This is a genomic window from Marinospirillum alkalitolerans, assembly GCF_045055655.1.
GTDB classification, from domain to species: Bacteria; Pseudomonadota; Gammaproteobacteria; order Pseudomonadales; family Halomonadaceae; genus Marinospirillum; species Marinospirillum alkalitolerans.
In genome coordinates this window covers 1-115,343 of the sequence record NZ_JBANFI010000003.1, presented here as the reverse complement: position 1 = coordinate 115,343, position 115,343 = coordinate 1, and the positions used below count along the sequence as shown (strand labels likewise).

Annotated in this window: 96 protein-coding genes and 4 tRNA genes (1 of these 100 running past the window's edge); 66 read left to right on the top strand and 34 right to left on the bottom strand. The window is 52.2% G+C overall.

What is annotated here, in order from left to right; translation table 11 throughout:
• The 5 genes from V6U78_RS05505 to glpE form a co-directional block, all read left to right on the top strand.
• Positions 1 to 158 carry the end of a peptidylprolyl isomerase gene (locus V6U78_RS05505; RefSeq protein ID WP_405338245.1) on the top strand. It extends 1,153 nt beyond the left edge of the window, so the window shows 158 of its 1,311 coding nt (coding positions 1,154–1,311); its start codon lies beyond the left edge, outside the window; it ends in the stop codon at positions 156 to 158.
• The gene (gene pdxA, locus V6U78_RS05500; protein WP_405338243.1) at positions 158 to 1,132 is read left to right on the top strand and encodes a 4-hydroxythreonine-4-phosphate dehydrogenase PdxA; all 975 of its coding nucleotides are present in this window, start codon (positions 158 to 160) and stop codon (positions 1,130 to 1,132) included. The genes V6U78_RS05505 and pdxA overlap by 1 nt, the downstream gene beginning before the upstream one ends.
• Positions 1,133 to 1,177: 45 nt before the next feature.
• A complete protein-coding gene (gene rsmA / locus V6U78_RS05495) occupies positions 1,178 to 1,978 on the top strand; it encodes a 16S rRNA (adenine(1518)-N(6)/adenine(1519)-N(6))-dimethyltransferase RsmA (protein WP_405338241.1) in 801 nt (266 codons plus the stop codon).
• 28 nt (positions 1,979 to 2,006) lie between these two features.
• The gene (locus tag V6U78_RS05490) at positions 2,007 to 2,822 is read left to right on the top strand and encodes a symmetrical bis(5'-nucleosyl)-tetraphosphatase (protein WP_405338239.1); all 816 of its coding nucleotides are present in this window, start codon (positions 2,007 to 2,009) and stop codon (positions 2,820 to 2,822) included.
• A 131-nt stretch (positions 2,823 to 2,953) separates the two neighbouring features.
• Positions 2,954 to 3,271: a thiosulfate sulfurtransferase GlpE gene (glpE, locus tag V6U78_RS05485; protein ID WP_405338237.1), complete on the top strand. Its 318-nt coding sequence runs from the start codon at positions 2,954 to 2,956 to the stop codon at positions 3,269 to 3,271.
• A 58-nt stretch (positions 3,272 to 3,329) separates the two neighbouring features.
• On the opposite strand, the gene V6U78_RS05480 is transcribed toward glpE, so the two are convergent.
• Complete coding sequence (locus V6U78_RS05480) at positions 3,330 to 4,550, bottom strand: flagellar assembly protein T N-terminal domain-containing protein (protein ID WP_405338235.1); 1,221 nt, start codon at positions 4,548 to 4,550, stop codon at positions 3,330 to 3,332.
• 133 nt (positions 4,551 to 4,683) lie between these two features.
• Complete coding sequence (locus V6U78_RS05475; protein WP_405338233.1) at positions 4,684 to 5,250, bottom strand: LPP20 family lipoprotein; 567 nt, start codon at positions 5,248 to 5,250, stop codon at positions 4,684 to 4,686.
• Positions 5,251 to 5,463: 213 nt separating this feature from the next.
• Between V6U78_RS05475 and V6U78_RS05470 the strand changes: the two genes are divergently transcribed.
• Positions 5,464 to 6,594 carry a polynucleotide adenylyltransferase gene (locus V6U78_RS05470; RefSeq protein WP_405338232.1) on the top strand — a complete coding sequence of 377 codons (1,131 nt, stop codon included), beginning with the start codon at positions 5,464 to 5,466 and terminating at the stop codon, positions 6,592 to 6,594.
• On the opposite strand, the gene folK is transcribed toward V6U78_RS05470, so the two are convergent.
• From folK to tsaD, 3 genes are read right to left on the bottom strand one after another with little or no spacing between them, the layout of a single operon-like run.
• Positions 6,572 to 7,156: a 2-amino-4-hydroxy-6-hydroxymethyldihydropteridine diphosphokinase gene (folK, locus tag V6U78_RS05465; protein WP_405338230.1), complete on the bottom strand. Its 585-nt coding sequence runs from the start codon at positions 7,154 to 7,156 to the stop codon at positions 6,572 to 6,574. The two genes, V6U78_RS05470 and folK, sit on opposite strands and share 23 nt — an antisense overlap.
• On the bottom strand, positions 7,153 to 7,533 hold the full coding sequence (gene folB / locus V6U78_RS05460; RefSeq protein WP_405338228.1) for a dihydroneopterin aldolase: 381 nt from the start codon (positions 7,531 to 7,533) through the stop codon (positions 7,153 to 7,155). The genes folK and folB overlap by 4 nt, the downstream gene beginning before the upstream one ends.
• A gap of 10 nt (positions 7,534 to 7,543) precedes the next feature.
• Positions 7,544 to 8,593 carry a tRNA (adenosine(37)-N6)-threonylcarbamoyltransferase complex transferase subunit TsaD gene (tsaD, locus tag V6U78_RS05455; RefSeq protein WP_405338226.1) on the bottom strand — a complete coding sequence of 350 codons (1,050 nt, stop codon included), beginning with the start codon at positions 8,591 to 8,593 and terminating at the stop codon, positions 7,544 to 7,546.
• 278 nt (positions 8,594 to 8,871) lie between these two features.
• On the opposite strand from tsaD, the gene rpsU reads away from it, so the two are divergent.
• From rpsU to V6U78_RS05320, 27 genes are all read left to right on the top strand, one after another.
• The gene (gene rpsU, locus V6U78_RS05450) at positions 8,872 to 9,087 is read left to right on the top strand and encodes a 30S ribosomal protein S21 (protein ID WP_292257229.1); all 216 of its coding nucleotides are present in this window, start codon (positions 8,872 to 8,874) and stop codon (positions 9,085 to 9,087) included.
• Positions 9,088 to 9,223: 136 nt separating this feature from the next.
• Positions 9,224 to 11,077 (top strand): DNA primase, encoded by a 1,854-nt coding sequence (gene dnaG, locus V6U78_RS05445; RefSeq protein WP_405338224.1) that lies wholly within the window; start codon positions 9,224 to 9,226, stop codon positions 11,075 to 11,077.
• Positions 11,078 to 11,254: 177 nt separating this feature from the next.
• Entirely contained in the window at positions 11,255 to 13,114 is a 1,860-nt protein-coding gene (rpoD, locus tag V6U78_RS05440) for an RNA polymerase sigma factor RpoD (RefSeq protein ID WP_405338222.1), read from the top strand.
• An 82-nt stretch (positions 13,115 to 13,196) separates the two neighbouring features.
• Positions 13,197 to 13,273, top strand: a tRNA-Ile gene (locus V6U78_RS05435).
• Positions 13,274 to 13,515: 242 nt separating this feature from the next.
• Positions 13,516 to 14,598 carry a dTDP-glucose 4,6-dehydratase gene (gene rfbB / locus V6U78_RS05430; RefSeq protein WP_405338220.1) on the top strand — a complete coding sequence of 361 codons (1,083 nt, stop codon included), beginning with the start codon at positions 13,516 to 13,518 and terminating at the stop codon, positions 14,596 to 14,598.
• Between the two features lie 177 nt (positions 14,599 to 14,775).
• Positions 14,776 to 15,996, top strand: a complete 1,221-nt coding sequence (fliB, locus tag V6U78_RS05425; protein ID WP_405338218.1) for a flagellin lysine-N-methylase — start codon at positions 14,776 to 14,778, stop codon at positions 15,994 to 15,996.
• A 15-nt stretch (positions 15,997 to 16,011) separates the two neighbouring features.
• The gene (locus tag V6U78_RS05420; RefSeq protein WP_405338216.1) at positions 16,012 to 17,199 is read left to right on the top strand and encodes a UDP-N-acetylglucosamine 4,6-dehydratase; all 1,188 of its coding nucleotides are present in this window, start codon (positions 16,012 to 16,014) and stop codon (positions 17,197 to 17,199) included.
• Positions 17,200 to 17,206: 7 nt separating this feature from the next.
• Positions 17,207 to 18,358 (top strand): LegC family aminotransferase, encoded by a 1,152-nt coding sequence (locus tag V6U78_RS05415; protein ID WP_405338214.1) that lies wholly within the window; start codon positions 17,207 to 17,209, stop codon positions 18,356 to 18,358.
• Positions 18,355 to 19,518 (top strand): UDP-N-acetylglucosamine 2-epimerase, encoded by a 1,164-nt coding sequence (gene neuC / locus V6U78_RS05410; RefSeq protein ID WP_405338212.1) that lies wholly within the window; start codon positions 18,355 to 18,357, stop codon positions 19,516 to 19,518. Before V6U78_RS05415 ends, neuC begins: the two co-directional genes overlap by 4 nt.
• Before the next feature lie 14 nt (positions 19,519 to 19,532).
• Positions 19,533 to 20,597 (top strand): N-acetylneuraminate synthase, encoded by a 1,065-nt coding sequence (gene neuB / locus V6U78_RS05405; RefSeq protein WP_405338210.1) that lies wholly within the window; start codon positions 19,533 to 19,535, stop codon positions 20,595 to 20,597.
• Positions 20,594 to 21,244: an acetyltransferase gene (locus V6U78_RS05400; protein WP_405338208.1), complete on the top strand. Its 651-nt coding sequence runs from the start codon at positions 20,594 to 20,596 to the stop codon at positions 21,242 to 21,244. Before neuB ends, V6U78_RS05400 begins: the two co-directional genes overlap by 4 nt.
• Positions 21,245 to 21,251: 7 nt before the next feature.
• Entirely contained in the window at positions 21,252 to 22,307 is a 1,056-nt protein-coding gene (locus V6U78_RS05395; protein WP_405338206.1) for a nucleotidyltransferase family protein, read from the top strand.
• A gap of 18 nt (positions 22,308 to 22,325) precedes the next feature.
• Entirely contained in the window at positions 22,326 to 23,342 is a 1,017-nt protein-coding gene (locus V6U78_RS05390; protein ID WP_405338204.1) for a Gfo/Idh/MocA family protein, read from the top strand.
• A gap of 1 nt (position 23,343) precedes the next feature.
• Positions 23,344 to 24,051, top strand: a complete 708-nt coding sequence (locus V6U78_RS05385) for an acylneuraminate cytidylyltransferase family protein (RefSeq protein WP_405338202.1) — start codon at positions 23,344 to 23,346, stop codon at positions 24,049 to 24,051.
• A gap of 22 nt (positions 24,052 to 24,073) precedes the next feature.
• Positions 24,074 to 24,640, top strand: coding sequence for an acyltransferase (locus V6U78_RS05380; protein WP_405338200.1), 567 nt, complete (start codon positions 24,074 to 24,076; stop codon positions 24,638 to 24,640).
• Positions 24,637 to 25,431 carry an oxidoreductase gene (locus V6U78_RS05375; RefSeq protein ID WP_405338198.1) on the top strand — a complete coding sequence of 265 codons (795 nt, stop codon included), beginning with the start codon at positions 24,637 to 24,639 and terminating at the stop codon, positions 25,429 to 25,431. Before V6U78_RS05380 ends, V6U78_RS05375 begins: the two co-directional genes overlap by 4 nt.
• 17 nt (positions 25,432 to 25,448) lie before the next feature.
• The gene (locus V6U78_RS05370) at positions 25,449 to 25,955 is read left to right on the top strand and encodes a hypothetical protein (RefSeq protein ID WP_405338196.1); all 507 of its coding nucleotides are present in this window, start codon (positions 25,449 to 25,451) and stop codon (positions 25,953 to 25,955) included.
• An 8-nt stretch (positions 25,956 to 25,963) separates the two neighbouring features.
• Positions 25,964 to 29,461, top strand: a complete 3,498-nt coding sequence (locus V6U78_RS05365) for a glycosyltransferase family protein (protein ID WP_405338194.1) — start codon at positions 25,964 to 25,966, stop codon at positions 29,459 to 29,461.
• Positions 29,462 to 29,549: 88 nt separating this feature from the next.
• Positions 29,550 to 30,422: a flagellin N-terminal helical domain-containing protein gene (locus tag V6U78_RS05360; protein ID WP_405338192.1), complete on the top strand. Its 873-nt coding sequence runs from the start codon at positions 29,550 to 29,552 to the stop codon at positions 30,420 to 30,422.
• Positions 30,423 to 30,739: 317 nt separating this feature from the next.
• Positions 30,740 to 31,081 carry a flagellar protein FlaG gene (locus tag V6U78_RS05355; RefSeq protein ID WP_405338190.1) on the top strand — a complete coding sequence of 114 codons (342 nt, stop codon included), beginning with the start codon at positions 30,740 to 30,742 and terminating at the stop codon, positions 31,079 to 31,081.
• A gap of 122 nt (positions 31,082 to 31,203) precedes the next feature.
• Complete coding sequence (gene fliD / locus V6U78_RS05350) at positions 31,204 to 32,790, top strand: flagellar filament capping protein FliD (protein WP_405338188.1); 1,587 nt, start codon at positions 31,204 to 31,206, stop codon at positions 32,788 to 32,790.
• A 29-nt stretch (positions 32,791 to 32,819) separates the two neighbouring features.
• Positions 32,820 to 33,245: a flagellar export chaperone FliS gene (fliS, locus tag V6U78_RS05345; protein WP_405338186.1), complete on the top strand. Its 426-nt coding sequence runs from the start codon at positions 32,820 to 32,822 to the stop codon at positions 33,243 to 33,245.
• Between the two features lie 154 nt (positions 33,246 to 33,399).
• Complete coding sequence (locus tag V6U78_RS05340; protein WP_405338184.1) at positions 33,400 to 34,278, top strand: flagellin N-terminal helical domain-containing protein; 879 nt, start codon at positions 33,400 to 33,402, stop codon at positions 34,276 to 34,278.
• A gap of 85 nt (positions 34,279 to 34,363) precedes the next feature.
• Positions 34,364 to 35,830, top strand: coding sequence for a hypothetical protein (locus tag V6U78_RS05335; RefSeq protein WP_405338182.1), 1,467 nt, complete (start codon positions 34,364 to 34,366; stop codon positions 35,828 to 35,830).
• Entirely contained in the window at positions 35,827 to 36,333 is a 507-nt protein-coding gene (locus V6U78_RS05330) for a flagellar export chaperone FliS (RefSeq protein ID WP_405338180.1), read from the top strand. Before V6U78_RS05335 ends, V6U78_RS05330 begins: the two co-directional genes overlap by 4 nt.
• Before the next feature lie 149 nt (positions 36,334 to 36,482).
• Complete coding sequence (fliS, locus tag V6U78_RS05325) at positions 36,483 to 36,977, top strand: flagellar export chaperone FliS (protein ID WP_405338178.1); 495 nt, start codon at positions 36,483 to 36,485, stop codon at positions 36,975 to 36,977.
• Positions 36,974 to 37,330 (top strand): hypothetical protein, encoded by a 357-nt coding sequence (locus tag V6U78_RS05320; protein ID WP_405338176.1) that lies wholly within the window; start codon positions 36,974 to 36,976, stop codon positions 37,328 to 37,330. The genes fliS (V6U78_RS05325) and V6U78_RS05320 overlap by 4 nt, the downstream gene beginning before the upstream one ends.
• Before the next feature lie 113 nt (positions 37,331 to 37,443).
• Here V6U78_RS05320 and lon read toward each other — a convergent pair whose 3' ends face one another.
• The gene (lon, locus tag V6U78_RS05315) at positions 37,444 to 39,906 is read right to left on the bottom strand and encodes an endopeptidase La (RefSeq protein ID WP_405338174.1); all 2,463 of its coding nucleotides are present in this window, start codon (positions 39,904 to 39,906) and stop codon (positions 37,444 to 37,446) included.
• A gap of 214 nt (positions 39,907 to 40,120) precedes the next feature.
• The gene (gene nudE, locus V6U78_RS05310; RefSeq protein ID WP_405338172.1) at positions 40,121 to 40,681 is read right to left on the bottom strand and encodes an ADP compounds hydrolase NudE; all 561 of its coding nucleotides are present in this window, start codon (positions 40,679 to 40,681) and stop codon (positions 40,121 to 40,123) included.
• A 72-nt stretch (positions 40,682 to 40,753) separates the two neighbouring features.
• Here nudE and yrfG point away from each other — a divergent pair, with 72 nt between their 5' ends.
• On the top strand, positions 40,754 to 41,416 hold the full coding sequence (yrfG, locus tag V6U78_RS05305; RefSeq protein WP_405338170.1) for a GMP/IMP nucleotidase: 663 nt from the start codon (positions 40,754 to 40,756) through the stop codon (positions 41,414 to 41,416).
• A 91-nt stretch (positions 41,417 to 41,507) separates the two neighbouring features.
• On the opposite strand, the gene V6U78_RS05300 is transcribed toward yrfG, so the two are convergent.
• Positions 41,508 to 42,080, bottom strand: coding sequence for a PIN domain-containing protein (locus V6U78_RS05300; protein ID WP_405338168.1), 573 nt, complete (start codon positions 42,078 to 42,080; stop codon positions 41,508 to 41,510).
• Positions 42,080 to 42,532 carry a helix-turn-helix domain-containing protein gene (locus V6U78_RS05295; protein ID WP_405338166.1) on the bottom strand — a complete coding sequence of 151 codons (453 nt, stop codon included), beginning with the start codon at positions 42,530 to 42,532 and terminating at the stop codon, positions 42,080 to 42,082. Before V6U78_RS05295 ends, V6U78_RS05300 begins: the two co-directional genes overlap by 1 nt.
• A 256-nt stretch (positions 42,533 to 42,788) precedes the next feature.
• On the opposite strand from V6U78_RS05295, the gene V6U78_RS05290 reads away from it, so the two are divergent.
• From V6U78_RS05290 to parE, 7 genes are all read left to right on the top strand, one after another.
• On the top strand, positions 42,789 to 43,190 hold the full coding sequence (locus V6U78_RS05290) for an RNA-binding S4 domain-containing protein (RefSeq protein ID WP_405338164.1): 402 nt from the start codon (positions 42,789 to 42,791) through the stop codon (positions 43,188 to 43,190).
• 163 nt (positions 43,191 to 43,353) lie between these two features.
• Positions 43,354 to 44,208 carry an Hsp33 family molecular chaperone HslO gene (gene hslO, locus V6U78_RS05285; RefSeq protein WP_405338772.1) on the top strand — a complete coding sequence of 285 codons (855 nt, stop codon included), beginning with the start codon at positions 43,354 to 43,356 and terminating at the stop codon, positions 44,206 to 44,208.
• Positions 44,209 to 44,517: 309 nt separating this feature from the next.
• Complete coding sequence (locus V6U78_RS05280; RefSeq protein ID WP_405338162.1) at positions 44,518 to 46,056, top strand: phosphoenolpyruvate carboxykinase; 1,539 nt, start codon at positions 44,518 to 44,520, stop codon at positions 46,054 to 46,056.
• Positions 46,057 to 46,272: 216 nt separating this feature from the next.
• Positions 46,273 to 46,650, top strand: a complete 378-nt coding sequence (gene pyp, locus V6U78_RS05275; protein ID WP_405338160.1) for a photoactive yellow protein — start codon at positions 46,273 to 46,275, stop codon at positions 46,648 to 46,650.
• Between the two features lie 160 nt (positions 46,651 to 46,810).
• Positions 46,811 to 48,085 (top strand): AMP-binding protein, encoded by a 1,275-nt coding sequence (locus V6U78_RS05270; protein WP_405338158.1) that lies wholly within the window; start codon positions 46,811 to 46,813, stop codon positions 48,083 to 48,085.
• Positions 48,082 to 49,659: an HAL/PAL/TAL family ammonia-lyase gene (locus V6U78_RS05265; protein ID WP_405338156.1), complete on the top strand. Its 1,578-nt coding sequence runs from the start codon at positions 48,082 to 48,084 to the stop codon at positions 49,657 to 49,659. Before V6U78_RS05270 ends, V6U78_RS05265 begins: the two co-directional genes overlap by 4 nt.
• Before the next feature lie 131 nt (positions 49,660 to 49,790).
• The gene (gene parE, locus V6U78_RS05260; protein WP_405338153.1) at positions 49,791 to 51,674 is read left to right on the top strand and encodes a DNA topoisomerase IV subunit B; all 1,884 of its coding nucleotides are present in this window, start codon (positions 49,791 to 49,793) and stop codon (positions 51,672 to 51,674) included.
• A gap of 127 nt (positions 51,675 to 51,801) precedes the next feature.
• Here parE and V6U78_RS05255 read toward each other — a convergent pair whose 3' ends face one another.
• Positions 51,802 to 52,611 carry a nuclease-related domain-containing protein gene (locus V6U78_RS05255; RefSeq protein WP_405338150.1) on the bottom strand — a complete coding sequence of 270 codons (810 nt, stop codon included), beginning with the start codon at positions 52,609 to 52,611 and terminating at the stop codon, positions 51,802 to 51,804.
• A 146-nt stretch (positions 52,612 to 52,757) separates the two neighbouring features.
• On the opposite strand from V6U78_RS05255, the gene parC reads away from it, so the two are divergent.
• From parC to fic, 4 genes are all read left to right on the top strand, one after another.
• Complete coding sequence (parC, locus tag V6U78_RS05250; RefSeq protein WP_405338147.1) at positions 52,758 to 55,022, top strand: DNA topoisomerase IV subunit A; 2,265 nt, start codon at positions 52,758 to 52,760, stop codon at positions 55,020 to 55,022.
• Entirely contained in the window at positions 55,022 to 55,909 is an 888-nt protein-coding gene (murI, locus tag V6U78_RS05245; protein ID WP_405338144.1) for a glutamate racemase, read from the top strand. Before parC ends, murI begins: the two co-directional genes overlap by 1 nt.
• Before the next feature lie 6 nt (positions 55,910 to 55,915).
• Positions 55,916 to 57,028: a tRNA (uridine(54)-C5)-methyltransferase TrmA gene (gene trmA / locus V6U78_RS05240; protein ID WP_405338141.1), complete on the top strand. Its 1,113-nt coding sequence runs from the start codon at positions 55,916 to 55,918 to the stop codon at positions 57,026 to 57,028.
• Positions 57,029 to 57,102: 74 nt separating this feature from the next.
• Entirely contained in the window at positions 57,103 to 57,708 is a 606-nt protein-coding gene (gene fic / locus V6U78_RS05235; RefSeq protein ID WP_405338138.1) for a protein adenylyltransferase Fic, read from the top strand.
• A 71-nt stretch (positions 57,709 to 57,779) separates the two neighbouring features.
• On the opposite strand, the gene V6U78_RS05230 is transcribed toward fic, so the two are convergent.
• Genes V6U78_RS05230 through V6U78_RS05205 form a run of 6 tightly spaced genes read right to left on the bottom strand, consistent with a single transcriptional unit; the run spans position 57,780 to position 64,072 of the window.
• Positions 57,780 to 59,192: a hypothetical protein gene (locus tag V6U78_RS05230; RefSeq protein WP_405338135.1), complete on the bottom strand. Its 1,413-nt coding sequence runs from the start codon at positions 59,190 to 59,192 to the stop codon at positions 57,780 to 57,782.
• On the bottom strand, positions 59,189 to 60,727 hold the full coding sequence (locus tag V6U78_RS05225) for a hypothetical protein (RefSeq protein WP_405338132.1): 1,539 nt from the start codon (positions 60,725 to 60,727) through the stop codon (positions 59,189 to 59,191). Before V6U78_RS05225 ends, V6U78_RS05230 begins: the two co-directional genes overlap by 4 nt.
• A 2-nt stretch (positions 60,728 to 60,729) precedes the next feature.
• A complete protein-coding gene (locus V6U78_RS05220; protein WP_405338129.1) occupies positions 60,730 to 61,620 on the bottom strand; it encodes a VWA domain-containing protein in 891 nt (296 codons plus the stop codon).
• Positions 61,599 to 62,081 (bottom strand): DUF4381 domain-containing protein, encoded by a 483-nt coding sequence (locus V6U78_RS05215; protein WP_405338126.1) that lies wholly within the window; start codon positions 62,079 to 62,081, stop codon positions 61,599 to 61,601. Before V6U78_RS05215 ends, V6U78_RS05220 begins: the two co-directional genes overlap by 22 nt.
• Before the next feature lie 42 nt (positions 62,082 to 62,123).
• Entirely contained in the window at positions 62,124 to 63,086 is a 963-nt protein-coding gene (locus V6U78_RS05210; RefSeq protein ID WP_405338123.1) for a DUF58 domain-containing protein, read from the bottom strand.
• Entirely contained in the window at positions 63,083 to 64,072 is a 990-nt protein-coding gene (locus V6U78_RS05205; RefSeq protein ID WP_405338120.1) for an AAA family ATPase, read from the bottom strand. The genes V6U78_RS05210 and V6U78_RS05205 overlap by 4 nt, the downstream gene beginning before the upstream one ends.
• A gap of 236 nt (positions 64,073 to 64,308) precedes the next feature.
• Between V6U78_RS05205 and V6U78_RS05200 the strand changes: the two genes are divergently transcribed.
• From V6U78_RS05200 to V6U78_RS05190, 3 genes are all read left to right on the top strand, one after another.
• Positions 64,309 to 69,120 (top strand): NAD-glutamate dehydrogenase, encoded by a 4,812-nt coding sequence (locus V6U78_RS05200; RefSeq protein ID WP_405338117.1) that lies wholly within the window; start codon positions 64,309 to 64,311, stop codon positions 69,118 to 69,120.
• A gap of 179 nt (positions 69,121 to 69,299) precedes the next feature.
• Positions 69,300 to 69,524, top strand: a complete 225-nt coding sequence (locus V6U78_RS05195) for a DUF2835 family protein (protein ID WP_405338114.1) — start codon at positions 69,300 to 69,302, stop codon at positions 69,522 to 69,524.
• 31 nt (positions 69,525 to 69,555) lie between these two features.
• Positions 69,556 to 70,209, top strand: coding sequence for a response regulator (locus V6U78_RS05190; protein WP_405338111.1), 654 nt, complete (start codon positions 69,556 to 69,558; stop codon positions 70,207 to 70,209).
• Here V6U78_RS05190 and V6U78_RS05185 read toward each other — a convergent pair.
• The 6 genes from V6U78_RS05185 to exaC form a co-directional block, all read right to left on the bottom strand.
• Positions 70,191 to 71,510, bottom strand: a complete 1,320-nt coding sequence (locus V6U78_RS05185) for a NahK/ErcS family hybrid sensor histidine kinase/response regulator (protein WP_405338108.1) — start codon at positions 71,508 to 71,510, stop codon at positions 70,191 to 70,193. The two genes, V6U78_RS05190 and V6U78_RS05185, sit on opposite strands and share 19 nt — an antisense overlap.
• A gap of 28 nt (positions 71,511 to 71,538) precedes the next feature.
• The gene (locus tag V6U78_RS05180) at positions 71,539 to 72,744 is read right to left on the bottom strand and encodes an RNA-guided endonuclease InsQ/TnpB family protein (RefSeq protein ID WP_405338106.1); all 1,206 of its coding nucleotides are present in this window, start codon (positions 72,742 to 72,744) and stop codon (positions 71,539 to 71,541) included.
• Between the two features lie 205 nt (positions 72,745 to 72,949).
• Complete coding sequence (locus tag V6U78_RS05175; protein ID WP_405338103.1) at positions 72,950 to 73,573, bottom strand: IS607 family transposase; 624 nt, start codon at positions 73,571 to 73,573, stop codon at positions 72,950 to 72,952.
• Positions 73,574 to 73,605: 32 nt separating this feature from the next.
• Positions 73,606 to 74,742 (bottom strand): FIST N-terminal domain-containing protein, encoded by a 1,137-nt coding sequence (locus tag V6U78_RS05170; protein WP_405338100.1) that lies wholly within the window; start codon positions 74,740 to 74,742, stop codon positions 73,606 to 73,608.
• A gap of 33 nt (positions 74,743 to 74,775) precedes the next feature.
• Positions 74,776 to 75,912 carry an L-threonine dehydrogenase gene (yiaY, locus tag V6U78_RS05165; protein WP_452312086.1) on the bottom strand — a complete coding sequence of 379 codons (1,137 nt, stop codon included), beginning with the start codon at positions 75,910 to 75,912 and terminating at the stop codon, positions 74,776 to 74,778.
• Positions 75,913 to 76,148: 236 nt separating this feature from the next.
• Positions 76,149 to 77,669, bottom strand: coding sequence for an acetaldehyde dehydrogenase ExaC (exaC, locus tag V6U78_RS05160; protein WP_405338097.1), 1,521 nt, complete (start codon positions 77,667 to 77,669; stop codon positions 76,149 to 76,151).
• A 182-nt stretch (positions 77,670 to 77,851) separates the two neighbouring features.
• Between exaC and V6U78_RS05155 the strand changes: the two genes are divergently transcribed.
• Complete coding sequence (locus V6U78_RS05155) at positions 77,852 to 78,886, top strand: quinone-dependent dihydroorotate dehydrogenase (protein ID WP_405338094.1); 1,035 nt, start codon at positions 77,852 to 77,854, stop codon at positions 78,884 to 78,886.
• A 10-nt stretch (positions 78,887 to 78,896) separates the two neighbouring features.
• Here V6U78_RS05155 and V6U78_RS05150 read toward each other — a convergent pair whose 3' ends face one another.
• Entirely contained in the window at positions 78,897 to 79,910 is a 1,014-nt protein-coding gene (locus V6U78_RS05150; RefSeq protein WP_405338091.1) for an asparaginase, read from the bottom strand.
• Between the two features lie 68 nt (positions 79,911 to 79,978).
• Entirely contained in the window at positions 79,979 to 81,439 is a 1,461-nt protein-coding gene (locus V6U78_RS05145) for an alanine/glycine:cation symporter family protein (protein WP_405338088.1), read from the bottom strand.
• 167 nt (positions 81,440 to 81,606) lie between these two features.
• On the opposite strand from V6U78_RS05145, the gene V6U78_RS05140 reads away from it, so the two are divergent.
• Complete coding sequence (locus V6U78_RS05140) at positions 81,607 to 82,428, top strand: helix-turn-helix domain-containing protein (protein ID WP_405338085.1); 822 nt, start codon at positions 81,607 to 81,609, stop codon at positions 82,426 to 82,428.
• A 14-nt stretch (positions 82,429 to 82,442) separates the two neighbouring features.
• On the opposite strand, the gene cysN is transcribed toward V6U78_RS05140, so the two are convergent.
• Both cysN and cysD read right to left on the bottom strand, forming a co-directional pair.
• A complete protein-coding gene (gene cysN / locus V6U78_RS05135; RefSeq protein ID WP_405338082.1) occupies positions 82,443 to 84,164 on the bottom strand; it encodes a sulfate adenylyltransferase subunit CysN in 1,722 nt (573 codons plus the stop codon).
• Entirely contained in the window at positions 84,164 to 85,093 is a 930-nt protein-coding gene (gene cysD / locus V6U78_RS05130) for a sulfate adenylyltransferase subunit CysD (protein WP_405338079.1), read from the bottom strand. The genes cysN and cysD overlap by 1 nt, the downstream gene beginning before the upstream one ends.
• 241 nt (positions 85,094 to 85,334) lie before the next feature.
• Between cysD and V6U78_RS05125 the strand changes: the two genes are divergently transcribed.
• Entirely contained in the window at positions 85,335 to 86,993 is a 1,659-nt protein-coding gene (locus V6U78_RS05125; protein ID WP_405338076.1) for a nitrite/sulfite reductase, read from the top strand.
• 122 nt (positions 86,994 to 87,115) lie between these two features.
• Here V6U78_RS05125 and V6U78_RS05120 read toward each other — a convergent pair whose 3' ends face one another.
• The 3 genes from V6U78_RS05120 to crp form a co-directional block, all read right to left on the bottom strand.
• Positions 87,116 to 88,375 carry a saccharopine dehydrogenase family protein gene (locus V6U78_RS05120; protein WP_405338073.1) on the bottom strand — a complete coding sequence of 420 codons (1,260 nt, stop codon included), beginning with the start codon at positions 88,373 to 88,375 and terminating at the stop codon, positions 87,116 to 87,118.
• A gap of 40 nt (positions 88,376 to 88,415) precedes the next feature.
• Entirely contained in the window at positions 88,416 to 89,513 is a 1,098-nt protein-coding gene (nspC, locus tag V6U78_RS05115) for a carboxynorspermidine decarboxylase (RefSeq protein ID WP_405338070.1), read from the bottom strand.
• Positions 89,514 to 89,715: 202 nt separating this feature from the next.
• Positions 89,716 to 90,390 (bottom strand): cAMP-activated global transcriptional regulator CRP, encoded by a 675-nt coding sequence (gene crp / locus V6U78_RS05110; protein WP_405338067.1) that lies wholly within the window; start codon positions 90,388 to 90,390, stop codon positions 89,716 to 89,718.
• Positions 90,391 to 90,594: 204 nt separating this feature from the next.
• Between crp and V6U78_RS05105 the strand changes: the two genes are divergently transcribed.
• Positions 90,595 to 92,898, top strand: a complete 2,304-nt coding sequence (locus tag V6U78_RS05105) for a Tex family protein (RefSeq protein WP_405338064.1) — start codon at positions 90,595 to 90,597, stop codon at positions 92,896 to 92,898.
• Positions 92,899 to 93,116: 218 nt separating this feature from the next.
• On the opposite strand, the gene V6U78_RS05100 is transcribed toward V6U78_RS05105, so the two are convergent.
• The 3 genes from V6U78_RS05100 to V6U78_RS05090 all read right to left on the bottom strand — a co-directional run bounded on the left by V6U78_RS05100 (position 93,117) and on the right by V6U78_RS05090 (position 93,491).
• Positions 93,117 to 93,192: transfer RNA gene (locus tag V6U78_RS05100), tRNA-Asn, on the bottom strand.
• Positions 93,193 to 93,222: 30 nt separating this feature from the next.
• Positions 93,223 to 93,298: transfer RNA gene (locus V6U78_RS05095), tRNA-Asn, on the bottom strand.
• Between the two features lie 116 nt (positions 93,299 to 93,414).
• Positions 93,415 to 93,491 (bottom strand) — tRNA-Met (locus tag V6U78_RS05090).
• 151 nt (positions 93,492 to 93,642) lie between these two features.
• Here V6U78_RS05090 and ppc point away from each other — a divergent pair.
• The 7 genes from ppc (at position 93,643) to V6U78_RS05055 (ending at position 104,480) form a co-directional block, all read left to right on the top strand.
• Complete coding sequence (ppc, locus tag V6U78_RS05085; protein WP_405338061.1) at positions 93,643 to 96,300, top strand: phosphoenolpyruvate carboxylase; 2,658 nt, start codon at positions 93,643 to 93,645, stop codon at positions 96,298 to 96,300.
• Positions 96,301 to 96,453: 153 nt separating this feature from the next.
• Positions 96,454 to 96,966 carry a DUF2489 domain-containing protein gene (locus V6U78_RS05080; RefSeq protein WP_405338058.1) on the top strand — a complete coding sequence of 171 codons (513 nt, stop codon included), beginning with the start codon at positions 96,454 to 96,456 and terminating at the stop codon, positions 96,964 to 96,966.
• A 5-nt stretch (positions 96,967 to 96,971) separates the two neighbouring features.
• Complete coding sequence (locus V6U78_RS05075) at positions 96,972 to 97,436, top strand: DUF327 family protein (protein WP_405338055.1); 465 nt, start codon at positions 96,972 to 96,974, stop codon at positions 97,434 to 97,436.
• An 88-nt stretch (positions 97,437 to 97,524) separates the two neighbouring features.
• Positions 97,525 to 98,427 carry a cysteine synthase CysM gene (gene cysM / locus V6U78_RS05070; protein ID WP_405338052.1) on the top strand — a complete coding sequence of 301 codons (903 nt, stop codon included), beginning with the start codon at positions 97,525 to 97,527 and terminating at the stop codon, positions 98,425 to 98,427.
• A 46-nt stretch (positions 98,428 to 98,473) separates the two neighbouring features.
• Complete coding sequence (gene relA / locus V6U78_RS05065; RefSeq protein ID WP_405338049.1) at positions 98,474 to 100,756, top strand: GTP diphosphokinase; 2,283 nt, start codon at positions 98,474 to 98,476, stop codon at positions 100,754 to 100,756.
• A 27-nt stretch (positions 100,757 to 100,783) separates the two neighbouring features.
• A complete protein-coding gene (gene mazG, locus V6U78_RS05060; protein ID WP_405338046.1) occupies positions 100,784 to 101,680 on the top strand; it encodes a nucleoside triphosphate pyrophosphohydrolase in 897 nt (298 codons plus the stop codon).
• A gap of 22 nt (positions 101,681 to 101,702) precedes the next feature.
• On the top strand, positions 101,703 to 104,480 hold the full coding sequence (locus V6U78_RS05055; protein ID WP_405338043.1) for a response regulator: 2,778 nt from the start codon (positions 101,703 to 101,705) through the stop codon (positions 104,478 to 104,480).
• A gap of 86 nt (positions 104,481 to 104,566) precedes the next feature.
• Here the strand turns inward: V6U78_RS05055 and pabB are convergent, their stop codons facing one another.
• Positions 104,567 to 105,886 carry an aminodeoxychorismate synthase component I gene (gene pabB / locus V6U78_RS05050; RefSeq protein ID WP_405338040.1) on the bottom strand — a complete coding sequence of 440 codons (1,320 nt, stop codon included), beginning with the start codon at positions 105,884 to 105,886 and terminating at the stop codon, positions 104,567 to 104,569.
• A gap of 235 nt (positions 105,887 to 106,121) precedes the next feature.
• On the opposite strand from pabB, the gene V6U78_RS05045 reads away from it, so the two are divergent.
• From V6U78_RS05045 to prpF, 5 genes are all read left to right on the top strand, one after another.
• Positions 106,122 to 106,853: a GntR family transcriptional regulator gene (locus V6U78_RS05045; RefSeq protein ID WP_405338037.1), complete on the top strand. Its 732-nt coding sequence runs from the start codon at positions 106,122 to 106,124 to the stop codon at positions 106,851 to 106,853.
• 19 nt (positions 106,854 to 106,872) lie between these two features.
• Positions 106,873 to 107,766, top strand: a complete 894-nt coding sequence (gene prpB / locus V6U78_RS05040) for a methylisocitrate lyase (protein WP_405338034.1) — start codon at positions 106,873 to 106,875, stop codon at positions 107,764 to 107,766.
• 59 nt (positions 107,767 to 107,825) lie between these two features.
• Positions 107,826 to 108,980, top strand: a complete 1,155-nt coding sequence (gene prpC, locus V6U78_RS05035; RefSeq protein WP_405338031.1) for a bifunctional 2-methylcitrate synthase/citrate synthase — start codon at positions 107,826 to 107,828, stop codon at positions 108,978 to 108,980.
• Between the two features lie 123 nt (positions 108,981 to 109,103).
• On the top strand, positions 109,104 to 111,704 hold the full coding sequence (acnD, locus tag V6U78_RS05030) for a Fe/S-dependent 2-methylisocitrate dehydratase AcnD (protein ID WP_405338768.1): 2,601 nt from the start codon (positions 109,104 to 109,106) through the stop codon (positions 111,702 to 111,704).
• Between the two features lie 175 nt (positions 111,705 to 111,879).
• Positions 111,880 to 113,058: a 2-methylaconitate cis-trans isomerase PrpF gene (gene prpF / locus V6U78_RS05025; RefSeq protein ID WP_405338028.1), complete on the top strand. Its 1,179-nt coding sequence runs from the start codon at positions 111,880 to 111,882 to the stop codon at positions 113,056 to 113,058.
• A 44-nt stretch (positions 113,059 to 113,102) separates the two neighbouring features.
• Here the strand turns inward: prpF and V6U78_RS05020 are convergent, their stop codons facing one another.
• On the bottom strand, positions 113,103 to 114,029 hold the full coding sequence (locus V6U78_RS05020; protein WP_405338026.1) for a LysR family transcriptional regulator: 927 nt from the start codon (positions 114,027 to 114,029) through the stop codon (positions 113,103 to 113,105).
• 104 nt (positions 114,030 to 114,133) lie between these two features.
• Here V6U78_RS05020 and V6U78_RS05015 point away from each other — a divergent pair, with 104 nt between their 5' ends.
• A complete protein-coding gene (locus tag V6U78_RS05015; RefSeq protein WP_405338025.1) occupies positions 114,134 to 114,574 on the top strand; it encodes a DoxX family protein in 441 nt (146 codons plus the stop codon).
• Positions 114,575 to 114,775: 201 nt separating this feature from the next.
• Positions 114,776 to 115,240: a MerR family transcriptional regulator gene (locus V6U78_RS05010; protein ID WP_405338022.1), complete on the top strand. Its 465-nt coding sequence runs from the start codon at positions 114,776 to 114,778 to the stop codon at positions 115,238 to 115,240.
• The last annotated feature ends 103 nt before the right edge of the window (positions 115,241 to 115,343 follow it).

Below are 115,343 nucleotides of genomic sequence, written 5' to 3'. Positions count from 1 at the left end.
ATGTGATTCAAGTCGAAGCCCGTCGGGAAGCCGATATGACCGCCAGTCATCGTCGTCAGCAGGTGCGTCAGCTCCTGGCTGAGCGACGCTTTGAAGAAGAAGTCGAGCGCTGGCTGCGTGAAATTCGTGCCACCACCTGGGTGGAGGTCAGGGGCTGATGAGTCTTCCGATTCTGATCACCCCGGGTGAGCCTGCAGGCATCGGCCCTGATTTAATTATCCAGCTGGCGCAAAGGGGCTGGTCGAGCCGCTGGGTTGTGGTGGCTGATCCTGCACTTTTAGAGGCGCGTGCGGCAGACTTAGCCCTGCCTTTTCAATACCAGTCAATCAGTGTCGATCAGCTGCATTGGGCTGATCAGCCAGGTGTTGTGCGCGTTCTGCCTGTTGCTTTAGCCGCGCCTGCTCAGGCCCAACAGCTGGATGTGCGTAATGCGCCCTATGTGTTGGACTGCTTGGCCTTGGCCACCGACTTGTGTCTTTCTGGGCAGGCTGCCGCGCTCGTTACAGGGCCGGTTCATAAAGGCATTATTAATCAGGCGGGGATGCCCTTTACAGGGCATACTGAGTATCTGCAAGAGCGTTGTGCTTGTGATCAGGTGGTCATGCTGCTGGCGACGCGTGATCTGCGCGTGGCCTTGGTGACCACCCATCTTCCGCTACGCGAGGTTGCCGATGCTATTACCGCAGAGCGCGTAGAGCGGGTGACCCGAATTCTTTATCAGGATTTGCAGCAGCGCTTTGGTTTGGCCCATCCACGTATATTGGTGTGCGGCCTGAACCCCCATGCTGGAGAAGGTGGACATCTGGGACGGGAAGAAATCGAGGTGATCGAACCTGTTCTTGCTCGCCTTGCTGCTGAAGGCTTAGGCGTGATTGGCCCCCTGCCTGCGGATACGCTCTTTACTGAGCAGCATTTGGCTGAGGCTGATGCCGTACTGGCGATGTATCATGATCAGGGGTTGCCTGTTCTGAAACACCGTGGTTTTGGGCAGGCCGCCAATATCACCCTAGGCCTCCCTATTATCCGCACCTCAGTCGATCACGGTACCGCACTGGATTTAGCAGGTACTGGGCAGGCGCATTTAGGAAGCCTGCTTACCGCACTGGACTATGCGGCCAACCTTCAGGCTTAAGCGGCTGAGTCCGCTTGGCCTTCATTTGTATACAGAGATTATTTTATGACTGCGGCAGTGCATGGTCACCAGGCGCGTAAGCGTTTTGGTCAGAATTTTTTACAAGATATGGGGATGATTGGTCGCATTGTGCGTGCGATTCGTCCTCAGCAAGGTGAGCATCTGGTCGAGATCGGACCTGGGATGGGCGCGATCACCGAGCAGCTGGTCGACTCAGGCGCGCGCTTGGATGCCGTTGAGCTGGATCGTGATCTGATTCCTGGGCTGAGAGTGAAGTTTTTTAATGCACCCAATTTTCAGGTCCATGAAGCCGATGCACTCAAGTTCGATTTCACCAGCCTGATGGATGATCAGCAGCCACTGCGTTTGATCGGTAATCTCCCTTACAATATTTCCACCCCCTTGATCTTCCACCTCTTGAGCTTTGGTACCTCAATAGTGGATATGCACTTTATGCTGCAAAAAGAAGTGGTCGACCGACTGGCGGCGCAACCAGGGACCAGCCAGTGGGGGCGATTGAGCGTCATGACTCAGTATGCTTGTCAGGTTGAATCCCTGTTTATTGTGCCGCCTGAGTGTTTTGTACCGCGCCCGAAAGTCGATTCGGCCATCGTGCGCCTGACCCCTCAACCACCTCAGCATCCTGCTGAAGATCTGCAGCTGCTGTCGGATACCGTTCGGCAGGCCTTTGGCCAGCGCCGTAAAACCCTGCGTAATAACCTGAAGGGCCTAGTGGATGAGGCTGGATTTGCCGATGTGCAGATTGATCCCAGTCGTCGCCCTGAAACCCTGACTGTTGCTGAATTTGTTGCCCTAGCAAACTGGCGCTTTCGGCAGGCGGGGTAAACGCTTCGTAAGACAAGAAGGAAAGCCTATGGCCACCTATGCTGTTGGAGACCTCCAGGGTTGCTATGACGAACTCAAGCAACTCCTTAAGAAAATAGACTTTCATCCTGCACGTGATCGCCTCTGGTGTGTTGGCGATCTGGTGAATCGTGGTCCAGGCTCTTTGGATGTATTGCGCCTGATCACCGATCTTGGCTCCAGTGCGCAGGTTGTGCTGGGGAACCATGACTTTCATCTGCTCGCTGTGGCCCAAGGGCTGCGTAAAACCAAGCGTTCCGACACTTTGGATAAACTACTGAAGGCGAAGGATGCTCCGCAACTCTTGGCCTGGCTCGCGCAGCAGCCACTGTTGCATTACGATGCCGAGCTAAATGCGGTGATGACCCATGCCGGTATCCCGCCGATCTGGAGTCTGGCCCAGGCTCAGGCCTTGGCTGCGGAGGTGGAGCTTGAGCTGCGCTCTTCTCGACAGCGCGATTTTTTAAGCCGCCTCTTTGCCAATGATCCACTTTGCTGGTCAGATCAGCTCACTGGCGCTGAGCGTCATCGTGCCATCGTCAACTACTTAACGCGGATGCGCTTTTGTCGTGCCGATGGCACTTTGGAGCTAGAGACCAAAAGTGAAGCCGCGAATGCGCCCGTGGGTTATGCACCTTGGTTTCACTATCCGAGTCAGATCGCACCGCAGACACGTTTGCTTTTTGGGCACTGGGCTGCATTAAAAGGACGCACGGGGCGTGCGGGGATTTTCTCTTTGGATACAGGTTGTGTCTGGGGGGAGTGTCTCACTGCCTTACGCCTTGAAGATCAGCAGCTTTTTCAGGTACCAGCGCAGAAGAAATAACACTGGGCGTCCAGCATCAGCCGATTAAAACAGGCTAGGGAACCTCTGATCAACGTTAAGAGCGCAGTATCACCCAGCGCAATAGTTAATCAGAGGCTTCCTAGATATTAACAAGAACCAGGAGTCATGAGATGAGTTTTAAAAATCTACAAGCCCATGAAGCACTTGCTTGGCTAGAATCCGATCAGGCCTTGTTTGTCGATATTCGTGATCCCCAATCCTATGCGGCTGGCCATATTCGTGGGGCGCTGGCACTGAATAACGATAATGTGGCTCAGTTCGTGCGCGAGCAAGACAAGACGCGCCCTGTGGTGGTGTGCTGCTACCACGGTATGAGCAGCCAGAATGCAGCGCAGTTCTTGTTTGAGCAAGGATTTAGCGAGGCCTATAGCCTGGCTGGTGGCTATGAGCAGTGGAAACACCTTTACCCTGAGCAGTGTACAGCCTAGGTGGTTATGCTGAGACAAGATCATAAAAAAGAGCCCTAGAGCTCTTTTTTATTGGCGTTTACCAAGCAATGACCAGGTCACCGACTTGTATATTTAGCATCTCAGGTAGGGCACCAAGGCGGCCGCGAGCAAAGTTAGGTTGAATGCGCTCAAGGCTCAGCGTCAGATCCACGGGGACCAGCTCAGTAAAGGGACGCTGTGTTTGATCATAAAAGGTATTCAGTCGATAAACGCTCAGCGTATCTCCTGGCTGGAGGCCAGCATCACTGCCTGCATCAATATAGATGTGTCGATTGTCGGTGCGGGTAATCCGTGCCATAAAAGGCTGGCAGCCCACCTGGACATGTAGATCGGCGACCATCTGCTCGACCAGTTCATCGACCTTCTGACCGAAATCAATTTCCCAAAAACGTGGTGTTGCAAAGCCGACACGTTCGGTACGGTTCTCTGTCCAGTTGCCAGTGGTGGTATAGCGGCGGCTGGTAATCAGCTCACCACTAAAGCCATCGTGGATAAACAGATCAACCTGAAACTCACGTGCAAAGCGTTCCCCACGATAGCGCGTGCGTTCATAAAGTCCAGCAAGAACAGGGCGCTCACTGGCGAGATCTGGGTGGAGTAGATCCAAGCTGCGTACCACGCCAGTCAGCACATATTGAGCACCCAAGCGTGTGGCTGTATCGACAGCAGTGGTTAAACGCCCTTGATCATTGACAGTGGTCGGGATAGAAGACTGATCAGCATAGAGCTGAAAGCGTACGGCATCGAGAACACGCAAGCGTTCTTCATTTTGCAGGCGCTGCAGCAATTCGCGCGGTAGACGCTCGCTGATATCATGCAGTGCGCCCATATTGGCCGACAAGGGGCGCTCTAAGTGGAATTGACTAATCGCCAGGCTGCGGCGATAGCCATTGGCATAGTTGCCGCCCTCGCACTGACCGCTACTTTCAATTCTGGCGCGGACTCTGACCAGCATCATGCCTTGCTGAATGCGCTCTTCAAGAATCTGCATTTCGCTAATGCTGCTTTGAGTGTTAATCGAGAGCTGATCTGTATGGACTTCGCCACGGCTCATCGCTTGGTAGCCATTGATATGCAGCGCACCTTGAAAGCTGGCTTGGCGCAGTGCATCGCGGATAGCAGCACGTCTGGCAGCCACCAAATCCTGGTGTTGCACTACGGCTGTACCTGTGGCTTCAACCCAATAGGCGTGAGCCGGCCAACCCAGCACGACCAGCAGAAGAAAAACAACCAGCTTTGAAAGGACAGATCTCGGCATGAGGCATTCCGTTGATGGGCAGAGTCAAAACAATAAAGGGAAGCCTTGTTGCAGGCCTCCCCATAAAACAAGCATCAGACAAGCTTTGATTGACTCGGTCTATGAGTCATATCAGAGCGGCCGCTGCTAAAAATCAGTTCAGATGATAGCGCTGGCGTGGCTGAGCTTGTGAGACCGGTAGTCGCTGTGAGGGGTGCTCGCCATGAACCGTATTCTGTGAGCAGATCGGATCAGCGGCCATAGAGCTCCCTTGTAGCATACAGTGTTGGAAGCGTGGCTCAAGCACCAGTTCCATTTCGGTTTCAAAAACACCGTTGACTTCACGTGTGGCAACAACCTTCGCACCACGAATGATGTTATCTACATAGCCACGAATATGGTCGTCACGGGTGGCCAGATTCTGAACGGTGGTGCTGCCTTGAATACGCGTACCATAAACACGCTCAGCGAGCGCGCGATAAGCATCCATTTTGGACGCCCGCATTGCTAGGAGACGACGTTGATTGGCGTTGGTTTGCACATCTGTAGCAGCAGACGGCGCACCATGGCCTTGTACGCGAATCACAACGGGATCAAATTGCCCAAGGATATAAGTATGACCTGAGGTTGTCGCCGGTTGTTGCTGGCGCTGATTGGCGCAACCTGCTGTTAAAGTCAGGCCGGCAATGATTAGGCCAGTGCAGAGTGTTTTCTTAAACATGTCGTCTCCCAGATGTGAAATTCTTATTCCTGCTGCAGCACTTGTTGTATTTTATACCCACTGAACCAAAGCCACAGCTTTTTGTTTGTAACAAAAAGAGATTCTTTTGGCGAGTGGTGTATTAAGCAAGAGCAGAGTTAATCTTGTTGAAATTGAAGAGCTAAACTGGAAATCGGCCATCATCGCAGAAAGTTTAGCCCGAAGAGGTCAAGAATGCAGATTTATCTTGTTGGTGGTGCGGTGCGTGATCGGCTTTTAGGCTTGGAGGTTGTTGATCGCGACTGGGTGGTGGTGGGTGCAACACCTCAACACATGCTTGCCCAAGGTTTTCTTCCTGTGGGGCAGGATTTTCCGGTGTTTTTGCACCCCCAAACGCATGAAGAATATGCGCTGGCACGCACAGAACGCAAATCAGGCCGAGGCTATAAGGGGTTTCAAGTGTATGCTCAGGCGGATGTCACGCTAGAGGAAGATCTGCTGCGTCGTGATCTGACGATTAATGCGATGGCACAAACAGCGGACGGCAAGCTGATAGATCCTTATGGCGGTCAGCGAGATTGTGAGCAGCGTTGGTTGCGGCCTGTTTCCGCTGCTTTTGCTGAAGACCCGTTGCGTGTGTTGCGTTTAGCGCGCTTTGCTGCGCGCTTTGCAGATTTGGGGTTTCGTATTCACCCTGAAGCGCGGGCCTTGGTTGCGCAACTCATCGAACAGGGTGAGCTGGCCGAACTGACGCGTGAACGGGTGGCGCAGGAGGTGCAGCGCGCGGTGATGACCAACCACCCTGAGGTTTTCTTTGCTCAGCTTGATGCGCTTGGGGCCTTAAGTGCTCTTTCGCCTGATTTTGCGCACTATTGGCAGGCGCACGCCGCCTTGTTAACCACACGCTTGCAGATGGCTGTCAGCCATCACGCCAAGGTCGAGACACGCCTTGCTTTGCTTTTATATGGGCAAGATCCCGCTGAGTTAACCCAGCAGCAAGCGATTTGGGGCTGGCCTAAGGCTGCGCTTGCCTTGGTGGCAAAGATGCGCACTGCGGCCCAGCATGCGATAGGTCACATACTCACCCCTGAAAACCTGATTGATCTTTTAGATCAGCTGGATGCTTGGCGCCAGCCTGAGCCAGCGTTGCATGCGGTCGAGGTCTTGAGCTGGATACGAGAAGACTGGCCCGTGAAGCCGATAGCCCAGGCCTATCATCTTGCGGCACCGCTTTCGGCCAAAGCCTTTGTCGAGGCAGGATTGCGCGGCCCAGCTGTTGGTCAGGCCTTGCGTCAGCAGCGTCAGGAAAAGGTGGGTGAGGTGCTCTTTGCCAGAGAGGATGTCAAGCTGTCGCCATCCAAGTGAAGGTGACTGGCCGCATCACCTGCTCTGTATGAGCATGGGCTGACCAAAGCTCTGCGTAACTCTGTTGGTAGCCGGCTGGTGATTCATTGGGTATCAGTTCCGCCAGAGGGCGAAGCACAAAATCGTGTTTGAGCAGCTGCGGATAGGGCAGACGCAGTTGCCGCTGCGCCTGATCATCGAGCGGATAATCCCCCTGAAAGTCTCCCCAGCTGATCAGATCCAGATCCAGAGCGCGGACATAGATGCTGCGATCTTCTGGCATCAAGTATTTAGTATCCGCTTCTAGGGATTTAAAAAACCGCTGGAGTTGATCTGGCGTTTGCTGCGTCATAAATCCAGCGACCAGATTGTAAAAGGGGGCGCACTGCTCCACCTTGATGCCAACAGGCTGGGTTTCATAAACACGGCTGACGATCAGTGGGCCAAAGGCGGCTTGCAGCGCATCGAGTGCACGACCTATCTGGAAGTGACGCTCGTGGTTGCTACCCAGGCTGACCCAAGCACGGACTTGGCTGGCAGTGGCTGTGACGGTGGGCGCTGTGACGGCTGATGTTGAACTCATGAGGTGGCTCGCTGGCGAAAAATCCGCGCCCCAACGCCTTGGGCTTGTGGGACGGCTTGAAGTTTGCGTAGTGTGAGCTGTACTGCCGTTATTGGATGCTGCTGTAAGAGATGTTGTGCCATTTTTTCAATCAGCGTCTCCACCAGATCATGATGTTCTGCTTGTGCTAAGGCCATCAGCTCTTGGCTGACCTGTGCGTAATCGACACTCAGGCTCAAATCCTCTGCTGCCGCGGCCGCTTTTAAATCCACATAAAGGCAGGCATCAAGGCTGAGGGGCTGAGGGGTGTTTTTTTCCCATTCATAGAGACCCAGTGAGGCCTCAAAACGCAACTGATCGATCAGAATCTGATCGTGAGTCTCTAAAGAAGAAAGCATAAAAAATCACTTATGAAGTCAAAGAAGAGGTTGCCAGTGGGTTGAGTTCAACCAGTGGCCAGCGTGGGCGAAGTGCAGGAGGTGGACTGGCATCCTGCTCACCTGCGGCAAGGCGGAGTGCGCCCGCGAGTGCGATCATTGCTCCATTATCGGTGCAGTAGGCGAGAGCGGGATAAAAAACCTCGCCGCCCATACCTTGCAAGAGTTGGTCTAGGCGTTGGCGCAGCGCTAGATTGGCACTCACACCGCCAGCCACAACCAGGCGAGTGTAGCCGGTGTGCTTCAGCGCACGCTTACATTTAATGGTGAGCGTATCCACAACTGCATCTTGAAAAGCCCAGGCGACATCGGCCTTGGCCTGCTCATCGAGTGTGTTGGCCGCCTCAAGCTCGCGGATACAGGTGAGCGTGTGGGTTTTAAGGCCGCTAAAGCTCAGATCCAGTCCAGGGCGATTGGTCATCGGGCGAGGAAAGGCAAAGCGATGAGGCGTGCCTTGCTGAGCCAGTGCAGCTAAGCGTGGGCCACCGGGATAGCCAAGCTGCAGTAATTTGGCCGTTTTATCAAAGGCCTCGCCAGCGGCATCGTCAACAGATTCACCCAAGAGTTGATAGCGGCCGATGGCTTCAACCTGAATCAGCTGGGTGTGCCCGCCTGAGACCAAGAGCGCGACAAAAGGAAAAGCTGGAGGCGCTTTGTCGAGCAAAGGTGCAAGCAGATGGCCCTCCATATGATGCACGGCCAATGCAGGGATACCCAGTGCCAGCGCTAGGGCGCGCGCCATACAGCTGCCGGTCATCAGTGCGCCGATCAAACCGGGCCCAGCCGTATAGGCGATAGCATTCAGATCACTGAGAGGGCGCTGTGCCTGCTGCATCACTTGATGAACCAGCGGTACCAGCTTACGCAGATGGTCGCGCGAGGCCAGCTCTGGGACCACGCCGCCAAATTCGGCGTGGAGCTCCACCTGACTATAGAGGGCATCGGCCAAGAGGCCTTGTTCGGTATCATAAAGCGCGACGCCGGTTTCATCGCAGGAGGTTTCTATTCCCAACACTAGCATGGTGATGACCTGTTTATTCAGCGGCTTGGCCTCAAGCTCAGCCGATGATGACACAGCTTGAGAGGGCAAAGGAGGGGAGTATAAAGGAGGGCAGAGCAGGGGAAAAGGTGCAAAGAGAGAAACTCTATTTGTGCTGAGCGCCTTTCATCAGTATAATTTTTGACTTGCTGTAAATGATGTCAAGCCAATTTTGGCTAAGAGTGCTGGTTTTGGCTAAGCGCGCTTTGCTTACAGCATGTCAACCTAAAACTAACTTGTCTCTTAAGGACGGTGATTGAATGCCTGCTGTTAAAGTCAAAGACAATGAGCCGTTTGACGTCGCGTTGCGTCGCTTCAAGCGTTCTTGCGAAAAAGCCGGTGTACTGGCTGATGTACGTCGTCGTGAGTTTTACGAAAAGCCCACTTCTGAGCGTAAGCGCAAGAAAGCCGCTGCTGTCAAACGTCATCAGAAGAAGCTTCAGCGCGAACAGCGTCGCTTCGAGCGTTTGTACTAAGCGCTGCGATGCAAAGGCCTTCGGGCCGGATGTCTGCGGTGAAGTTGTCTTGACCTGAGGCAACCCTGAAAGCGAGTCTTGTGATCAAGGCTCGCTTTTTGGTTTTTAAGAAGATGTGCAGTGATTGAGGTTGGTCATGGCAGGACGTATTCCCCAGGCTTTTATTGATGACCTGCTGGCTCGAACAGATCTGGCTGAGGTGATCTCTGCGCGTGTGCCGCTCAAAAAAGCGGGTCGCAATTGGACGGCCTGTTGTCCCTTCCATCATGAAAAAACACCTTCGTTTAATGTGATTCCTGATAAGCAGTTCTACTACTGCTTTGGTTGTCAGGCGAGCGGTAATGCGCTGAAGTTCCTGATGGAGCATGATCATCTTGAGTTTGTTGAAGCGGTTGAAGCCTTGGCCAGAATGCAAGGGATGGAGGTGCCGCGTGAAGAAAATCGCTCAACAGGGCAGCGCTTGCAAGAGCAGCAGGAAAAAGAACGTCAGGATGCTCGCTATCGCGTGATGCAGCAGGCCAGCCATTTCTATCAGCAGCAGTTGCTGACCCCCGCTGGGCAGGAGGCCTACCACTATCTGATCGAACAGCGCGGGCTGGATGCGTCAGTGATCGAGCGCTTTGCTCTGGGTGTGGCCCCGGCTGGCTGGGATGAGTTGAAAAACCACCTTGCTGCGGCGCATGTCCCTGAAGCCTTGCAGCTGGAGTTAGGCTTGCTGGCACAAAAAGAGGAGACAGGTCGTGTTTATGATCGTTTCCGCGAGCGAGTGATCTTTCCGATTCGAGATCTGAAAGGGCGCGTGGTCGCCTTTGGTGGGCGAGTGCTGGGGGAGGCTAAGCCTAAGTATCTGAACTCACCGGAAACGCCTCTGTTTCAGAAAAGCCAGACCTTGTACGGGCTCTATGAGGCGCGTCAGGCAGCTGGGCGTTTAGATCGTTTGCTGGTCGTTGAAGGTTACATGGATGTGGTGGCGCTTGCGCAGCAGGGGATACACTGGGCGGTGGCGACCTTGGGTACCGCCACCACCAGTGCGCATCTGCAGCAGCTTTTTCGTCTCGTCAATGAAGTCGTCTTCTGTTTTGATGGTGATCGTGCTGGGCAGCAGGCGGCACGCAAGGCCTTGGATGCGGCCCTGCCCTTGATGAGTGATGGGCAGCAGGCGCGCTTCTTGTTTTTGCCTCAGGGTGAAGATCCAGACAGCCTAGTGCGCCATGAGGGAGCGGGTTTGTTTGAGCAGCGTGTCAACCAAGCACAGCCCCTGGCTGAATTTTTGCTGCGTGAGCTACGTCAAGATCTGGATTTGAATCTGCTGGATGATCAGGCGCAACTTGCACAAAGGGCCAGACCGCCGCTCGCTGCGTTGCCCAAGGGTCTGCTAAAGCGTAGTTTGTTGCGCCGCCTTGTACAGCTGACTGGTTTGACAGAAGCGGATTTGCTGGATCATGCCGCGCCAGTGCGCAGTCCTGCGTCAATCGCGCCTGCTGCGCCGTCTTTTGCTGCTCAGTCAACGCATGGGGCTGCCTCTTCGGTGCCTGCTGTCAGCGCACCGAGTGCGTCTGGCTCTGATGCCATCGAGATGCGCCTGATTCGTCAGCTGCTCGGTGCACCCAGTGCACTACAGTGCCTTCCTGATGGTTGGCTGATGGGTTTGCCTGCAACATCGCGGCTCAAGCGTCTCTTTCAACCCTTGCTGGCTGCGCCTCATTTGACGACCCAGGTGGTGCTGGATTATTGGGCAGGCACAGCAGAAGAAGAATGGCTGCTCGCACAATGGAAGGCCAGTGGTGATCTTGGTTTGCCCCTGGCTGTGCGCGAGGCTGAAGTGTTAGCCCTGGTTGAGCGCTATCAGCAGCAGCAAGAAGAGCAACAGCGTGAGACACGCTATCAGCAGTTGATGGCGGCCTCTCAGGCTGGTGCAATCGGTGAGGCTGAGCGACAGGAGTTGTGGAAACTGATCCAAGAGGCCCACCAAAAAAAGCGCGCTCAATAGACGTTCAGCTAAAAATGGGCTATACTTTCGCGCTTATCACTAGGCAGTCTGCATTAAGCGCTGCTGTCCAAATAGAAAGCCATTGATTCAGTAGGGGTTTTATTTGGATAGCAGCGCCTAGGTCGTTCGCGACTGTCCTCTCATCCACGTTTCTTGCATAGCTGAGATAGGGGTTCTATGTCCGGGAACGCGCAGCAGCAATCTCGTCTAAAAGAATTAATCGCCCGCGGTAAAGAGCAGGGCTATTTGACTTATGCAGAAGTCAACGACCACCTGCCAGAGGAAATCTCTGATCCGGATCAGGTCGAAGACATTATCCGCATGATCAATGATATGGGGATTCCCGTCAGCGAGGAAGCCCCGGATATGGAAACGCTTCTGATGACCGACGGCGATTCCTCCGATGACGCCGCCGCCGAAGAAGCCGTGGCCGCCCTCGCCGCTGTCGAAAGCGATGCAGGACGTACCACCGATCCAGTGCGCATGTATATGCGCGAAATGGGCACAGTCGAACTCTTAACGCGTGAAGGCGAAATCGTCATCGCGAAGCGAATCGAAGAAGGGATTCGTGAAGTTATGCATTCGCTCGCCTATCTGCCCGGTGCGGTGGATAGTATTGTTGATGCCTATGATCAGGTCATTGAGGCCGAAACTGGCCGCCTGACTGATGTCTTCTCTGGTTTTATTGACCCTGTTGAAGATCTGCCACCTGAAGCCCCTGCGCCCATCCCTGCCAGTAGCAAAGCTGCTGCCAAGGATGACGATGACGAAGAGGATGAAGAGGAAGTTGAGGCGACGGATGAGGATGAAGAGGCCACCACCAGCGGCCCTGATCCAGAAGAAGCCCGTATTCGCTTTACTGCACTGCGTGAGCAGCTGGCTAAAGTCAATAAGTTGCTGGCCAAGCAGGGTTACCACCACGAAAAAACCCAAGCAGAGATGGAGCTGCTGGGTGAGATCTTTGCGCCCTTTAAGCTTGCCAATAAACACTATGAGCGTTTAGTCGGTCAGGTGCGCGATGCTGTTGGTGATATTCGTAGCCAAGAGCGTGAAGTGCTGCGACTGGCTGTGCGTAAGTCTGGTTTGACTAAAGCTGAATTCATTAGCGGCTTCCCAGGTCGTGAAACCGATACCACTTGGGTTGAAGAGCGCATCGCACAAGATGACGCCATCGCCAAGAAGCTTAAGCTCTATCGTCAGGATATCCAGCGTGCGCAGCGCAAGATTAAGGCTTATGAAGAAGTCTTTAATCTATCGATTGCTGATTTAAAAGAAGTCAACCGTCGTCTGTCGATTGGTGAGGCCAAAAGCCGTCGCGCAAAGAAAGAGATGGTCGAGGCTAACCTGCGTCTGGTGATCTCGATTGCGAAGAAATACACCAATCGTGGCTTGCAGTTTCTTGATCTGATCCAAGAAGGCAATATTGGCTTGATGAAGGCGGTGGATAAGTTTGAGTTCCGCCGTGGCTATAAATTCTCGACCTATGCGACTTGGTGGATACGTCAGGCGATTACGCGCTCAATTGCGGATCAAGCCCGTACGATCCGTATCCCTGTGCATATGATTGAAACGATCAACAAGATCAATCGTGTCCAGCGTCAGATGCTGCAAGAGATGGGGCGTGAGCCCACACCTGAAGAGCTGGGTGAGCGTCTTGAGATGCCAGAAGACAAGGTGCGTAAGGTATTGAAAATTGCCAAAGAGCCGATCTCGATGGAAACGCCGATTGGCGATGATGAAGATTCGCATCTGGGCGATTTTATCGAAGATACCAATCAAGAATCGCCGATTGATTCGGCTACTGGCGAAGGCTTGATTGAAGCCACGCGTTCAGTATTGTCTGGTTTGACGGCACGTGAATCCAAGGTACTGCGCATGCGTTTTGGTATCGATATGAATACCGATCACACCTTAGAAGAGGTGGGTAAGCAGTTTGATGTCACGCGCGAGCGGATACGTCAGATTGAAGCCAAAGCGCTGCGTAAACTGCGCCATCCTTCGCGTTGCGATTCCTTGCGTTCTTTCTTGGATGAATAATCCACGCTGAAATCACCAGAAAGTCTTGAAAGCTCAAGGCTTTCTGGTATGATTTTGCCACTTTGTTTTACCCCTTCTTGATGGGCCTATAGCTCAGTTGGTTAGAGCATCCGACTCATAATCGGCAGGTCGCAGGTTCAAGTCCTGCTGGGCCCACCATTTGCTCTCTCCTCCTTCGTTTGATTTCCACACCTGTTTGCATTTCTTTGCAGATTGCCCCCTTTTTGCATCTTCCTTTCTCGCTTCAAACTGCTAGACTCGAGTGCGGATTCAACTCTTTAACTCAAGAAACCATCGGTTTAACCGAAATAAAAGCACAGAGCTCTCAGGGATCAGCTGTTATCCTGGGGCGGTAGCGTACCTCGGCCGCAGTACATCGGATGTGGCTGTTGAGAGAAAACATGAAAATACTGGTTACAGGTGGTGCGGGCTTTATTGGCTCCGCAGTTATTCGGCATATCATCCACAACACCCTAGAGAGCCTGGTCAACGTCGACAAGCTGACCTATGCAGGCAATCTCGATAATCTAGTCAGTGTCTGCCAATCTCCTCGTTATGCTTTTGAGCAGGTCGATATCTGCGATCGTAGCGCTCTGGAACGTATTTTTAGCCAGCACCAACCCGACGCCGTGATGCACCTAGCTGCAGAAAGCCATGTGGACCGCTCCATTGATGGTCCGGCTGCCTTTATAGAAACTAATATTATCGGTACCTATACCCTGCTGGACGTCGCTCGCAGCTACTGGCAGGGGCTGGATAGCACGCGTAAACAGAAATTTCGGTTTCATCATATTTCCACAGATGAAGTCTACGGTGATCTACCGCACCCAGATGAAGATGCTCAGGCAGCACAAACACTTTTTACAGAAAGCACATCCTATTCGCCCAGCAGTCCTTACTCAGCCAGCAAAGCCAGCTCTGATCATCTGGTTCGAGCTTGGCACAGAACCTATGGCCTGCCGGTCATTGTCACCAACTGCTCCAATAACTACGGCCCTTATCATTTTCCAGAAAAGCTGGTGCCCCACATCATTCTGAATGCGCTGCAAGGCAAACCTCTACCTGTGTATGGCAAGGGGGATCAGATTCGAGACTGGCTGTATGTGGAAGACCATGCTCGCGCACTCTATAAGGTAGTGACCGAAGGCAAGGTTGGTGAAACCTACAATATCGGTGGCCATAATGAAAAACAAAACCTTGAAGTCGTCCAGCTGCTCTGCGAAATCCTGCAAGAGCTCAAGCCTCAGACAAGCCATTACCAAGACCTCATTACCTTCGTGAAAGACCGACCCGGTCATGATCGACGTTACGCCATTGATGCCAGCAAAATTGAGCGCGAACTGGACTGGAAACCGCAAGAAACCTTTGAAAGCGGTATGAGAAAAACCGTGCAATGGTATCTGGATCATAAACCTTGGTGGCAAAGCGTGCTATGTGGCGATGACCAGCTCAATCGCCTTGGGGCACCAGGGATGCAGGGTTAAATTTATGCTGGCCATCTCGATGTTCTATGGAATTCTTATCCGCCTCTATTATTTTGACAATGAAAAGCATCATAAACCACATATTCGTGCTCGCTACTAGAGCGAAACGGCTACTATTGTATTTTCGTCCAAAGATAAGCAGTCTCTAGCACTCCAACTAATCTTATAGGTTTTTATATGCAAAAAGATGCTCTAGCCCCACGCTATGCTCGGCAGTTTGGCTGTACGGGGCCTCGATGCCCGGATAACTGCTGCCAAGAAAACTGGACAATCTCGATTGATCACGATACTTATCAGCTTTATCGCCTTGATCCACAACTTGGCAAGCTGATGCAACCCTATTTGCAAGAAAACAACGATCTAGTCACCAAGGAGTTTTATCCAGCCACCTTAAAACAAAACATCAAAACAGGTGGATGTGACTTACAAGAAAAATCCGGTTTTTGTAAAATCCATAAAGAATTTGGTATTAATGCACTGAGTCATACTTGTGCAGTCTACCCGCGTCAGTATCAGCCTTTAGGAACAGATCAGCTTTTATCAATGAATGAATCCTGCCCTGAAGTTGCTCGCCATTTAATTGAGGATCAAGATGCTTTAGAGCTCGAGTTCGGGTCTGTTTATGCTTGGGATCGCTTGATTCTTGTTGATCAAACTGAGTTTAATGACGCATACCATAACCGCTATGCACTATTACAAGGTTTGATCACCATTTTAAGATATCGCGCAATCAGTCTAGAAAAAAGGCTTTTTATCTGTTCGCTATTAGTCCAGCGGGCAGAAAGAGTAATTGCAGAAGGCCAAGCGAGCGAGCTGAGCATGCAAGAACTGCTCGATCTTTTTAGCCAGTTGATTAATGAGGGATATTTTGATCAGCAGGCGGTCTTATTAAAAGAAAAAAATGATGGCGCGCTGGGTTTGTTTATCTTAAGTCGCCTTCTCGACTTACCTAGTAAAAAAGATAAGTTTAAAGAGGCGCTTGATCAAGTCACATCGGGCTTGGGGATTCATGATCACAAGAAACTGCATATGGATCATATTCAAGCCTTAGATAAGGCCAGAAAAAAGCATCTTTCATCACTTGAGAAGCAGTACCCGTGGATACTTGAAAATATCGTAGTGAACTGGGTTCTCTTTGGCCTTTTCCCTATCCACAAAGAACGCATCAAAGACGGCTGGCTGAGTATTACGACACGCTATCTACTCTTAAGATCGTTACTTAGCGGTATGGGCGCTGCAAAAAAAGGCTTAAAAAAAGAAGATGTTATTCAGCTCACTTATCTTTTTGGGCGCCAAGTTTCTAGTGCACCTCAGAGAATGGCGAGTTTACAACTAGAGCTTATTAACAAGAAGTTTGATGATCCAGCTTCTTTTGTGCGCGCTCTTTCTGAAATATAAATTATAGGGGCTATTTTGAATATCTATAAAGCTTTGGGAAGAAAGCATAGTATCTTTAGTCAAGACTTGGAGGTTTATCGTGACAATCTTGATGAATTAATCTTTTCTTCCTCTTTCCTGATTCTAGGCGGGGCTGGATCTATAGGTCAGGCCGTTGTCAAAGAAATATTTAAGCGTAACCCTAAAAAGCTTCATGTTGTTGATATTAGCGAAAACAATATGGTTGAGCTTGTTAGAGATGTTCGTAGTTCTTATGGTTATATTGAAGGGGATTTCAAAACCTTTTCTTTGGATATTGGTTCAATTGAGTATGACGCCTTCATTAAAGCAGGTGGGGGATATGATTATATTCTCAATCTTTCGGCTTTGAAGCATGTTAGAAGTGAAAAAGATCCCTATACACTCATGCGTATGGTAGATGTCAATATATTCAACACGGAGAAAACGCTTCAGCAGGCTATCCAGGCTAGTGCAAAAAAATATTTTTGTGTATCAACAGATAAAGCAGCAAACCCTGTTAATATGATGGGGGCTTCAAAGCGAATTATGGAAATGTTCTTAATGCGCCGAAGCTTGCAGTTAGATGTCTCTACTGCCCGCTTTGCTAATGTCGCTTTTTCTGATGGCTCTTTGCTGCATGGTTTTAATCAGCGCCTTGAAAAAGGTCAGCCCATTGTTGCGCCAAGTGATGTACGTCGTTACTTTGTCACACCAGAAGAATCAGGTGAGCTCTGTTTGATGTCTTGTCTTTTTGGTGATAATCGTGACATTTTTTTTCCAAAACTCAGCGAAAAACTTGATCTGATGTCCTTTGCTGATATTGCTGTAAAGTACTTAGTACAGAAAGGGTACGAACCTGTTTTGTGCCATGATGAAGATGAAGCTAGAGCACTCGTCAAATCTCTTCCTCAACAAGGTCAGTGGCCTTGTCTTTTTACTTCTAGCGATACAACAGGTGAAAAAGACATCGAAGAATTTTTTACTGCAAAAGAAACCTTAGATATGGATCGATTTAAGAGCCTTGGTATTATCAAGAATGAGGCCATTTTTGATGAATCATTGCTCGCTGATTTTGAAGATCGTATTAGTAAAATGAAGCGAAAGCTATCTTGGTCAAAACAAGAGCTAGTTGACTTATTTCACCACATACTTCCATATTTTGATCATAAAGAAACTGGTAAGTATTTAGATAGCAAAATGTGAGTCTACTTTGAGCAAGCAGCTGATTCAGTTCATTCAAGACTATTACGGGAGTAAGGAGTCGATTCCTTTACATGCGCCAATATTTTCAGGGCATGAAAAAAACTATCTCATGGAGACAATCGATTCTACTTTTGTATCTAGTGTTGGTAACTATGTAGATCGCTTTGAGCAAGAGATCGCAAACTATACCGGCTCACCTCAAGCCGTAGCGACAGTCAATGGTACGGCAGCACTGCATATAGCTTTAAAGCTTGCAGGTGTTGAAGCGGGTGATCTGGTCATTACCCAACCCCTAACTTTTGTGGCAACTTGTAATGCCATTGCTTATTGTGGTGCTGAGCCAGTTTTCGTGGATGTCGACCGTGAAACATTGGGCATGTCTGCTCAGGCCCTAGAGCTATGGCTGAATAACCACGCAGAATTGGATGCAGAAGGTGCATGCCGAGCTCACGCAGATGGTAAAGTGATTCGCGCTTGTGTACCAATGCATGCCTTTGGTCACCCTGCAGATCTTGATGGCCTATGTGAAGTCGCCCAACGCTGGAACCTTGCATTAGTCGAAGATGCAGCAGAGTCGTTAGGCAGCTTCTATAAGGGTCGGCACACGGGGACTTTGGGTACCGTGGGTATACTCAGCTTTAATGGCAACAAAATCATCACAACAGGTGGCGGGGGCATGATTCTGGCAAATGCAGCAACAGGTGCAAGAGCTAAGCATCTCACCACTACAGCCAAAAAACCTCATGCTTACGAGTATAGGCATGATGAGCTGGGTTATAACTACCGCTTACCTAATTTAAATGCGGCTTTAGGCTGTGCTCAGCTAGAGCAGCTTGAGACATTCATCCGTGCTAAGCGTGCGCTGGCAGAAGGCTACAAGGCTTTTTTTCGAGGCTCTTCTTTGCAATTCATCACCGAGCCAGAAGAGTGTCGTTCTAACTATTGGTTAAATGCTGTGATCTGCGAAGACAGAAAGCAGCGTGATGACTTGCTTAAAAACACGAACAATGAAGGCGTCATGACTCGCCCCATTTGGGCCTTGATGAATCATCTACCGATGTATCAGCATTGTCGGCATGATGATCTGACTAATGCAAAGTGGTTAGAAGAGCGGGTGGTGAATTTGCCAAGTAGTGTCAGGTTAGAGGATGAAGTGTGAAGAAAATCACAGTGTTTACCGGCACACGTGCTGAATACGGCCTGCTTTACTGGCTGATGAAGGAGATCGAAAACGATCAAGATCTCGAACTCCAGCTGATTGTAAGCGGTATGCATCTTTCACCTGAGTTTGGTTATACAGTGCAAACTATTGAGAAAGAATTCGCTATCAACGAAAAAGTTGAAATGCTGCTTTCGTCTTCAAGTAGGGTGGGAATTGCAAAATCTATCGGACTGGGTGTGATTGGATTTGTGGATGCCCTCAGCCGCTTAAAACCCGATTGTCTTGTTATTCTCGGTGATCGATTCGAAGCACTTGCTCTCGCCCAAACAGCCATGATTCTTCAAATACCAATAGCACATTTGCATGGAGGGGAGCTTACAGAGGGCGTCATTGATGAGGCGATCCGTCATTCAATTACCAAAATGGCACACCTACACTTTACCAGTACAGAGGTGTATCGCAAGCGTGTGATTCAGCTAGGTGAGTCCCCCAGTAGGGTTTTTAATGTTGGTGCACCAGCCATCGAGAACGCACAACGCTTGCAGCTATTAAACCAAAAGGAACTGGAAGCATCACTGCATTTTGAGCTTGGCGATCAACCACTTCTTATTACTTACCACCCCGTCACCTTGAAAGAGGATGGTGGGATCAATTCACTTAAGAATCTTCTTCAAGCCCTTGAAACTTTGGTTCCAGAGCGTAAGCTTGTGATCACTTTTCCTAATGCTGATACTTATGGGCGTGAACTAATCATGCTATTGCAAAAGTTTGCAGCTAAACATAAGGAAAGTGTTTTATTGACCGAGTCTCTTGGACAGCTGCGCTACTTAAGCCTCATGAAAATTTGCGGTGCCGTTGTTGGCAACTCATCGAGTGGCTTGCTTGAGGCACCCGCTTTTGGTGTCCCTACTGTAGATATAGGAATAAGACAAAAAGGGCGATTCAAAGCAGAGTCAGTCATCGAAAGTGGTGACGAGCTAGAAGAAATCATGGCTGCACTCGCTCAAGCGCTTTCGGCTTCCCATCGAGAAATAAGTAACGCGACTCTTCACCCATATGGTGATGGGCAGGTCAGTAAAAAAATCATTCGGATATTGAAAGACACGGATCTTCAGCCCCTCATTTTCAAGAAGTTTTACGATATCAATTTTCAATAAGAGTTGATCTAACCATGTCTGTTCTTATTATTGCTGAAGCTGGCGTAAACCATAATGGTGACCGCGACCTTGCTTTTCAGTTAGTTTCTGCTGCTGCTGATTCCGGCGCTGATGCTGTCAAGTTTCAGACCTTTAACGCAGAACGCCTGGCTGCAGCAACAGCACCTAAAGCTCAGTACCAAAAAGAAAATACTGAGACATCTGAATCTCAGCTTGCGATGCTCAAAAAGCTCGAACTGCCCGCAAGCTGGCACAAAGACCTGCAGGATTATGCTCAGCAGAAAGGGATCATCTTTATTTCCACTGCTTTTGATCTGCAAAGCCTCGAATATTTGCAGACGTTGGATTTACCTTTTTACAAGATTCCTTCTGGCGAAATTACCAATGCGCGTTTGCTTTGGGCTTTTGCGGCAACAGGCAAGCCCTGCATTCTCTCAACAGGGATGGCAACGATCAGTGAAGTTGAACAGGCGCTGGCAATTCTGGCACACGGCTACTCTTTTGATCGGGAGCCCAGGAGCCTGAATGAAACCTGGGAATTCTGGAGCCAGCCGCAAGCCTATGAAGCAATTAAAGATCAGGTGACGTTGCTGCACTGCACATCCTGCTATCCGACTCCGCTTGATCAAGTCAACCTGAAAGCCATGGATACGCTGAGAGCCACTTTCGCGCTGCCAGTCGGCTACTCTGACCATACACAAGGGTTATTGGTACCTGTTGCAGCAGCAGCACGCGGTGCCACAATTATCGAAAAGCACTTTACATTGGGTCGTCACCTGCCTGGCCCTGATCAGAAAGCCTCTCTAGAACCACATGAGCTAAAGGAGCTTGTTCAGCAAGTACGAGCTGTTGAGCAAACTCTTGGCTCGGGTCGAAAAGTTCCCCAGCCAGCCGAGCGGGATACGCGCCAGGTAGCGCGGCAAAGCCTGTTGGTTGCTCACGCGGTTCAACAGGGTGAAACGCTGGATAAAACAACACTCACCACAGCCAGAACCGGGCAAGGCATCAGTGCCATTCATTACTGGGATTATCTGGGTACTCCTGCCAGCAAAGACTATCAGCCCGGCGAAGCACTATGAGTTTGCCTGTCATTTTGCTCGGTGCAGGCGGTCACGCCAAAGTGGTTTTAAACCTGCTGCGGTTGATGAAGCATCCGGTTTCAGGAGTCATTGACCCGCAGCTTAAGCAAAAAGGCATTACAGAATGGCGAGGGTTACCAGTGCTGGGGGAAGATGCTGATCTTTACCAGTATCCACCCAATACTGTCTTGCTGGCGAATGGTGTAGGTAGTCTGCCGGGAAAAAACCTTCGTCAAAACCTGTTTGAGCAGTTCAAGGAATCAGGTTACTCTTTTATAACCCTGGTACACCCTTCAGCCATCATTGCAGATGGAGTTGAGCTGGCTGAAGGTGTACAGATCATGGCGGGCTGTATTCTGCAACCCGATGTAAAAATTGATGAAAATACACTGATTAATACGGGTGCCCAGCTTGATCATGATTGCAAGGTGGGCAAACATTGCCATCTCGCACCGGGGGTGATGTTGTGTGGTGATGTCCACCTTGAGGATAGGTGCCATTTGGGGCCGGGAAGTTGTGTTGTTCAAGGGCGACATCTGGAGCAAGGTGCTATCCTTGGTGCAGGCTCCACACTATTGACAGATCTACCCGCCGGCCACAAATATCTGGCTGCAAAACCTCAGCAAGCCACCAAGTATTCACAGTGAATAAACCATGAAAAACTGGCAAGACACGCTCGTTCAACCCACGGCCTCACTCGAAGCAGTCATTGAGAAGCTGGATTTATCTGCACAGCAGATTCTGCTCGTAACCGACGAAGATAAAAAACTTTTAGGGACGGTAACCGATGGCGATGTGCGCAGAGCGCTGCTCAAACGCCTGGATTTAAGCACACCCGTTGTTCAAATAATGAACATGCAGCCCAAGGTGGCTACTGCTGACTGGAGTAAAGCGCGTTTACTGTCCTTTATGGAGCAACAACAACTGTTGCAACTGCCAGTTGTAGATGCTGATCAACGAGTAACCGGGCTGGAGACACTGCATGGATTACTGCAAAAACCCCGGCAGGATAACCCCGTCTTTCTGATGGCTGGTGGTTTTGGTAAGCGCTTGCACCCCTTGACCAAAACCTGCCCGAAACCCCTGCTTAAAGTCGGTGACAAACCGATTCTTGAGCTGATTCTGGAGAGCTTTGTTCACTCAGGTTTTCATCGTTTTTACATCTCCACCCACTATATGCCGGAAAAAATTCGTGAACATTTTGGAGATGGCAGTCGCTGGGGTGTGAGCATCACTTATATTCACGAAGAGACACCTCTAGGCACTGCAGGTGCCTTAGGTTTGCTACCCTATGATGAAATTAATCTGCCTCTGTTTATGATGAATGGTGATCTGCTCACAACACTCAATCACCTTAATTTACTAGCATTTCATGAAGAGCAAGGTGGTAGCGCAACCGTGTGTGTGAGAGAGTATGAGTACCAGATTCCTTATGGTGTGATCGAGTCAGAAGATAACAGAGCAACAGGCATCAAGGAAAAACCAGTTCATAAGTTTAATATTAATGCTGGAATTTATCTTCTCTCTCCAGAGCTAGTGAAACGTGTTCCTTTCAATACTAAGATGGATATGCCCGATCTCTTACAAGAAGAAATACAATCTGAAAAAGGTGTTAGCACTTATGCTTTAAAAGATTACTGGTTAGATATTGGGCGTATTGATGACTTTAATCAGGCTCAATCCGATGTTGATCAGTTAATAGAAGAATAAAAATGACTATAAAAATATATGGGTAAAGAAAAAATAAAACGTGCTCTTATAGTAGGATTAGGAAGCATAGGTCATAGGCATCTCCGATTATTAAGAGAAGAGATGCCTAGTATAGATATACTAGTGCTGCGCTCTAGTAATTGCTCTCAACCTCTGCCATATGGCGCACAATGTACACAAGATATAGATGATGCATGTGCGTATAAACCGCAAATTGCTATTATCGCATCGCCTGCACCCTTTCATATAAAAATCGCCAAGAAACTTGCTGAGCACGGAGTTCATTTATTAATTGAAAAGCCAATATCAAACTCTACTCAAGAGATCGATACTTTTCTAGAATCCTGCAAAGAAAGGAAAGTTATTGTTCAGACAGCCTATAATCTTAGATTTCTTAACACACTGCTCCATTTTAAGAAAGAAATAGACAGCAGAATAATTGGTAAAGTCTATTATATAAAGTACGAAGTAGGGCAATACTTACCTAGTTGGCGACCAGGAAAAGATTACCGTACCACAGTATCCGCTCAGCATAAACTAGGTGGTGGCGTCCTCTTAGAGCTAAGCCATGAAATAGATATATTGAGATGGGTGTTTGGAGAGATAGACTGGGTGAGCTGTCGGAGCACTAAGCTCAGTAATTTAGACATAGATGTTGAAGATTGCGCTCAATTAAATATTGGCTTTTCTAATGGGGCGCTAGGAAATTTATCTATGGATTTTCTAAGGCATGATACAACACGATGCTGTACTGCTATTGGTGAGTATGGAACTATAAAGTGGGATGCTGTTTCAGGTCAAGTCAATCTTTTCACTGCTAAGCTAAATGCTTGGCAAATCATAAAGAATGAGTCACCTGATCGTGATGCTACATATCGAGAACAAATTAAATCCTTCATTAAAGCCATTGAAGATGGCAAATCATCAACGACAGCTTCAAGCGGTTATGATGGGCTAGCAGTTCTAAAAATAGTCGAAGCGGCAAAAGAATCATCATCAAAAAACAGCCAATCCATCAGCATAGAAAAAAGTTAAAATGAAGAGAATAACTGCATTTATATTTGCTCGTGGTGGCTCTAAAGGCCTACCAGGAAAAAACTCTCGCCTGTTATCAGGAAAACCATTAATTGGATGGTCGATTGAGCAGGCTCTGGCAGTATCAAGAATTGAGCGTGTTATTGTATCAACTGACTCACAGGAAATTGCCAATATTGCTAAATCATTTGGAGCTCAAGTCCCTTTCCTTCGTCCTGCTAGTTTAGCAACTGATACAGCGGCTGAAATAGATGCATGGCGACATGCTTTGAATTACTTGCTTGATCATGAGGGTACCCTACCAGATATCTTTGTTTCTGTTCCAGCAACGTCACCTCTTAGGCTATCTGAAGATATTGATGAATGCATTAATACTTATGAAAAAAACAATGCTGATTTGGCGGTTGTTGTAACACAGGCACACCGCAACCCTTGGTTTAATATGGTAAAGAAAAATAAAGACCAGTCTGTTTCACTGATAAATTCTTTTGAAAAAGATTTTTATCGTCGGCAAGATGCACCAGAAGTATTTGATTTGACGACAGTCGCTTATGCAGCAAATCCGAGTTTAATTATTAAAAATGAAAAACTTTTTTCTGGTCGAGTTTTCTCGTTCGAAGTTCCAAAGGAGAGGGCTATAGATATAGATACACTATATGATTTTGAAATTGCTGAGTTTCTAATGGATAAGAGGCTTAAATTGAAATAAATTAGCTAGCATTGGTGGCATCTTGATTTCTTTAACCAAAAAAATTTTCTTTGATGTTTCGAGTGATCGAATTGGTCCCGACTGCCCATTTACACATTGGAATCTTTTTTTTAAAAAAAGAGCTCTCTCTTTCTGTAAATCTAAATTTAGATACTTTGGTGAAGGTGCTGAGTTTAGACCTGGATCATATGCTATTTCTTGCTCAAAAATATCTATAGGTAATCGTGTTGTTGTAAGACCGCAAACAATGCTTTTTGCAGACCCTAGGGACGGCGATGAAGGTAGTATAATTATTGAAGATAATGTTATGCTCGGCTCCAATATCCATATTTACACTGCAAACCATAGATTTGATTCAAATTCAATTGATTTGATTGATCAAGGGCATCAGTCTCCGAAAACAGTATTACTTAAAAAAGGATGTTGGATTGGTGCAGGAAGTATTATTCTTCCTGGTGTCATAATAGGCGAAAACTCTGTTGTTGGTGCAGGAAGCGTTGTCAACAAAGATGTTCCTGCAAGATCTCTTTTTGCTGGCAATCCAGCTAAATTAATAAAGTTCTTGGACAAAAAGGTATCCACCCCGTGAATCATAGCTCACTTTATGATAAAAATATTATGATACTAGGTGCTGCAGGTCTTTTGGGCTCGACCTTAGTAAAAGGTTGCTTGAACGCAGGAGCAAATGTGATTGCTATAGACTGCAATTATTCAGAGCTCGACAGAAAGATGAAAACAATCATAGATAGAAATCACCATAACAAGGTGCATCTTTTTGAGTGGGACGTTACAGGTGGAGATTTTATTTTCGAGCTCCTAGATTCCGATATCATCATTGATGGTGCAGTTAACTCGATTTACCCGAGAAATAAAAACTATGGCAGGCACTTTTTTGATGTGGAATATGCTGATTTTAGCGAGAACTTATCTAAAAATCTAGGTGGAAGCTTTGTTTTTTTACAGCAATGTGCTAAATATTTCGAAAAAAGAAAAGAAGACTTTTTAAGTAGAGATAAGTTTTTCTCTCTCGTAAATATATCCTCCATTTATGGAGTCATAAACCCAGATTTTTACCTATATAAAGATACAGGTATGACTATGCCTGTTGAGTATTCTGCAATAAAGTCTGCACTTATCCATGTTTCAAATTATGTTAATGCGTATATTGCAAATAGCCATTTTAGAGTAAACTGTGTCAGTCCTGGTGGTTTGCTTGATGGGCAGCCTGAAATATTTGTCCAGCGTTATAATAAAAAAAGCTATGGGAAGGGCATGCTTGAACCAAAAGATATCTCAGGGGCTGTCAACTTCCTGCTTTCTGATGCATCTAAGTATATCTTAGGTCAAAATATAGTAATCGATGATGGGTTTTCATTGTAATGCAGGTGGGTAAAAACATGCTTGATTATTATAATTCAAGTGATTTTGCGGATTTAGTTTCAAGTAACACATTGTGCGGAAAAAACAGCTGGAAAAGATTGATGAGCTGGCTAGATTTTGATGCTCGATTTCAAGGCTTTATGCAGATTTGGCTTGATGATTTTTCGGATTATTATCATACCGAAAATGAAAATGCAGTTGCTCCCTGCGTAGATGGAGTTTTAGAGGGTTTTTTTGATGATTTATATCCTGCGCAATTTATATTGAGATTGTATGAGTTGACTGATGAGGCTCGCAAAAGGTGGATCTTAACCTCCTTGTCTCCAGAGCAGCAAAAAATTCTTTTGCTTTGGGTAAATGATAGCATGCAAGATAAAAAAAAGGCGTGGTTAGCAGATAACTGGACTTTGCCTTTTGAAAAAGAAAAAAATTGCAAAGAAATATCGATTTTAAAACCATTGAAGTCAGATGTTTTTTCTGCATTGAGTGCCGCTCTAAACTCATCTACAAGGCGAAATCGCTAGGTTATAAAATGAAAGAAAAGAAAAGGGCTATTATCTCTACGATTCTTGATCGGCAAGCGTCGATTCTTGACGCTATTTTGAGCCGGGAGTCCTTTGATATAATAACTCCTCGGTTATTTGCGGAAACTGCTAATTTATATGCCAAAAAGTATGGCGTTTCAGTGTATATTATAGAGGAGTTCTATAGGGATTTAAGGGGGTTAATAAAAGGGATAGAAAGCAATATAGAATATTGTTTGGAGTCTGGTGCTGCTGATTTTGAAGAATGGTTAGAGAAATATGCTGTCGAAGTTCCAGGTACCCTGGTTACAGAAATCGCAAGAAAAAGAATCAATAAGATAGCTTCAATGCGATCTGCTTTAGACTATTTGAATGATAAGCTTGAAGTTATTGCTCTTGTTGTTAATCAGGAATACCTTATACATGAAGCGGTTTTAGTTGATTGGGCAAAAGACAATAATATTGCAAGCATCCATTTTTGTCATAGCCCTTATTTGTCCAGAAATATGGGTAGTATTCGACACTTTCGATCTGACTATGTCACTCTAGCCTCAATGCGTTGTTCAGAGACTCTTGATGATATGCAAACTGGACTCTCTTATAGACCTGTCACGGGGATGATCAATTGGGATGTTTATAGAAACTATAATAGCAATCAAGTGCAAAAATTAAAAAAAGATTTAGATATCCCTGATGATGCTTTAGTGGTTTCGTACTTTACAACATATACAGTTGTAGAGAATGCTACCTCTGATCCAGAAACCTATGAGAAATCATTGGATTCATTCATGGATGCTGCAAGCAATATCATTAAGACAGTTTCTCGTCCAGTGTTTTTTATAATTAAAGATAGGCCGTCGGGTGTTTCTTTTATAAAGGATAGGGTTGAAAGGAGTGCGGAACGACTAGGTCTGAATAGCTGTCTGCGTTACTGCTTTGATCGTTCTGAACCAATAGTTATGATCTCAGATATCACTATCTCATCTGGTTCCAGTATAGCAATTGAAAGCATGGCAATGGGAAAAGCAGTTATAGAATTGGTTATTAGGCATGTTTTCTTAGGCGGGCTTTGTTTTGATGCGCATGATGGTGTTATACAGGTTGACAGTAGAGGATTATTGCCAGCATTAAAGAGAGTAATAGAAAATGATGATTACAGAAAAAACCTGATTCAGATTTCCTCAAATAATGAAAAATATGTTATTCCAACCAAGAGCTCGAAAGCACTCCAACTCTCTACAGCTCTACTGTTCGATGTTTTTGGTTACAGTGATGTAGCTGAAAGTGTTCGTAATGATGACCAGTTTTATGACAATCTTGAACTTTTTGGTGATGATCACCGCTTCTACCAAGTCGATAGCTTTGCTCTGTGGCAACAGCGTATCCGCCCCAATGAACTCACCGCTCAGCTGATGGGCGAGCGCTATAATACGTGGAAAAAGCACCCTAGCTTTCATCTTGTGATGGTCGTTGATCAGTCGCTCTTTAGTGCACTGGCCAGTACGCTAGATTCTCTTGAATTGCAAATGTATCCTCATTTTGGGCTGAGTGTTATTAGTGCTGATCCTTGCCCTGATGCAGAGTTACTCAACCATCCCAAGATACAGTGGATACATGATGAGCAGCCTTTTGAGCAAGTCAACCAGGTCATTGAGGAGGTTGAAGCTGACTGGATCGTAGCGCTGTGGCCTGGAGACGAGCTTCACCCTCATGCACTATTCCATCTGGCGGATTATGCTGACCTTTATCCTGATTGGTTGGTAATGTATGGTGATGAGGTGCTGATTACACCAACGAATGAAGAACTCAGTGATGATGCATCACGCTTTGCCACAAGTCGCGCTGAATCGGGTGTTTTTAAACCAGATTTTAACCTCGATCTGTTGCGTTCAACCGATTATGTTGGGCGATCTGTCGCCTTCCGAAAGGATGCATGGAAAGCGATGGATGGGTTTGGTGATTATGCTTATCGCCAAGCGGAAGAGTTAGTATTTCGTATTGCTGAGCGTATGACGTTGCCTGCCATTGGCCACATTCCACAAATGCTGGTACATCGTTCCACTTTTATGGATCCTTGGGTCAAGAGTTCGGATTACGAGCAACTAGGTGCCTTGATTCGCCAGCAGCATTTACAGCGTTGTGGTTTTGAGAGAGCTGAGGTGTTACCTGGCTTGCATGCTCAAATTTACAATACCCGTTATCACATTCAAGATGAGCTGCCGCCAGTTGATCTTTTAATTGCTGGAGAAGGGCTTGGTGAGCAATTAGCATCCTGTCTACGCTCTCTACAAGAGCAGCAGCTGCCAAGACATACACAACTTTATATCACCAGCCCAGCCAACGAAGCGCAGAATCAACAATGGTTGATTGAGCAAGGGCTAGGTGGGCTTTCTCCAGTTTGGGTGCCTGTTGATGCCCAGCAAGCCAACATTGCGCAGCAATGGCAAGTCTTGATCAACGCCAGTCAGAGTGAGCATTTCTTACTGACTTGGGATCGTTTACGCTGCATTCAAGCGGATTGGTTGACTCCTTTACAGGACCAGCTTGGCAGAGATGACGTCGCGATGGTCGCTCCTCGGCTTGTTTCATCGCGCTCAACGCTGCTGAGCGCCGGACAAATTCTTGGTAAGGACGGTTTGATCGGTGATCTGTATCGTGACTTCTTTTTAGAGCAAGAGCTTAAAGGTTTACCGCGTGCTTGGTGTGAGCAAAACTTTAATGCACTCAATCCTGCCTGCATCTTGATTAAGCGTAGTGCATTGTTAGAGCCCTCCGTTGATTCACGCTTCACTGGGCCTTTGGCAATCAATGATGTGCAGCTTCAGCTGTGTACGCAAGGGAAGAAGCTGATGTGGACACCCTTAAGCAGTGTACTGATGACGGAGTCTATGGGTTTAGGGACTGCCGATGATCAGTGGCAGTTTAAACAGTGCTGGTTCAATCTGTTGCTTATCGACCCTGCGTTTAACCCGCATCTTGAACTGAGAGCAGCAGGGCTAGAGCCAGATATTTTGCTTTCTGCTCCTTGGCATCCTGCTTATCGCCAGCGAGCACAGTGGCTTTGTGTGGTGAGTGATCCTTATGAAGGTGAGCTTGAGGCTGCGGCACCGCTTCTGAAGGCTATAGAGCAGCAGCAAAAGCAGGAGAAGTTACAGAGCCTGGCTTATCACTTCACTCGGTTGGCTCAAGAGCGCCCATTGACGGTGATTGAGCTAGCAAGACGCGCCCCTTCTGTCGTGATCTACTTCGGTCGAGCTGAGGAGCAACTGGAGCTAGTCAAAAAAACAGCGCAGCTAACACAGATTGAGCAATGGGTGGTTGTGACAGACTCAACAGTCTGGAATGAGTGGCAGGCAGCGGCAAGCCACATTCAAGGATATTTAGTCACAGATCCTGAAATTTTTGCTCAGCAAGCAGGCAACTTCCCTTGTGTGCTGATCTCATTCGAGGAGGATGAGCAGTTGAGTCGTGCCCATCTTTGGGTAGAGCAGAAGGTGCGAGAATAATTTTTGAGAAAAAAGCTAAAGGTTCGTCTGGTAGGTCCGATAACACTAATGTCTCTTGACATACTTTCTTAAGCTAAGGAGCACGACTATGTCTCTCGTAATTAATACTAACAATGCCGCCCTGAATGGTGCTCGTAACCTGGCCAATACTCAGGCACAGCAATCACAAACTTTCCAGCGCCTGTCTACAGGCCTGCGTATCAACTCAGCTAAAGATGATGCTGGTGGTCTCTATTTGGCCCAGTCTCAAACTAAAGATATTCGTGGTTTGAATATGGCAACCCGTAATGCTGGTGACGGTATTTCTTTGGCTCAGACTGCGGAAGGCGCCTTGGATCAAATCCAATCTAACCTGCAGCGTATCAACGAGCTGGCGATTCAGTCTGCCAACGGCACCTACAACACTGCTGCGCGCGGTGGTCTGCAAAAAGAAGTTGATCAATTAACCCAAGAAATCAAGCGTATTGTTGAAACCACAGAGTTTAACGGTCAAAAGCTTCTCAACGGCAGTGCCCGTGTTAGTACTATGCAGGTTGGTAACCAGAATGGCTCTGGCTACCAAGTCAAAGTTGGTCTGAAAAGCGGTTTATCCAATAACTTGGCAGGGGCGCAGCAGAGCGCTATCAAGGCTATTGTTAATGGTTCTTTGTCTGCTGTCAAAACTATTGATATTACAACTCAGACTGCTGCACAAAAATCTATTGCATCCACTCGTGCCGGTATTGACGGTGTCTCTACTATTCGCGCTACCTTTGGTGCGATGATGAACCGTTTTGAGTCGGTTATTTCTGGTAACCAGATTGCTTCTGAAAATTTGCAGGCTTCACGTAGCCGTGTTCAGGATGCTGACTTTGCTGTTGAAACTTCCAACTTGGCTAAGCAGCAGGTTCTGCAGCAGGCGGGTGTCGCTGCTCTGGGTCAGGCTAACGCTTCTGCGCAGACAGTACTGGGTCTGCTGTAAGACACTTCGACTTGGATCTTTTAGATCCAAGTTGTCTTGCTCTACAAACCCCCAGCCTTCGGGTTGGGGGTTTTTTAGTTTAAGGGGCTGGCCAGAATTAGGTCTAAAGCTTTACCTCTTGTGGTCGATAAAATAAGCTAGATCAATTCAACCGTGAGGTAAAGGCGATGACCTCGGAATTGCCCCCACTCAGCTCCACGAGCGCTTACACCAGTACAAACGAACCACGTTTGTCTGCAGCTGACAGCGCCACCCAAAAAGTCGACAAGCCAACAGTAATCCAACAGCAAGATGCTCGTTCTTCTAAGGCTCCGCCTTTGGCTACTATATCGCAAGGTCAGCAGACTGATAAGCTGGTTGCTAACCCATTGCAGCAAGCCCCAGTTGATCAGAAAACAGATGAGCAAGAAGAAATGGCCGTTGGGCCTCTTGATGCCGATGAACTGCGTTCATTATTGGATGAGGTGAATAGCACACTTTATTCAATGAATCGGGCACTACGCTTTGAGCTGCATGATCAAACTGAAGAAGTCGTCGTGCGCGTGGTGAACACCAAAACGGATGAAGTGGTTCGTCAGTACCCCTCTGAAGAAGTGCTCGCACGACGCGCACGCTTGATCGAAGGCGATACCAGTTTTTTTAATATGCAGGTTGATTGATCTGATCAGCAAGTTAATCCACTGTAAGCAGCAAACTGAATAGCAGTGGATAAAATTTTTCTTCATGCGCTCAATCATACTGTTGAGGGCTCAAAAGATTAAAGGCGGAGGAGGACAAAGCCATGTCTGGAATTAGTTTTATGGGTGTGGGTTCTGGCCTGCCCGTGAATGACATTATCAACGCCACTGTAGCGGCTGAAGCCCAGCCACTTAAGCGGTTAGAAAATGATAAGAAGTTTTTTCAATCACAGATTAGCGCGCTAGGTCAGTTGACGAGTCGCCTGAGCACCATGCGCACCGCCATGCTGGATCTGCGTGGTCAGGATAAATTCAGCCAGCTAGCCGCTAAGCCAGGTAATGACAAGTTGTTTACTGCCACGGCTGACCATCTGGCGGGTGCGACTGCTGGAAATTACAGCATTCAGGTTTTGGCTGAAGCGCGTAGTTATCAACAGACCTCGGATCCCTTCTCTCGTACTGATTTTTTGGCTCCCGAAGGTGCAGCAGATGCTAAGTTGACTTTTACTGGCTTAAAAGATGCTGATGGTAATGCTATTGATCCTGTCGAAATAAATGTTGCTGGCAAAACGCTTGATCAAGTACGTCAAGAGATTAACAGCAATGACGGATTAAAAGGAAAAGTCTCCGCTAATCTCGTCAATGTGGATGGAGAGAATGCGCGCTTAGTGCTGAAAGCCCAAAAAACAGGTGAAGAGGGGCGCTTTTCTGCTGAGTTTTCTGGTGTTGATCTTGCAGCTGGTTTGAATGCTAAAGTTACAAATTTGTCTTCTCCTGATTTTGATTTTAACCAGGTAGCTTATGATGCTATAACAGATCTAGATGAAAAACGCGCCTATTTACAGGCAAGAACTTTAGATGCACGCATCAGCATTGATGGTATTGAGGCCAGCAATTCAACGAACAACTTTAGTAATGTGGTGACAGGGGTGAGTATTAATATCACGCCTGGCGCAATGAATGAGGCGACTAAAGCCAGTAGCCTAGAAGTAAAACGTGATGACAAGGCCATTCGCGATAATATCGATCAGTTTGTTAAAGCCTATAACGACGTCATCATTCACCTGAATGAAGCCAAAAAAGGCTCTTTGTATGGTGATAACACGATTCGTACGGTAGAGGCAGAGATGCGCAATATTCTCTATTCGCCTACGCCAAGTAATCTTGATTCTGACACTAATAGCTCTGATGACATTGCTGCCGATACCCAGAAAAACTTCCTTGCTTTGATCGGTATTGAGGTTTATACGCCCGGTACTTTTGATCCTGAGAACCCTGATTCTCAAAATGGCACTTTGCGTGTGAATTCAGCCAAACTCAATGAAGCGCTGGAAAACGATTTTGATCGTGTGGCGCATATTTTGGGGGCTTCTGATTTTGCCGATGGTTCTGGAGTTGATGGCTACGCAGCTCGTTTTGCTGATTTGGCCCAGCGTCTGACTTCCACGACTACGCAGAATGGTCAATTGTCTAAAGGCTTGTTAGAAGTCCGTCGCGAAGGTTTGGATAATCAGGTCAAACGTGTTGATGATCGTATTGAATCCACCAATATGCGTTTAAAGCTTTTAGAAGACCGTCTCAAGCGCCAGTTTGCGGCCATTGAAGGTTTGGTAGCGAACTTTAACAGCTCGGGTAGCTTCTTGGCGCAGCAAATGAACAACTTACCTGGCTATACGCGGCCGCAGAGATAAACCAAGAATTTAAAAAAGGTTGATGAGATATGGCTTACAAAAAGCATTTGCGTGGCGTTTTTCAGTATGCGCAGGGCACCAGTAAAGAGTCTGAAATTGAAACGGCAACACCTCACCGCCTGATACAAATTATGATGGAATTGCTGATGGGGCGCTTGGCGGCCACCAAGGGAGCGATCGAGCGCCAAGATCAACTGGCGCGCACTCAGGCTGGTGCTAAGGCTTTAGCGATTATTACTGAATTGCGCCTATCGTTGGATTTTGAAAAAGGCAAGGAAGTCGTCGAAACATTGAATAGCCTATATGACTATATGGGACGACGCCTCAATCAAGCCATGGCGGCTCAGGACGCTACGATGGTTGAAGAAGTCATTCAGTTGATGAAACCAGTCAAAGAAGGTTGGGATGCCATCAAAGAAGAAGCTGAGCGTGTTTTAGAGCAGCAGGCTTCTTAAGCTTTGGCACAGCTTTTGCTTTGTTAACGTAGTTAAGATCAGAAACCTACGGGCAGCACAGAAGAGAGGCAAGTTCTTGCCTACCCAGCGGCAAGTGTCTGCCCAAAATGAAATAGCGATGCTATCCGAATTTGTGAAATAAGGAGCCTCACCCATGAGCCTAGTCCTCAATACTAACATTGCAGCACTCAATGCCACGCGTAACCTATCTTCAACGCAAAATGCGCAAGCGCAAACCTTCCAGCGCCTTTCTACTGGTTTGCGTGTTAACTCGGCCAAGGATGATGCGGCTGGCTTGTACTTAGCTCAGTCGCAGACTAAGGATATTCGTGGTTTGAATATGGCAACGCGCAATGCCAATGATGGTATCTCTATGGCGCAAACCGCTGAGGGTGCCTTGGATCAGATGACCCAAAACCTGCAGCGGATCAACGAACTCGCTATTCAGTCCGCCAACGGCACCTATGATTCAGCTGCACGGGGTGGCTTGCAAAAAGAAGTTGATCAGCTGACCCAAGAAATTGCGCGTATCATCAGTGTGACGGAGTTTAATGGTAAAAAACTGCTCAATGCATCTGCGCAAAATGTTACCTTCCAGGTTGGCTTTAAAAATACGCCTGACTCCCAGATCAAGTTGGAGTTTGCTGGTGGGATAGTAGGAGCGTTAAATAATAATACTGCAGCTCAGGGTGCTTTAAAAGGTATCGTTAGTGGTGGTTTAACAGCAGTTAAAAGGATAGATATTAGTACTCAAACTGCTGCTAAGAGTGCAATTACAGCAAGCCGTGCAGCCATTGACGGTATTTCTGAGACACGCGCTACCTTTGGTGCCATGATGAATCGCTTTGAAGCGGTCATTTCAGGCAACCAGATCTATTCTGAGAATCTCTCAGCAGCCCGTAGCCGTATTCAGGATGCTGATTTCGCGACAGAAACCTCGAATCTGGCGAAACAGCAGGTACTGCAGCAGGCAGGGATTTCTTCCTTGGCCCAGGCCAACCAGTCGAGCCAGGCGATCTTGGGTCTGCTCTAACCAGCGGCTGAAGTGCGCAAATCAGAGCCCAAGGTGTTTCTTGCGCAAGTAAGAGGCCCTTGGGTTTTTTTATGGAGAAAAGCTGATGTCGATTGAAGTCTATTCCCAGTTGTCCCCTTTGCAGCGCCAACAACCGACAGCGCCAGTGGCCCGCGCGCAAGAACTCACCCCATCCGCTGAGCCACAGATCAAAGAAGGCTCAGCGCAAGCCGCGCCGCAGTTGGCTCAGGTGGAGCGTCAATGGTTGGCCGAAAGCTTGGGTCAGGTACAGGTGACGCAGGAAGCCTTGCAGCAGGTTGAGCAGGCTTTACACCAGGCACAACAACTGGTGGAGCAAGAAGCTCATTTAAGTGATGATCAAAAAGCGGCGACGCAGACCCAATTAGATGAAATCGCATTGCTGGTGGCCGAGACGATTCAGCAGGCCCAGTTTAATGGCGAACCTCTATTAAGTGCCGAGGCACCGAGTAAGGTAGTGCCGGAAAGTCTGCTCCCCCAAGCCACGGTGGCTGCTGATCCAGCACAAGCTGTTGCGGCCCAATCTGCTACAACCCAGTCTGTTACAAGCCAGCCTGTGACAATCCAGTCTGCTTCACCCAGCCCAGTGTCGGAGCGACCTGCTGCTCAGGGGCCAGCTTATCGACAACTGGGTTTGCCCGGAGGCTTGGCTCAGGCAGTCAGTGAGCAGACTCGCACGCTCTCTGAGGCTCCAGCTGAGAAAGCTCAGGCTGCTGCCACAGATCCGCTGCATAAAAACCTCAGTATTATGGAGTTTCGCCTGAAAGGGCAGCCAGATATCTATACTGGCGAGATCAAAGAATGGCCGGATTCGCCTTATTTTTCTTCTGGGGCTTATCAAGCTGTGCAGGCTTTTCGAGCCTCTATGGCTGAGATGCTGCAAGCCCCCTTGGCAGCTGAGCCAGATCAGGTGGTGATGGGTGCAGAGCTGGGTGCTGCAGCGCGTGATCTAGTGAATCAGCAAGCAGGCGAGGCAGTCTTAGGTGAGTGGCAGCAGGCTGAAAATCAGGTGCAGGGCCATACCTTACGCCTTGAAGGCCGTGTTGAGCAGAATGCGGATCAACAACTGCAGTTTGATGCAAGCTCGGCTCTGACTTTTGAAGTCAATGGCACCCAGTTGATGATGCAAGGGCCTTTCATCCGTTTTGTTGGCCCAGTGGATGAAGATGCTTTTAGCCTACCCAAGGACGAGCAGGGCGAGCCCTATGTGGCGGTGCAGCCGCAGCAGTTGTTACAGGCACTCAGCCATGCAGAGGCTGATCCACGTCAGTGGATGCGAGTTGAGGATCCAGGCTTACCCGCCAGTCTTGAGCAGGCGGTCAGTAGTGTTCAGCAGCTTGAAGGCCAACTAGATGGGCAGTTGCAGGCGTTGACTGGTCGTGCTGAAGTGAGGCCGCTTGAAAACCATCAGCAAGCCTTGGCCCTAGTGCAGGAAACCCAGAGCTTGATTGAGCAGCAGCAGGCGGCCGCCGTCGCCGCTCAGGGTCAGCTGTCCACTGTGGCGCTGTTGAATCTGGTGGAGCCAGGCAGATGAAGATGAAGCAACCTGAGCGGCGTACCGCTTACCTGATGCAGCGCAAGGCGCAGGCTTGGGCCGAGCAGGTGAACTTTAATCATCATCTGCGCAGTGTGATTGAATCTGCTGACCCGCATGAGCTGATCAACCTGCTCTATAAGGGCCTTGGGCAGCATCTCGAGGCCTTAAAAGGCGCGTTGACTCGCTTTGAGCCAGCGCGCAAAACGCTGCACTCAACCAAGGCTTTGTTTTGTGTGAATGAGCTGCGCTTGTCTTTACGTCATGAGCTTTACCCGCAGCTGGCCGAGAATCTGAATCTACTCTACGAGTACATGACCCGCCAGATTGCCTGGATGCTGCTGCAGCCGATGCATCCGAATTTTTGTCGTGAGGCGCTGCGCCGTCTGGATGAAATCCAGCAGTTGTTACAGCCCTTGGCGGCTTCTTGGCTGCGTTTAACAGAAGGGGCGAAGGCATACCGAGCACGGGTGGATGCCGAGGGGCAAAGCAGCGCGGACTAGGCTCGAATTCTGCTGGGCTTTCCAGTAAGCTTGCGCTCAAGGGCTCCTTCTGAGCGCAGAGATCCACGGTAAGCGACACTTCGCTTGCTTGAGCTATCAGACAAAAAGACCTTGCCGTTGAGGCAAGGTGATGGACAAGAGAATAGACCATGATCAAAAGACGCCACACGCCTTACCAAATGCAAAAATCCGCTGAAGCCTGGGCCTCACAGGTACACAATAATCGTCACCTCGAAGCTGAGGTGGAAGAGGCGGATGCCCACAAGCTGACACTGCTGCTTTACACGGCTATTTTGGCACATATGAAGGATGCACTGAGCGCGATGCAGCGCGATGATCAGGTGGCCAAGGTGAAGTGGGTTAATAAGGCGCAAACTGGCATTAATGAACTGCGCGTGACCTTGCGCCATGATATTGAACCTGAAATCTCCATGACGCTCGATAGCCTCTATGACTATCTGGGTCGTCAGTTGGCCAAGGCCAAAGCAGCCAAGGATGCCGCACCGCTGGTGCTGGAGTGCATTCGTCTGCTGGCACCGATCAAGGAAGCCTGGGAGCAGGTGATGGATGAAGCGCGTCAGTTCCGTGCAGAGCTGGCGACCTATCAGCAGGAGATGGCCGCCAAGGATGAGTCTTCGTCATGAGTGCTCCCGCGATTAAGGATCTCCCCCCCACTCAGGCTCTCAAAAGAGCGATCCAAGCCAGTGAAAAGCTGCTCGCGATGATGAGCCAGCTGGAGGAGCAGGAGGTGGAGGGAGTCGAGAAGTTAGCCCAGATCCGCACTCAGCTGGTGGAGCAGGTGTTTGTCACCCCTTGGACGGAAGAGGCGGTGGCCACCCATCTGGCGGATTTGCAGCGCCTTGAAGCACTGAGTGAAGAGCTCCAGAGCAAAGCCAGCGAAGTGCGCAGCAGCCTGCATGAGCAGCGGGCCAGCAATCAGCACAAGCGTAAGGCGGTGAATGCTTATGGGCAGGCGAAGGGTCAGTTTTCGCGTTAATCAGTGATTTCTTTGCCCCTGATGAACACCTAGGCTCGCGATGTTCATCAGAGGCTCCCTGGCCCCTTGCCAAAAGAACCCTACATAAAATGCGCCCTACTTAAAAGTGCGCCTTATTGAAACGCCCAATGCACTACCTCCTTAAATTGACGCGCAAAGTGCACTGTCAACCCTGTCTTAAGGTAATCCGGTAGTTCATCAAAATCACGTTGATTGGCCAGTGGCAGGATCAGCTCAGTCAAGCCTTGGCGTTTGGCGGCGATGACCTTCTCGCGAATGCCGCCGACGGGCAAGACTTGGCCGGTCAGGCTGAGTTCGCCTGTCATCGCAATGGGCCGTGTTTTCTGGCGGCGTGCCAGAGACAAAAGCGCCGTTGCCATGGTGATGCCAGCAGAAGGGCCATCCTTGGGTGTGGCCCCTTCAGGCACATGCAGGTGGATCTGCTTTTGGTCAAAGAAATCCACTGGTGCGCTTAAATCACCCAGATGGCTCATGACATAGCTATAGGCGATTTCGGCCGATTCCTTCATCACCTCACCCAGTTGCCCTGTCAACTTAAAGCCCTTATTGAGCGCATGCACCTGCGAGGCTTCAATCGACAGGGTTGCGCCACCCATCGCGGTCCAAGCCAAGCCGGTCACCACGCCGATGCCTTTCATCAGCTGATCTGGGCGGAAGGTGGGGGCACCCAGATAGGCTTCGATCTTACTGACCCCCAGGCTGATACTCTTCGGTGGGGGCGCTGGTTCTGCTGTGTTCTTCTCTGCTGCACTCTTCTCTGCTGGACGGGTATTCGCGGTGAGCAGCTGGACGCTGGCCTTGCGAATCAAGCGATGAAGCAGTTTTTCCAGCTTGCGCACGCCGGCTTCACGCGCGTAGCCTTCAATGACTTTTTTCAACGCGGCATCGCTGATTTTGACTTGCGATTTCTTCAGTCCAGCGCGTTTTAAGAGCTTCGGCCAGAGGTGATTTTTGGCAATCGCCAGCTTTTCTTCAGCGATATAGCCAGAAAGACGGATCACCTCCATCCGATCGAGCAGTGGCCCAGGCAGGGTATCCAGTTGGTTGGCGGTACACAAAAAAAGCACCTTGGAGAGATCAACCCGCACATCCAGATAATGATCGAGGAACTGATGGTTCTGTTCTGGATCAAGGACTTCGAGCAGCGCGGAGGCAGGATCACCTTGGTAGCTCTGCCCCATCTTGTCGATTTCATCGAGCAGAATGACGGGGTTTTCTGTTCCGGCTTCTTTGAGCGCCTGAATCAGCTTACCGGGCATGGCGCCAATATAGGTGCGGCGATGGCCCTTGATCTCGGCCTCATCGCGCATGCCGCCAACAGAGAAACGATAGAATTTGCGCCCCAGCGTGCGTGCAATGGATTGGCCGATCGAGGTTTTGCCGACGCCGGGTGGGCCGACCAGCAGCACAATGGAGCCACCGACATCACCCTTAAAATGGCCTTCAGCGAGGAACTCGATAATCCGATCTTTGACATCCTCAAGGCCATCATGATCCTGATCCAACACTTGGCGTGCGAGTGTCAGATCCAGTTGATCGGTGGAGCGGACGCCCCAAGGCAGCTGGCTCAGCCAGTCCAGATAATTGCGCGTGACGGCATATTCTGGTGAGCCAGTTTCCAGCATCTCCAACTTGGTTTTTTCTTCATCAAAGCGTTTTTGTACGGCTTCGGGCAGGGTTTTACCTTCTAATCTGGCGCAAATCGTCTCGATTTCTGCGGTTTTATCATCCTTGCTGATGCCCAGTTCACGCTGAATCACCTTGAGCTGCTCGCGTAGGAAAAACTCACGCTGGCGTTGATGAATCTTCTGATTCACCTCTTCACTGATCTCGCCCTGTAAGCGCGCGACCTCCACTTCCTTCAGCAGCAGTGGTAGCACCTTTTGCATCCGTTGTAGCAGCGGCAGCGTCTCCAGCACCTTCTGCAGTTCACGCCCTTTGGCTGAGGTGATGGCAGCCGCAAAATCGGCCAACGGGCCAGGATCATTGGGATTAAAGCGGTGTAGATAATGTTTGAGTTCTTCACCGTACAGGGGATTCAGCGGCAGCAGCTCTTTGATGCCATTAATCAGCGAAAAGGCATAGGCCTTGGCTTCATCGCTGCTGTCTTCCTGAGGCTGTGGGTAGCTGACTTCAACCAGATAGGGTGGTGTGCGTGACAGCCAGCGCTCAATCTTAAAGCGTCGCAGACCTTGCGCAATAAACTGGATCCGCTGCTCTTCACTGCTGGCACGATGCACCTTGACGGCGGTGCCGATGCTGGGCCACTGATCGATTTCTAGCTGATCAGTGGGCTGCTCATCCACAAAAATCAAACCGGTCACTTGATGCGGCGTGTCGCTCACGCGCTCTAGCGTGGCTTCCCAAGGGGCGCGTGGAATGACCAGTGGCTGTACCTGGGCAGGAAAAAACGGGCGGTTATGGACCGGCAGTAGATAGATGCGCTCAGGCAGGGGCGCATCGGCGGCCAGAAGGAGTTGGCCGGAGGCGCTACCACTGTGCTGCTGGGATGTATCGACAGCGGTATCGGGGAGGGTGTTATCGTCTTCTGTCATGCCAGACCTCATTGATCAACATTTGTGGTCTTAATGAGGCTGGCGCGCCTGTTTTTCAAGGCCGAGGATGTTAAGGAGCCTCTGATCAGCGTCATGAGCGCAGGTCAGGCAAGGCAAAATTGATCGAAAAAGCGGAGTTGACACGGAGTCAATGAGCATTTTGAGACCAATTTTAACGCAGCATCACCAAGCGCAGTAGTTAATCAGATGCTTCTTAATCGAGTTCGCTGAGTTCCTCTTTAAGCCGCTCGCGGGTCATAAACAGCGCGGCAACGGAGCGCCCTTCATGAAAATCATCACGCGCGACCAAGCTATTAAGCTGATTCAGTGAGTGCAGGTGGACCTCAAGCGGTTCTGGCTCATCGCCTTCGAGCTTGCAGGGGTAGAGATCACGCGCCAGTACCACCTGCATCTTGTGGCCCATATAGTTGGGCGCGAGCGAGAGTTCAGTTAAGGGCTCAAGATGATGGGCGCCATAGCCGGTTTCTTCCATTAACTCACGATTGGCAGCGGCCAGTACATCTTCACCGGGTTCGAGCATGCCCTTGGGCAGAGTCAGCACATAGTCATGAAAACCACCGGCATATTCGCGGATTAAGACCACCTCGCCCTGCTGATTGACAGCCACCACCATCACCGCGCCCGGGCCATGGCTGACCAGCCGCTCATAGGTGCGCTGCTGACCATTGCTGAATTCAAGCTCAAGCTCTTCAACACGAAAATAGCGACTTTGGGCGATTTGCGTGCGTTGCAAAATAACGGGACGTCGTGACATGCTGGCCTCTCTGGGTTGAGTGGTTTACCATCTTGCCTACCTTCACCCCTAGCCGCCTCGTGGGAGGGCTTGATGATAGACTGGCAGAGCATCGAAACAGTGCTACTGGATATGGATGGTACACTGCTTGATTTGCATTTTGATAGCCATTTCTGGCTAGAGCATTTGCCCTTACGCTATGCTGAGCTCCACCAGCTGGATGCAGCTTCAGCAAAGGCTGAGCTTATACCACAAATCATGGCAGAAAAAGGTCAGCTCAACTGGTACAGCCTTGATTACTGGTCTGAGCGTTTGGGGGTCGATATTGTGGCGCTCAAAAAAGAGATCCAGCACTTGATTGGCTTTCGTGCCGATGCGCTGGACTTTTTGCAGTGGCTCCATCAGGCCCATCCGCGTGTTATTTTGGCTACCAATGCAGATCGTAAAAGTCTGGCACTCAAGCTGGCTTTAACTGGGCTGGATGCCTATGTCGAGCAGATTGTCAGCTCAGCCGATTGCGGCATTCCTAAAGAAGAGCAGGGGTATTGGGAGGCCTTGCAGCAGGTCGTGCCCTTTGACCCGCAGACCACCTTACTGATTGATGATAACGAAGACGTCCTGGCCTCAGCTGAACGCTATGGCATCCGCTGGCTGATCACCATCAATCAACCCGATAGCCAATTGCCTATCCGCCAGTTGACCGAATATCCAGCCGTCACCCGTTTTGCCGAGCTTGAGCCGGTGAATCGGCCTTAGGCTAGGAGTGGTATCAGAGAGTACGCAAACGCGCCAAGAGCTCCTTGCGGATTGATCTTCGTAGCATTCACATAGCGGGCCTCTGATCAACTTAGATCATTTTTAGCAGCGGTCTGAGTTTGGAGACCGCTTCTGGAAGTCTTTGTTTCAAAAGCAGATCTAGGTACTCATCGGCAGAGAAAGGTGGGTTTTTCATACCTGTTCGGTGCTTGCGAACCGCTTCGATCACTGCACCAATATTCAGCTCTACCAGATCAGAAATAAAGTCATCCGGGTGAATGGCTTTCAGATTGTAACCCCTTAGCACTTCATCAGGAAAATCCTTGAGATTAAAGGTCACAATTGCTTCTGCCCGCGTCTGTACAGCAGCAGCAACAACATGCCGGTCATCTGGATCTGGCAAATCTATAGCAGGTATCAGGCTTTCATAACCTTCAACCAAACAGCCAGGAACATTCTTATTCATCAGGCTGCGAACCTTATCGAGCTGAGCTTCTTTCAAGTCCGGGCGATTTTTAAGTAGGTTGCGTATCCATTCTTTATGGATGTCTTCAGACCATCGAGCACGGAATTGTCCGCTGAGCGCCAAGTACATCAATAGGCTGCGCAGTGGTGCCGGATACATGACACAGGCATCATAAACAACTGTATAGTTCGAGCTCATCAGTAACCCAGCCCAAGTTCCTGATCCAGAGCAGTCAACTCTTCCAGTGCCTGCAGCCGTTTTTGCTCAAGCTCATCTTGATAATGCCGTAAATCTGCAAAGCGCACCTTACGGCGATTGCCAGAACGATGAAAAGGGATTTCTCCATCATCCAACAGCTTAATCAGGGTTGGCCGCGAGACATTGAGTAGGTCAGCCGCTTCTTGAGTAGTCAGTTCTGCATGGATGGGCACCAGCTTAACGGTGTTGCCCTCACCTAGCTCGGTCAGTACATCGACCAGCATACGCAGTGCGCTCACTGGCATGTTCACCGTGTGGGTTTCGCCACTTTGATCCTGAACGGAAAAAGTTTGAACCTCTGCCTTGGTTTCTAAGATGGCAGCTAGCTCCTGACTGCAGAGTTTTGCTAGTGCTGCTTCTTGGGCTGAAGGAAGTTGACTTTGTGTTTGCATGATACTTCTCCTAAAGCGCTTTATTCGAATTATTCGAAAATATCGGGCGTAAAGCAACCACTTTTATCAAATAGTTTGGCAAAAAACAGAGTCAATCCTTTTCGATTCGGGCGGTGGTATCAGGGGATGACTTTGACGGTTTTCTGGGTAAAGTAGTCGCGGGTTGTTGCTTATAGATAAGGCTGGCATTATACCCAGCTTAATGACAGTGGGATCACAAGTGCTTTTGCATTCCCTTTTGAAGAGAGAAAAGAAAATGTCCTCCACGCCTGCTTCCGCCGTGCGCCTTGATAAGTGGTTATGGGCTGCCCGCTTCTATAAAACTCGCTCATTGGCCAAAACAGCGATTGAAAAAGGGCAGGTGCTCTATCAAGGGCAGCGCCCCAAGGTCAGTCGAGAGGTTGAAGTGGGTGCTCACTTGGTGATCACGCAAGGCTGGGATCAAAAAGAAGTTGAAGTGCTGGGACTCTCTAGCCAGCGTGGACCAGCCAGTGTTGCACAGCAGCTGTATCAGGAAACAGCGGCCAGCCAAGCCAAGCGCGCTGCTGTAGCAGAGCAGCGGCGTTTACAGGCTACAGGCTTGAGTGCACCTGAGCAGCGTCCAGATAAAAAGTCGCGGCGTCAAATTCATCGCTTCAAGCGCCAAGATGCGTCTTGAGCTGCTGCTTGGCGCGGGATCGCGGGTCAAAATTGCGCTGTAAGACTACAGCTTAGCCTGCAAGTCAGTTAAAATGGCTTCATCCATCTCCAGGGTGCGCCCTGACATCTTTATTCTCTAACGAAGTGTGATCTCCATGACCAGTCCGACCCTGCCTTCTGCCCTGCCAGATCAGGTGCAGCGTTTTTTATTTGATCAGGCTGCTGTACGCGGTGAGTTGGTACAGCTGCATGCCAGCTATCAAGAAGTGCTGAAGCGCCATGATTATCCGCCGATCATTGAACGCTATTTAGGCGAGATGCTGGCCGCTGCCGCTTTGTTGACGGCGACGGTGAAGCTTGAAGGGACGCTGACAATGGAAGTGCGTGGCTCAGGCGAGCTACAGCTGTTGATGGCTGAGTGTAATACTGGCGCTCAGGGTGGTGATCAGCTGCGTGCCATTGCACGTTTTGATGCAGGTTTGCAGGGTGAGACCTGGAACCAATTGACTTCAGGTGGGCAGTTGGTGATTACGCTGGACCCAGCTGAAGGACAGCGTTATCAAGGCATCGTTGCACTGGATCAGCCAAGTCTGGCGGCCAGCCTAGAAAGCTATTTTGCCACTTCAGAGCAGTTACCAACCCATCTGTGGCTGGCGGCGAATGGACAGTCAGCGGGTGGCTTGCTGCTGCAAAAACTACCTGATGATGCGCAGAACCTTGATCCTGATGCTTGGGAGCGCAGTATTCAGCTGGCATCTACAGTAAAGGATGAAGAGCTACTCGAACTGGATCAGCTGACACTGCTACATCGCCTCTATCATGAAGAGCAGCTGCGTGTTTTTGATCCCAAGCCGCTGGCTTTTGGCTGTACCTGCTCGCGCGAGCGCCTAGCGAATGCTTTGATTGCACTCGGTCCGCAGGATTTGCTGAGCTTGCTCGAAGAGCAGTCTCCACTGACGACCCAGTGTCATTTTTGCAATACCGAATACCGCTTTACGGCAGCAGACTGGCCAGAGCTAGGACACAAGCTGCACTAGGTCGCGTGTTGGCACGGCCGTGCTTCTATCAAGAAAATTGATCTTGATCAAGAATTGATAAGCAGAATTGATGTAGTGGTTGCTGATTAAAAAATGACCACGTATGGGTTGGGGTGCTGAATCTTTGGCTGAGTCTTTTGATTTACAAGCCTTTTGTGTTTGTAATGGTTTTACAAAAGATTTTGGTCACGTTTTTTATCAGATCGGCCACTTCGCCCACCCTGTTTTTTTTGGCATAATCGCGCTCACTTTTCGGGCGCAGTTCAGTGAAACCGTCCCACAATAACGACGAACTTAAACGAGAACGCTGTGAAAAATCATACCAATCTTAGTAATGCTCAACTGATTGAACTGGCCATCCAACGGGGTGAAGGACATCTCGCTACCAATGGTGCCCTAGTCGTAAATACAGGACAGCGCACTGGGCGTTCTCCTCTGGATCGCTTTATTGTTGATGAGCCTTCCACTTCTGCGCAGATCGAATGGGGACAGATCAACCGTCCTTTCAGCGCTGAAAAATTCGCCGCCCTGTGGACGCGCGTTGAAGCCTATCTGCAAGAAAAAGAGCACTTTGTCTCTGAGCTGCACGTGGGTTCTGACCCTGCTCACTACCTGCCTGTGCGCGTCAATACAGAAACCGCGTGGCACAACCTTTTTGGTCGCACGCTGTTTATCCGCCCTGAGGTTTACAACCCCAGCAGCAAAAATGAGTGGACTATTATCAACGCCGCGCATTTTGAGTGTGATCCAGCGCGTGATGGCACCCACTCAGATGGCTGTGTGATCATCAACTTTGCTGAGCGTAAAGTGTTGATCGCCGGTATGCGCTATGCCGGTGAGATGAAAAAGGCGATGTTCTCAGTGCAGAACTTCCTGCTGCCAGATGCCGATGTGCTGCCCATGCACTGCTCTGCCAACGTGGGTGAAGATGGCGAAACCACGCTCTTCTTTGGTCTCTCTGGTACAGGGAAAACCACGCTGTCTGCCGATCCATCGCGCTTCCTGATTGGGGATGACGAGCATGGCTGGGGTGTGGGCACAGTGTTCAATATTGAAGGCGGCTGCTATGCCAAGTGTATTGACCTGTCGCAGAAGAATGAGCCTATTATCTGGGATGCGATTCGCTTTGGTGCCGTGCTTGAAAACGTCGTATTGAATGATCGTCGTGAGCCAAACTATGCGGACGATAGCCTGACGCAAAACTCGCGTGCGGCTTATCCATTGGAGCATGTGGCCAAGCGTGTCCCTGAAAACCGTGCTGGCGAGCCGAATGCAATCATCTTCCTGACTTGTGATATGAGTGGCGTTCTGCCGCCCGTAGCGATTCTGTCTAAAGAAGCGGCGGCCTATCACTTCTTATCAGGCTACACCGCGAAGGTGGGTTCTACTGAGATGGGATCAACCTCAGGCTTGGAAGCGACCTTCTCAACCTGCTTTGGCGCTCCTTTCTTCCCACGTCCAGCGCGTGTCTATGCTGATCTGTTGATGAAGCGTATTGAGGCCTTTGGTTCACGCGTTTACCTGGTCAACACAGGTTGGACAGGTGGTGCCTATGGTCAGGGTGGCAGCCGCTTCAGCATTCCAACCACGCGCGCAATCGTCAACGCGGTACAAAACGGTGCGCTGGCTGAGGTTGAAACGCAAAAGCTGGGTGTGCTGAATATGGAAGTGCCTGTCAGTGTTCCTGGTGTAGATTCTAGCCTGCTCAACCCACGTGAAACCTGGGCTGATCAAGCTGCCTATGATCGTCAGGCGCAAGAGTTGGCTTCGATGTTTATCGAGAACTTCCGTAAGTTCTCAGGTGTGGATGAAGCCATCATTAAAGCAGGCCCTGATCTCAAGGCTTAAGCCGCAGGTTTGACCCATCTGCTTTTTGTGAAAACCGCCGACCTGTTCGGCGGTTTTTTTATGCTTTTTTTCAACCTCCTGTTGGTGCTGGATAAGGCTTTTTCTGTACAACAAAGTTCTGTAAAGACTTGTACAGCTACTTGACCATAACTTGTACAGCTGTCATTCTGCTTGGGTCGTCAACATTCGTTTTATTTGAATCAATGGGAGTGATTTATGGAAGTCTTATCTTTTGGTGCAGACAATATTGAGAATAGCTTGGCCAAGATGTCGGCGCAGCAGTTGGATCAAGTGGCTTTTGGTGCCATTCAGCTGGATGCACAGGGCAAGATTTTGCAGTACAACGCGGCTGAAGGGGATATTACTGGTCGTAATCCAAGTCAGGTGATCGGCAAGAGTTTCTTCAGTGAGGTGGCGCCTTGTACGAATCGTCCTGAGTTTAAAGGGCGCTTTGATCAGGGTGTACGCTCTGGTGATTTGAATGTGATGTTTGAGTACACCTTTGACTATGAGATGAAGCCAACCAAGGTCAAGGTGCATATGAAAAAAGCTCTGACAGGTGATAGCTACTGGGTGTTTGTTAAGCGTTTGTAGTGTATTGCTGTATCCAGAACACCTCTGATTCACTCGTGTGGCTGGTGATACTTTATTGAAGTTGACCAGCGCTCACGATGTTGGTCAGAGGTTCCTGCGTATCCAGCTGATGGGGCTGTTCAGTCAGGTAAAAGTGCAGTAAAGACCAGTGAGGCGAACCATGATCCCACAAGAAGTATCCAGCACCGAGCTGCTGACACAGCCCCTTGTTTTGGCCGTGATCCAATCTCTGGTGGCTGCAGAGCTCAAATCGCTGCGACCTCAGCAGGCCAATCAGATTTTTGCAGAAGACTGGTCTGCGGCAACTCAGCTGCAGTCACGCCCTGGTGCTTCTGCGGACCTGTGTCTGCAAGTGGATTCTATCGAGCGCATGGCTTTGGCAACGGCGTTGGTTGATTTTTTTCAGTTAGCAGAAAGTGGTTTAGAAGACTATCTGCTGCGCTGGAATACCTTAGGCCAGTGGGCCGATTTAGTCATCGAAGCCCGCCGTCGTGGCAGCCAAGATCTGCACTTTCTGACCTCAGGAACAGCGGGTGAGCCTAAGGTCTGCGCACATGCTTGGCCTCAGCTGGTTGAAGAAGTGCGTTTCTTTGCAGCAGAGTTTGAGCGGCAGATGCCAGGCCCGCCGCAGCGTCTTTTGGCGCTCAGTCCTTGTCACCATATCTATGGTTTTCTTTTTAGTGTGCTACTGGCGGCCCATTGGCAGGTTCCGGTGGTTCGTGGTCAGGCTGCTTTTTTTGCTGTGCAGGCGCGGCGCTTAAAGGCAGGTGATGTTCTGGTGGGTTACCCACTGGTGTGGAAGCATCTGGCACGCAACCAGCAGCCTTTTCCGCCTGGCGTATTGGGGCTGACATCCACGGCGCCCTGTGATCCGCTGCTGATCCATCAGCTGCTCAATCAGGGTTTGGGTCAGATGATCGAGATCTATGGCTCGAGTGAAACCGCTGGCGTGGGCTGGCGCTGCCACCCTGAGCAGCCATTTGAGCTTCTGCCTCGTTGGGAAGCCAGCGCTCAGCCGCATCAGTTGGTTGATCACCACACCCAGCAGCAACAGCAGCTCAGTGATGCGCTGGAGTGGCAGGATGCGCGCCATTTTTATCCACGCGGTCGCTTAGATGCTGCTGTACAAGTCGCTGGTGTGAATGTTTTTCCGCAGCGCATTGCGCGTCAATTGGCGGCCTTGCCCGGCGTCCATCAAGCTCAGGTGCGTCTGATGCAGCCACATGAAGGTGAGCGCTTGAAGGCCTTTATTGTTTTAAACCAGCCAGAGCAGCAGGCTGAGATGTTGGTGAAGTTGCAGGCTTATTGCGCAGACCACCTCAGCCCTCCCGAAAGGCCTGTTGCTTTTACCTTTGGTACCAGCTGCCCAGTGAATGCCTTGGGCAAACCCAGTGACTGGCCGATCTCCTCTTCTGCTGAATGGATCAATTCGTGAAGAATGCCAACTCTTGTATCACCCTGGCTGTTGATCAGCCGCTGACACCTCTAGCGCTTGAGCAGATTGCCTTTGGTGCTGCAATGCAGCTTAGTACAGGGCATTGGCAGGCGATTGCACGTTGCCGTGATTTTTTGCAGCAATTGATTCAGCAAAAGCGCCGCATCTATGGTGTGACGACAGGCTATGGGCCGCTGGCCAATACCTATGTTGACCCCGAGGCTTCTGCGGCTTTACAGCAGGGCTTGGTGTTTCATCTCAGTAGTGGCACTGGTCCTTTGTTGAGTCCCATCCAGACGCGGGCCATTATGGCTGCACGAGTGGCAACCCTGGCCCGCGGCCATTCTGCGATTCGCCCTGAGGCTTTAAAGCTGGTGTTGGATTGCTTAGCGCATCAGCTGATTCCGCAGGTCCCTGCTATTGGCACAGTCGGGGCCAGTGGTGATCTGACACCCTTGGCGCATATCACCTTGGCTTTGATGGGGCAGGGGCAGGTGTGGCTGAAAGAGCAGGTGATGCCAGCACAGGAAGCCTTGGCGGCTTGCGGGCTGACTCCCTTGCATCCAGAAGGGAAGGATGCGCTGGCGCTGGTGAATGGCACAGCGGCGATGACGGGTATTGCGGCATTAAATGCGTGTCAAGCCGAGCGCTTACTGGAATTGTCGCTGGTACTGACTGGCGCTTATGGCGAAGTTTTAAACGGTCATCTTGAGGCCTTGCAGCCAGGTTTGGCGATACTGCGCCCGCATGCAGGTCAGCTCTGGGCTCAGCAGCAGCTATTAAAAATCTGTAGTGATAGTCAGCGATTACAACCCGTCACCCAGCCACCGCCGCGCCTGCCTGAAGATCTGCCTAGTGGTCGTGCGCGTCACCAGCAGCCACTGCCGCAAGATGCCTATACCTTTCGTTGCGCGCCTCAGCATTTGGGCGCAGTGAAAGCCAGTGTCGATTTTCATCAGGAATGTGTCGCCACCGAGCTGTGGTCGGTGACGGATAATCCGCTCTTTTTGCCCGAGACAGGCGAAGTGCTGCACGGCGGGAACTTCTTTGGACAGCAGATCGCTTTTGCCGCTGATGCACTGAATAATGCGCTGATCACGCTGGCGGTGCATAGTGAACGCCGCCTCGCACGCTTGACTGATGTGACTTTGAATCAGGGCTTGCCTCCCTTCTTACGTGGCAATCAAAATGGCCTGCATAGCGGCATGATGGGCGCGCAGGTTACGGCCACTGCGCTGGTTGCTGAAATGCGCACTCAGGCACATCCAGCCAGCATTCAATCTATCCCGACCAATGCCAATAATCAGGATGTTGTCACCTTGGGCACCTTGGTCGCACGGCGTTGTGCCACCAGCTTAGAACGCTTGAGTGAGGTGCTGGCGATTGAGTCCTTTGCCTTGGCGCAAGCCATAGAGCTGCGTGGCGGCCCAGAAGCGGGCTTTTCACGCTCAGCACAAGCCCTGCATCGCCGTGTTCGTGCGATCAGCGCGCCCTTAGAAGATGATCGCCCTTTAGCACCAGATATTCAGCGCTTGAGTCAGCATTGGTTGCTGCCAGATCACGGGTTTGTTTAAGGTATCCTAGCGCTTCAGCCCTCGACAAAAGCGCTTTGTCGAGGCACACTAGCGCCCCTTAACTGATTAAATAACCAGTGATGTGAGTTGCCTGTCCTGCGGGCAATTCGCCTCGGTAGGATAAAAGCCCGATGACCCAGTACGATGCCCGCGCGATTGAAGTCCTCACTGGCCTTGATCCAGTGCGTAAACGCCCCGGAATGTATACCGACACCAGCCGCCCCAACCATCTGGCGCAAGAGGTGATTGATAACAGTGTGGACGAAGCCCTAGCGGGTCATGCCAGCGAAATTCGCGTCACGCTGCACGCCGATCACAGCTTGAGCGTACAGGATAACGGGCGTGGAATGCCGACGGATATTCATCCAGAGCAGGGGGTGCCGGGTGTCGAACTGATCCTGACTCGCCTGCATGCGGGTGGCAAGTTTTCCAATCAGAACTATGAGTTTTCTGGCGGTTTGCATGGCGTCGGGGTTTCTGTTGTGAATGCCCTCTCGCATCGGCTCGAGGTCGAGGTGAAGCGCGATGGTCAGATCAGCAAAATGAGCTTTGCCGGGGGTGACAAGGCCAGCGAACTCGAAGTGATCGGTCGTTGTGCCAAAAAAGACACAGGAACGCTGCTGCGTTTCTGGGTAGACCCACAGTATTTTGACTCTCCCCGCTATTCCCTCCCGCGCCTCAAGCATTTGCTGCGCGCTAAGGCTGTCCTTTGCCCTGGCTTACGCGTTGTTTTTGTGCAGGAGCAGGAAGCCACCGAAGAAGTCTGGTGCTATGAAGCTGGGCTCACCGACTATCTGCATCAGGCTTGTACCGAATACACCACCTTGCCTGAAGCGGCTTTTGCTGGTGCTTTTAAAGGCGAAAAAGAAGCCGTGGATTGGGCCGTGCTCTGGCTACCCGAGGGTGGTGAGCTGCTGCAAGAAAGCTACGTCAACCTGATTCCCACGCCACAAGGTGGCACCCATGTGAACGGCTTGCGTACCGGACTTTTGGATGCGCTGCGCGATTTTTGTGAATACCGCAACCTGTTGCCGCGTGGCGTCAAGCTGACAGCGGATGATCTCTGGCAGGATTGTGCTTTTGTGCTGTCGCTGAAGATGCAAGAGCCGCAATTTGCCGGCCAGACCAAAGAACGCCTGTCATCGCGCCAAAGTGCGACCTTTGTCAGTGGTGTGCTGAAGGATGCCTTTTCCCTCTGGTTGAATCAGCACACGCTTGAGGCCGAAGCCTTGGCGGAGTTGGTGCTGAGTCGGGCCAATCGCCGCCTCAAAGCGGCCAAAAAGGTGGTGCGTAAAAAGATCACCCAAGGCCCAGCCTTGCCCGGAAAACTCGCCGACTGTTCGGGAACGGAGATCGCCCAGAGTGAGCTGTTTCTGGTCGAAGGTGATTCGGCCGGTGGCTCGGCCAAGCAAGCACGTGATCGTACCTTTCAAGCCATCATGCCCTTGCGGGGCAAGATCTTAAATACTTGGGAGGTAGATTCGAGCGAGATTCTCGCCTCGCAGGAAGTGCATGATATCGCTGTGGCTCTGGGTATCGATCCAGGCAGCGAGGATCTGAGTGGCCTGCGTTATGGCAAGGTCTGTATTCTGGCGGATGCGGATTCCGATGGCCTGCATATTGCCACCTTGTTGTGTGCGCTCTTTTTGCGCCACTTTCCTGCTCTGGTTGAGCGGGGGCATGTCTATGTGGCTATGCCGCCCTTGTATCGGATCGATTGCGGCAAAGAAGTCTTCTATGCCTTGGATGATCAGGAAAAAGAAGCGGTGCTCGATCGCCTCTCGCAGCGTTCAGGCAAGATCAATGTGCAGCGCTTTAAAGGCCTAGGTGAGATGAATCCAATGCAGTTGCGCGAGACAACCATGGCACCAGATACACGCCGCCTTGTGCAACTGGTGCGTGAAGAAGAAGATCAGGCGATGCAGTTGTTGGATATGCTGCTGGCCAAAAAGCGGGCGGCTGATCGTAAACAGTGGTTAGAAACCAAAGGCAATTTGGCACAGATCTCTGCTTAAGAAGCCTGACCTGCTCTCATGACGTTGATCAAAAGTTTTTAATAGAAACCAAGCCACCCTGCTTGGGGTGGCTGAAAGCCTGATGCTGGGTGCTCAGGAGATGCTTGCGCTCAGGCCAATGGCGGGATTACTCGCTTTCAGAAGCGGATGGCATCGATTGGCGTCGACTGGGTTTGATATCGCGCGCCTTGATAATCTTCACCGGCAAAGTACTGTGGGCGCGCACTATTCCACGGCGTCCTGTAGCAGCAGGAGCACTTTCGGCACCAGGTTTGACGACCTCATCCACATTAGGATAGGTGCTGCGATCGATCTCATTGCCCTGAATGCAATCTGCGATGGCATACATATCTGAGCTGGAAATCTTGAAGGTATCCAGCCCGCCGTACATCTGAAATTCGCGCTTTTTATAAGCACTAAATGTACGGTTGATGCTCTGTGTCAGTGCTTCAACAAAGATGATGTTGGATTGGTTGATGCCGGTGCCAATAATGCTGCTTTTGATGGCTTGAATAAACAGCACATCAATCGGCATGTTTTCAAAGGTTTTTTGGCTGCCTTTGGCGCGAGTGAGCAGAGCATCGATCTGTTGTGTCAGCATCTCACGCAGATTGCGGCTGACATATTTGAACATCTCGATCGGGTTTTGCATCGCGACTTCACGGCCTTTAATGTTACGGCTCCATTCGCCACGATAGTTGACTTCGATCTTGCCATAAATGGTGCGGCTGTTGATCAGCGTAATGCCATAGCTATGAATGACAATATGATCAATATTCAGCGTGCGTTCTTCATCCATCGGCAAGCGGATATCATTCAGTACCAGCACATCTTCATTGTTTTTGAAGGCGTTACGTAGGCGGGTGGCGGCCTCAGCACAGGTTTCTTCTGAGCGAGGATCGGCATCAGGCCGGTGGATGTAGTCTTTTAAAATCATCGCTGCTCTCCCTTGATGGCCTTGGATTATAACCAGCGTCTCAGGGCAGGTATAGCGGCATTGACACAGCGAAACAAAGTTTATCCAGCAGGGGCTTCACGTTACACTAGCCTCTGATTCAAGATCCATTGAAAGGATGGTTTTTCATGACAGATGTGATTGATCGCCTTGACGATCAGTTCGAACGCCAAAGCCTGAGCCAGTACACCGAGAAGGCCTACCTCGATTACTCGATGTATGTGATTTTAGATCGCGCCTTACCCCATATTGGCGATGGTATGAAGCCAGTGCAAAGACGCATCGTCTACGCCATGAGTGAGTTGGGGCTATCGGCCCAGGCCAAGTATAAAAAATCGGCTCGAACGGTGGGGGATGTACTGGGTAAGTTTCATCCCCATGGCGATTCAGCCTGCTATGAAGCTATGGTGCTGATGGCTCAACCATTCAGCTATCGCTATCCCTTAGTCGATGGACAGGGCAACTGGGGCAGCCCAGATGATCCTAAGTCCTTTGCCGCGATGCGTTATACCGAATCCCGCTTGGCACGTTTTTCTGAGCTGCTGCTGAAGGAGCTTGGGCAGGGCACGGTGGATTGGGTGGCTAACTTTGATGGCTCGCTGATGGAGCCCAAGGTATTGCCAGCGCGCTTGCCACATGTGCTGCTCAACGGAGGCAGTGGTATTGCCGTGGGTATGGCAACGGATATCCCGCCACATAATGTGCATGAGATAGTGCAAGCCACTTTGCATCTGCTGCAGCAGCCTGAGGCCACAACAGAAGATCTGCTGCGTTATGTACAAGGGCCAGATTTCCCGACAGGGGCGCAGATCGTCACACCTGCGGCTGAAATGCGTCAGATGTATCGTACTGGTCGTGGCAGCGTGAAAAGCCGTGCGGTTTACCAGCTTGAAGAAGGCGAGATCGTGATTCAGGCACTGCCTTATCAAGTTTCGCCCAGTAAGGTGTTGGAGCAGATCGCGGCGCAGATGCAAGCCAAAAAACTCCCTTGGTTGGCGGATCTGCGTGATGAATCCGATCATGAAAACCCAGTGCGCTTGGTTTTAGTGCCGCGCTCGCAGCGTATTGATGTTGAGCCTTTGATGGCCCATCTGTTTGCCACCACGGATCTTGAAAAGAATCATCGCGTCAATATGAATGTGATCGGTCTAGATGGACGTCCTCAGGTCAAACCCCTGCATCAGATGCTGGGTGAGTGGCTGAAGTTTCGTCGCCATACCGTGACGCGGCGTATCGAGCATCGTCTGAATAAAGTCGAAGAGCGCCTGCATCTGTTGGCGGGCTTTTTGCTGGCCTACCTGCAGATCGATGAAGTGATCCGCATTATCCGCGAAGAAGATCATCCACAGCAGGTGTTGATGCGTCAGCTGGGTTTATCTGAGCGCCAAGCCAATGCGGTGTTGGATTTAAAACTGCGCCAATTGGCACGCTTGGAAGAAGAAAAACTGCGTGCTGAGCAAAACCAGCTGGGTCAGGAGCGAGACCAGTTGATGCAATGGCTAAAGCGCCCAGAAGCACTGGATGCCTTGATTGGTGATGAGCTGCGTGAAGCGGCCGCCGCCTTTGGTGATGGCCGCCGCTCTGCGCTGGTTAGTCAAGCACCCGAGGCCAAAGCTTTGAGTGAAATTGAGCTGCTGGGTGCTGATCCGATTACCGTAGTGGTCTCGCAAAAGGGCTGGATTCGTGCGGCCAAGGGCCATGATATCGACCCCGAGGGTTTGAGCTATAAGAGTGGCGATGGCTTTTTATTGGCCGCACGTGGCAAAACCAATCAGCAGCTGGTGTTGATGGATGATCAAGGTCGCAGCTATAGCCTTGCCGCCCATACTCTGCCTTCCGCGCGTGGGCAAGGCGAGCCCTTGACCAGTCGTTTACAACCGCCTGCTGGAGCTGAATTCCGTGGCTTGTTGATTGGGCAGGACTCACAGCTGACGCTGGTGGCCTCAGATGCGGGCTATGGTTTTATCACCTCACTGGCCGAGATGCAGAGTAAAAACAAAGCCGGTAAGGGTCTACTTACGCTACCGGCAGGGACAGAGGTGCTGTCTCCTGTGCTGCTGCCTGAATTGCCTTTAGAGCAGCTGAAGGTGGCGCTGGTTTCAAATGAAGGCCGTCTGCTGCTCTTCCCGATTACGGATCTGCCTCAGTTGAGCAAGGGTAAGGGCAATAAGATGCTTGATATCCCAACACGTCGGGCCACCAACCGTGAGGAGTTTGTCAAATCCTTGGTGGTGCTGGCCGCAGATCAGCCGTTGAAGGTGCGTTGTGGTCAGCGAGTGCTGACGCTTAAGCCGACAGATCTAGAACACTATCTGGGAGAGCGAGGTCGTCGTGGTACAAAGCTGCCGCGCGGTTTCCAGAAGGTGGATGCCTTGTTTGTTGAGGCTGACTAATGCATTGCGCCCAGCCTGTTCTGGTTTTTGATTCTGGTGTCGGGGGCCTGTCGATTATTCAAGCCCTGCGCGAGCGCCTGCCGGATCAGGGATTGGTCTACGCCTGTGATAACGCGGCCTTTCCTTATGGTACCAAGGATTCGCAGTGGCTGACTGAGCGGATACTGGCGGTGATTGCCCCCCTAGTGGAGCAGGTGCAACCCGCTCTTCTGGTGATCGCCTGCAACACGGCCAGCACGCTGGTGCTCGATCAGCTGCGACAGCGTTATCCTTTCCCGGTGGTGGGTGTGGTGCCAGCGATTAAGCCAGCCGCGGCGATGACGCGTACGGGAGTGATCGGCCTCTTGGCAACACAAGGCACAATCGAGCGCCCCTATACGCAGCAGCTGATCGATCAATTCGCTGCTGATTGTGAGGTGATCAAGGTGGGGGCTTCGGCGCTGGTTGAACTGGCCGAGCAGCAGCTGGCCGGTCAACCCGTTGCACAGGCTGATCTGCTGGCGGTGCTCTCGCCGCTATTGGCCTATCCGCGCTTGGATACACTGGTGCTGGGCTGTACGCACTTTCCCTTGCTCCAGCCTGAGTTGGATCAGGTGGCGCGGCAGGTTGGGCGTGAATGGCAGTGGATCGATTCCGGTGCGGCCATCGCTCGTCGAGTCTTGCATTTGCTGGAGCCTCTGGCGTGCCAAACTACACTGGTGCCGCAGTCGGTGATTCCCACTTGGATGACCGCGCCCTTAGCGCCAAACAGTCGTCTGCCTGTTTCGCTCGCACGGCGGGGTTTACAGCCTGATCCCCAGTTAATCAGGACGCTTGAGGCGGCTCCTCTCTCTCACTCTTTGGTGGCACCTGTGCCGCCTGTTTCTCTGTTTTCTTGCGAAGGATAAAGATGCATGTCTTCTAGTCTTCCTCAGGTGCAGCCTGAGCTTTACGCGTCACTTTTTGCTGCCAAGGCGCAGCGTTTGACGGATTTGCTGGCCCCGTTTCAGGAGGCTGCAGCGTCGCTTGATCTCTTTCCTTCGCCAGTGAGCCATTACCGCTATCGTACCGAGTTTCGTATTTGGCATGAGGGTGATGATCTTTTTTATGCGATGTTTGAGGTAGGTGAAGATCCTAAAAAGGATCGACGTATCGTCCGCATGGACAGCTACCCAATTGCCAGTGAAGCGATTAATGCGCTGATGCCGCGCCTGCTGGCCGCGATCAAGGATCAGCCAGTGCTGCGCCACCGCCTGTTTCAGGTTGAGTTTTTAAACACCCTGTCTGGTGAGATGCTGGTGACCTTGATCTATCATCGCCAGCTCGATGAGGCTTGGGAGCTGGCAGCTCGGGCGTTACAGCAAGAGTTGCAGATCGAGATCATTGGTCGTGCGCGCAAGCAAAAGAAGGTGCTGGTGCGTGATCATGTGATGGAGCGCCTGCATGTGGCCGGTCGTGAGCTGATCTATCAGCAGATCGAAGGCAGTTTTACCCAGCCAAATCCAGCGATCTGTCAATCCATGCTGGAGTGGGCCTTGCAAGTCACGCAAGGCAGCCAAGAGCGTGATCTGCTTGAACTCTATTGTGGCAATGGCAACTTTACGCTGGCGCTGGCGCGGCAGTTTCGCCGCGTTTTAGGGACAGAGATCAGTCGCACCTCTGTTGGCGCGGCGCAGGTGAATATCGCTGCGAATCAGATCGATAACGTGCTGGTGGCACGGGCCTCGGCTGAAGAACTGGCCGCCGCTCTTGCCGATCCTGATTCTTCCTTGGCGGCACGTTTGGCAGTGGCTGATTATGATTTCTCGACCGTGTTGGTGGACCCCCCACGGGCTGGGCTGGATGCAGCGACGCTGGCACAGGTGCAGGGCTATGAGCGCATTGTGTATATCTCGTGCAACCCCCAGACGTTGGCTGACAATCTCGCCGAGCTGACCAAGACGCACCGCTTAGAACGCTGTGCCTTTTTTGATCAATTCCCCTATACCGATCATATCGAAGCGGGGGTTTATCTCGTCAGGCGTTGAGGTGGCGAGAGCGATGGCCAGCGCTGGATAGCCAATGTGATCAAGCGATATTTTGACAAAGGGTTGAAAATGCTATGGTGTTAAAAAATAAACTCCATGTGACTGATCAAGTCGAACTGGCAAAATTAGAAGAAAAAATCAGCAAGCAAAAAGCTCGACAGCTTTTTGATTCTGGAGATATAGAGAAGGCTGAGGTCGGCACTTTTGCTGGCCTGGCTTTTATCCATGCTTATCTCTTTGATTCGATTTATGAATTTGCTGGCCAGATGCGCGATGTCAATATTGCGAAAGGCAATTTTCGTTTTGCCCCTTTGATGTATCTTGAAGTGTCCTTGCAGCACATTGATGCTATGCCGCAGCGTACTTTCGATCAGATTATCGAAAAATATGTCGAAATGAATATTGCCCACCCCTTCCGTGAAGGCAACGGCCGTGCGACCCGTATCTGGTTGGATTTGTTACTCAAAAAGGAAATTCAGCAGGTCATCGATTGGAATCAGGTTGATAAGGAAGACTACCTCTCAGCGATGCAGCGCAGCCCAGTTAAAGATGTCGAAATTAAAGTGCTATTAAAACAGGCGCTGACAGATCAAATTCATGATCGTGCCTTGTTCATGAAAGGCATCGATGTTAGCTATTACTATGAAGGCTATAGTGAATTTAAAACTGAGCACTTGTAGTGAATCAGAGGTTGCCTCATGGCCACCAGCCAAACAGAGCGCTGATACTTCACTCTATCGAGGATGCCGACTCAAGGTTGAGGTGGCTGAGATCGCTCCGCTGTGGCGTTGAGTTCCGGCAAGGGCCGTGTGGCAGGCCAGAAATAACGCCAGCTCAGCGCGGCACCAAGCAGCAGTGCAAACCAGCCAACAAGCCAAAACTGGCTGTTGGATTGGAGATGGCTCAGGCGTTCAATCTCGGCACTGGCCAGCTGCTGCCATTCTTCCAGCAGGGCTGCACCGCTGGCCTGTTCAAGTTCAGTTGTGGTCTGCGCGCGAGCGTGATTCAGTTGTAATGGCTCAGGCTGGCTCAGCGCGACTTGGAGCTGGTGCTGCTCACTATCCCACCAGTAGACGGCCAGTTCTGGTAGCTCCAGTCTGCGTTCAGGCGTGATCAGAAAGCGCTGACGCAGCTCCCCCAGCAGGGCCGGTGTGCGTCCTCGCCTGAGCTGAGCATTGCGCCTTTCGCTGCTGATTCTTTGCACCTGTGCCGGCAAGGCAGCTAAATCCTGTGGATCGAACTCAGGCAAGCGTGCCGCAATTTGTCCTTCCGCTTGCAGCAGAATTTCTAATTCAACCGCTTGGCCTGGTGCCAGCTCGGCGGGGGGATCAATCCAGCGTGCGCTGAGTACGACCTGCTTGGCGACCAGCCAGGGTTGCTCAGCTGGCCATTGACTGGGATAGGGCCGCAGCTGAATATGGATCGGTTCGGCCTCAACTTCAACGAGGCGTTCTGTGCTGGCACCTGGCCAATAGAGATGCGTCGAGAAATAGCGCTCGCCAATCTGCGCGGGTTGGTCTTCCAGATGGATCAAGGCCAGCCAGCGGGCTTCTTCCCATAGGCTGCCTTGCTGGCGAATGGATTGCTCGCGGCCTTGTCCCCAATCTCGTCCTGTGGCGTTATGAAGATCGAGCTGGCTCAGGCGAGGGCGCTGAGGCTGACCCTGATAGCGGATGATCAGCTCATAGATCAGCGTTTGTTGTGGATAGGCGAGACGCGTTTCAACCTGCTGCTCGATCATCACTGGTTCAGTCTGAGCGGCTCGGGCGCGTTGTTGTGCAGCAGCACGACTGGGATGCGCGGGCAGGATACGCAGCTGAACCTCGCTGCTGCGTTGGCCTTGAATCTGGATGGGTGGTAGGCGCAGCTGGCGTTCAATACTGGCCGCTTGGCGATGTTCAAGCAGGACTTCCCAACGATGTATCCATTCCCCGCGCGGGCTGATGACGCCTTGGTGCTGCTGCTCAATCAGCGTGAAGTGGGTTTGCCAGGCGGCGGGCAGCTGCCAGTTGGGTGGCTGTTCACTGGAGCTGCTCAGTTCAAGTTGTAGTGTCAGCCGACTCCCTGCAGTGATCTGTGCTTGACTCAATTGCAGGCTCAGTGCCCAGCTAGGCGAGATCCATAGCAGGGCGAAGCAGAGTGTCAGCAGTCGTGAAAGGCTCATGGTGCTGACTCCTCGCGAAACAAATGACGCAGTAAACGCCAAGGGTCGCTTTCTAGCTGATCAAGACGCTGCTGCCCAGCTTCATCCAGTGGGCTGCTGCTTGAGCGGCGGCTGGCGGTCCAGCGTGCTGAGGCTGCTGTCTCGCTCCCTGTACTGGCGCTGTCTTGTGCGGCTGCTCTGTGTTGTGCAAAATCCTGTCCCTCACCTTCTCCTTGTCCAGCTTGTTGCTCGGCTGAGTGGCCCCCAAAACACTGAGTCAAGGCGGCCTCGAAGGATGTGACAGGGGCTTCTAAAGGATGGGTGATCAGTCGCTGTGCTAGCTGGCTGTGAGCGCAGACGGGTGAAAAATCCAGCTCTTGGGCTTTGTTGAGCCAGTGTAGTGCCTGCTCAGGTTCTCCCGCCATCAGCCAACTGGTGCCTGCATTGTAAGCCCAGCGCTGGGCAGTGGGACTGAGCGTTTGAGCGGCGAGATGATCAGGGTCCTGCGCGGTGATCAGCTGGATAAAAGCGCTGGCGGCAGCGGCATACTGGGCTTGTGCATACAGCTGATGCGCTTGGGCTTCTTGATCAGCGAGTGAGCGTGATTGAGCTTGGCTCATCTCCGCCATAGGCAGCCAGAGCAGCAAGACAAGCCAAGGCGTGAAGCGGCCACGACTGAGCGCCCAGCGTGCGCCGATCAGCAACAGCGCCAGCAGCAATGCCCAGTGGCTGAGTTCCTGAAAAAGGGTGGCACCTTGGAGCAGGCGATCCTGTCGATCCTGGGCTGTGAGCCTTGGCAGGCTTGATGGACCATAAAACTGGACTTGATCGGGCGCGGCGGCAAGGAGTGCGGCGCTGGGTTGGTGCTCCAAGAGCCAATGCAGCCTCACATGAGGCAAAAGGTTGAGGCTATCCAGCTGATGCGCAGTGGGGGCGTTGGCGCTAGTGAGCAGCCAGTCTGCGGGCCGCTCACCGCTGAGCTGGTGTGCCAGTTGCAGTGCAGCTTCTAATCCACCAGAGGATGAACGACTGGCTGAGGGCAGCACCGATGGATGCAGCAGGCTATACAGATGAATGACGGCGGCATGATCTGGCGTGGCGGGGCTGGCAAGATGCGCTTGAGCGGTAAAGACAATCAAGGCAGATTCACCCTGCTGCCTGCTTTGTAACAAGGGCAGAATCCGCCTTTGGCTGGTGTTGAGATGGGCTTCATCACTCAGTTCTTGCATCACCAGCAGCAGGGCCTGATCGCGAGGCTGCCAATGTTCGCCAGGGAGCCAGCCGACACCTGCAAGTGCCAGCGTCAGCAGTGTGCTGGTCAGCAGCGCCCATAAGCGATGCCCAGCAGAGGCAGAGCTGGCCGTGAAAAGACGTTGAGGCACCAGGCCGTGGCTCCAGCTGGGTGGCTTGGCCGAGGTCGCCCCGCCCTTCAGTAGACGCGGTGCCAAGGCTGCAGGGAGCCGCCAGCGGGTTGGGGATGACGAGCAGGTCAGGAACCACCAGGCTAAACAAGGCCAGATCAGTAACCAGTAAGGACGCGCGAAAAAATCGAGCATGGCTAACCTCGTCTCCAGCGCAGCCAAACCGCCAGCAGCAGCGCAGCCAGTAAGGGCCAGATGAGCAGGGCCTGACGCTGGGTGTAGTGGCGTGTAGGCGTGACGGGTTCGAGCTGATGCAGCTGTTGATAAATCTGTTCGAGTTCATCGGCATGGAGCGCACTGAAGCTCTGGCCGCCAGTGGCTTGAATCTGTGCCTCAAGATCTGGATCTGCCACCAGATCCATCAACACCAGATGCGTGGTGATGCCTGCTTGTGACGCCAGCTCCAGTGCCTGAGCGGGTGTGAGCAGTCCAGCGTTATTGAGTCCATCGCTGAGAAGAATCAGGCTGGCGTGCTCTGCATGGGTTTGAAGTTGTGCCACACCGAGCGCTATCGCATCGCCCATCGCCGTTCCTGGCCCAGCCAGATTGACCTTCAAGCGCGCGAGTTGCGCGAGCAGCAGGGCATGATCATCGGTTAAAGGAACATAGACATAAGCCTCACCGCCAAAGACCAGCAGGCCGATTTGATCTCCAGATCGCTGGGTGATAAAAGCGCGCAGCGTCCGTTTGGCATGTTCAAGGCGGGGCAGGCCATCCAGCAGCTCACTCATGCTGCCAGACAGATCCAAAGCCATCATCAGCTGGCGTTGTTCTTGCCGCACCTCGATACTGCCCAGATCCAGTTCGGGGCGCGCTAAGGCGATCAACACCAGCACCCAGAGAGCCCAAGGTCCCCAGCGTCGCGCCGTCAGTGGGGGCTGATCCGCAGCAGAAAACTGCGCCAGTGGGAGGCGCAGCGCATGGGCTTGTCCCCAGTCTTGGGGTTGCAGGCGCCTGATGACCCAGGGCAGCGGCAGCAGCAGCAGCACCCAAGGCCAAGCCCAACTTAGGTTTGCCGACGTATCCATGTGCGTACCAGCTGGCGTAGCTGCTCAGCATCAAATTCCTGCGGCTTGGCGTGATAGGCGCCCCAGGCCAGAATGCGGCCACTGCCTTCTTTAAAACTGGCTTGAGGATCTTTGCTGGGGCCTTTACTCCAGTCGAGGAAGGTTAGCCATTCTTCTCCGGTCAGACTGGCCACATGATCTCGTTGAAAGTTACGCACTGCGATCCGACGCAGCAGCAGGTTGACTTCATATAAATAGCGCGGTGCATCCTGATTGGTGAGATAGCGTTGATAAATAGCTTGGAGCTCCTGATAGGCATAACGCCGTGTGGCCGTCAGCCGAAACCAGCGCAGAAAAAACAACAGCAGCACAAAGCCGAGACTCGCACCCGCTGCCGTCAACCAAACCCAGAGCGGCCAAGTGGTGTCTGGCAAGGGTGGCAACAGCGGTGCCAGCTGTTGTTGAAGTGCATCAAGATTCATGAGTCTTTTTGATCCTTAACATGTCAATAAACATCTTTTAGTTTACCTCTTTGTGCGCCTGAATCCTGTTGTAAACTGGTAAGTCTCTGATTCAGTAGAACAGGCTAGATAGCGACCGCGCCCTTGAACCAGTTGTTGTAGTGCCTGCTGGCGTTGGATAAAGGCCTGCTGCCAGGCTTGGCGCAGGCTGGGTGTCAGCGGCTGCTCCTGTTCATCCGTGCTGATCCATGCCCCTTCCTGAGCCAGATCGATATCCAGTGGATCAGTGAGATGGATCAGCCAGAGGTGCGTGTGCTGGGCCAGGTCTTGTAAGGCACTCCAGCTCTCGCAGCCTTGAAAATCACTAATCAACACCAGTTGTGTATGGCGTGGCAGGCGCGGTCTGAGCTGTGTCAGCAGCTGATCCCATTGCTGGGGTGGGCGCGGTTGCAAGGGGCCCATCTGCTGCTGATGCTGCGCGATAAAAGCCAGGGTGTGCATCCAGTGGCGGCGTTGGTGGTGCTGAGCCTGCCAGTAGCCCTGCTGATCGGTTTCTATCCATAAAGCGAGCTGATCTTGCTGCGCCAGAATCGCCCAGCCCATTTGTGCGGCTAAACGTGCCGCGATCACGGCCTTATTGCCGCGCTGCCCAAACTGCATCGCTGAACTTTGATCCAGCACCAGCACCCAAGGTGTTTGGCGCTCCTGATGATAGAGGCGGGTATAGGGCTGACCTCGGCGTGCTGTCACCTTCCAATCCAGATGACGCAGATCATCACCCGCGTGATAAGGGCGATGTTCTTTGAAATCCAGCCCGCGCCCAGGCAGGGGGTAGTGGGTGCCTTGAGCCTGAGGTCGACTGGCCAGCGCCAGCTGATGTAACCAAGGATCAGTAGCGGCATACCGCAGCGCCAGCAATTCCTCCAGTGTGACACTGAGCGCGATCTGATCCGTCTCGGTAGCGTCTTGCGCATGGCGTACGGCGGCAAGCCTGTTCGCCCAGCGACGCCAAAAGGCCGCCATCATGCGCAGATCACGGTATCAAGCAGGCGTTGAATGATCGCATCGGCTTGGGTGCCCGAGGCCTGGGCCTGATAACTCAGAATCAAGCGGTGGCGCAGCACATCGGGCGCACTGGTGCGAATATCTTCTGGCAAGACATGATCTCGTCCGGCCAGCCAAGCACGCGCACGACTCACCCGATCCAGCGCCAGACTGGCACGCGGGCTGGCGCCCCACTCGATGGCGTGCCCGAGCTGAGCATCATAGCGTCCAGCTTGGCGCGTGGCTTGCACGAGATCAACAATATAGGTTTCCAGTGCCGGTGCGAGATGCACCTGCTGGACAGCCTCGCGGGCCGCGAGCAGATCCTGCTGCGTGAGCCAAGGTGCTGCACGCTGAGATTCAGCCGTGCTGAGCTGATCGTTTTGCTGCGCTGATCTTGTCTCATGACGCACGAGCCGCAGAATCGCCAGCTCTTCTTCGGCGCCAGGGTAGCTGACCCAAGTATGCAATAAAAAGCGATCCAGCTGGGCTTCAGGGAGGGCATAGGTCCCTTCTTGCTCCAGCGGGTTTTGCGTGGCGATCACCATAAATACAGGGGGCAGAGGATAGGTTTGGGTGCCGACACTGATCTGGCGCTCGGCCATGGCCTCCAGCAGGGCCGATTGGACCTTGGCGGGAGCGCGGTTGATCTCATCGGCAAGCACAAAGTGGCTGAAGATCGGGCCCTGGCGAAAACTGAACGCGCCTGTTTGAGGATGAAAGATATCCGTCCCCGTCAAGTCAGCAGGCAGCAGATCAGGCGTAAACTGGATGCGCTGAAACTGACCTTCGCAGGCGCGCGCTAAGGCTTGTGCTGCACGCGTTTTCGCTAGCCCCGGTGCGCCTTCCACCAGCAGATGCCCCTCAGCCAGCAGGCAGAGCAGCAGGTTATCGATGAGGGCCGTTTGACCTATGATCTGTTGGTGCAGGCGATGCCTGAGTGTCTGAAAGGCGGTGTGGAGTGCCATGGTGATCCTGGTGCCTCTGCAAAAATGAAAGAAACGCTGCCATCCAGCGCCGGCAGCAAGGGGCAAGCTTAGCATTCATCAAACGGCATTGGATATGCGGGTCTGGTATGCACTCTTGATTCTCACTGCAAAGGCGCGTTTGATGGCGGGTGTTCTATACTGCTGAAGCAGTCAGCTTCGCGATTGATAATAAGACACTCAGCTCATCGATTGAGCAGAAGACCCAGGAGCAGCACATGACCGAACACAACAGCGCTTTGCACGAGCTTTTGCAACAGCTGGACACCCCGCTTGCTCAGCACTTTGCTGCACAAGAAGCGGCACAATTGCAGCGTTTTACCCAGTATTTTTACCATCATGCTGCGGTGGATGAGTTGGCGCAATGGCCGCAGGATTTGCTCTATGGTATGAGCGTGTCGCTGTGGAATTTTATCCAGCAGCGTGTCTCCGCCCAGCCAAAACTGAGTGTCTTGAACCCAGATTTTGAAGAAGATGGCTGGCAGGCTTCGCACACCATTATTCAGGTGCTCAACCCAGATCGTCCCTTTTTAGTGGATTCTTTGCGGATGGAGCTACAGCGCCAGCAGCTGGCGGTGCACACCATCCACAACGCTATTTTGGCTGTAGAGCGAGATGCAGAAGGGCGTTTGATCTCGATTGGTGAGGCTGTTGAGGGGCCGTATCAGGCTGAATCCTTGATTCTGATTGAAACCGATCGTTTAAGTGATTCGCAAGATCTGGCTGAGTTAGAAGACCAGTTACGCCGCGTGCTGAATGAAGTACAGGTGGTGGTTGAGGATTTTGCCGCCATGCGGGCGCAGGCCCAGCAAGCCAGCCAGTCGCTGACGGCCCCTGGCTCCTTGGCGGCGCAAGACCAGGCCGAAGCCCGAGCTTTTATTGACTGGTTGATTGAAGATCGCTTTACCTTCCTTGGTTATGATGAATATCGCCTTGAGCAGAGCCAGTGGCAGCGTTGTGAGGATCAAGCCCTAGGGCTTTTGAAAATGGAGCAGGACCCAGCGCGCTTGTGTGCCCCAGATCAGCTGAGTGCTGATCAGATCTTTACCCTGGTCCCTGATCTGCTGACCTTTGTGAAATCCGCAGCTATGTCTCGCGTCCATCGTCCTGCGCAGCCAGATTATCTGAGTCTGGCCCAGTATGATGCCAAGGGGCTGCTGGTGGGTGTGAAGCGCTTTATGGGTTTGTACACCTCCGCTGTTTATGCCGCCTCGGCCAGCAGTATTCCTGTGCTGCGTCACAAGGTTGCCGCAGTGATGCAAGCGCTGGATATGGCACCAAGCACCCACAATGGTCGCCAGATGCAGCAGCTTTTGGATGTGTATCCGCGTGATGATCTGTTCCAGATTCCGCTGGATGAACTGATTCCGACGGCATTAGGGATTTTTAATCTGCGTGAAAGACGCAAGGTGAAGGTCTTTGTGCGGGCTAACCACTATGCGCGTCTTTACTCAGCACTGGTTTATCTTCCACGCGATACCTACAGCACGGAGCTGCGTCAAAAAGCGCAGAAGGTCTTGTGTGAGACCCTGAATGCTGAGTTTGTTGAGTTTACGACCTACTTCTCTGAATCTCTGTTGTGTCGTACGCAGTTTATTCTGCGTTTTCAAGGTGAGCACCCAGCAGACTATGATCTGCGCGAGCTGGAGCAGCGCATGGTGCAGGCGACCCGCTCCTGGAATGAAAGCCTGTTTGCCGCCTTGGCCGAGCAGTTAGGTGAAGAAAGTGCCAATCGTTTGCTGCGCCTCTATCGAGATGGCTTCTCTGCCGCCTATTGTGAAGATTTCACCGCGCGCCATGCGGTCAATGACATTCAGCACTTTGAGCAGCTGAGTGCCGAGCAGCCGATCGCACTCAGCTTGTACCGCACGCTTGAAACCGCCCAAGCCCTGCGCTTTAAGCTGTATCTGAAAGGCGAATCCCTGCCCCTTTCTGATGTGCTGCCAGTGCTGGAGCATCTGGGATTACGCGTGCTGGGTGAAAAGCCCTATGAAATTGAGCGTGATGGCCAAACCTGCTGGATTCATGATTTCTCCTTGCACAATGCGCTTTCGGCCAGTGGTGCTTTGGATCTGCCGCAGGTCAAAGACATCTTCCAAGAAGCCTTCTTGCGCACCTGGCGCGGTGAGGCAGAAAGTGATGGCTTTAACCGTCTGGTCTTGGCTGCGGGGCTGGATTGGCGTCAGGTTGCGCTGCTGCGCGCCTATGCACGCTATATGAAACAGATTGGCAGCCAGTTCTCGCAGGATTATATTGCCGCGACGCTGGTCAGCCATCCTGATATTGCGCGTCAGCTGCTGCATCTGTTTGCGCTGCGTTTTGATCCCGCTCACCCAGCTTCTGCTGCGACCTGCGCGCAGGTCGTCGAACAGATTGAGAGCGCGCTGGAGGCGATTACCAGCCTCAGCGAAGATAAGATCCTGCGCCGCTATATCGAACTGATTCAGGCGACCTTGCGCACCAACTACTATCAGCAAACCGAAGAAGGCTATCGCCCAGCGATGAGCTTTAAGCTCAGCCCTAGCGCGATCAGCGATATGCCCCAGCCTTGCCCACGCTTTGAGATCTTTGTTTACTCGCCACGCGTCGAAGGTGTGCATCTGCGTTATGGGCAGGTGGCGCGCGGTGGTTTGCGCTGGTCGGATCGGCACGAGGATTTCCGCACCGAGGTGTTAGGTCTGGTGAAGGCGCAGCAGGTCAAGAATGCCGTGATCGTTCCAGTGGGTGCGAAGGGTGGTTTTGTGTGCAAAAAATCGCCTGATCCACGCGATCGTGAAGCCTGGATGGCTGAGGGTGTGGCCTGTTATCAAACCTTTATCCGCTCCTTGTTGGATGTGACGGATAATCTGATCAATCAGCAACTGGTGCCGCCTGCCCAGGTGGTGCGCCATGATGAAGATGATCCCTATCTGGTGGTGGCTGCTGATAAGGGCACCGCGACCTTCTCTGATTTGGCGAATGCCATTTCTGCCGAGTACAACTTCTGGCTGGGTGATGCCTTTGCCTCGGGTGGTAGCGCAGGCTATGACCACAAGAAAATGGGCATTACCGCGCGTGGGGCTTGGGTCAGTGTGCAGCGCCACTTCCGTGAAATGGGGATCGATGTGCAGCGCCAGAGTGTCAGCGTGCTGGGTATCGGTGATATGAATGGCGATGTTTTTGGTAATGGTCTCTTGTGTTCAGATCAGCTCCAATTGGTCGCGGCCTTTAACCACAAGCATATCTTTATTGATCCACAGCCTGATCCTGCAATCAGCTATGCAGAGCGCCAGCGTCTTTTTGCCCTGCCGCGTTCAGGTTGGGAAGATTATCGCCCTGAGCTGATTTCAGAAGGGGGCGGTGTGTTCCTGCGCGATGCCAAGAGCATCACGATTACGCCACAGATGCAGGCGCGCTTTGGTTTGAGCGCGGCACGCATGGCCCCGAATGAGTTGATTCATGCCCTGCTGCAATCGCCTGTTGATCTGATCTGGAATGGAGGGATCGGCACCTATGTGAAGGGGCGTCATGAAACCCATGCTGAGGTGGGTGATAAGGCGAATGACAGCCTGCGTATCAATGGCGACCAGCTGCGCTGCAAAGTGGTCGGTGAGGGTGGTAACCTCGGCTGGACGCAACAAGGCCGGATTGAAGCCGCGCAGGTGGGCGTGCGCGTCAATACCGACTTTATTGATAATGCTGGCGGGGTCAACTGCTCCGACCATGAAGTCAACCTGAAAATTCTGCTGCAACAGGTGATGCAAGCCGGTGATCTGACGTTAAAACAACGTGATCAGCTGCTCGATCAGATGACGGATGAAGTCGCCGAGCTGGTGCTGCGTGATAACTACTCGCAAGCTCAGGCCTTGGCGATCGCTGAGTTAGATAGTCGCCATAATTTGGGCCACTATCGCCGCTTGATGAATCGTCTTGAAGAAGAAGGCAAGCTGAATCGCGCGCTGGAGTTCTTGCCCAGTGAGGCCCAGTTGCAGGATCGTGAAGCCGAGCAGCTGGGTTTAACACGCCCTGAGCTGGCGGTCTTGCTGGCCTATGCCAAGGCGGATATCAAAAACGCACTGCTGGCCTCTGAAGTGCCCGAAGATCCCTGGTTGGGTCAGGCGCTGGAACGGGCCTTCCCGAAGGTGATTCTGGAGCGTTATGCCGAACCCTTACAACAGCATCCGCTCAAGCGCGAGCTGATTGCGACCATGTTGGTGAACGAGCTGGTGGATCATATGGGGATCACCTTTGTCCATCGCTTGCAGGATACCGCTGGCATGAGTGTGCCTGATATCGTGCGTGGTTATGCGGTGAGCCGTGATGTCTTTGGTGTGGTGGGATTATGGAATGCGATTGAAGCGCTGGATCATCAGCTGGATGCCCAGCGTCAATTGCAGTTGATGCATGATCTGACTCGGATGATGCGCCGTGCAACACGCTGGTTTGTGCGTCAGCGCTTTGTGGGTCTGACAGCCCGCGAGGCGGTGGATTACTTCGCGCCGAAGGTCCAGTTGATTACTGAGCAGTTGGCCGAGCGGCTGAGCGGAGAAGAACTCACCCTCTGGGCTGAGCGCCGTGATCAGCTGCTCGAAGAAGGGCTGAAGCAAGAAGTGGCCGAGCGTCTGGCCGGCATTCCGCAGCTCTACTCTGGCTTGAACATCATTCAGGCTGAGCGTGAAACTGGGCTGAATCTGGCGCAGGTGATGGCGGCCTATTATCAGGTTGGCAGTGTGCTGCATCTGCCTTGGCTGAAGCAGCAGATCGCGGATCTGGCCGTCAAGGATGCGTGGGAAGCGATGGCGCGTGAAGCCTATCGTGATGAGCTGGATGATCGTCATCGTCATCTCGCGCTGAGTGTCTTGTCACTGGATGATGCCGCGTCGCAACTTGAAGAGCGTCTGGCTCAATGGCAGCAGCACTATGCCGTACAGGTTGAGCGCTGGATGAATCTGCTGCATGAAGTGCGCGCAGGCAGCCATGTGGGGTATCCGCTCTTTGCGGTGGCCTTGCGCCAGTTGGCGATCCTGTCTGCAACTGATCTCGAAGGTTAATCCCTCGACCTTGCATCGCTCGAGGATGCGGTGATGGCCCTCTCTAGGGTGCGCTGAAGCGCTCTAGAGAGGGAGCCCGCACTCAGCTGGTTGTGAATCTGGCTGTCGAGGCTGATATTTCTTGCCCCTTTGGATTAATATACGACCACGATCTCAATCAGATGGAGTGGCTCCCTATCATGCCCAGCGTGACCGTGCGTCTTAATGTCAGCGCACAAGAAGTGTTGGACTTTTATCAATCGAGTGCACTCAATGTAAAAACCACCAGTGTTGATGGCCGCAGCGTGGTTTTTCCACGACGTTTGCTGCGCACTATGGTCACCCATCAAGGGATTCAAGGACTGTTTCGTATTCATTTTAATGAGCAGGGACAGTTTGTGCAGATCGAGCGTCTTGCGCCTTGATGTCCACCACTTGCTGATAAAGGATGTTCCCGTGTACCAGTTGCTGATCGCTGATGATCATCCCCTTTTTCGTGAAGCCATGATCCAAGTGATGGAGGCCCATTTTGTGGGGGCGAGGGTGCAAGCCACGGTGGATTTGCATTCGACCTTGCATCTGCTGGCCGAAGAAGCGGAATGGGATCTGTTGTTGCTGGATTTGAATATGCCGGATATGGGTGGATTAGATGGTCTGGTGCAGCTGCATCAGGCCCATCCCACCCTGCCGATAGTGATGATCAGCGCCGAAGAAAACCGTGAGGTGATCTTGCAGTCTCTGGCCAAGGGGGCTGTGGGTTATATTGCCAAAACCTCGCCGCGTGAGCAGATCCTGCAAGCCTTAGAACAGCTGCTGCAAGGGCAGATCTACCTGCCAGCACATTTGATGCGCGCGCAGGAGTCTGAGCCAGCCCCTGCGGCGACCTCACCCAGCTTTTCAGCGGCGGCTCTGGCCTCACTGACACCAAGGCAACAGCGTGTGCTGGCTCGTCTGGCACTCGGTGAATCCAATAAGCAGATTGCCTGGCATCTGAATGTCGCTGAAACCACCATCAAGGGGCATGTGTCGGCCATCATGTCCAAGCTGGGCTGTAGCAATCGTGTGCGGCTGGCCTTGGCCATGCAGCAGCATCATGAGCTGGATTCTTGATGCAGTAAATAAATCAGTGTTTGGCGTAGGCGCAGAGCAGAAATCGGCTTATGCAATAGCCAGAGGCCAAGCTGGTGGATTTGTGCTTTCAGTTCTGGGCTGCGATCGGCGGTCATCACCAAGACCGCAGGTGTGTCAGGCCAAGCCAGCTGCTCAAGTGTGCTCAAACCACGTGTTTGTCCTTGCAGGTGGTAATCTAAAATCAGTAGGTCAGGTGCAGGGCTGTGATGACTCCAAGCGGTCAGCCTTGGCAGCTGCTGAAACAGCGTGACCTCACATTCCCAGCCTTCAAGTAGATGGCGCAGCGCCTGACATACGGCCAGATCATTATCTAAAATCCAAATGCGTTGGCCTTGCAGAGGTTGCATGGCTGGCCGGATGGCATCGGGTCGAATGATCGGCTCAGCGCTGGCTTGTGCAAGCGGCAGTGTGACGGCAAAACACGAGCCTTGATCGACGCGCGAGTGAACAGATAAAGGCGCAGAGAGCAGCGAAGCCATACGCTGGGCGATGGCCAGCCCCAGCCCGAGTCCTTGCTCATTGGGCAGGGTATGCAGGCGCTGGAACTCTTCAAAAATCACCTCAAGCTGATCCGCTGCAATACCGACCCCCTGATCGATCACCTGAATCTCAACCTGTGTACCACGGCGGCGGCAGCCAAGCAGCACACGCCGCCCTTCGCGGGTATAGCGCAGCGCATTGGCGAGCAGATTGCGCAGAATCCGCGCCAGAAAATGAGGATCGGTTTCGACCTTCAACTGGCAGGGCCGATAGCGAAAGCGAATTTTTTTGTGCTGGGCCTGCTGCTGGTATTCGCGTGCGAGATTATCGAGCAGATCGGTTAAACGGATCACCTGGGGTTGTGGGGTGAGGATGCCCGCATCGAGTTTGGAAATATCCACCAGCTTGGCGAGCAGGGATTCAACATCCAGCAAGGATGAATTTAAGGCATCAATCAGTTCCGCCTGCTTGGCTGGATCGATGGCTTCTTTAAGCGCCGCAGTAAAGAGCTTCGCCGCGCTTAAAGGCTGGAGTACATCATGGCTGATGGCAGCCAGAAACTTGGTTTTGGATTGATTGGCCTGTTCGGCATCTTGCTTGGCGAGACGCAATTGCTGGTTAGCCTGCGTGAGTTCAGTGGTGCGGCGTTTGACTTCTTCAGCCAGTGCCGCGGCCTGTTCAAACGCGGCATAGGGTGTTGTCGCCAGACCTTGCCCAGCTTCGATACGTTCAATCAATGCCTGATTGATTTTGTTGAGACGCTGATTTTCAGCCTCAAGTTGGGCTAGGCGCTCATGCATGCTGCCGTTCCGTTAAACATACCCAAATCTACCCGTAGGTAGTTATGGCGTTAACTTCCTGCTTCACCGAGGCTGGTTTCACCTTGGTCTTGCGACTCAGGCCAGCGCCTTCCTCTCCACAGGCTGACACCGTGGAACTCACGGCGTAATGCTTTAAATTGATCGCGGCATTCACGTCGCGATCATGATTTTTGCCGCAGGCTGGACATGTCCACTGACGCACCGACAGCGACAGACTTTCCAGCTTGTCACCGCAGTTTGAACAGGTTTTGCTGCTGGCAAACCAGCGGTCGGCGACCACAAGCATCCCGCCACGCATTTCTGTCTTGTATTCCAGTTGCCTCCGAAACTCGAAAAAACTCATGTCAGCAATGGAGCGCGCCAGATGACGATTGCTCATCATGCCTTTTACATTCAGACCCTCGATACCGATGGTGTGAAAACGGCGGGTCAGATCCGTGGTGAGTTGATGCAATGCATCCTTGCGGATATTGCTGATACGAGCATGAAGCTTTGCCAGCTTGGCCTTGGCCTTCTTGCGGTTCTGCGAACCTTTCTCTTTGCGGCTCAGGCTTCGGGACAGGCGTTGCAGTCGTTTCAGTAGCGCTGTGTGCGCTTTTGGCCCTGGGATAGGTGGCTCTCCCGTCGAGAGGGTTGCGAGTGCGGATACACCCAAATCCACACCCACCGCGCCTTGGTTTTCGGCTTTGGGTAAGTGAGACAGGTCTTGTGTATCCACGGTGATACTGACAAACCAGCGGTCGGCCTGGCGGGAGAGAGTGGCCGACATAACTTTACCAGCAAAGCGCAACGACTCACGCATACGCACCCAACCTAGATTGGGGATGCGAATGCGTGAACCGTCGATATTGAATTGATCATTGGTGAGACTAAAGCGGTCGTTTACGCCCTTTTTGCGGAACCGTGGGTAGCGGGCGCGACCGGCAAAGAAATTCTTGAACGCTTCACCCAACTGGATGATCGCCATCTGTGGCGCGTTCTTGGTGACCTCCAGCATCCAGGGGAACTGCTCACGCTTGATCGCGTTCAACTGGCGGCGCAACGCTGCCTGTGTCGGCTTAGGCTGGCCGTTGTTGGTCTTCCACGCCTCGTACTGGCGCCCCCATTCAGCCAGCGCCCAGTTGTAGGCAAAGCGTGCGGTGCCAGCCGCTTTGGCGAAGTAGGTTGCCTGAACATTGTTCGGGTCGAGCGCAATCTTGTGGGCGATCAACATGACTTTCCACCTTTGATGGCTTGCAGTTCCGCCCTATCCGCAAGGCCAAGCGCGTGCCATTTTAGGCGATTAGCCCTCGCCAAGGATGCGTGATCTTCCTCGTCTGGAACTTTGAAAGTTACCCCAAAGAAGTGGGCTACGGCATTAAACTCGACGACGGCAATTCTGTCGGTCGGACAGCTCGCCATCATAGTGGTCTTATTGCTCATGACTGTGACTCCTCCACGGCCTTCTTTACGCCGTCGAGCAACTTCTGGTTCTTGCGTGATCGACTGCCATACAAGCGGGCAGAAAATACTGTGATGATTTCCAGAACGTCCTTGGCCAAGTCCTCTTCAAAGGTTGTATCTTCTCCCTGGTTGAGGATCACCACTTCGACCTGCTTAGCCTCGCAGATGGCAAATACCAGCTCAGCGCCAAAACGCAACAGACGATCTTTATGGGTAAGAACGAGACGCCCGACTCGATCCTCGACAATATCATCCAGTAAACGCTTCAAACCTTTCTTGCGATAGTTCATACCTGAACCAAGATCAGCAATGACCTCGAACGTCCAGCCTTGGCGTGCACAATAGAGTTCAAGTACTTGTTTTTGCCGTTCAAGGTCATCCTTTTGGTCGTGACTGGAAACGCGGGCATAAGCCAAGGTGCGGCGCTCATCCTGTGCCATATGAAACAACTCGGGTTTGAGTTTTGCTAGATCATAACGTCGATGTCCCGCCGCAGTACGTTCCGGGACCAACTTGCCTTCTGTTTCCCAGCGGCGCAACGTTGCGATGGAAACGCCAAGCGCCTCACTAGCTTCACCAATAGCTACCAATCTATTCATATTGAATAGTATCGGATAGTTTTGGTGAGGTTTCAAGTTAACTGTATAAGCCCCCGGGGATAGCCAAAGAAGAAGCCGGTGATCGTGTGGTTCAGATGCACGCCGGTGGCCTGCTCGCCATAGGTATTAAAGCCGATCAGCGGGCGTTGGCGCAAAAAAGCGGCGAGCTGTGACTGTTGCTGGCGCTCTTCGCTCTCAAGACGGCGCAGCACACAATCGCAGGCCAGAATAAAGGCCGCTGGTCCGAGGTTGGCTTCAAGCTGACGCCATTGTTCATCAAGGCCAGAGGTGAGGTCTTCAGCGTACATCTGTGTCAGCACACTGCCTTTGCCCATCGCGCAGTAAAAATCAAGACTGGCATCGTGATTGACCTGCTGGATAGCGCGCACATAGTAGGTTTCGCCCCGCTTGACGGCCAGTGGGTGGAGTGCAAAATCGACGGGACTGAGCTGCTCCAGAGGTTGCCCAATCAGTTCGGCATAGGCCTGAGCGGCGGGCATGCCATTCAGCTCGTAAACCCGCCTCTGATGTGGATCGGCCTCTGTCACCACCAGCTTGGTGTGCAAGGGGCGTAGATGGTGATGCGAGAACACGGCAAAGGGGAGGCAGGTCTGCAGCCCGATCACCACACCAGCATGGGTATGAAACGCCCCGCGATAAAAAACATGGGTGCGGCGCAGATGGATATCATCCGCAGCGGAACCGCCACAATGTGCAATACCGCCTAGCTCGGCTTCTAATGCGGCCAGAACCCATTCTTCCTGACTGGATAAACCATCGAATAAACTCAGCACCAGCGGCTGAAAACCTGCGCCAGCGGCTGGAAAAAGCTGATCGCAGAGCAAGGCTGCTTGTTGGCGATCAAAAGAAGACAGCGGCTGAATCAAAGCGCTGCGCATGATAAAGGCATCATGGTGCAGCCCAAGAACCACGAGCGAATCAGTCGCATAGCCATGATGGGTGAGTTCTCCTGCACTGGTACAGCCAGCCATCTCACAACCGACAAACTGCTGATTCAAGGCGCGAGCCAGCGCTTCGAGCGGATAGTGGGCTGAACAAAAAAAGATCAGCCCGCCAAGGCGGGTCTGATCGATTTGTGCTGCGATGTCCGCCACCGCCTGTTGAGGATCGGTGTGCTGACTGGTGGCAATCACATAAGGATTAAGCATACAGACCCCTGTGAAGTCCCACCGAGCAGGATGTTACCAAGCATCACGGAAAATCTGCTCGATTTGTTCCTGAGTGGCTTGGATGGGGTTGGTGAAGCCGCAGGCATCCTTGAGTGCGTTTTCAGCCAGCAGAGGAATATCCTTCTCTTGTGCGCCTAGCTCTTTCAAACCGCGTGGGATTTTGACTTGGTTTTTCAAGGCTTCGATGGCTTGAATGGCCGCTTCTGCAGTGGCTTCGCTAGCACCTAAGGCGAGGGCGATATCGGCCAAGCGTTCGCCAGCAACCTGGGCATTAAACTTCTGCACCGCAGGCAAGAGCACCGCATTACAGACGCCATGGGGCAGGTCATAAAAACCACCCAGCTGGTGCGCCATGGCATGCACATAGCCCAAAGAGGCATTATTAAACGCCATACCGGCTAAGAACTGGGCATAGGCCATCTGTTCACGCGCCTGCATATCCTGCCCTTGCTCCACGGCGGTGGGCAGATATTGGGCGATCAGGCTGATTGCCTTCAGCGCACAAGCATCCGTGATCGGTGTTGCGGCAGTAGAGACATAGGCTTCCACAGCATGGGTCAAGGCATCCATCCCTGTCGCCGCAGTCAGATGACTGGGCATACCGGCCATAATCTCAGGATCATTGACCGACAGGATGGGTGTGACATGCTGATCGACGATGGCCATTTTGATATGACGGGCTTCATCGGTGATGATGCAAAAGCGGGTCATCTCACTGGCGGTGCCAGCGGTGGTGTTGATCGCAATCAAGGGCAGTTGTGGCTGCTGAGATTGGTTGACGCCTTCGTAGTCATGGATACGACCGCCATTGGTAGCGACCAAGGCAATGCCTTTGGCGCAATCGTGCGGTGAGCCGCCGCCGAGAGAAATCACCAGGTCGCAGTCATTTTGCTGCAACAGGGCCAGACCGGCTTCCACATTGGCGCTGGTGGGGTTGGGTTTGACTTGATCAAACAGGGTGATCGCCAAGCCGGCGTCTTTAAAATCCTGCACCAGCTTTTGGGCGTTGGGGGTCGCCATCAGGCCTGTATCGGTGACCAACAGGGCTTTTTTGTAACCGCGCTTTTGAATCAATTCAACGGTTTGTGCAAGGGCACCTTGGCCCATCAGGTTAACTGGGGGAATATGAAATTCTGTGACGCTCATCATCTTGCTCCTTGTCTTTTTAGACTGGAAAACTTTATGGCAGCACACCAGAGGCAAGACCTCTGGTGTTGAGCTGATTTTTTTAAATCCGGCCCTTAGGAAGCCTCTGATTCACTACTGCGCTTGGTCATACTGCGTTGAAATTGGCCTCAAAATGCTCATTTACTCGGTGTAAACTCCGCTTTTTCGATCAATTTCGCCTTGCCTGACCTGTGCTCGTGACGTTGATCAGAGGTTCCTTAGAAAAAGCCCATTGGATTAACATCATAACTGACCAGCAGATTTTTTGTTTGCTGGTAGTGATCGAGCATCATCTTATGGTTCTCACGGCCAACACCGGATTTCTTATAGCCGCCAAAAGCAGCATGGGCTGGATAGTGGTGATAGCAGTTGGTCCAGACGCGACCGGCTTCAATGCCACGGCCCATACGGTAGGCGCGATTCATGTCGCGGGTCCAAAGGCCAGCACCCAGACCAAACTCTGAGTCGTTGGCGATGGCTAGGGCTTCGGCCTCATCCTTGAAGGTCGTGACAGAAACCACGGGGCCAAAAATTTCTTCTTGGAAGACGCGCATCTTGTTATGGCCCTTGAGCAGCGTCGGCTGAATGTAGTAGCCCTTTTGGTAGTGATCCGCGAGTGTTTCGGCCTGACCGCCAATCAGTACTTCGGCACCTTCATCGCGGGCAATATCAAAGTAGCCCAGAATCTTCTCATACTGCTGCTGTGAGGCCTGAGCGCCCACCATGACCTCGGTATCCAGTGGATTGCCGCGCTTGATCTGCTGAGTGCGCTCAATCACCTTGGCGATAAAGGCATCATAGATGTCTTCTTGAATCAGCAGGCGTGATGGGCAGGTGCAGACTTCGCCCTGGTTGAAGAAGGCCAGGACCACGCCTTCAATACACTTGCTCAGGTAGCTGTCTTCAAAATCCATCACATCTTTAAAGAAGATGTTGGGTGATTTGCCACCCAGCTCAACGGTCGAGGGAATGATATTTTCTGCGGCACATTTCAAAATATGCGCGCCAACGGGAGTCGAGCCGGTAAAGGCAATTTTGGCAATCCGCTTGCTGGTGGCCAATGCCTGACCTGCTTCAGCGCCCATGCCGTTGACAATATTCAGCACACCGGCCGGCAGCAGATCTTGAATGACTTCAATAAATTTGAGGATCGACCAAGGTGTTTGCTCGGCTGGCTTCATCACGATGCAGTTGCCTGCGGCCAGTGCGGGGGCAATTTTCCATGCGGCCATCAGCAAGGGGAAGTTCCACGGAATAATCTGACCGACCACACCCAGTGGCTCATGCAAGTGGTAGGCGACGGTGTTGGCATCGATTTCGCCAATAGAGCCTTCTTGGGCACGAATAGCGCCAGCAAAATAGCGGAAGTGATCAACAGCCAGCGGCACGTCTGCATTCAGTGTTTCCCGAACGGCTTTACCATTATCCCAGGTTTCGGCAACAGCAATTTCTTCAAGATGCTGTTCAAGGCGATCGGCAATCTTCAGCAGCAGGTTAGAGCGTGCTGTTACCGAGGTGGTGCCCCAGGCTGCTTTGGCCGCATGGGCGGCATCTAAGGCCAGATCGATATCTTCAGCGGTTGAGCGTGCAATCTGACAAAAGGGCAGTCCAGTGACAGGCGACACATTATCAAAATACTGTCCTTGAACAGGTGGAACCCATTGACCACCAATAAAGTTATCGTAGCGCTCTTTGACTTGAACGAGAGAATCTGCGTGACCGGGGTGAGCATAAATCATAGTGACAGCCTCTTTTTATAATAGGAATAAAAACCACTTCAGCATGGTGTCGGCTTCCCCTGCAAAAGACCATTCCACTTGGGTCCTGAAAAAAACAGTACTTTGGTTGTGTTTTTGCCTGCGTACAAGAAGGCAACAGGGCGTTATAATGCGGCAGGCATTTTTTTACTACAGGGCAGACTATGTACTCACTGGCACGCAAACTTCTGTTTACTCTTTCGGGTGAAACCGCACACCAACTGGCTTTAGAAGGCTTGGATGCTGCAGCACGTCTGCATTTGGTCAAGCCTTTTGTTGATCAACCTGTGCATGCGCCTGTAGAAGTGATGGGTCTGACCTTTCCTAATGCGGTGGGTTTAGCAGCAGGGCTGGATAAAAATGCTGACCATCTGGCAGGCTTGGGTCAACTTGGCTTTGGTTTTATTGAGGTGGGCACGGTGACGCCCCGTCCTCAGCCTGGCAATCCCAAACCGCGTCTTTTTCGTCTGCCAGAACAAGAAGCCATCATCAATCGCATGGGCTTTAACAACAAGGGTGTGGAGCATCTGATTGAGCAGGTCAGGCAGCGCCGCTTTGACGGTGTGTTGGGTATTAACCTGGGCAAGAATCTAACGACTTCGGTAGAGAAGGCAGTGGATGATTACCTACTGGGATTAGAGGCCGTTTATCCTTGGGCGGATTATGTGACAGTGAATATCTCGTCACCGAATACGCCCGGTCTGCGCAGTTTGCAATATGGTGAGGCCCTGATGGCCTTGTTGCAGCCATTAAAAGAGGCTCAGGCGCGTTTGGCCGATCAGCATCAGCGTTATGTGCCGCTGGTGGTGAAGGTGGCGCCAGATATGGACGAAGATGAGCTGAACAGTGTGGCGCAAACGCTGCGCCATCTAAAACTCGATGGCGTGATTGCCACCAATACCACGCTGGATAAGAGTGCAGTCGCTGGTTTGCGTCATGGCGAAGAGGCTGGCGGTCTGTCTGGACGCCCTTTGACCGAGAAAGCCTGTCTGCTGACCAAGCAGCTCGCTCAAGCGCTGGAAGGCGACTTGCCGATTATCGGTGTCGGTGGCATCAGCAGTGCCGAAGATGCCGTTGAGCGGATCAAGGCCGGTGCCAGTTTGATTCAACTCTATACGGGCTTTATTTACCAAGGCCCCAAGCTGGTGCAGGACTGTGCCGAAGCCTTGGCTTTTGTGCGTGGCCCACAAGGGCAATAGGCGAGCGGATTCACTCTGAGAGATGAACCTCACCGCGCAGTGGCAGTGTAAAAGCCTGGGCGAGTTCGCTGCCTCGTAAGTCTCGCGCGAGCAAGTAGGTGAGTTTGGTGAAGGCGGCCTCAGGGGTCATCTCCTGGGCTGAGAGCACACCGATACGACTCAGCAGACTGCCAGCCGCGTAGGCCTGCTGATTCACGGCACCCTGAGCGCACTGGGTGGTATTGACCAGTGTGATGCCTTGGGCCTGCGCCGCTTCCAAAACCCGCACAAGATCTTGATTGCCTTGCGGAATGTTGCCTGCACCATAGGTGTGAAGCACCAGGCCATCCAAGGGGCGCGCCTGAATCATCGCATGCAGCTGTTCTGCCTCCACCCCAGGGAAAAAGCTGAACTGCGCCACGCGCACACTCTCTAAATCAACCTCTACAAATTCAGGTGTGGCCGCGGGTAAGAGCAATGACGACTCAAGTTGCAGCTCGATTTGCATTTCGCCCAGCCAAGGAAAATTGGGCGAATCAAAGGCGGCCATGGCTTGTGAGTGAACCTTGCGACTGCGGTTGCCGCGCAGAATACGCTGATGAAAGCAGATGACCACTTCATTCAACTCTGGACGACTTGCCAGCATCAAAGCTTCAAGCAGATGCTGATGGGCATCACTGCGCGGGTGCAGTAACGGAATCTGCGAGCCGGTGAGCACTACGGGCTTGTTGATTGGGCCGAGCAGGAAGGACAGCGCCGAGGCGCTATAAGCGAGCGTATCTGTGCCATGTAAGAGCACAAAGCCATCATAATCTTCCCAGTGCGCTATCAACAGCCTAGCCAGATGCTGCCAGTCACGGGCCTGCAGATTGGCGCTATCCATTAAAGGGCTGAGTTCAAGAAAATGGATCTGATAGAGGGCGTCGAGGTGAGCCAGCTCCGCTTGGAGCGTAGGAAGAAAGCTGGGCATGGGCTGATAGCCTTCAGCAGAAGGCTGCATGCCAATGGTACCACCGCTATGTAAAAGAAGAAGTTTGGGCTTCATGTTTGGGCTCTTGTGAGATGCATCGTCACCGCCCCATGACCTTAAGCCGATGGGGCGGGATTTCGTCTTTAAGAAGAAGCAGAGGTGTGCTGTTGCTGGAGACGGGCCGCATCCTCAGGCTCTAACTCCCAAGCCTTGGGATCAATATCCATATCTTGGAACTTGTTCACATCAAAGACCGGCTGTTCAATGCCTTGTGCAAGCTGCTGATCAAAATCACGCAGAATGCGCAATCCTGGTTTGAACAAGAACAGCAAGGCAATCAAGTTGACCAGCGCTAAAAGACCCATGGTGAGATCTGCAAAGGAGAAGACTGTGGTCAGATCGGTCGTTGCACCCCAGCACACCAGACCGATAATCAACACGCGGAAAGTGGTCAGGATATTGGGGTTATCATTCTTCAAAAAGGCGAGGCTATTTTCACCCAGATAGTAGTTATACAAAATGGTACTAAAGCCGAAGAGCAGCAGGGCCACACTGACAAAAATACGTCCCCACTCACCGACATGCATGGCCATGGCGGTTTGCGTGAGTGCCACACCGCCTATGCCTTCAGTGCTGGCAGGATCAAATAAACCGCTGAGCAGAATTAAGAAAGCCGTACCTGAGCAGATAATGATGGTATCGATAAAAACGGAGAAGGACTGCACGATACCTTGGTTTGCTGGATGAGGGACGTAGGCGACAGCGGCCACGTTGGGTGCGCTACCTAATCCCGCCTCGTTAGAAAACAAGCCGCGCTTGACGCCCATCATAATCGCGGCGCCGATACCACCGCCGATCAGGGGTTCGAGGCCAAAAGCACTGCGTAGAATCAACATCAACATCTCAGGAACACGCTCGATATTCATGCCTACAACGGCGAGCACGATGACCAGATAACCGACCGCCATAATGGGCACCAGATACTCGGCGACCTGCGCAATTCTTTTGACCCCGCCAAAAATAATCACCCCAACAATCATCGCCAGCGCAATACCGGTGTAGTAAACGGGCACACCAAAGGCATCACCAACAGAGGTGGCCACGGCATAGGATTGCAAGGCATTGAAGCCAAAACCAAAGGTGATCAGCAGCAGTACAGAATAGATCACGGCCATCGGCTTCATATGGGCACCGATACCGCGCATGATGTAGTGTGCTGGGCCGCCACGATAGGTACCATCTGTTTCGGCACGCTTATACACCTGTGCAAGGGTACATTCGAGGAAGCTGGTGGCCATCCCAATCAAACCGACTAGCCACATCCAGAAGATGGCACCTGGGCCACCGAGGGTAATTGCCACTGCGACACCGGCAATATTACCGCCACCAACACGGCCCGCCACCGAGAGCACTAATGCCTGAAACGAGCTGAGATGCCCGTGTTGATCTTTCTTAAAGGCCTGTCCGCTGCCAAGAATTTTGAACATCCGCCCAAAGAAGCGAAACTGAACAAAGCGTGAAGCGAGGGTAAAGCCGACCCCAACAAGGATCAGCAGTACGATCAGTACCTTCCCCCATAAAAGTTCGTTGAACATACTCAGCATGTCTTTTCTCCATTATTATAGATAGATTGCCAGCACATTTAAGCAATCTCAGGCTAGGGAGAAAATTTGTCGCTTTGGCTCTTATTGGGTGTAAATTGGCGCATGATGTGCATCAAACTGCATCTGTTTTGACATCTCAATCGATCAATCGCACATAAAGGCAAACTATGAACCAAGATTTAGCGCTCAACCTGCGCTTGCTGTGCAGCTACTACCGCTCGATTGCAGAGGTCTGTCGGCGCTTAGAAATTAATCGCCCACAGTTTAATCGTTATCTCAGTGGGCGTTATCGTCCCTCGGCCAGCACCTTACGCCGCTTTGGTGATTTTTTTGGTGTGGAGGTCGATGAGCTGCTGTTGCCTCATGCTGAGTTTCGCCAGCTGATACAGGTGCAGCCACGCCAATTGGCGCCGTCAGCCGATATAAAGGATAAGATCAGCGCCCACCTAGACATCTTGGGGGCTGTTGGTAGTCAGGGAATGGAGCGCTATTTGGGCTACTACTATGAGTATTATCTCTCTATGTCTGTGCCTGGAAAAATATTGCGCAACCTGGTGTGTATTGAGCGACAGGGGGATCAGTATGTTTTTCAGCGCACAGAGCGTATGCCTGGACCAAAAGGTGGCGACCCGATCTACCATAATCGCTATCAGGGTTTGGCTTGGTTGCTGACAGATCGCCTGTTTTTAGTCGATTATGAAACGCTGAATCGTCATGAAATGACCCAGACGATTTTGTTTCTGAGCTTTCGTAAGCGCTTGGCGCGCTTGACTGGATTAAAGCTTGGCGTGTCGGATAACAGCGAAAGAATGCCCTGTTGCGCGCGTGTTGTGTATGAATATTTGGGGCAGGAGATTCAAGTGCATCGTGCGCTATCGCGCTGTGGTCTCTATTCACCCTCAGCTGCCACAATTGATCCTTGGATCTTGGAGGCAGTACAAAACACCATGAGCGAGCAGGAAATCCATTTCCGCGCTCGTCATGAGTAGATCTCTCTAACAGACTAGATGATCTGGTGTTGTTTCAGCGCTTGCAGCAAGGGCGAAAGCTGATTAGGCAGCTCCAGTTGTCCAGTGGCCTGGATCAGTTGCACTTGTAGCTCTGCTGCATCGCTGGCGCAGGTCGTCAGCAGCAAGAGCCCTTGGTGGATTAACCAGTGCTCTAGCTGCGTCTGGTGCGTTGCCAAACCCTCTGGCAGCTGTCCTTCCTCAAGGCGTAAAGTCAGCTTACCCCGCTCAAAAAGAGCCCGCTCCAACTGCTGTGCCAGGGCCAAGCGTGCATTGGCATCACCACCGTGAAGCAGGATCTGGCCTGCCTGCGTACCATAAAAAGCACTGCGTTCACTGGCTTGCACCGCTTCTGTGCTGATCTGATTCTGGCGTGTGGAGGTGGCGACCATACCCGCTGCCAGCGTGTTCTTATTGAGCCGATCAATCAGAATAAAGCGGCCGGTGGCGCGATTATGGCGATAGGCATCGGCGACCACTGGCTGCTCCAGATCAAGGCTGACATGGGCAATCGCGTTCAGCTCCAGCTGTTGTGCTGGGTGCTGCTCTAGACTGTTAACATCCGTCTGATAATGAATACGACTGATCCGTGCGTTGATCTGCCGTGTTCCTATTTTGAGCAGATAGGTTTTGCCCTGTACTAGTGGCTGCTCAGCCATCCATACTAAATCAGCGTCCAGCTGATCTGTGACCTCGACTTCTTCTGTGGCACTCACAAGCAGATCACCGCGTGAGATATCCAGCTCATCTTCGAGCGTCAAGGTGATGGCCATTGCTGCAGAGGCCTGAGCCAGCTCCCCTTCCCAAGTCACAATCGATTGAACACGGCTGGTGCGGCCAGAAGGCAGTACACGCAAAGTATCGCCAACCTGAACCTGCCCAGAAGCCACCGTGCCACAATAACCACGAAAGTTCAGATGTGGGCGGTTGACATACTGTACCGGAAAGCGCAGTGGCTGATGGATCTCTTCTGGAGCGACATCAACACTTTCCAGCAGCGGCATCAAGGCAGGGCCTGAATACCAAGGCATGGCACTCGAGGGACTGACCACATTGTCGCCTTTTAAAGCGGATAAAGGCACAAAGTGGACTTCGGGCAGATCAAGCGATTCAGCAAAAGCCAGATAATCGCGTTTGATTTGCTCAAAGACCTGCTGGCTGTAATCCACTAGATCCATCTTGTTGATCGCAACAACCAGATGGCGAATGCCCAGCAAGGAAACGATAAAACTATGGCGGCGGGTTTGGGTGAGCACCCCCTTGCGCGCATCCATCAGAATAATCGCCAGCTCACAATTGGAGGCACCGGTTGCCATGTTGCGTGTGTACTGCTCGTGTCCAGGGGTATCGGCAATAATGAATTTTCTATGGGTGGTTGAAAAATAGCGATAAGCCACATCAATCGTGATGCCCTGCTCACGTTCAGCTTGCAGGCCATCGACCAAGAGCGCCAAATCGACAGCATCACCAGTCGTACCCTGAGTTTTACTCTCTTGCTGTAAGGCTTCGAGCTGATCTTCATAAATCATCTTGCTGTCATGCAGCAAGCGGCCAATCAGCGTGGATTTGCCATCATCGACACTGCCACAAGTCAGCAGACGCAGCAGTTGCTTGTTTTCATGCTGCTTGAGATAAGCTTGGATATCCTGCGCGATCAAATCTGCGCCCTGTTGTTGATAAACGGGCTGCTGAGTCGGTTGGGCGTCAAGTGCTTGCATTAGAAGTAACCCTCCATTTTTTTCTGTTCCATTGAACCACGCGCATCTTTATCGATCATGCGGCCTTGGCGCTCAGAGGTGGTGGTGAGGAGCATTTCCTGAATAATTTCAGTCAGGCTGTTGGCGCTGGATTCAATCGCACCGGTCAGGGGATAGCAGCCCAGCGTTCGAAAGCGCACCTGCTTATACTGGGGGACTTCGCCTTCTTCCAGCGGCAGGCGCTCATCATCGACCATAATCCAGGTGCCATCGCGCTCTACAACAGGGCGCTCTGCGGCTAAGTAAAGAGGAACAATCGGGATGCTTTCGAGCCAGATGTATTGCCAGATATCCAGTTCTGTCCAATTAGAGAGGGGAAAGACGCGGATGCTTTCACCTTTTTCGACCTCAGTGTTATACAGGTTCCACAGCTCTGGGCGTTGATTCTTAGGATCCCAGCGATGGTTTTTATCGCGAAAAGAGAAGATGCGCTCTTTCGCACGCGATTTTTCTTCATCACGGCGCGCGCCACCAAAGGCAGCATCAAAGCCATACTTGTTGAGCGCTTGCTTCAGTGACTGGGTTTTCATGATATCGGTATGTTGAGCCGAACCATGCACCATGGGATTGATGCCCATCTCCACGCCTTCCTGATTGATATGGACCAATAGCTCCATCCCGGCTTCTTTGGCCATCTGATCACGAAACTCGATCATCTCACGAAACTTCCAGGTGGTATCCACATGCAGCAGCGGGAAGGGAGGCGGACCAGGATGGAAGGCCTTGCGTGCCAGGTGCAGCATCACGGAAGAGTCTTTGCCTATCGAGTAAAGCATCACCGGATTGGCAAAGCTTGCCGCCACTTCACGGATAATATGAATACTCTCAGCCTCAAGTTGTTTGAGGTGCGTGAGACGCGATGGAGAAACAAGTGCAGCACTGGATGACATGATCTGCTCCTAAAAATCAACAGCAAGCGAGCCTGATAAGGCGAAATGCCAAGGATTATGCCTAGGAGGCAATAAAACCAAAAAGAATATATGGTGATTTTGAGAGATTATTTGGCTATAAGGGGTCTTGTAAAACGGGTTATATAAAAATTCGCATTCAGTCTTTTACGTTATAAAAGAAAAGCGTTAGTCTAGGCGAAAAATTCTGCTCTCGATGGCTGAAGGATGAGGAAAAAAGACTATGTACCGCTATAACCAGGTTGACCAGCAGTTGGTCGATGAGCGTGTTGAACAGTATCGCGAACAAACACGCCGTTACCTGGCGGGTGAGTTGTCCGAAGATGCTTTTCTCGCGCTGCGCTTAATGAATGGCCTTTATGTCCAGCGCCAGGCGCCGATGTTGCGTGTGGCGATTCCCTACGGCACTTTTTCTGCCCAGCAGATGCGAACTCTGGCGAAGATTGCCCGTACCTGGGATCGTGGCTATGGACACTTCACCACACGGACTAATATCCAGTTTAACTGGCCGAAACTGGAAGAAGTGCCCGATATTTTGGCTGAGTTAGCCACTGTACAGATGCACGCTATTCAAACTTCGGGTAACTGTATCCGTAATACCACGACGGATCCGCTGGCAGGTGTTGCTGCGGATGAAATCGAAGATCCACGCCCTTGGTGTGAGTTGATTCGCCAGTGGTCCACGCTGCATCCTGAGTTTGCCTATCTGCCGCGTAAATTTAAGATAGCGGTGAGTGGTGGCCCGAGTGATCGTGCTTCTAGCCGTGTCCATGATATTGGTCTGGAGCTGGTCCGCAACGCCGAGGGTGCGATGGGCTTTAAAGTGCTGGTCGGTGGCGGGCTAGGCCGAACGCCCTTTATTGGACAGGTGATTCGCGAGTATCTGGAACCAGAAGAGCTGTTTAGTTATTTGGATGCCATTCTGCGCGTTTATAACCTGCGTGGGCGGCGTGATAACAAATACAAGGCGCGGATCAAAATCTTGGTCGCGGCGGCCGGTATTGAGCAGTTTCGTGCTTGGGTGGAAGATGAATGGCAGTATAGCCGTGGTGGTGATCTGCGCTTGACTCAAGAGCGCATTGACGAGATGAAAGCCCATTTCGCTCCCTTTGATTATGTGGCCCAAGCTGCGGAGGATCAGACCTTTGCCGCCGCTTTAGCCGCCGATTCAGATTTTCGAGTCTGGGTGGAGCGCAATACGCAAGCTCACCGTGTTGCTGGCTATCGTATTGTGCATCTATCACTCAAGCCTCTGTTGGGCGCGCCGGGCGACATCACTGCCCAGCAGATGGACGCCGTAGCGGATCTGGCTGAAGCCTATAGTTTTGCAGAGATACGTGCGACTCAGGATCAGAATCTGGTGTTGACCGATGTGCAGCAGAAGGACCTCTATGCCTTGTGGCAGGGCTTGCAAGAGGCCAGTCTGGCCCGCACGAACATCAATACGCTGACTGATATGATTGTCTGCCCTGGCTTTGATTTTTGTTCGCTGGCCAATGCCAAGACGCTGAATATTGCGGATCAAATCAACCAGGTGTTTGAAGATCTGGATTACCTGCATGATCTGGGCGATATCCAGCTGAATATGTCGGGTTGCATTAATGCTTGTGCCCACCACCATGTGGGGCATATCGGCATTCTGGGTGTCGATAAAAAAGGCGAAGACTGGTATCAAATTACCTTGGGCGGCAGCGCAACAGAAAATGCCAAGCTGGGTAAGGTGTTAGGCAAGGCGATTCCAGCCGATGAAGTGGCGGCCACCTTGAAGGTGATTGTTGATACTTATCTTGAGCTGCGTGCCGAAGGTGAGAGCTTTTTGCAACTGGTGGATCGGTTGGGTCTGGCACCCTTTAAGGAAGCCGTCTACCCTGCACTGGCCTGATGCCTTGACTCGCTGTGCTTGCCATCCCAGTGCAACACACGAGTTCAACACAGCTTGTCTTGATCTAAAAAAGCCAGCTCCATTGAGGGGCTGGCTTTTTTGATCACGCAAAGCTAAACAGCTTAGAAGTGCGCCGCCTGAGCAGAGAAATCGAGCGGGCGCTCACCTTGCTCATCACGAATACAAGTGGGCAGGCCCATTTGATTCAGCAGGTGCAAGAAGGGCTGAGGGGGGAGCTCCTCGACATTCACCATCTTCTCAACATCCCAAATACCCTGCGCCACCAGCAGCGCTGCGGCAACGGGAGGGACGCCAGCGGTATAGGAGATACCCTGCGAGCCGACTTCATTGTAGGCATCCTTGTGGTCCGCGACGTTGTAGATAAAAACCTCGCGCGCTTGACCATCTTTGCTGCCCTTGACCAGATCACCTATGCAGGTTTTGCCGGTGTAGTCGGGCGCTAAGGAGCCGGGATCTGGCAGGACAGCTTTGACCACCTTCAGGGGCACGACTTCTTGACCTTCTGCTGTCACCACAGGCTGCTCAGAGAGCAGACCGAGATTCTTTAGCACGGTAAAGACATTGATATAGTGCTCACCAAAGCCCATCCAGAAGCGGATATTGGGCACATCAAGATTCTTGGATAAAGAGTGAATCTCGTCATGGCCAGTCATATAGCTGGTTTGTGTGCCAACGACAGGTAGGTCATCGGTGCGCTTGTGTTCAAACATCTGATTTTGTACCCACTGGCGGTTCTGCCAGGACCAAACACGGCCAGTGAATTCACGGAAATTGATTTCAGGGTCAAAGTTGGTCGCAAAATAGCGGCCATGCTGACCGGCATTGATATCGATGATATCGATGGAATCGATCTGATCAAAATATTCATCTGCAGCAAGCTTGGCGTAGGCGTTGACGACACCAGGGTCAAAGCCAACACCCAGGATGGCGGTGGTTTTGGCTTCTGCGCAGGCGGCTTGGCGCTTCCACTCATAGTTGCCATACCAGGGGGGAGTTTCACAGATTTTAGCTGGATCTTCGTGGATGGCGGTATCCAGATAGGCTGCACCTGTTGCAATACATGCACTGAGAACAGACATATTCACAAAGGCGGAGCCGAGGTTTATCACGATCTGAGATTGGGTTTCCCGAATAAGGGCAATCGTGGCTTCAATATCCAAAGCATCTAGGGCATAGCATTGAATATCACCTTCGACCTTCATACTGCCTTTTTCTTTTACGCTTGTGGCGATGGCTTCACACTTGCTCAAGGTGCGTGAAGCGAGGGCAATACGACCAAGAATATCATTGTGTTGGGCACACTTGTGCGCAGCAACTTGAGCAACACCTCCGGCACCAATGATCAGAACGTTTTTTTTCATTTCAATACATCACTCCACTTTTACGCAGTTGAAGCAGGGCTCATGAGAGCCCTTGCACAAAGTCGTCGTAAGAAAACTCCTTGACGAGTTCAATACGACCATCCAGCTGTTTCACAGCAATTGAAGGCATCTTGACACCGTTAAACCAATTTTTCTTGACCATGGTGTAGCCAGCCGTATCTTGGAACGATAGGCGGTCACCGATTTTTAAGGGTTCAGGAAAGTGAAATTCGCCAAAAATATCACCTGCCAAACAGGATTTGCCGCAGACTTGATAGGTGTGCGCTCCCTCGTTAGGCAGCAGTTTGGCGCTTTCACGATAGATCAGCAGATCAAGCAGATGGGCTTCGATCGAGCTGTCAACGATGGCCAAGGGTTTACCATTATCAAGCAGATCCAGCACGCTCACTTCGAGAGTCGTGGATTGGGTGATAGCGGCTTCCCCTGGCTCTAAATAGATCTGGACGCCATAGGTGCTGGCCAGATTTTTCAAGCGGGCGCAGAAGGCTTCGATAGGATAGTCGGGGCCGGTGAAATGAATGCCGCCACCTAAACTAATCCACTCCACTTCATGCAATAAAATACCGTAGAGGTCTTCTATATGCGTCAGCATCTCATCGAAGAGGGCATAGCTGTTGTTCTCACAGTTATTGTGGAACATCAAACCAGAAATCTGATCCAGTACCCCAGCGATTTTCATCGGGTCCCGCTCACCAAGGCGGCTAAAAGGACGGGCTGGGTCAGCAAGGCTAAAAGCTGAGCTGCTGACACCAGGGTTCACCCGTAAGCCGCGCACATGGTTTTGCGACACATCCGCAAAGCGCTCAAGCTGGCTGATCGAGTTAAAAATGATTTTGTCGCTATTGGCGAGAACTTCTTCAATCTCATCATCAGCATAGGCCACGCTATAAGCATGGGTTTCGCCCTTGAACTTCTCTCGCCCCAGCTTGACCTCAAATAAAGAAGAAGAGGTGGTGCCATCCATATAGTCCTGCATCAGATCAAAAACAGACCAGGTCGCAAAGCACTTCAGGGCGAGCAAGGTCTTCGCGCCGGAGAGTTCACGCACCTTGGCCATGATCTCCATATTGCGTAATAGACGCGTTTTATCAATCAGGTAGTAGGGCGTTTTCAGCATAGAGAACCTATTTAACAAGAGGGATCGATAAGAGGGGTGGTCGAGGGCTGGGCGTGGAGCCAAGTCTGGTTTCTGATCTGGGTGAGATCGCCACAGCATAAAAAGCGGCATTATATCGGATAAAAAGCCAGCGCGATATGCTCAAATGCGCCTTCAGTGCTTGATTTGAAAGCGCGTAGCTGGCCGTTGGTTTCGCAGCAGGTTAGGTGCTGGCTTTAAAGCTGGGATAGGCGGGTCGCAGACTGGGATCAAGAATGACCAGGCTCTTGCCCTCCGCTTCGATGAGTCCCTTTTCTTCCAGATCCTTCAGCACTCGTCCTGCCATCTCGCGCGAACAGCCAACCAGTTGTGCAATTTCTTGGCGTGTCATACGCACCAGCATGCCTTCTGGATGGGTGATCGCATCGGGTTGTTTGGCTAGTTCAATCAAAATGCGTGCGATACGCCCAGTGACATCCAGAAAAGCCAGATCACCCACCCGCTCCGTGGTGGCGCGCAAGCGGCGTGCCAGCTGATTGCCGAGCAGGAACCAGAGGATGTGTTGTTCTTGGGCCAGTTGCGTAAAGCGGCTATAAGAGACTTCGGCCAGAACACAGTCGGTTTTGGCGCGCACCCAAGCGCTGCGTTGGCTGATTTCATCAAACAGCCCCATTTCACCGAAGAAGTCACCCTTGTTGAGGTAGGAGACAATCATCTCGCGTCCCTGCTCGTCTTCGATATAGACAGCCACGCAGCCTTCTAGCAGATAGTAGATGGATTGAGCTGTCTCACCAGCATGAATAATCAGTGATTTTTTACTGAACTGGTGTTGCTTGGCCTGCTGTAAAAAGAGGTCAAGTGCATCTTGATGTGGCTGCTGCATGGGGAATGAGGACATCTTCTGCTTCCTTGGGTAAACAACACATAAGCGTGAATCGCGCAGGACTTCATTTAACCATCTTGGATGGTATGATGAAACCCAGTGAGTTCAATATGGCTCTCTGATCGGCTGAGACTTGATCAGATCATGATCTGCTTAGGCTGGCCTTGTCACAGATCAGCTTGATTGACCCGATAGATTCTACTGCATTTAAGGAACCCCATGCTGCCAAGTATTGCCCTACGTATTGCCAAGGAACTTGACGTTCAGGAGCGTCAAGTTCAGGCCAGTATTCAGTTATTGGATGAAGGATCGAGCGTCCCGTTTATTTCGCGCTATCGTAAAGAAGTCACGGGTGGCCTGGATGATACCCAGCTGCGCCATCTTGAGGAGCGCCTAGGTTATCTGCGTGAGCTTGAAGAGCGACGCAAGGGCGTGCTGGCTTCCATCGCCGAGCAGGATAAGCTCACCCCAGAATTAGAGGCTCAGATTCAGGCAGCAGAAACCAAGCAGCGCCTTGAAGATCTTTATCTGCCTTATAAACCTAAGCGTCGCACCAAAGCGCAGATCGCGCGTGAAGCCGGTATCGAGCCCTTGGCGGATGCCCTGCTAGCGCAGCCTGAATTACAGCCTGAACAAGAAGCGCAAGCCTATATCAACAGCGAGGCCGGTTTTGCCGATGCGAAGGCCGTTTTGGATGGTGCCAAGCAGATCCTGATGGAGCGCTTCTCTGAAGAAGCGGAGCTGGCTGGGCGTTTGCGTCAGACCTTATGGCAAGAAGGCATCTTATCAAGCCGTGTGCTGGCAGGGCAGGAGGAGGCCGGCGCGAAATTTAGCGATTACTTTGCCCATGATGAGCCCTTGCGCACAACGCCTTCGCACCGTGCTTTGGCCATGTTCCGTGGTCGTAACGAGGGCTTTCTGGCGCTGAATATCCGTTTGGATCAAGAAGAAGAGCTGGTGGCCCATCCTTTTGAAGCGGTGATTGCAGAGCACTGGGGGATTGCGCAGCAGCAGCGCTCTGCTGATCGTTGGCTGCATGAGGTGGTGCGTTGGACTTGGAAGATTAAACTATCCAGTCGCCTGGAAACCGAGCTGCTGGGTCGCTTACGTGAGTTGGCCGAGGAGGCCGCGATTCAGGTTTTTGCCCACAATTTAAAGGATCTGCTCTTGGCTGCGCCAGCGGGGCCGCGCCCAACGCTTGCGCTGGACCCTGGCTTGCGTACTGGCGTAAAGGTCGCGGTGGTGGATGCAACGGGCAAGCTGGTTGATCACACCACCATCTATCCGCATGCGCCGCGCAATCAATGGCAGGAATCTATTGCGGTGCTGGCGCGTCTTTGTGCGCAGCATCAGGTGGAATTGATCGCCGTGGGCAATGGTACGGCCAGCCGTGAAACCGATCAGCTGGCGGCAGAGGTGATCAGCTGGTGCCATAAGCAGGCTCCTGAGCATCGCTTGCAAAAGGTGATGGTGAATGAAGCGGGTGCCTCGATCTATTCTGCTTCTGCGCTGGCAGCCAAGGAATTTCCTGATCTGGATGCCACCCATCGCAGCGCGGTCTCCATTGCGCGCCGCTTACAGGATCCGCTGGCTGAGCTGGTCAAGATTGAGCCCAAGTCCATCGGTGTGGGTCAGTATCAGCATGATGTGTCGCAAGTTCAGTTAGCCAAAACGCTTGATGCAGTTATCGAGGATTGTGTTAACGCCGTGGGCGTTGATTTGAATACGGCCTCGGTGCCGCTATTGGCGCGGACCTCAGGCTTAAATGCCACCTTGGCAGAAAATATTGTTGCCTGGCGAGATGAGCAGGGCGCATTTCGTACGCGTCAAGATCTGCTCAAGGTCAAGCGCCTAGGGCCAAAGGCCTATGAGCAGTGTGCTGGCTTTTTACGTATTATGCGCGGTCAGAATCCGCTCGATGCTTCTGCAGTCCACCCTGAGGCCTATCCACTGGTCGAGCGCATTGCCCAGAATCACCAGCGCCCTGTTGAGAGTCTGATCGGTGATACGGCTTTTCTGACCAGCTTGAATCCTGCTCAGTTGACCGATGCGCAGTTTGGCTTGCCAACAGTCAAGGACATCCTAAAAGAGCTGGATAAGCCAGGTCGTGACCCGCGTCCTGAGTTTCGTGCGGCTGTTTTTATGGAAGGGGTCGAGGATATTAAAGATCTCAAGCCGGGGATGGTGCTAGAAGGTGTCGTGACCAATGTGGCTAATTTTGGTGCTTTTGTGGATATCGGTGTGCATCAGGATGGTTTGGTGCATATTTCTGCACTGGCCGATCGCTTTATTCAGGACCCGCGTGAAGTGGTTAAGGCGGGTGATCTGGTGAAGGTGAAGGTGCTCGAAGTGGATATTCCGCGTAAGCGTATTGCCTTAACGCGGCGCTTAGATGAGCAGCCAGTCGTGAAGGAGTCATCATCATCACGTGATGCGCGCCCGAAAAAAGCACCCGCTCAGCCTGCCTTGCAGGGTAATACTCTGGGTGCGCTCTTATTGGCAGCGCAGAAGAAAAAGAAATAGAGTGCAGCTGTTCCTTTGGGATGGCATCCAGCGCGCTGGTGGCAAGATCAGCGCGTTTTTTTGTGCGCATGAGTCAGCTACAAGCTGGCAAAAAGAGGGCAGCACAAGAAAAACCAAAAGGGTCACGCAGAATTAAAAAAAGAAACGAGGGATAAAAATAAGGGTAAAAAAAGAGGAGAGCAAAAGGGAGATCAAAGGCTTAAAACGAAGGTGTGAAATGGCTCCCGAAGCAGGACTCGAACCTGCGACCAATTGATTAACAGTCAACTGCTCTACCGACTGAGCTATTCGGGAACATTCACAAGCAAGAAGTTTTAGTAAGTTTGGCTCCCGAAGCAGGACTCGAACCTGCGACCAATTGATTAACAGTCAACTGCTCTACCGACTGAGCTATTCGGGAACAACTTATTAAAACGCTGATCATTCTAAGGTTATTTCGCTCTAGGTCAAGCCCAAAATGAAAAGCTTTTCATTTTAAAGACTTTTCTGCTAAAACTAGCCTTGATTTGATCAAGTTGGTGGCTATGCCCTGATTTGAACAGGGGACCCCATCATTATGAGTGATGTGCTCTAACCAGCTGAGCTACATAGCCAACGGCTGCGCATTATAGAGAGTTGATTTTGAATTGCAAGCCTATTGCCGCTTATTTTTTGATAAGAAGCGAAAAAGTGCCGCGAATAGGCCTGAGAGAGCCTCGGATAAACATCACGAGCGCAGGTCAGGAAGAGCAAGAGAGGAAGACAATGCACAGTTTAGATACCTCCTTAAGGGAGCAGGTTCGTGTGTTAGGTGAAGGCTTGGGTCGCACGATGCGCAATGCCTTGGGTGATGATTTTTTCCGCAAGGTTGAGCAGATCCGCCAGCTTTCTAAGCAGTTGCATCGCGGTCAAGTGGAGCAGCAGGAGCTGATTCAAGCTCTGCACGCGTTAAAAGATGATGAGCTGCTGCCAATGGCGCGAGCCTTTACGCAGTTTCTGAATCTGGCCAATGCCGCTGAGCAGCACTATCGAGCGCGTGAGCGTGTAGTCGAGGATTATCGAGGCGGTGAACAGCCTGGTTTCAAGGCGCTACTGACTCGATTGAAAGAAGGGGGGCATGCGCCTGCTGATTTAGTGCAAGCATTGGAGCGCCAGCAGGTTGAGCTGGTCTTTACTGCGCATCCCACTGAAGTCAGTCGTCGTACGCTGATTCAAAAATATGATGCCCTGGATGCCTGTTTAGCTGAGTATGAGGCATCTTATCAGCCAGCGCTGCGTGAGCGGGTCTTGGTGCGTCTTGAAGAGCTGATCGCGCAAGCCTGGCATACCGACGAAATTCGTAATCAGCGCCCTTCGCCTGTCGATGAAGCCAAATGGGGCTTTGCGGTGATTGAAAACTCCCTCTGGCAGGCCGTTCCTGCTTTTTATCGTGCTTTAGATCGTGAGCTAGAAGCCCAAGGAGCGTCGCGTTTATCTCTGGAGGCCGCCCCGATACGCTTTGCCTCGTGGATGGGAGGCGATCGAGATGGCAATCCGCGTGTGACGGCTCGGGTCACGCAAGAAGTGCTCTGGCTGTCGCGCTGGATGGCGGCTGATCTCTATCTGCGTGATGTTGATCAGTTGCGTTCTGAGCTTTCTATGCATCAGGCCAGTGACGAGCTCATTCAGTATCTGGGTGGGCCTGCCCGCGAGCCCTATCGTGTTTTGCTTGGGCAGCTACGAGATCGCCTGCGCGCCACCTTGGATTGGCTAAAAGCGCAGCTCGATGGCCAGCCCTATCAGGATGAGCGGGTGATCTTTGATGCCGACGGATTGCGTGCTCCGCTACTGTTGTGCTACCGCTCCTTGTGTGATCAGGGTATGCAGGTGATAGCAGAGGGTTTGTTGCAGGATATTCTGCGTCGCTTGTCTGCCTTTGGTATGAATCTATTGAAGCTGGATGTGCGCCAAGAAGCGCCGCGTCATGCTCAGGCGCTCAGTGAGGCGACGCAGTTTTTAGGTTTGGGAGATTATGCACTATGGGATGAGCAGCGCCGCGTTGACTTCCTGCTGCATGAGCTGACCAACCCGCGCCCTTTGCTCCCCACCAGCTGGCCCTGCTCAGAAGAAACCCAAGAAGTGCTGGCCACTTGTCGCGTGATTGCTAAGGAGCGTGCCGATGCCTTGGGGGCCTATGTCATCTCCATGGCAGGCCAGCCTTCAGATGTGCTGGCGGTGGCCTTGCTGCTGAAAGCGGCTGGGGTCAAAAGAGCCATGCGTATTGTGCCGCTCTTTGAAACTTTAGCGGATCTTGAGCGTGCACCAAGGGTCATTGATGGCTTGCTGGCGCTGGATTGGTATCGCCGTTATTCCTCCCAGCATCAGGAGGTGATGATCGGTTATTCCGATTCTTCAAAAGATGCCGGTCAGCTAGGAGCCAGCTGGGCACAGTATCGTGCTCAAGAAGCTTTGACGCAGGTTTGCGCTCAGCATCAGGTTGCTCTCACTCTGTTTCACGGTCGTGGTGGCACTATGGGTCGCGGCGGTGCGCCCACCCAGGCGGCGATTCTGGCTCAACCACCTGGCTCAGTGCAGGGGCGGTTAAAAGTGACCGAGCAAGGAGAGATGATTCGCTTCAAATTTGGTTTGCCAGCCTTGGCCGAGCGGGCGCTGGAGGTCTACACCTGCGCCGTATTGGAGGCTACTGTCGCGCCACCGCCTGCGCCCTTACCCGCTTGGCGTGAGTTGATGCATCAGCTGGCTGAGACAGGCGTACAGAGTTACCGTGCGCTGGTGAAGGATCATCCAGATTTTGTGCGTTATTTTCGTCAGCTGACGCCCGAGCAAGAACTGGCGAAGCTGCCACTTGGGAGTCGGCCCGCCAAGCGCAAAGCCGGTGGTGGGATCGAATCTTTACGCGCGATTCCGTGGATTTTTGCCTGGACACAAGTGCGTTTAATGCTGCCAGCCTGGCTGGGCACGGATGAAGCGCTCTTGAAGGCAGAAGAAGCAGGCCAGTCAGAATTGCTGCGTGAGATGGTGGATGGCTGGCCTTACTTTGCCAGTAATATCAATATGTTGGAGATGGTGCTGGCCAAGGTGGATCTGGCGCTGGTTGAGGAGTATGAACAGCTGCTGGTGGATGAAGCACTCCACCCGCTGGGGCGAACGCTGCGACAGCGTCAGCAGACGCTCCAGGCGGTGGTCCTGCGTTTGCGTGAGCAAACAGAGCTGCTGCAAGAAGTGCCGCTAACACGTCAGGCGATCCATGTCCGCACGCCTTATATTATCCCGCTGCATCATCTACAGGCTGAATTGCTTGCTCGGGTGCGCGCTTGTGAGCAGCAAGGTGTCTGCCCGACGGCTGAGCAGCAGGCGCTGCTTGAGCGGGCTTTGATGGTCACGATAGCCGGTATCGCCGCGGGACTGCGTAATACTGGCTAAGCATCGCTCGTGACTGGGTTGGATAGACAAGCAGGGGGTTACCCCTGCTTTTTTGTGGGCTGAGGCAAGAGGCGGTTAGGCGTGCTTTCCTGACCAGTCATCTGTTATTCTTCATCTTTTGATTGATTCGCCTTCCAACCAAAAGGGCACAAGATGAGCATTAAAGACGCCGCTATTCTCCTTGCTGTTGCCATTGCTTTTTTAATCCCTTTCGCTGGTTATGCCCTGCATGTGCATCTCGAAGCCAAGCGGCGGCAAGCACTGGCCGAGGCCACCCATCGGCGTGAAGCTGAACAGGCCAGCCACAACCTGTATGAGCAAATTTTGTTGATTTGTCGTGCCGCTGAGGATCAACAAATGGATCAGATTGAAGCCTGCTTGCGCTTGCGCGTGATGTTGGATCTGCTGCAAGAAGGGCGCTATGTACAGCAACCAGAGTGGCAGGTGATTGATCAGATTTACCAGCGGGCGCGCCATCTCGCGACCCATCAGGCCTACCTTGATTTAGCGCCGGATGAAAAAGCCCAGCAGGATCAGCAGCGCCGTGCCTTAGAAGAGCAGTATGAAGCCCAGCTGCAGCCTGCCTTTCAGGCACTGAAGCAGTTCTGCGTTACCCAAGGTGGGCAGATTGCGCCTCCTTTGTATATTGATGCAGCCGCGAGGTAAACAGCATGTTACCTGTCAACACTATGCTGAAGAACCTGCGTTCTGATCGACAAAAAAGAAAGCCCAGCGCGCGTGCCGATGCGCAAACGACGACAACCGGCAGTTTTAATGATCAGCTGCTGAACCAGATTTCGGTTGCTGGACGGGCTGATCTTAAACGTGAATTGCGCCAGCTACAGGAGTTGATGGAGCAGTCTGGCGAAGAGTTAGAGCGCAACCCGACCATTGGCAATCTCGAAGTTTTTCGTGCGGTTTTGGCACAGCTGGTCGCCAAGGTGGTCAAAGGTGGGTTTCAGGTGGATAGTGTTGGTCCTGGCTGGCATCCAGCGGATCGGCATCAGATTGTCCGACGTATCGATGACGAGGCTGAAGAGCTGCTGGAGCTGGTGATGCATCAGCAAAAAGATCGCGTGGCGATTGCGCGGCGTTTAGTGAATATCAAAGGCTTGGTGATCGATCTGATCTCCTAACACGCATTGGATGATCGTCTCTTGAGTTGCACCGGTCCTCACGTCGATCGTGAGGGTTGAATGTTTAGTGAATAATAAGGTTGGCTCTATGTCTGCTTTTCCCAAATGGCCCAGTGTCGCTGATTTAGTGGGTCACACTCCTCTTGTTCGTTTACAGCGTCTTCATGCAGGGCGCAATAATCATCTACTCGTGAAGCTGGAGGGCGATAACCCTGCCGGTTCAGTCAAGGATCGGCCTGCTTTCTCGATGATACGTCAAGCTGAGCAGCGTGGTGATATTCGACCGGGTGAGCGTATTATCGAAGCCACCTCAGGCAACACCGGCATTGCCCTGGCGATGGCGGCCGCCGTGATGGGCTATCGCATGACTTTGATCATGCCAGAGAACCTTTCTGATGAGCGCAAGTGGTCGATGCAGGCCTATGGTGCGGAATTGATTCTGGTCACCAAAGAGCAAGGCATGGAAGGCGCACGCGATTTGGCGCTGCAAATGGAGCGTGAAGGCAAGGGTCGCGTGTTGAATCAGTTTGCCAATCAGGATAATCCGCTGGCGCACTATCAGTCGACTGGCCCAGAAATCTGGGAGCAAACGCAAGGGCGTGTCACGCATTTTGTCAGCTCGATGGGCACCACCGGCACGATTATGGGCACGGGGCGCTATCTCAAGGAGCAGAACCCAGCAGTACAAATCGTGGGTTTGCAGCCAGAAGAAGGCTCGAGTATTCCGGGTATCCGCCGCTGGCCTGAGGCCTATCTACCCAGTATTTTTGATCCTGCTGGTGTGGATCGTGTCCTCGATATCAGCCAGCAAGAAGCAGAAGCGATGACACGGCGTCTGGCGCGTGAAGAGGGCATTTTTGCCGGTGTCTCCTCAGGTGGTTCGGTTGCCGGTGCGTTGAAAATCGCAGCAGAACTGGAGAATGCGGTGATCGTTGCTATAGTGTGCGATCGAGGTGATCGCTATCTCTCAACAGGTGTGTTTGCTGTTTAAGACGATCTCAGGCGTAAGCGCGCCTTAGCAAGAGGTGGGATAGGGCATGGTAAAAGTTAGAGACGATCAACCACTGAAAGAAAATGGTCAGGTTGACCTCCCCCTTTGGATAGAGCATTTACAAAAGGAAGTGGCTCTGGCCCATCCGGATCGAGTCCTCGCTGCGGCAGAACTGGCCGAAGAGCTTGAAGCCCGCGCCATTGCAGAGCAGCGTCAGTGGTATGAAGGGGCGAGCAGCCTGCGCACTGGCTTGGAGATGGCCGATATTCTCGGTGAGTTGCATCTGGATGATGAAACCCTGATGGCGGCGATTCTTTATCGTGGCGTGCGCGAAGAGTTAATTACGCTGGAGGCCATCGAAAAGCGCTTTGGTGGCTCGGTCAGCAAGTTGATTGATGGCGTGCAGCAGATGGCTGCCATCAGTCAGATACAGCCAAGTGACTTGCCTGCTTTTGGTCAAAAGCAAAGCCAGCTTGAGCAGCTGCGTAAGATGCTGGTTGCGGTGATCGATGATGTGCGCGTGGCATTGATCAAGCTGGCTGAGCGGACCTGCGCTCTGCGCCAAGTCAAAACGGCTCCGCGAGATAAAAGACTGCGTGTCGCGCGTGAAGTCTTTGAAATCTATGCGCCTTTGGCCCATCGCCTCGGCATCGGCCATATCAAATGGGAGCTGGAGGACTTATCTTTTCGCTATCTCGAAGAAGATAGCTACAAGTACATTGCGCGCCTGCTCGCTGAGCGCCGCATGGACCGCGACGGTTATATTCAGCAGGTGATTCAGCAGTTGTCTAGCGCTATCCAGGACCAAGGGATACAAGGCGCGGATCTGCAAGGCCGTGCCAAGCATATCTATTCCATCTGGCGCAAAATGAAGCGCAAGAAGATCGATTTTTCTCAGGTCTATGATGTGCGCGCGGTACGGATTCTGGTGCCTGAGGTGCGCGATTGCTATGCCGCACTGGGCATTGTTCACTCCATGTATCGCCATATCCCGCATGAGTTTGATGACTATATTGCCACGCCCAAGGAGAACGGCTATCGCTCCTTGCACACGGCGGTACTTGGGCCAGAAGGCAAGGTGCTGGAAGTCCAGATTCGTACCTTCGCGATGCATGATGAAGCTGAACTTGGGGTGTGCGCACACTGGCGCTACAAGGGCACCGATGCCAGTGGCAAGAGCAATGCCTATGAAGAGAAGATTGCCTGGTTGCGTCAGGTGCTGGAATGGCAGGAAGAAATAGGCGATGCCACTGGCTTGCGTGATGAATTACAGCATGATGTCACGCCAGATCGTATCTATGTCTTTACGCCAGATGGCCATGTGATTGACCTCCCTCAAGGTGCAACGCCCATCGATTTTGCCTACCGTGTGCATACCGAAATCGGCCACCGCTGCCGGGGTGCCAAGGCCAATGGGCGTATTGTGCCGCTGAACTATGCGCTTAAAACGGGCGAGCAGGTTGAGATACTGACCACCGCAGGAGAGGGCGCACCGAGTCGCGATTGGCTGAACTCCGCGCTGGGCTATGTCAAAACCTCACGCTGCCGCGCCAAGATCCAGCATTGGTTTAAGCTGCAAGATCGCGATAAAAATATCGATGAAGGTCGTCAGCTGCTAGAAAAAGAGTTCAGTCGCCTCAGCTTAGAAGGCTTGGATCTGAAGGCCGTAGCTCAGGCTTTGAATCTGCACAAAGAAGAGGATCTCTACGCTGCACTCGGTGCTGGAGATGTGCGTCTGGGGCAGGTCCTGTCTATGGCGCAGCACCTGTTCGGAGAAACTGAAGATCTGGATCAGCTGGATCGCTTGTTGACGCGCCCTGGGCAGCGTAAAGAGACGGCGACGAAAGATGATGTCACCATTTTGGGTGTTGGTAATCTGATGACCCAGATGGCCAAATGCTGCCAACCCTTACCCGGTGATGACATCCTCGGCTATATCACCCTCGGTCGCGGCGTCACGATTCACCGCCAGGATTGTTCCAATGTGGGGCAGCTGCGCGCAGAAGATCCGAATCGCTTGGTCAATGTTGAGTGGGGCCACAAAAAAGCCCAGATGTATCCAGTGGATATTCGTATCAAGGCCTGGGATCGCACTGGCCTGCTGCGCGATATCACGTTGATTCTGGCCAATGAAAAGGTCAATGTGCTTTCAGTGAATACACTGACCGACAAAAAAGAGAATCTGGCCAATCTGCTGCTGACGCTGGAAGTCCAAGGCTTGGAAGCGCTGGGTCAGGTTCTGAATAAGCTGAATCAACTCCCCAATGTGGTGGATGTGCATCGCTTCCGTCAAAAATTGACGCCTTCTTCTGCCAAGTCGGCAGATTAAGCAGGCGTGATGTCAAAAGGAAAGCTTGTGTCAGAAGGCTATCAAATACAGGATCTGCTGGCGCTGATGGCGCGGCTGCGTGATCCCCAGCAGGGTTGCCCTTGGGATCTAAAGCAAACCTGGCAGACCATCGTGCCGCATACGCTAGAAGAAGCCTATGAGGTGGCGGAATGTATCGAGCAGCAGGATTATCAGCATCTTCAAGAAGAGCTGGGTGATCTGCTGTTTCAAGTTGTCTACTATGCCCGCTTTGCTGAAGAAGAAGGGCGTTATGATTTTGCGACGATCGTCGATCAGCTCACCGCCAAATTAATTCGTCGCCATCCTCATGTCTTCCCTTCTGGGACGCTGAATGGCTTATCTCAGCAGAAAACGCCTGTTGATGCAGACGCCGCTCATCCATCTTTTGTGGATGAACAGCAGGTCAAGCAGCGCTGGGAGGCAATCAAAGCCGAAGAGCGTCAGGCTGCGGCCTCTTTGCAGCAGCCAGTCTCCGTTTTGGATGCTGTTCCCATAGCGCTACCGGCGATGACGCGCGCAGTTAAATTACAAAAGCGCGCTGCCAGTGTGGGCTTTGATTGGGCCGAGTCCTTGGCTGTCGTGGATAAAATGCAGGAAGAGCTGGATGAAATCCGCGCTGCATTGGCCAGCGGTGAACAGGCCGCTGTCGCTGATGAAGTTGGCGATTTTATTTTTGCGACCCTCAATCTGGCGCGCCATTTAAAGGTGGACCCTGAGCAGGCGCTTCGAGGCACCAATCGCAAATTTACAGAGCGCTTTCAGCAGGTCGAGCGCTTGAGCGCTGCTGCTGGAGCACCTTTAACGCTAGAGCGTCAGGCTGATCCAGAACAAGCCGTGACACTGGAGCAAATGGAAGCTTATTGGCAGCAAGCCAAGCAGATCGAGCGCACCAAACAAGGATGAGCAGGGGCAAGCTATCATGCGGATGAGTTTGAAAGGCTGGGTGTTTTTTCTGGGATTCTTCCCTCTATGGCTGCTGGTGCTGCTGTTGGGGGGCTGGATGTTATCGCAGCACTTTCAAGCGCTGGAGCGGCAGTTGTTTGAAAAAGGCCAGCTCACGCTGAGAAATCTCAGTCCCGCGCTGGCGATGGGTCTGACGCAACCAGATCGTCAGGCCTGGCTCAGAGCTGTTTCTGAGCAGCTGCTCGAAACTCCCGATGTGCGAGCCTTCTCGATTTATGATCAACGCCAGCAGAGCCTATTGCACAGTGGACCCAGCATGCGCCCGCTCGAGCGTGATGCGCATCTGCGTTGGACCCACCAATCCTCTTATGCGGTTGAGCAAGATACCCTCCGCTTTATTGAACCCCTCTATGATGTCGGTGCTTTACGCGATGTGCAGCGCTTGCGTGCGGCGGATGGCCCTCAGCTGGTTGGCTGGGCTGAGCTGGAAATTTCTCGGACACCCTTGCGGCTCTATCAATATCGTATGCTGCTGCTCAGCGGTGCACTGGTGCTGGGCTTTTTGTTCTTCAGCTGGATGGCAACCCATCATTTTATCCGCTACTTGCAAAGGCGCTTGGATAACTATAGTCATGCCTTGCAGCAGGTTGCGGCTGGCGAACCTTGCACCTTAGAGGATCTGAACGAAGTTCAGGAACTGCGACATCTGCGTGCGCGAATCTGGGATGTGGCGGATGCCGTGACACAGCGTGAACAGTTTTTGAATCAATCGATTGAAGAGATTCAGGAGGATGCACTGCGCAGCCTTGAAACGATTGAAATCAAAAATATCGAGCTGGATCGTGCGCGTAAGGATGCTTTGCAAGCCAGCCGGATTAAATCTGAGTTTCTGGCCAATATGAGCCATGAGATTCGCACGCCTTTGAATGGCATTATTGGCTTTTCTAATCTTTTATCACGCACTGAACTTGATTATCGCCAGCGAGAATACCTCACTCACATTCTTGGTGCTTCAGAAACCATGCTTGGCATCATCAATGACATTCTGGATTTCTCTAAAATTGAAGCCGGCATGATGGTGCTTGAAGAAGAGCCGCTGGCATTGCGCCAGCTTCTAGAAGATTGCCTTTCGCTCTTTGCCCCACAAGCCCATCGCGGGCAGCTGAATCTGCTCGGTCTGGTGTATGACGATGTTCCGCTACAGGTGAAGGCTGATCCACTGCGCTTAAAGCAGCTGCTCACCAATCTGGTTGGGAATGCACTGAAGTTCACCGCAGAAGGTGAGGTGGTGGTGCGGATTATGCTGGATGATCTGCCCGAAGAAGGCGATGAGCCGGAGGTGCAGCAGATCGGACGCTATTGCCAGCTGCGCTTTAGTGTCAGCGATACAGGCATAGGGTTGAGTGAAGTCCAGCGTCAAAAGCTCTTTCGTGCTTTTTCTCAGGCGGATACAACACAAACCCGCCAGTTTGGTGGCACCGGGCTGGGTTTGGCCATCTGTAAGCAGCTGGTGCAGCAGATGGGAGGGCGGATTGATCTGGATAGCACCGAAGGCCAGGGGTCGACCTTCTGGTTTAGTCTACCGCTTCAAATTGTCCAGCCTGCTCAGGAACCCGAGGTTTGGCTTAAAGGCCAAGCGGTGCTTGTCATTGAATCTCACCCGCTGACCAACCAAAGCTGGTGTCATCAGCTGCGCAGCTGGGGGGCGCAGGTGACCTCTTCGTTAGTCTTACCTGACTTGCAGCAGCTCTCACCCTCACTGCTGCTGATCGGAATGAATGCACAACAGATGCAGGACCCGCTCTGGCGTGATTGGGTCAAGCAAGCGCAGCAGCAGGGGTGCCCTAGTGTGCTGGTGTTCAATACCAGTGATGCCGAGCTGCTTCACTTTTGGCGTGCTTATACCAGCGAAGCCTTTCTTGCAAAGCCGCTGGGGGTTGAGACGCTTCGCCGTGCTGTCAAAGAGCAGTTAGAGCAGCGAGCGCCTTTGCCTGCGCCGACACCCACGGCCGCACCGCTTGTACTGGCTGAGCCAGTCGAACGCCAGCCTAGGGTTTTGGCGGTAGACGATACACCTTCTAATTTGCTGCTGCTGGTCACCCTCTTAAAGCAAATGGGCTATCAAGCTTTAGAAGCGACTCATGGTGATGAGGCTTTACAGTTGATCCAGCTCCATCGGGTTGATCTGGTGCTGATGGATATTCATATGCCGGGGATGACGGGTTTTGAAGCCGCTCAGCGCATACGTTCACTGGGACATCAGTACCGCAGTTTGCCGATTATTGCTTTGACAGCCCATGCCGCTCATGAAGAAAAACGCCTGTGGCTGGATGCTGGGATCAATGACGTGCTGCTTAAACCCTTGCAGGAAAAGCAGCTGGTCGATGTGATGCACCGTTGGCTAGGTGAGCGCTCACAAACTCGTGCCTCACGCTGGGATCAGCCCCCAGTGGATAAGGAAATGGGGGTGCATTTGGCGGCAGGCCGTCCAGAGCTGGCCGATGAGTTGCTCGAACTGCTCGTTGACTCCTTAGGTGCCAGTCGTGCTCAGTTGAAAGCGGCTTTTGCAGAGCAAGAGCCAGAGAAGATGCAAGAGGCGGTGCATCGCTTGCACGGAGCCACGCGCTACTGTGGTGTGCCAGATCTGGCGCAGATCACGGAAGCGCTGGAAACGCAGATTAAATCAGGGCATCTGCAACTGGCACAATCCAATCTCGAACAGCTGTTGCATGAGATGGCGCGCTTACAAAGCTGGTTCGATGAGGAGTATCGGCGAGGCTGGCATTTTGAAGTGTCCTAGTCTGAGTGCTTGTGCCGCAGAATGGAGGGCGTCATCACTGAGTTTTGAGTGAGGTTGGACCTAGCCAAGTTGCTAGATCCCAGTCCTCAATCACGCAAAAAATCAGGCTGTAGGCAACGGATCAGCTGCGCAATTTTATCTAGGGTTTCCTGATATTCTGCCTCTGGATCTGAATCAGCCACCAGACCGCCGCCTCCCCACACATAAAGGCGTTGCTGGCGCGCAATAAAAGTACGGATAGCGATATTAAAGTCCATCTGTCCACGATCATCGAGATAGCCGATCGAGCCGCAATACACGCTGCGCTGTTGTGGTTCCAGTTGATCAATAATCTCCATCGCCCGAATCTTGGGTGCCCCCGTAATCGATCCTCCTGGAAAGCTGGCCGCCAGTAGATCCACTCCGCTGGCTTGGGATGTCAATTTTCCCACTACGCGGCTCACCAGATGGTGCACATTGGTATAGCTTTCCAGTGTAAATAGATCGGGCACACGGATGCTTCCTGGACGACAAACCCGCCCGAGATCATTTCTGAGCAGATCTACAATCATCAGGTTTTCAGCCCGATCCTTGGGGTGGTTGAGGAGTTCTTCGGCAAGGCGCTGATCTTCATTTGGGGTCGCACCGCGCGGCCGCGTACCCTTGATGGGTTTGGTTTCGACCCAGCCTTGTGCATCAACGCAGAGAAAGCGCTCGGGTGATAAAGACAGCAGTTGATGATCGCCAAAATCCAGGTAGGCGGCAAAGGGGGCCGCGATCTGTTCGCGCAATAAAGACCAAGCGGTTAAAGGATCCCCCTGAAATCCAGCCGAAAAACGCTGCGCCAGATTGATTTGATACACATCTCCGCTGCGCAGCCAGGCTTGGACCTGAGCAAACTTCTCTCGATAAGCGTCTTGGCTCATATTGCTGCGAAAAGGCTCCGTCAACTGGAAAGCGTGTAAAGCGGGCGCAGCGGGCTCGTTGGCCAGGCGCTGGCGTATCCATGCTGGCGCGTTGCCCACCAGCCATGATTCATGGCGTTGATGATCGGTCACCAAGGCCCAGGGGTAATAGCCCATCGCAATCCAAGGGAGGCCAAGGTCATCCTCCGCCTGCTGGGTAACTGGCTCAAAAAGCTGGCCAGCGGCATAACTCCAGTAGCCTATCCACCCGCTGATAAAAGGCAGATGAGCAATGTCAGCCGCCACCTCGCCATCAGGCAGGGTGGGGCGAAGTTGATCGAGCGCTGCCGCTTGTTGCGGCTGCTGAATCACCAGACGACGGCTGGGCGCGGCGCTGGCAATCGAGAAGCGTCCTGCGCGTGCACTCGGGTGGCCAGAGTCGAGTAATACAGGCCAGGGTTGATGCTGAATCAAGCGAAGTAGGGCGCGGCTATCTAAATAAGGAAGAGGGGCAAAAGACATAGAGATATAGGCCAAGTTGTTGACACTTTGAAGAGGTGACTAGGGCGTCGTTTTTACTACCCAAGATCAAATGCTTTTATTAATCAAGCGGATAAGGCTTGGCTGGGCAAGGTTAAGACTAAGGTTCTAATTGACCTCTTGGCTGCTCCTGTCTACAGTGGCTCGCATAGCATGATTGTCGACAATGATGTGGAGCTGCCTGTTCCACCCTGATCCGCTTAAGAAAAGTGCCACTATGATAAACGATTCCGCTGTGAATGAGCAGCATTGGGCCAGTGAGGTCGGGGATAGCCTGACCCTAGCAGATCGTGTTTTTGAGGAAATTCAGGATGCGATCGTCACTGGGCATATAGCGCCAGGTAGCAAGATTACCGAACCCGGCTTGGCGAAACAGTATGGTATTTCGCGTGGCCCTTTAAGAGAGGCGATGCGTCGTCTAGAGGGGCGTCATCTGGTCACGCGGATTCCGCATGTTGGTGCGCGAGTGGTGTCCTTATCGCTGGAAGAGTTGTTGGAACTCTACGAAGTACGCGAGGCAATGGAAGGCATGGCTTGCCGTCTGGCGGCGCGCCAGATGCCACAAAACGAAATTGATGGCTTGAAAGCCTTGTTGCAGAAACACCAGTCTCAGGCAGAGCTGCAAGAGAATATTGCCTACTACCAAAAAGAAGGTGATCTGGATTTTCATTATCGCATCGTCCAAGGCAGTGGCAATAAAAAGCTGAAGGCGCTCTTGTGTGGTGAGCTTTATTACCTGGTGCGTATGTATCGTTACCGCTTTAGTGCGACCAGCGGTCGTCCACAACGGGCTTTTGAAGAGCATTACCGCATTGTGGATGCCATCGAGCAGCGCGATGAAGAACTGGCTGAAATGTTGATGCGTCGTCATATCCGTGCATCACGCAACAATGTAGAGCAGCGTCTCAAAGAGTCGCTGTCATCTCACGATCCAGAAGCATTGAATTAAAAAGAGAGAGGAATACTCCATGACACAAAGATTGACAGCTGGTGGCCGCTTTCGTCAGGCCCTGAAAGACAACAACCCGCTACAGATTGTTGGCACCATCAATGCCTATCACGCGATGATGGCGACCCGCGTGGGTCATCAGGCCATTTACCTGTCTGGTGGTGGTGTGGCCAATGCCTCTTATGGTCTGCCGGATCTGGGCATGACCAGCATGAATGATGTACTGGAAGACGTGCGCCGCATCACCAGCGCCGTGGAAACCCCGCTGCTGGTGGATATCGACACCGGTTGGGGTGGTGCCTTCAATATGGCGCGCGCCGTGAAAGAAATGATCAAGGCCGGTGCAGCAGCGGTGCATCTGGAAGATCAGGTGCAGCAAAAGCGCTGTGGTCACCGCCCGAACAAGGAAATTGTTTCCCTGCAGGAGATGGTGGATCGCGTGAAGGCGGCTGTGGATGCGCGTACTGATGATGACTTCTTTATTATCGCCCGTACGGATGCCTTCCAGATGGAAGGGCTGAATGCGGCTGTTGAGCGTGCCCAGGCCTGTCTGGAAGCCGGTGCTGACGGTATCTTTGCTGAAGCTGTCCACACCCTGGAAGACTACAAAGCCTTTGCGGACGGCATCAAGGGTGCCCACCTGCTGGCCAATATTACCGAATTCGGTGCCACGCCACTGTTCAACAAAAAAGAGCTGGCAGAAAACGGTGCCACTATGGTGCTTTACCCCCTGTCTGCCTTCCGCGCCGCCAACAAGGCTGCCCTGAATGTATTCCAGCATCTTTTAGATGACGGCGATCAGAAGGCCGTCGTCGATACCATGCAGACCCGTATGGAACTTTACGATTTCCTGAACTACCACGATTTTGAGCAGAAGCTGGATCAGCTGTTTGCTCAGGGTAAAAACAAGTAAAACGGCCGACAGAACAGGCTGTTAAAAAAAGGTTATTGAAGGATAAAGAGGAGCTGCTGATGTCTGAGAACACCACTCAACTGCCCAAGCCAAAGAAGTCGGTTGCCCTGTCTGGCACGGCTGCTGGCAATACGGAACTCTGTACTGTTGGCCGGAATGGTAACGAGCTGCACTACCGTGGCTACAATATTCTCGATCTGGCTGAACAGTGCGAATTTGAAGAAGTTGCGTATCTGCTGGTGCATGGCAAGCTGCCAACGCAAGCGGAATTGACGGCGTATAAAAACAAACTCAAAGCCCTGCGTGGCCTGCCCGCAGCGGTGAAAGTGGCACTGGAACAGCTGCCGCCTTCTGCTCACCCAATGGACGTGATGCGTACCGGCGTCTCCGTACTGGGTTGCGTGAAGCCTGAGAAGGACGATCACAATCACCCGGATGCCCGTGATATCGCTGACAAGCTGATGGCCTGTCAGGGCTCGATGCTGCTCTACTGGTATCACTATGCCTACAACGGCAAGCGCATTGATCTGGAGACCGATGATGACTCCATCGGTGGGCATTTCCTGCACCTACTGCACGGCGAAAAGCCACGTGAATCTTGGGTGCGTGCGATGCACACCTCGCTGATTCTCTATGCAGAGCACGAGTTCAACGCCTCCACCTTTACCAGCCGCGTGATTGCCGGTACTGGCTCAGATTTCTACAGCTGTATTGCTGGCGCGATTGGTGCCCTGCGTGGCCCCAAACATGGTGGCGCCAACGAAGTGGCCTTTGAGATCCAGAAGCGCTACGACAATCCAGATCAGGCTGAAGCCGATATCCGTGAGCGTGTTGGCCGTAAAGAAGTGGTGATCGGTTTTGGTCACCCGGTTTACACCGTTTCTGATCCGCGCAATGAAGTCATCAAAAAGGTGGCCAAAGAACTGTCAGAAGAACAGCAGAACACCAAGATGTACGATATTGCTGAGCGTTTGGAAGCGACCATGTGGGAAATCAAGAAGATGTTCCCCAACCTCGATTGGTTCTCTGCGGTGAGCTACCACATGATGGGGGTGCCGACTGACATGTTCACCCCGCTGTTTGTGATCTCCCGCACCTCCGGCTGGAGCGCTCATGTCATCGAGCAGCGCATCGACGGCAAGATTATTCGTCCCAGTGCCAACTATGTGGGCGAGGAATGTCGCCCTGTGCCTCCAATCGCGGCACGTCGTTAAGTGGTTTCGTGGGCTGTCCTCACACTTGCCGGTGGATCGGCAGCCCACTTTTTTAACACCTTGTGCCTAATGATGTGACAGCCTGAGTTGTGCTGCCCTTTTGCCTGATGATGAGTCGCTATGATGAATACAGAATTTCGCAAACCCCTTCCCGGCACGAACCTGGATTACTTCGACACCCGTGCGGCGGTTGAAGCCATCCAGCCCGGTGCTTATGAAACCCTGCCTTACACCTCCCGTGTACTGGCTGAACAGCTGGTGCGCCGCTGTGAACCCGAAGACCTGACTGATGCGCTGAAACAGCTGATCGAGCGCAAGCAGGAGCTGGACTTCCCCTGGTATCCCGCTCGTGTGGTGTGCCACGACATTCTGGGTCAGACCGCTCTGGTGGATCTGGCCGGTCTGCGTGATGCCATCGCTGAAAAAGGCGGTGATCCATCCAAGGTCAACCCGGTGGTACCCACTCAGCTGATTGTTGACCACTCGCTGGCTGTGGAAGCGCCCGGTTTTGATCCAGACGCGTTTGAAAAGAACCGTGCCATTGAAGACCGTCGTAACGAAGACCGTTTCCACTTCATCGAGTGGACCAAAACCGCATTCAAAAACGTCGACGTGATTCCTGCCGGTAACGGCATCATGCACCAGATCAACCTGGAGAAGATGTCTCCGGTGATTCAGGCACGTGATGGCGTGGCTTTCCCCGATACCTGTGTCGGTACTGACTCTCACACGCCTCATGTAGATGCTCTGGGTGTCATCGCTATTGGTGTCGGTGGTCTGGAAGCCGAAACCGTGATGTTGGGTCTGCCATCCATGATGCGCCTGCCGGACATCGTCGGTGTGGAGCTGGTCGGTAAACGCCAACCTGGTATCACTGCTACCGATATCGTCCTGGCCCTGACCGAATTCCTGCGTAAGGAGCGAGTCGTGGGTGCTTATCTGGAGTTCTTCGGTGAAGGCGCTTCCAGCCTGTCCATCGGTGACCGTGCCACCATCTCCAACATGACGCCTGAATATGGTGCGACTGCCGCGATGTTCTACATCGACGAGCAGACCATCGAGTATTTGAAACTGACTGGTCGTGAGCCAGAGCAGGTGGCACTGGTTGAAAACTACGCCAAAACCACAGGCCTGTGGGCTGACAGTCTGGTCAAAGCCCAGTACCCCCGTGTATTGAAGTTTGACCTGTCCAGCGTGGTTCGCACCATGGCTGGTCCTTCCAACCCCCATGCTCGTGTTTCCACCAGTGATCTGGCGGCCAAAGGCATTGCCGGTAACCTGGACGCAGCACGCCAGCAGGAAGAACAGGGCCTGATGCCCGATGGCGCAGTGATCATTGCGGCCATCACCTCCTGTACCAACACCTCCAACCCGCGCAACGTGGTAGCGGCTGGTCTGCTGGCGAAAAAAGCCAACGAACTGGGTCTGGTCCGCAAGCCCTGGGTTAAATCTTCCTTTGCGCCTGGCTCCAAAGTCGCCCGCCTGTATCTGGAAGAAGCCGGTCTGCTGCCTGAACTGGAAAAACTCGGTTTTGGTATCGTGGCTTATGCCTGCACCACCTGTAACGGCATGTCCGGTGCACTGGACCCGAAAATCCAGCAGGAAATCATCGACCGTGACCTGTACGCCACGGCGGTGCTGTCCGGTAACCGTAACTTCGATGGCCGCATTCACCCCTACGCCAAGCAGGCCTTCCTGGCGTCACCGCCACTGGTCGTGGCTTATGCACTGGCCGGTACGGTGCGTTTTGACATCGAAAAAGACGTGCTGGGCACTGACAAGAACGGTAACCCGATCACCCTGAAAGACCTCTGGCCGTCTGATGAAGAAATCGACGCCCTTGTGGCTTCCAGCGTGAAGCCTGAACAGTTCAAGCAGGTCTACATCCCGATGTTTGATCTGGATCGTGGTCAGGAAGCCGAAAGCCCACTGTATGACTGGCGCCCGATGTCCACCTACATCCGTCGTCCGCCTTACTGGGAAGGTGCTCTGGCCGGTGAGCGCACCATGAAAGGCATGCGTCCGCTGGCAATCCTGCCGGACAACATCACCACCGACCACCTGTCACCGTCCAACGCCATCATGATGGACTCTGCCGCGGGTGAATACCTGCACAAGATGGGCGTGCCGGAAGAAGACTTCAACTCCTACGCCACTCACCGTGGTGACCACCTGACCGCTCAGCGGGCCACCTTTGCCAACCCGAAACTGATCAACGAAATGGCCGTGGTGGATGGTCAGGTCAAACAGGGTTCACTGGCGCGTGTGGAGCCGGAAGGCAAGGTCATGCGCATGTGGGAAGCGATTGAAACCTACATGGAACGCAAACAGCCGCTGATCATTGTGGCGGGTGCCGACTATGGTCAGGGCTCTTCCCGTGACTGGGCTGCCAAGGGTGTGCGTCTGGCCGGTGTGGAAGTGATTGCTGCCGAAGGTTTTGAGCGCATTCACCGCACCAACCTGATCGGTATGGGTGTGCTGCCGCTGCAGTTTGAAGCTGGCACCACACGCAAGACCCTGGGGCTGGACGGTACTGAAACCTACGACGTTGAAGGCGAGCTGGCACCCCGTGGCACCATGACCCTGGTCATCAATCGCAAGAATGGTGAACAGGTGCGTGTACCCATGCTGAGCCGACTGGACACTGCTGCGGAAGTGCATGTGTACAAGGCCGGTGGTGTACTGCAGCGCTTCGCCCAGGACTTCCTGGAAGGTAGCGTCTGATCAGCCCGCGCTGAACTCTGAACCGGGTGCGGGGCATGTCTGTGCGGACACGCCGTAAACCCTTCCCTGGGGGCTCGCTGTTGCCATCCATGGCAACAGACGGTCCGCCCAGACAAGTCCCCGCCCCCATCCCGCGCTGGTTCTCCGGCGCGGTTACTTTTTAAGGAGCCATGTGATGTCCAGTGTTCCCCAGATCAAAATTCCCGCCACCTATATGCGTGGCGGCACCTCCAAGGGTGTATTTTTCAGCCTGACCGACCTGCCCGAAGTGGCGCAGGTGCCGGGTGAGGCACGTGACAAGATTCTGCAGCGGGTGATCGGCAGTCCTGATCCTTACGGCCAGCAGATTGACGGCATGGGTGGTGCCACCTCCAGCACCTCCAAAACCGTGATTCTGGCGAAAAGTGAACAGCCGGATCACGACGTGGATTACCTGTTTGGTCAGGTCGCCATCAATAAAGCCTTTGTCGACTGGTCCGGTAACTGCGGTAACCTCACCGGTGCCGTGGGTGCTTTTGCCATCAGCAAGGGGTTGGTGGATGCTTCACGCATTCCGGAAAACGGCATCTGCACCGTGCGTATCTGGCAGAAGAACATTGGTAAAACCATCATTGCCCATGTGCCGGTCACTAACGGTGAGGTGCAGGAAACCGGTGATTTTGAATTGGATGGTGTGACCTTCCCGGCAGCCGAGGTGGTGATCGAGTTTATGGATCCGGCTGACGGCGAAGGCTCGATGTTCCCCACCGGTAATGTGGTGGATGAGCTGGAAGTGCCTGGCATCGGTACCTTCAAGGCCACCATGATCAACTCCGGTATTCCGACCATTTTTATCAATGCCGCTGATATCGGTTACACCGGTACCGAGCTGCAGAAGGACATCAACTCGGATGCCGAGGCGCTGGCAAAATTTGAAACCATGCGCGCTTATGGTGCGGTGAAGATGGGCCTGATCAAGGATATTTCCGAAGCTGCTGCCCGTCAGCACACCCCAAAAATCGCCTTTGTTGCCCCGGCCACAGACTATGTCACCTCCAGTGGTAAAAACCTGCAAGCCGGTGACATTGACCTTTGTGTTCGTGCGCTTTCCATGGGTAAGCTGCATCACGCCATGATGGGCACGGCTTCTGTGGCCATTGCCACGGCTGCGGCCGTTCCGGGCACACTGGTGAACCTGGCTGCCGGTGGCGGTGAGCGGGATGCCGTGACCTTTGGTCATCCTTCCGGAACTCTGCGTGTGGGTGCCGCTGCTGCATTGGTCGACGGTGAATGGGCGGCTACTAAAGCGGTGATGAGCCGCAGTGCGCGGGTACTGATGGAAGGCTGGGTGCGTATTCCTGGTGATAGCTTTTAACAGCAGTCATCCTAAAGTCAGTGATAGATCAACTAACGCCAGCTTTAAGCTGGCGTTTCTATCAGCAATAACCCGTATTCAGGGTCCCACTCGGCCTGCTTAACTTGCTCAATCATCCATCTCAGGCCTTGTCCTCGTGCTTCACCTTGCCAAGCGAGGTAAATCGGCACCACTGGCCTTGTTTCGTCAATCGGTAAGATCACGAGATCCTCACGAGCCAGCTCTTCCCGAATACGATGGCGTGGCAAATAACCAACACCCAGCCCTTGTCGCTGTAACTCTATCTTGTGAGCAAGTGAAGGCACCAAGATCTGGCTCTGTCCATCAAGCAATCCCGTAGAGCGAGCAGGCAGGTGGCGGGTCGTATCTCCGACCACGATGCGCGCAAATGAACGTAGGTCGGCTGGAGTAATAGGATGGGCGCAGCGCGTTAATGGGTGCTCAGGGTTCACTGCAAAGACAAACTCGACTGAACCTAGGTGATGCGTTTTGATCTGGGCATGGGGTGCAGGGCCATCCGCGCCAATGACCAGATCGCAGCGCCGAGCATGGAGCGCATCCCAGCTGCCAGCAAGCACTTCTTCAGAAAGACGTATTTCAGTATGGGGCTGTCTTTGTTGCAGCTTGCCAATCAATGGGTAGAGGCTGTGCGGATCGAGCAGGGTATCAATACAGATGCGTAATTCAGCCTCCCAGCCTGTTGCTGCCTCGCGTGCTAGAAGTGTCAGCTCATCTGCCGCTCGAATAATATGCCGTCCCTGATCAAGCAGTAGTTGTCCTACATTGGTGAGCTGTGCCTGGCGACGGCTGCGATCAAAAATCTGGACATCCAAATCCTGCTCCAGTTTTTGAATCGTATAAGACACGGCCGAAGGGACGCGATGCAGCTCTTGCGCTGCGGCTGCAAAGCTACCACGACGAACAATGGCATCCAGGGTGCGCAGGGCTTCGAGTGTCAGCGGTGAATTCATTGCTCAGTTTTTTTGATCATAATGATCAAAAAGCTCCGTTATTTTTCTTTAAGTGAAAGATTTATAGTGCATCTATAGATCATATTAACTGACGGGAGCATAAAATGCGTAGCAACTGGATCAAGACCTTACTCAGTACACCAGCTCAATGGGGCAGCCTGATGCTGCGTGTGCCAGCGGGTGTTATTTTTATGGCACACGGAGCGCAGAAGCTTTTCGGTGCTTTTGGGGGCTATGGCTTAGAAGGAACAGGACAGTGGATGGCCTCTATTGGTTTAGAGCCAGGCTACTTGATGGCTCTTGCCGCAGGCAGCGCTGAGTTTTTTGGTGGCCTTGCATTGCTGATCGGCCTGTTAACGCGCCCAGCAGCAGCGGTATTGGCAGTGACCATGCTGGTCGCTATTTTTGCAGTGCATTTTGAGCATGGTTTGTTTCTCAGTGCTGGCGGCTATGAGTTTGGCCTGGCACTACTCTCTATGTCCGCCGCACTGGTGATGATCGGCGGTGGTCGCTGGTCTGTCGATGCTGTATTAAGTCGACGTTAAATGGATGGTTGAGTCCTGAGCCTCCTCGTTTTGAGGGGGCTTTTTTATGCCCGCTTAATGCAGATGCTGACGTATGGGATGAGCTGAGTTATCATTTGTAACAGAAAGGAAACATAGCAGCCTTCGTTGGCGCGCTAAGGCAACGCCAATGAAGGCTGATGCAAGCTGAATCAAAATGGACGATTCAAGGGGAGAGTGGAAATGATGGAGCTAGAAGAGTTTGCGCAGCAGGTAGGCTGCTCGCCAGAACTCATTAGACACTATGAAAAGCTGTCCTTGCTTGATCGACCTAAAAGCAGGTTGTTTGAACGCCCTCTCTACTCAGTAAAAGACCTCGATCGTGTCTGCCTGATTCGCCAGGCGCGTTTCATGGGTTTTGATTTAACTGCCCTAAAAGAGCTTCTCCTGCTTGCTGATCAGCCAGACAAAGATCCTTACCTGCCTGGTCAATTGGCTAACTTGCATCTTGAGCGGCTTGAGGGACGAATCGAACTCATGAGTGCACTGGCCGAAGAGTTGCGTATTCTCGCGCAGAAGAAAATGAGAGTAGAAGGCCAGAATTCAGCCGAGCAGATTATCCAAGCACTCAGGGAGAGAGCGGCCTTTTATCAAGCCGACTGGCCACGCTGGGAGAAGGATGAAATGGAAGCCTCGGAAGAAGAATGACTGAGATGATAAAAAAAGCTTGCACAGATCAAATAAGCTGCTATTATTCGCTTCCTCGCTGAGACACAGTCAGTTGGCGAGAAAAAGCTTTTAACTTCTTCTA

What these genes read in the sequence shown, in the direction of transcription:
- pdxA (WP_405338243.1), top strand. Translation starts at nt 158, where the DNA reads ATGAGTCTTCCGATTCTGATCACCCCGGGTGAGCCTGCAGGCATCGGC.
- rsmA (WP_405338241.1), top strand. Translation starts at nt 1,178, where the DNA reads ATGACTGCGGCAGTGCATGGTCACCAGGCGCGTAAGCGTTTTGGTCAG.
- V6U78_RS05490 (WP_405338239.1), top strand. Translation starts at nt 2,007, where the DNA reads ATGGCCACCTATGCTGTTGGAGACCTCCAGGGTTGCTATGACGAACTC.
- glpE (WP_405338237.1), top strand. Translation starts at nt 2,954, where the DNA reads ATGAGTTTTAAAAATCTACAAGCCCATGAAGCACTTGCTTGGCTAGAA.
- V6U78_RS05480 (WP_405338235.1), bottom strand. Translation starts at nt 4,550, where the DNA reads ATGCCGAGATCTGTCCTTTCAAAGCTGGTTGTTTTTCTTCTGCTGGTC.
- V6U78_RS05475 (WP_405338233.1), bottom strand. Translation starts at nt 5,250, where the DNA reads ATGTTTAAGAAAACACTCTGCACTGGCCTAATCATTGCCGGCCTGACT.
- V6U78_RS05470 (WP_405338232.1), top strand. Translation starts at nt 5,464, where the DNA reads ATGCAGATTTATCTTGTTGGTGGTGCGGTGCGTGATCGGCTTTTAGGC.
- folK (WP_405338230.1), bottom strand. Translation starts at nt 7,156, where the DNA reads ATGAGTTCAACATCAGCCGTCACAGCGCCCACCGTCACAGCCACTGCC.
- folB (WP_405338228.1), bottom strand. Translation starts at nt 7,533, where the DNA reads ATGCTTTCTTCTTTAGAGACTCACGATCAGATTCTGATCGATCAGTTG.
- tsaD (WP_405338226.1), bottom strand. Translation starts at nt 8,593, where the DNA reads ATGCTAGTGTTGGGAATAGAAACCTCCTGCGATGAAACCGGCGTCGCG.
- rpsU (WP_292257229.1), top strand. Translation starts at nt 8,872, where the DNA reads ATGCCTGCTGTTAAAGTCAAAGACAATGAGCCGTTTGACGTCGCGTTG.
- dnaG (WP_405338224.1), top strand. Translation starts at nt 9,224, where the DNA reads ATGGCAGGACGTATTCCCCAGGCTTTTATTGATGACCTGCTGGCTCGA.
- rpoD (WP_405338222.1), top strand. Translation starts at nt 11,255, where the DNA reads ATGTCCGGGAACGCGCAGCAGCAATCTCGTCTAAAAGAATTAATCGCC.
- rfbB (WP_405338220.1), top strand. Translation starts at nt 13,516, where the DNA reads ATGAAAATACTGGTTACAGGTGGTGCGGGCTTTATTGGCTCCGCAGTT.
- fliB (WP_405338218.1), top strand. Translation starts at nt 14,776, where the DNA reads ATGCAAAAAGATGCTCTAGCCCCACGCTATGCTCGGCAGTTTGGCTGT.
- neuB (WP_405338210.1), top strand. Translation starts at nt 19,533, where the DNA reads ATGTCTGTTCTTATTATTGCTGAAGCTGGCGTAAACCATAATGGTGAC.
- V6U78_RS05400 (WP_405338208.1), top strand. Translation starts at nt 20,594, where the DNA reads ATGAGTTTGCCTGTCATTTTGCTCGGTGCAGGCGGTCACGCCAAAGTG.
- V6U78_RS05395 (WP_405338206.1), top strand. Translation starts at nt 21,252, where the DNA reads ATGAAAAACTGGCAAGACACGCTCGTTCAACCCACGGCCTCACTCGAA.
- V6U78_RS05390 (WP_405338204.1), top strand. Translation starts at nt 22,326, where the DNA reads ATGGGTAAAGAAAAAATAAAACGTGCTCTTATAGTAGGATTAGGAAGC.
- V6U78_RS05385 (WP_405338202.1), top strand. Translation starts at nt 23,344, where the DNA reads ATGAAGAGAATAACTGCATTTATATTTGCTCGTGGTGGCTCTAAAGGC.
- V6U78_RS05370 (WP_405338196.1), top strand. Translation starts at nt 25,449, where the DNA reads ATGCTTGATTATTATAATTCAAGTGATTTTGCGGATTTAGTTTCAAGT.
- V6U78_RS05365 (WP_405338194.1), top strand. Translation starts at nt 25,964, where the DNA reads ATGAAAGAAAAGAAAAGGGCTATTATCTCTACGATTCTTGATCGGCAA.
- V6U78_RS05360 (WP_405338192.1), top strand. Translation starts at nt 29,550, where the DNA reads ATGTCTCTCGTAATTAATACTAACAATGCCGCCCTGAATGGTGCTCGT.
- fliD (WP_405338188.1), top strand. Translation starts at nt 31,204, where the DNA reads ATGTCTGGAATTAGTTTTATGGGTGTGGGTTCTGGCCTGCCCGTGAAT.
- fliS (WP_405338186.1), top strand. Translation starts at nt 32,820, where the DNA reads ATGGCTTACAAAAAGCATTTGCGTGGCGTTTTTCAGTATGCGCAGGGC.
- V6U78_RS05340 (WP_405338184.1), top strand. Translation starts at nt 33,400, where the DNA reads ATGAGCCTAGTCCTCAATACTAACATTGCAGCACTCAATGCCACGCGT.
- V6U78_RS05335 (WP_405338182.1), top strand. Translation starts at nt 34,364, where the DNA reads ATGTCGATTGAAGTCTATTCCCAGTTGTCCCCTTTGCAGCGCCAACAA.
- V6U78_RS05330 (WP_405338180.1), top strand. Translation starts at nt 35,827, where the DNA reads ATGAAGATGAAGCAACCTGAGCGGCGTACCGCTTACCTGATGCAGCGC.
- fliS (WP_405338178.1), top strand. Translation starts at nt 36,483, where the DNA reads ATGATCAAAAGACGCCACACGCCTTACCAAATGCAAAAATCCGCTGAA.
- V6U78_RS05320 (WP_405338176.1), top strand. Translation starts at nt 36,974, where the DNA reads ATGAGTGCTCCCGCGATTAAGGATCTCCCCCCCACTCAGGCTCTCAAA.
- lon (WP_405338174.1), bottom strand. Translation starts at nt 39,906, where the DNA reads ATGACAGAAGACGATAACACCCTCCCCGATACCGCTGTCGATACATCC.
- nudE (WP_405338172.1), bottom strand. Translation starts at nt 40,681, where the DNA reads ATGTCACGACGTCCCGTTATTTTGCAACGCACGCAAATCGCCCAAAGT.
- yrfG (WP_405338170.1), top strand. Translation starts at nt 40,754, where the DNA reads ATGATAGACTGGCAGAGCATCGAAACAGTGCTACTGGATATGGATGGT.
- V6U78_RS05300 (WP_405338168.1), bottom strand. Translation starts at nt 42,080, where the DNA reads ATGAGCTCGAACTATACAGTTGTTTATGATGCCTGTGTCATGTATCCG.
- V6U78_RS05295 (WP_405338166.1), bottom strand. Translation starts at nt 42,532, where the DNA reads ATGCAAACACAAAGTCAACTTCCTTCAGCCCAAGAAGCAGCACTAGCA.
- V6U78_RS05290 (WP_405338164.1), top strand. Translation starts at nt 42,789, where the DNA reads ATGTCCTCCACGCCTGCTTCCGCCGTGCGCCTTGATAAGTGGTTATGG.
- pyp (WP_405338160.1), top strand. Translation starts at nt 46,273, where the DNA reads ATGGAAGTCTTATCTTTTGGTGCAGACAATATTGAGAATAGCTTGGCC.
- V6U78_RS05270 (WP_405338158.1), top strand. Translation starts at nt 46,811, where the DNA reads ATGATCCCACAAGAAGTATCCAGCACCGAGCTGCTGACACAGCCCCTT.
- parE (WP_405338153.1), top strand. Translation starts at nt 49,791, where the DNA reads ATGACCCAGTACGATGCCCGCGCGATTGAAGTCCTCACTGGCCTTGAT.
- V6U78_RS05255 (WP_405338150.1), bottom strand. Translation starts at nt 52,611, where the DNA reads ATGATTTTAAAAGACTACATCCACCGGCCTGATGCCGATCCTCGCTCA.
- parC (WP_405338147.1), top strand. Translation starts at nt 52,758, where the DNA reads ATGACAGATGTGATTGATCGCCTTGACGATCAGTTCGAACGCCAAAGC.
- murI (WP_405338144.1), top strand. Translation starts at nt 55,022, where the DNA reads ATGCATTGCGCCCAGCCTGTTCTGGTTTTTGATTCTGGTGTCGGGGGC.
- trmA (WP_405338141.1), top strand. Translation starts at nt 55,916, where the DNA reads ATGTCTTCTAGTCTTCCTCAGGTGCAGCCTGAGCTTTACGCGTCACTT.
- fic (WP_405338138.1), top strand. Translation starts at nt 57,103, where the DNA reads ATGGTGTTAAAAAATAAACTCCATGTGACTGATCAAGTCGAACTGGCA.
- V6U78_RS05230 (WP_405338135.1), bottom strand. Translation starts at nt 59,192, where the DNA reads ATGAGCCTTTCACGACTGCTGACACTCTGCTTCGCCCTGCTATGGATC.
- V6U78_RS05225 (WP_405338132.1), bottom strand. Translation starts at nt 60,727, where the DNA reads ATGCTCGATTTTTTCGCGCGTCCTTACTGGTTACTGATCTGGCCTTGT.
- V6U78_RS05220 (WP_405338129.1), bottom strand. Translation starts at nt 61,620, where the DNA reads ATGGATACGTCGGCAAACCTAAGTTGGGCTTGGCCTTGGGTGCTGCTG.
- V6U78_RS05215 (WP_405338126.1), bottom strand. Translation starts at nt 62,081, where the DNA reads ATGAATCTTGATGCACTTCAACAACAGCTGGCACCGCTGTTGCCACCC.
- V6U78_RS05210 (WP_405338123.1), bottom strand. Translation starts at nt 63,086, where the DNA reads ATGATGGCGGCCTTTTGGCGTCGCTGGGCGAACAGGCTTGCCGCCGTA.
- V6U78_RS05205 (WP_405338120.1), bottom strand. Translation starts at nt 64,072, where the DNA reads ATGGCACTCCACACCGCCTTTCAGACACTCAGGCATCGCCTGCACCAA.
- V6U78_RS05200 (WP_405338117.1), top strand. Translation starts at nt 64,309, where the DNA reads ATGACCGAACACAACAGCGCTTTGCACGAGCTTTTGCAACAGCTGGAC.
- V6U78_RS05195 (WP_405338114.1), top strand. Translation starts at nt 69,300, where the DNA reads ATGCCCAGCGTGACCGTGCGTCTTAATGTCAGCGCACAAGAAGTGTTG.
- V6U78_RS05185 (WP_405338108.1), bottom strand. Translation starts at nt 71,510, where the DNA reads ATGCATGAGCGCCTAGCCCAACTTGAGGCTGAAAATCAGCGTCTCAAC.
- V6U78_RS05180 (WP_405338106.1), bottom strand. Translation starts at nt 72,744, where the DNA reads ATGTTGATCGCCCACAAGATTGCGCTCGACCCGAACAATGTTCAGGCA.
- V6U78_RS05175 (WP_405338103.1), bottom strand. Translation starts at nt 73,573, where the DNA reads ATGAATAGATTGGTAGCTATTGGTGAAGCTAGTGAGGCGCTTGGCGTT.
- V6U78_RS05170 (WP_405338100.1), bottom strand. Translation starts at nt 74,742, where the DNA reads ATGCTTAATCCTTATGTGATTGCCACCAGTCAGCACACCGATCCTCAA.
- yiaY (WP_452312086.1), bottom strand. Translation starts at nt 75,912, where the DNA reads ATGATGAGCGTCACAGAATTTCATATTCCCCCAGTTAACCTGATGGGC.
- exaC (WP_405338097.1), bottom strand. Translation starts at nt 77,669, where the DNA reads ATGATTTATGCTCACCCCGGTCACGCAGATTCTCTCGTTCAAGTCAAA.
- V6U78_RS05155 (WP_405338094.1), top strand. Translation starts at nt 77,852, where the DNA reads ATGTACTCACTGGCACGCAAACTTCTGTTTACTCTTTCGGGTGAAACC.
- V6U78_RS05150 (WP_405338091.1), bottom strand. Translation starts at nt 79,910, where the DNA reads ATGAAGCCCAAACTTCTTCTTTTACATAGCGGTGGTACCATTGGCATG.
- V6U78_RS05145 (WP_405338088.1), bottom strand. Translation starts at nt 81,439, where the DNA reads ATGCTGAGTATGTTCAACGAACTTTTATGGGGGAAGGTACTGATCGTA.
- V6U78_RS05140 (WP_405338085.1), top strand. Translation starts at nt 81,607, where the DNA reads ATGAACCAAGATTTAGCGCTCAACCTGCGCTTGCTGTGCAGCTACTAC.
- cysN (WP_405338082.1), bottom strand. Translation starts at nt 84,164, where the DNA reads ATGCAAGCACTTGACGCCCAACCGACTCAGCAGCCCGTTTATCAACAA.
- cysD (WP_405338079.1), bottom strand. Translation starts at nt 85,093, where the DNA reads ATGTCATCCAGTGCTGCACTTGTTTCTCCATCGCGTCTCACGCACCTC.
- V6U78_RS05125 (WP_405338076.1), top strand. Translation starts at nt 85,335, where the DNA reads ATGTACCGCTATAACCAGGTTGACCAGCAGTTGGTCGATGAGCGTGTT.
- V6U78_RS05120 (WP_405338073.1), bottom strand. Translation starts at nt 88,375, where the DNA reads ATGAAAAAAAACGTTCTGATCATTGGTGCCGGAGGTGTTGCTCAAGTT.
- nspC (WP_405338070.1), bottom strand. Translation starts at nt 89,513, where the DNA reads ATGCTGAAAACGCCCTACTACCTGATTGATAAAACGCGTCTATTACGC.
- crp (WP_405338067.1), bottom strand. Translation starts at nt 90,390, where the DNA reads ATGTCCTCATTCCCCATGCAGCAGCCACATCAAGATGCACTTGACCTC.
- V6U78_RS05105 (WP_405338064.1), top strand. Translation starts at nt 90,595, where the DNA reads ATGCTGCCAAGTATTGCCCTACGTATTGCCAAGGAACTTGACGTTCAG.
- ppc (WP_405338061.1), top strand. Translation starts at nt 93,643, where the DNA reads ATGCACAGTTTAGATACCTCCTTAAGGGAGCAGGTTCGTGTGTTAGGT.
- V6U78_RS05080 (WP_405338058.1), top strand. Translation starts at nt 96,454, where the DNA reads ATGAGCATTAAAGACGCCGCTATTCTCCTTGCTGTTGCCATTGCTTTT.
- V6U78_RS05075 (WP_405338055.1), top strand. Translation starts at nt 96,972, where the DNA reads ATGTTACCTGTCAACACTATGCTGAAGAACCTGCGTTCTGATCGACAA.
- cysM (WP_405338052.1), top strand. Translation starts at nt 97,525, where the DNA reads ATGTCTGCTTTTCCCAAATGGCCCAGTGTCGCTGATTTAGTGGGTCAC.
- relA (WP_405338049.1), top strand. Translation starts at nt 98,474, where the DNA reads ATGGTAAAAGTTAGAGACGATCAACCACTGAAAGAAAATGGTCAGGTT.
- V6U78_RS05055 (WP_405338043.1), top strand. Translation starts at nt 101,703, where the DNA reads ATGAGTTTGAAAGGCTGGGTGTTTTTTCTGGGATTCTTCCCTCTATGG.
- pabB (WP_405338040.1), bottom strand. Translation starts at nt 105,886, where the DNA reads ATGTCTTTTGCCCCTCTTCCTTATTTAGATAGCCGCGCCCTACTTCGC.
- V6U78_RS05045 (WP_405338037.1), top strand. Translation starts at nt 106,122, where the DNA reads ATGATAAACGATTCCGCTGTGAATGAGCAGCATTGGGCCAGTGAGGTC.
- prpB (WP_405338034.1), top strand. Translation starts at nt 106,873, where the DNA reads ATGACACAAAGATTGACAGCTGGTGGCCGCTTTCGTCAGGCCCTGAAA.
- prpC (WP_405338031.1), top strand. Translation starts at nt 107,826, where the DNA reads ATGTCTGAGAACACCACTCAACTGCCCAAGCCAAAGAAGTCGGTTGCC.
- acnD (WP_405338768.1), top strand. Translation starts at nt 109,104, where the DNA reads ATGAATACAGAATTTCGCAAACCCCTTCCCGGCACGAACCTGGATTAC.
- prpF (WP_405338028.1), top strand. Translation starts at nt 111,880, where the DNA reads ATGTCCAGTGTTCCCCAGATCAAAATTCCCGCCACCTATATGCGTGGC.
- V6U78_RS05020 (WP_405338026.1), bottom strand. Translation starts at nt 114,029, where the DNA reads ATGAATTCACCGCTGACACTCGAAGCCCTGCGCACCCTGGATGCCATT.
- V6U78_RS05015 (WP_405338025.1), top strand. Translation starts at nt 114,134, where the DNA reads ATGCGTAGCAACTGGATCAAGACCTTACTCAGTACACCAGCTCAATGG.
- V6U78_RS05010 (WP_405338022.1), top strand. Translation starts at nt 114,776, where the DNA reads ATGATGGAGCTAGAAGAGTTTGCGCAGCAGGTAGGCTGCTCGCCAGAA.